The organism is Microbispora sp. H10670 (assembly GCF_014161385.1).
GTDB classification, from domain to species: domain Bacteria; phylum Actinomycetota; class Actinomycetes; order Streptosporangiales; family Streptosporangiaceae; genus Microbispora; species Microbispora triticiradicis.
In genome coordinates this window covers 1-114,145 of sequence record NZ_JABBWW010000018.1, presented here as the reverse complement: position 1 = coordinate 114,145, position 114,145 = coordinate 1, and the positions used below count along the sequence as shown (strand labels likewise).

Below are 114,145 nucleotides of genomic sequence, written 5' to 3'. Positions count from 1 at the left end.
ATCAGCAGCCGGGCGACCTTCGCGGCGCCCAGGACCGGCCGCCGCGCCGCGCGCACCACTCCGCCGCCGTCGCTGCGCAGCACGACCTCCGGATCGAGCAGCGCGAGCAGCGCGCCGATGTCGTCGCCGAGGCAGGCGCGGGCGAAGGCGTCCACCACCCGCCGGTGCGCGGAGGGGTCCACGTCGAACCGGGGAGCGCGGGACGCGACGTGCGTCCGCGCCCGGGCGGCGAGCTGCCGGCAGGCGGCCGGGCTGCGCCCGACCGCCTCGCCCACCTCGGTGAACGTCAGGCCGAACACGTCGTGCAGCACGAAGGCGGTCCGCTCGGCCGGGCTCAGCGACTCCAGCACGACGAGCATGGCCATGCTGATCGACTCGTCCAGCGTCACCCGCTCGGCCGGCCCGGGTTCACCAACCACGGGCCCACCGGCCACGGCACCGGTGAGAACAGGCTCGGGCAGCCACGGCCCCACGTACTCCTCCCGGCGGTGCCGGGCCGAGCGCAGCACGTCGAGGGCGAGCCGGGAGACGGTGACCACCAGCCACCCGACCACGTCGCCGATCTCCGCGCCGCCCTCCTCCCGGTGGCGGCGCAGCCGCAGCCAGGCGTCCTGCACGACGTCCTCGGCCTCGTCGAGGCTTCCGAGCAGCCCGTACGCGACGCCGAGCAGCCGGGGCCGCAGCGCCTCGAACCCGGCGCCCCCGCCGATCCCGCCGTCGTCATGGTCGTCCACGTGCTGAGGACGAGACAGCCCCTCCATGTGTGACATCCCCCGCCGCCCGAGGTCAGGCGGAGTCGCGTACGACCAGCGTCGTGGGGAGGATGACCGGCTCGACGCGGTCGGCGCCGTCGACCAGTTCGAGCAGCAGGCGTACGGTCTCCTCGGCCACCTGGGCGAGCGGCTGCCGGATCGTGGTCAGCGGCGGGTGCGTGGAGACGGCGATCGACGAGTCGTCGAAGCCGCCCACCGCCACGTCGTCGGGCACCCGGCGCCCCGCGGCCCGCAGGGTCGCCAGGGCCCCGGCCGCCATCAGGTCGGAGGCCACGAACACCGCGTCGAGGTCGGGCGCGCGCTCCAGCAGCCGCGCCATCGCGCTCTCGCCGCTGAGCTGAGTCCAGTCGCCGTGCTCGATGAGCCGCCTGGACGCCTTGCGGCCGAGCACGTCGGCGAAGCCCTCCAGCCGCTGGACGCCGCCGGGGGTGTCCAGCGGGCCGGTGATGGTGGCGATCCTCCTGCGCCCCTGCTCGACCAGGTAACGAGCCATCTGCCGGGCGCCCTCGCGGTCGTCCGCGGCGGCGTACGGGATCGCGTTCTCCCGCCCGACCACCGCGCCCTGCGCGACCGCCGGCACCCTGGTCTTCACCAGGGCGTCCGCCAGCGTGTCGCCGGCGTGGGTGGACACCAGGAACACCCCGTCGGCGTGGCCGCCGCGCACGTAGCGGAGCACCCGCTCGCGGTCCCCGTCGTCGCCGGCCAGCATGACGACCAGGGAGACGTCGCGCTCGGCCAGGCGTCGGATCGCGGTGCGGATCAGCACCCCGTAGTTGGGGTCCTCGAAGACCTTCTCGTGCGGTTCGGACAGCACCATGACCACCGACCCCGTCCGCTGCGTGACCAGGCTGCGGGCGTTGCGGTTGACGATGTAGCCGGTCTCGGTGATCGCCCGGCGGACGGCGGCGTGGGCGGCCGGGCTCACGTACCGGTCGTCGTTGAGCACGCGGGAGACCGTGCCGCGCGAGACGCCGGCCGCCGCGGCGACGTCGTGGATGGTCGGGCGCTTCGCCATGGTCGTATTGTCCCCCCGCCGATCAGCGCGTTCTCCCCCGCCCAGCTCAGCTTTTCACGGCTCCGCCGGACAGGTCGGTCCGCCAGTGGCGCTGCATGGTGAGGAACAGCGCGACGAGCGGAACGAGCGACAGCAGCGTCCCCGTGATGATCAGGTTGTAGAGCGAGGGCTGGTTGGCCCCGGCGGCGAGCAGGGTGTACAGGCCGACCGTCAGCGGGAACCGGTGGTCGTCGCCCAGCATGATGAACGGCAGCAGGAAGTTGTTCCAGATCGCGACGAACTGGAACAGGAAGATCGTCACCATGGCCGGGGTGAGCATCGGCAGCGCCACCCGGTGGAACAGCCGCCACTCGCCCGCGCCGTCCAGCCGGCCCGCCTCCAGCAGCGAGGCCGGGACCGCGGCCCGCGCGTAGATTCTGGCCAGATAGACGCTGTACGGGCTGAGGATCTGGGGCAGCAGCACCGACCAGTAGGTGCCGGCCAGGCCCGCCTCGGAGAACAGCAGATACTGCGGGATCGCCAGCACGACGGGCGGCACCAGGATCCCGCCGACGAGCAGGTTGAAGATCAGGCCGCGGCCGGGGAAGACGTACGTGGCGAGGGCGTACCCCGAGACGGTGGCCACCGCGGTCGCCAGGACCGCGCCGCCCCCGGCGTACAGGGCCGTGTTGAGCAGCCACAGCCAGAAGACGCCGTCGCGGTAGGCGAACAGGTCGGCCAGGTTGGACAGCAGGCCGGTGCCGGGCGCGAAGGTCGGCGTGGAGAACAGCTCGGCCTTGGACTTGGTGGCCGCGACCACCACCCAGCTCACCGGGAACAGGGTGTAGACCGCGCCCAGCACGAGCACCCCCGTGGGGACGATCCCGGCCGGCCGGCGTGCCCCGGCCCGCGTGGCGGCGGCCATCAGCCCTCCCCGAACGCGTGGTTCTTCACGATCCGCAGGAAACCGAACGACACCACGACGGAGATCCCCGCGATCACCATGGACGTCGCGGCGGCCGAGTGGAGGTCGCCGGTGACGAACGCGTCGCGGTACACCTTCATCAACGGGCTCCAGGTCGAGCTGATCGTGTTGGTCAGCGGCCGCAGCGTGGTCGGCTCGGTGAACACCTGGATGGTCGCGACCACGGAGAACACGGTGGTCAGGATGATCGCCGGGACGAGGATCGGGATCTTGATCCGCAGCGCGATCCCCAGTTCGCCCGCGCCGTCGATCCTGGCCGCCTCGTAGTACTCGCGCGGCACGGCCCGCAGGTTCGTGTACAGCACCAGCATGTTGAAGCCGGTGCCGCCCCACACCGCCACGTTGGCCATCGAGAACGTGACCACGCCGGCGCTCAGGAACGCGTGGTCGCCGAACGGGCTGAGGCCGGGCAGGTAGAGGAACCCCCACATCAGCGTGGCGGCCACCCCCGGCACGGCGTACGGCAGGTAGATGGAGATCCGGGTGAGCCGGGCCAGCCGCACGTGCGCCGCGTCGAGCATCAGCGCGAACACCAGGGCGAGCCCCAGCATCAGCGCGAGCACGAGCGCGCCGTAGCCGAGGACGCGCAGCCATCCGGCCCACAGCTCGCCGTCCCCGGCGGCCGCGGCGTAGTTGCCGAGCCCGGCGAAGACCTCCGTACGGGCGCCCCTGCCGAGGCCGAGACCGGAGACCTTCGTGCGGCGCAGGCTCAGGTAGCCGGTGTAGCCGATGGGCAGGGCCATGAACAGCGTGAACAACGCCATGGCCGGGGCGAGGAACAGGTAGGGCACGGCGCCCGCGCGACGCGTCGGGGCCCCCTTTCCCGGACGCCTCACTGGGCGAGGGTGAAGCCGGTCTTGCGCATGTCCGCGACGGTGGTGTCCTGCATCGTCCGGACGGCGGCGGTGAAGTCCGACCTGGCCGCGACGGCCTTGTCGAACGCGTCGCGGTAGGCGTTGTACGTCACGTTCACGTCAGGGCCGAAGGTGAAGCCGCGGGCGGTGGCGCCGATGGCGGCGGCCTGCTTCCAGAAGTCGGGCTGGTTGGAGAAGTAACCGGGGGCCTCGGTCATGAGCGCGGCGCCCTTCGCGGAGGCCGGGTAGACCGCGCCCTCCTCGATCAGCAGCCCGAGCGCCTGCGGGTCGGTGTTCAGCCAGGTGGCGAACGTCGCCGCCGCGGCCCTGCTGGGCGACTTGGCGGCGACGGCGGTGGAGGAGCCGCCCCAGAAGCCGCTGTGGTTCTCGCCGGCGTTCCACTGGGGGAGCGGCGCGACGGCCCACTTACCCTTGCCCTTCGGCGCGTTGCTGGACAGCACGCCCGGGCCCCACACCGCCGACGGCCAGGTGAGCAGCCTGCCGTCGTTGAGCGCCTTGTTCCACTCCGGGGTGAAGTAGGGCATGTCGTCGATGACGCCCTCCTTCACCAGTCCGCCCCAGTAGGAGGCGACCTTCCTGGTCGGCTCGTCGTCGACCGCGACCTTCCAGGCGTCGCCGTCGATCGACCACCACTGGGCGCCCGCCTGCTGGGAGAGCCCGGCGAACCAGCCTGGGTCCTTGCTGGAGAACGTGCCGAGGAAGACCTTCGGGTCCTTCCGGCGTACGACGCGGGCGGCCTCGGCGTACTCGTCCCAGGTCTTCGGCACCTCGATGCCGTACTTGCCGAACAGGTCCCGCCGGTAGTACAGCATCATCGGCCCGCTGTCCTGGGGGACCGCGTAGACGGCGTCGGTGCCGAGCGTCACCAGCCCCCAGACGCCCTCGCCGAACTCTCCCTTCGCCTGCGCGGTCTCCGCTTTGATGTCGGCCACGGCGTCGGCGGCGACGAAGGAGGGCAGCATCTGGTACTCGGCCTGGACCAGGTCGGGCGGGTTGCCCGCCCTGGCGGCGGTGAGGAACTTGGCCGCCGCGTCGTCCCCGCCCGCCTGCTTGCTCACCGTGACCTGGATGTCGGGATGAGCCTGGTTCCACACGCCGACGATCTTGTCCATGTTCGGGACCCAGGTCCAGTACGTGAGCTTGACCGGGCCGCCTGAGGCGGTGCCGCCTCCAGCGGTGGCGGAGGGCTCGCCGGAGCCGCCGGAGCAGGCCGCGCAGAGCGTGGCGACGAGGATCGCGGCCGTGGCCGGCCGGTACACGCGCATGTGTTCCTCCAGGCGGGTGGAGAATGTCTGGGAGCGTTCACAGACTGAAGAGTCGCTCCCACGCTGTCAATGGCCGTTACGCGGTTGTTAACGGTCCCCCATTATCTGGGTGAATCGCTCCGCGCCTTCTCGGAGTCGCACTTGTGGACTACTGTGCACGTTCACAGAGGAAGAACTGAGGGGGAGACGTGCCCGGTTATCCCGTCCTGCCCGAGGGCCTCGCCTACGGCGGCGACTACAACCCCGAGCAGTGGCCGGAGGAGGTGTGGCGGGAGGACGTCCGGCTGATGCGGGAGGCCGGGGTGAACCTGGTCACCGTGGGCGTCTTCAACTGGGGGCTGATCGAGCCGCGGGAGGGCGAGTTCGACTTCGCCCGGCTCGACCGGATCCTCGACCTGCTCCACTCGGCGGGGGTGTACGCCGGCCTCGCCACCCCCACCTCCTCGCCGCCCACGTGGTTCCGCCACCGTCACCCCGGCAGCCGCCTCGTCGACGAGGAGGGCCGTGTGCTCGGCGGGGGCTCCCGGCACAGCTTCTGCCCCAGCTCGCCCGACTACGCCGCCGCGTCGGAGCGGGTCGTCGCCGCCCTGGCCGCCCGATACTCCGGGCACCCCGCCGTGGCCATGTGGCACGTGCACAACGAGTACGGCTGGGCCAACGCGCACTGCTACTGCCCGGTCTCGGCCGAGGCGTTCCGCGCCTGGCTGCGGGAGAAGTACGGCGAGGTGGGCGCGCTCAACGCCGCCTGGGGCACCGTCTTCTGGGGGCTGACCTACGGATCCTTCGACGAGGTCGAGCCGCCCGTCGCCGCGCCGCCCGGCCTCCTCACCGGGCTCCGGCTCGACTTCATGCGCTTCTCGGTCGACGCCCACATCGCCTGCTTCCGCCGGGAGCGCGCGACGATCCGCCGCTTCGGCGACCTGCCGGTCACCACCAACTTCATGATCCCCAACTGCAAGCCGATGGACTACTGGCGCTGGGCGGAGGAGGTCGACGTCGTGGCCAACGACCACTACCTCGTCGCGGCGCGCGCCGACTCGCACATCGAGCTGGCCCTGGCCGCCGATCTCACCCGGTCGGTCGCCGGAGGCCGTCCCTGGATGCTCATGGAGCACTCGACCGGCGCGGTGAACTGGCAGCCGCGCAACGTCGCCAAGCGGCCGGGGGAGATGCGCCGCAACACGCTCGCCCATGTGGCGCGGGGCTCGGACTCGGCGATGTTCTTCCAGTGGCGCGCCTCCCGCCACGGCGCGGAGAAGTTCCACTCGGCGATGGTGCCGCACGCCGGTGCGGACTCGGAGGTCTGGCGTGACGTGGTCGCGCTCGGCGCGGACCTCCGCCGTCTCGGCGGGGTGCGGGGGGCGCGGGTGACGGCCGAGGTCGCGCTCGTCTGGGACTGGGAGTCCTACTGGGCCGTCGAGTTCGAGTGGCGGCCCTCGGCCGACCTGCGCTTCCGGGACCGGGTGGAGGCCTTCTACGAGGCGTTGTGGCGTGAGCACGTCACCGCCGACTTCGTCCACCCGTCGGCCGACCTGTCGCCGTACCGGCTGGTCGTCCTGCCCAGCTCCTACCTGCTCGGCGAGGGACCGGCCAAGAACCTGCACCGCTACGTGGAGGCGGGCGGTCACCTGCTGGTCTCCTGCTTCTCCGGGATCGTCGACGAGAACGACACCATCCACGCGGGGCCGTACCCGGGGGCGCTGCGCGAGGTGCTCGGCCTGACGGTCGAGGAGTTCCACCCGCTCCGCGAGCACGAGACGGTGCCGCTGCGGCGAGCACAGGAGCCGGAAGGCCAGGGCCCGGTGGGCCGGATCTGGTCCGAGCGCGTACGGCTCGCGGGGGCGCGGGCCGTGCACGAGTTCGCCGGCGGCCCCGACGCCGGGCATCCCGCCGTCACCCGGCACGACCTGGGCGGGGGAACGGCGTGGTACGTCGCCACCGCCCTCGACCCGGCGCCCGGCGACGGCGCGCACGAGGCCGACCTGCGCGGGCTGGTCGCCCGGGCTCTCGACCACGCGGGCGTGTCCCGGCCGCGCGGCGTGCCCGACACCCTGGAGGTCGTCCGGCGGGGCGACCACCTCTTCCTCGTCAACCACGCGGACGCCGAGGTGACGGTCGGCGGGGTGACCGGAACGGGCGTGCTGGACGGCGCCGCCTACTCGGGGTCGGTGACGGTGCCCGCCGGAGGCGTCGTCGTGGTCCGCACCTGACCGCGCCCGGCAGTGCTCGCCTGAAAGTGTGTGAAAGCACCTGAAATCAGCTGAAAGCTCCCTCGGTGCTGCCGGGGGCGGGGGATCCTTTCGGGGGAATCCGTCACATCCTCTCCTGACCGGAGGACACATGAGAAAGATCCTGGCGGCGCTCGTCGCCTGTGCCGCCGCGGCTCTGGCCGCCGGGCCGCCTGCGCTCGCCGCGACCCCGCTGACCATGCTCGGCGCCGACGTCTCCTCCGTACAACGCGCCCTGGACCTGGGCGCGAGGTACTACGACGCGGCCGGCAACCAGAGGGACCCGCTGGACATCCTCAAGGGCGTCGGCGTCAACTACGTCCGCCTGCGGATCTGGAACAACCCCGCCAGCGGCTACAACAACAAGGCCAAGGTGCTGCAGTACGCCAGGACGGTGAAGGCCAAGGGCCTGAAGCTGCTGATCGACTTCCACTACTCGGACACCTGGGCGGACCCGGGCAAGCAGTACAAGCCCGCCGCGTGGGCCGGCCACGGGATCGGCCAGTTGCAGAGCGACGTCTACAACTACACCTACGACGTGTGCTCCAGCCTCAAGGCGCAGGGCACGACTCCCGACAGCGTGCAGATCGGCAACGAGATCAACGTCGGCATGCTGTGGAACGACGGCAAGGTCGTCAACAACGACTTCACCAACCTGAGCCTGCTGCTCAAGGCGGGCTACAACGCGACGAAGGCGTGCAACGGCGGGACCCAGGTGATCATCCACACCGCGGACGCCGACAGCGACGCCAACGCCCGCTGGTTCTACGACGGCATCAGGGCCAAGGGCGTCGCCTGGGACATCACCGGCCTGTCGTACTACTGCATGTGGCACGGCACGCTGTCCAACCTCTCCTGGGTGATCTCGGACATGCGGTCCCGCTACGGGAAGCCGGTCGTCATCGCGGAGACGGCGTACCCGTTCACCCCCGACAACGCCGACTCCACGGGCAACTCGGTCACGTCGGGGTGTTCCGGGTACGGCCTCACCTGGCAGGGGCAGGGCGCGGAGTTCACGGCGGTGCAGAACACGGCCCGCGACGCGGGCGCCGTCGGCGTCTTCTACTGGGAGCCGACCTGGTACGCGGTGCCCGGCAACGGCTGGGACCCGGCCAACATCAACGGCAGCGGCGACGGCTGGGACAACATGGCCGTGTTCAACTGGACCGGCCACATCAACCCGAACGTCAGGTGGACCCCCTAGAGCCTGTCCGACCCCGCTGCCGGACGCGCGAGGGCGGCCACCCCGGCCGCCCTCACCCATCCGGGGACGACACGGACCTCGATGACCGGCGCGGGCCGCGCGCCTTGCGGTACACCTGTGAGGTGAGCCGGACGGGGCTGGGGGCCGTTATGGAGAGCATGAGAACTTCGCGTGTCACGCTGTTGTCGCTGGCGGTTCTTTGCGCGGCGGCCCTGACGGGCCCGGCCGAGGCGACGACGGCGCCGAGGAAGTCGCTGGTCGAACTGCGCGAGCAGGGCGGGTTCGCGGGGCTGGACGACCGCGTGCGCGTCTACACCGACGGCTGCGCCCTGCTGAGCCGCCGTACGGGGCCGGTCGTGCGCAGGTGCCTGACGGCGTCCGAGTGGCGCGGGTTGCGCGGGGCGCTGCGGAACCTGCGGCTCGGCCGGTCCGAGGCCCCGCCGCAGGGGGCCGACTTCCTCGCGTACGGCCTGACGTACCAGGGGCGCCGGGTCACCCGCTACACCCTGCCGCCGTCCTGGCGGCCGGTGGTGGACCGGCTGCAGCGGGTCCTGGCGAAGTACCAGGCGCCCCGGTAGCCGAGAAGGTCAGGGCTCGGGGACGGCCTCCCACTCGCGGCAATGGCTGAGCGCGTAGTGGTGGTAGATCATGCCGACGGCCGGCCGAGACCAGCCGGGCATGGCGTCGTCGTCCGGGGGAGAGGCCGGCTCGCCGATGTCGGCGGCGGTGACGGACTGCCCGCCGGGACCGCAGACGCAGCCGGGGCTGCCCTCGTGGTCGATCACGTCGTCCAGCGGCATCACGTGTACGAACCTGTCCATCCACATCACCTGCCCTTGACCGAGGATTGCGGACACATTACCTGAAACTGTCATATACGGGAATAACCTGCGCAAACTCCGCTACGGACGGCCCATTGATTTTTGTTGGGATGGACGGCAAACTAACTCCACAATCGCCGGATGAGCTTGATGGAGTGCCGCAATGCCGTACCGCCCCCCGTTGGTCGCGCGCGAGTTCTTCGTGGCCGATCCTCCCGAGCTACCGGTGCGTGAGCCGGGTGAGACGGGCCTGTCCGCGCTGACCGGCGCGGAGGTGGTGGCCTCCGACGGGCGGGGGGTGACGCTGAAGGGCTCCACCTCGGCGGAGGAGACGCTCGTCGTGCAGATCTCGGCCGCGGGTGAGGGGGTGATCCGGGTGCGGCTGGCGGAGGATCCCGACGCCCGCACCCGGTCCGCCCGCGCGATCGCCATGGTCACCCCCGGCGAGTACGCCGGGACCGTCGTGGAGGCGAACCACAGCCGCGTCGTCGTCGACGCCGGGTCGCTGCGCGCCGAGGTGCGGCTGAACCCGTGGAACCTGCGCTTCACCGACCGGGCCGGCCGGACGCTGGTGGAGCAGGACCCGGGCCACCCCGACATCAGCGGCCGCCTCCGCACGCTGCCCTTCGGCCGCTCCACCGTCGACGGCGCCCCCGTCGCCTATCACGACACGTTCCTCGCCCCGGCCGACGAGGCGTTCGGCGGTTTCGGCGAGTCGTTCACGCCGCTCGACAAGCGCGGCCAGCGCCCGCTCATGTGGAACTTCGACGCGTTCGGCGCCGAGTCGCAGCGCGCGTACAAGAACGTGCCCTTCTACCTGTCCAGCAGGGGATACGGCATCTGCGTCGACAGCGGCACGCCGGTCGAGTTCGACATGTGCCAGTCCACCCACAGCGCCGTGCAGATCGTCGTGCCCGACGACCTCATCGACTACTACGTGATCGCGGGACCCACCCCGGCCGAGGTGCTGGACCGGTTCGACGGGCTGACCGGCCGGCCGGAACTGCCGCCGAAGTGGGCGTTCGGCACCTGGATCTCCTCGGGCTTCTTCAGGGACAGCCAGGAGCGGGTGCTGGAGCGCGCCAGGAAGATCAGGGAGCGCGGCATCCCCTGCGACGTGCTGCACCTCGACTGCTACTGGCAGGCGGACGGGCACTGGTCCGACCTCCAGTGGGACCCTGAGACGTTCCCCGACCCGGCGGGCATGCTCGCCGCTCTCAAGGAGCAGGGCTTCAAGGTCTGCCTCTGGATGAACTCCTACATCTCGCACCTCAGCCCGGCCTTCGCCGAGGCCGCCGCGAAGGGCTACTTCCTCAGGCGGCCCGACGGCGAGACGTACGTCGCCGACACCTGGCACGGCTCCTATCCCGCCTGCGGCATCGTCGACTTCACCAACCCCGAGGCCGCGGAGTGGTTCAGAGGACTGCTGCGCGACCGGCTGCGCGAGGGCGTCGCGGCGTTCAAGACCGACTTCGCCGAGGGCGTGCCGGCCGACGCCGTGGCCTTCAACGGCATGACCGGCACCGACCTGCACAACGTCTACACGCTGCTGTTCAACGACCTCGTCGCCGAGGTGACCCGCGAGGTCAACGGGCACGGCCTGGTCTGGGCGCGCTCGTCCTACCTCGGCGGCCAGCGCCACTCGGCCCAGTGGAGCGGCGACGTCGACACGACCTACCCCGCGATGGGCAGCACGATCAGGGGCGGCCTGTCGCACGGCCTGTCCGGCGTCCCGTTCTGGAGCCACGACGCGGGCGGCTTCACCGGCACGCCCACCCCGGACCTCTACATCCGCTGGTCGCAGTTCGCCGCGCTGTCCCCGCTCGTACGGTTCCACGGCACGACCACCCGGGAGCCCTGGGAGTTCCCGCCGCACGCCGAGCAGGCCGCCATTGAGGCCCTGCGGCTGCGGTACCGGCTCATGCCGTACATCTACTCGGCGGCCGTCACCGCGGCCGAGACGGGCGCGCCGATGCTGCGCGCGCTCTGCGTCGACCACCCGGACGACCCGGTGGCCTGGCAGGCGGATCTGGAGTACCTTCTCGGCACCGACCTGCTCGTCGCCCCGATGACCTCGGCGGACGGCACCAGGAAGGTCTACCTGCCCTCGGGGGTGTGGGTGGACTACTGGACCGGCGAGAAGCTGGACGGCGGGCGCTACGTCACGGTGTCGCCGCCGCTCGACCGGATCCCCCTGTTCGGACGGCACGGTTCGCTGGTCCCGGTCACCGAGCCGGGTGACACCGTGGCCGACGACCCGCGGGTCTCCCTGCTCGTCTTCGGCCTGCCGGAGCGCGAGAGCCGTACGACGATCAGGGACCTGGACGGGGACACGAGGGTCAGGGCGGTGTGGGACGGCGACCGGCTGACCGTCACCGCCGAGGGCCCCAAGCGGATCGGCGGCGTCGAGTTCGCCGGCCCCGGCGCCCCGGTCGTCATCAACTGAAGCGATACCCCCTGGAGAACAACCATGGTCAAATTAGGCAGGAGCGCGGCGGTGGCGGCACTGGCCGCGGCCGTCCTGGCGCTCGGCGCGTGCGGCGGAAACGACGGCAAGTCCGAGGGTGGCGGCGCCGGCGGTGGCTCCGCGGAGGCCAAGACCCTCACCCTCTGGCACTACGAGACGGGCAACAGCGCCATGGGCACCGCCTGGGCCGAGGCGATGAAGGAGTTCGAGGCGAGCCACCCCGGCGTCAAGGTGAAGTTCGAGGAGAAGGGCTTCGAGCAGATCCAGAAGACCGCCGGCATGGTCCTCAACTCCGACGAGGCCCCGGACATCATGGAGTACAACAAGGGCAACGCGACGGCCGGTCTGCTGTCGAAGCAGGGCCTGCTGACCGACCTGACGGAGGAGGCGACCAAGCGCGGCTGGGACAAGCTGCTCAGCCCGTCGCTGCAGACCACCGCGAAGTACGACGAGCGGGGCATCATGGGCTCGGGCAAGTGGTTCGGCGTGCCGAACTACGGCGAGTACGTGATGGTCTACTACAACAAGGACATGTTCGATAAGGCGGGCGTGAAGGTGCCCACCACCTTCGACGAGTTCACCGCGGCGCTCGACACGTTCACGAAGAAGGGCACCACGCCGATCGCGATGGCGGGCGCGGAGTACCCCGCCCAGCAGCTGTTCTACCTGCTCGCCCTGAACAAGGCCAACCGCGCCTGGATCGACTCCTTCGAGCTCTACAAGGGCAAGGTCGACTTCCACGGCCCCGAGTTCACGTACGCCGCGCAGACCTTCTCCGACTGGGTGAAGAAGGGCTACATCGCCAAGAACTCGGCCGGCATGAAGGCCGAGGACATGGGCGTGGCGTTCATCGGCGGCAAGTTCCCGATCATGGTGTCGGGCAGCTGGTGGTTCGGCCGGATGCAGGAGGAGATCAAGGACTTCAAGTGGGGCTCCTTCCTGTGGCCGGGTCAGTTCGCCCCGGGCTCCAGCGGCAACATCTGGGTCGTGCCGGAGAAGTCCAAGAACAAGGACCTCGCCTATGACTTCATCGACATCACGATGAAGAAGGAGGTCCAGAACCTGCTGGGCAACTCCGGCGGCATCCCGGTCGCGGCCGACCCCGCCGCGATCACCGACGCCCAGAACAAGGAGCTGATCGAGAACTTCAACAAGCTCTCGACGCAGGACGGCCTGGCCTTCTACCCCGACTGGCCCGCCCCGGGCTACTACGACGTGCTCGTCTCGGGCGTGCAGGAACTGATCAACGGCGACAAGAAGCCGGAGGAGGTCCTGGACGAGATCGCCCAGCCCTACAACGACAACCTCGCCGACATCGGCAACTAGCAGGGAACCCGCCTCTCCCAGATCCCGGCGGCGGGATCACCTGACCGGTCTCCGCCGCCGGACCCACCCGAAAGGTCCGCACATGGCACCACCCGACGCGGGCGCCGCCCGCCCGCGCGGGAGGGGCGGCTACTGGCTCTACCTCCTGCCGAGCCTGGTGCTGTTCCTCGCGATCATCGTCGTGCCGTTCCTGATGAACGTCGCGACGAGTTTCACCCGCTGGTCCGGCGTCGGCACCCCCACCTGGATCGGGCTCGACAACTACACGAAGCTCTTCGCGGACGAGCGGTTCTGGGCGTCCTTCCAGCACAACGTCGCGCTGATCGTCGCGATGGCGGTGGTGCCGACGGTCGTCGGCCTGGTGCTGGCCGCCGCGTTGTTCGACTACATCGCCCGGCGGTTCGGCGCCCGTACGGCCTCGGCCCTGCGCGCGGCGTTCTACCTGCCGCAGGTGCTGCCCGTCGCGGTGGCCGGCGTGGTCTGGGGCTGGATGCTGCACCCGTCGTACGGCGCGGTGAACCAGATCTTCGGGCTGAAGGTCAACTGGCTGGGCGACCCCGACCTCGCGCTGGCCACGGTGATGGCGATCATGGTGTGGTTCCAGCTCGGGTACCCGGTCGTCATCTTCATGGCCGGGCTCCAGCGGGTGGACCCCTCGCTGTACGAGGCGGCCGAGATCGACGGCGCCTCCTGGTGGCGCAGGTTCTGGCACATCACGATCCCGCAGATCCGGCCGGAGATCTTCGTGGTCCTGCTGACCTGCACGATCGCGGCGCTCAAGGTGTTCGGCCCGATCTTCGTGCTCACCCGGGGCGGCCCGGGCTCGGCGACGATGGTGCCGTCCTACTTCTCCTACCTGAACTTCTTCCAGAAGGTGAACGTCGGATACGGCTCGGCGATCGCCACCGTGCTCGCCCTGATCATCGTCGTGGTGACCTTCCTCTTCCTGCGTGTCCAGGACCGTGACCAGGAGCGTGACTCGTGACCTCCGATCGCCAGTTCGGCCAGCCGGGGCGCTGGGCGGTCCTCGCGGCGCTGGTCCTGCTCGCGGCCGTGATGCTCGTCCCCTTCGCGATCGTCACGCTCAACGCGTTCAAGTCCCCGGCCGAGTACTCCTCCGGCGGCCCGCTCAGCCTGCCGCACGGGCTGTACCTCGACGGGATCGTCGCCTTCTGGCAGCGCGTCGACTTCGGCCTGAAGCTCTGGAACAGCCTCCTGATCAGCGGCGTCGTCGCGGTCGCCGCGGTGCTGCTGTCGGTGCTCAACGCGTACGCGCTGGGAATCGGCCGGGTCCGCGGCCGGCTGTGGCTGCTCGTGCTCTTCCTGGTCGCCAACACGCTGCCGCAGGAGGCACTCGTCTACCCGCTGTACTACCTGGCGAAGCAGGCCGGGCTGTACGACTCGAGGCTCGCGGTCATACTGATCTTCACGGTGATCCAGGGGGCGTTCGGCACCTACCTGCTCTCGTCGGTGCTCGGGCGGTTCCCCCGGGGGATCCTGGAGGCGGCCGAACTCGACGGGGCGAGCAGGTGGCGGATCCTGTGGGGCATCGTCGTGCCCATCAGCCGCCCGACCCTCATGGTGCTGCTCATCTTCTTCTTCATCTGGACGTGGAACGAGTTCTTCCTGCCCATGGTGTTCCTCATCTCCAACGACAACCAGACCGTGCCGGTCGCCCTCGGCGTCCTGCAGGGCGAGAAGATGATGGACGCCACCATGTCCAGCGCGTCCGCGCTGCTCGGCATCGTGCCGGCCGTGGCCTTCTTCCTGATCTTCCAGCGCACGCTGACCCGCGGCATCACGGTCGGCGCGATCAAGTAACACCCTTCGAGTAACGCGTCACTACCTGACCTGGAGGCGCAATGTCCCATCGCCGTTCGGCGATGCTGTCCGCGTCGGCCGCCCTGGCTCTGGCTCTGAGCCTGGGCGCCGGCCCCGTGCGGGCGGCCGGCGATTATCCGTTCCGAGACCCCTCGCTGCCGCTCGCGCAGCGAGTCGAAGACCTTCTCGGCCGGCTCACGCCGGACGAGAAGGTGTCGATGCTGCACCAGTACGCCCCGGCGATCGACCGCCTCGGCGTCGGCCTGTTCAAGAGCGGCACCGAGGCGCTGCACGGCGTGGCCTGGTCGACCGACATCGACAACAACGGGGCCGTGGTGACCGCCACGGGCACCGTCTTCCCCCAGGCGCTCGGCCTCGCCAGCACCTGGGACCCCGCCCTGATCAAGCGGGTCGGCTCGGCCGTCGGCGACGAGGCCCGCGGCTTCCACGCGCAGAACCCGCGCGTGTGGGGGCTCAACCTGTGGGCGCCCGTCGTCAACCTGCTGCGCGACCCGCGCTGGGGCCGCAACGAGGAGGGCTACTCCGAGGACCCCCTGCTCACCGGCGCCATCTCCACGGCGTACGGATCGGGCATGGAGGGCGACGACCCCGACCACCTGAAGTCGGCGCCCACGCTCAAGCACTACCTGGCGAACAACAACGAGGTCAGCCGGGACGTCACCTCGTCGGAACTGCCGCCGCGGGTCAAGCACGAGTACGACGAGGCGGCGTTCAAACCGGCCATCTCCGCGGACGCGGCGACCGGCGTGATGGCGTCCTACAACCTCGTCAACGGCCGGCCCAACACGGTCAGCCCGGACCTGAACGACGTGGTCCGCTCCTGGACCGCCCGGACCCTGTTCAACGTCTCCGACGCCTGGGCGCCGAACAACCTCGTGCAGAGCGAGAAGTACTACGCCACCCAGGCCGAGGCCGACGCCGCGCTGATCAAGGCGGGCCTGGACAGCATGACCGTCGACGACACCAACGGCGGCCCGACGGTCGCGGCGGTCAAGGAGGCGCTGTCGAAGGGGCTGCTCACCCAGGCGGACGTGGACAACGCCGTCCGGCACCAGCTCAGCATCCGGTTCCGGCTCGGGGAGTTCGACCCCGACGGCGGGCCGTACGGGAAGATCACCAAGGATGTCGTCAACAGCCCGGCGAACCAGAAGCTGAACCGCGAGACCGCGGCCAAGGCCATGGTGCTGCTGAAGAACTCCGGCGGCGCGCTGCCGCTGAAGCCCGGCAAGAAGGTCGCCGTCGTCGGCCCGCTGGCCGACGTCCTCTACACCGACTGGTACTCCGGCGCCCTGCCGTACAAGGTGACCCCGCTCGCCGGGATCAAGGAGCGCGCGAAGGCGGTGGCCTCCTCCGAGGGCGTCGACCGGATCGCCCTGAAGGACGTCGCCACCGGGAAGTACATCAGCGCGCCCGCCGCCGGGGGAGACCTGAAGGAGAGCGCCTCCACGGCCGGCGCGACCGAGCAGTTCGACGCGTTCGACTGGGGCCAGGGCGTGCTGACGCTGCGCAGCGCGGCCAACGGCAAGTACGTCAGCCGGGCCAACTGGGCGACGCTCGCCAACACCGCCGACCAGCCGTCCGGCTGGTTCGTGCAGGAGCAGTTCAAGCTGGAGCAGCAGTCCGACGGCACCTACCTGCTGAGGTACGCCGGCTACGAGACGAGCGAGAGCTGGTTCGGCCCGAACGCGTACGTCAAGGCCGAGGCCGACGGCACGCTCGGCCTGACCACCGCCGACCAGGCCACCCACTACGCCAAGGAGGTCGTCTCCCGCGGCGTGGACGACGCGGTCGCCAAGGCGAAGGCCGCCGACGTGGCGGTCGTCGTGGTCGGCAGCATGCCGTTCATCAACGGCCGCGAGGCGCACGACCGCACCGACATGAACCTCGCCGAGGGCCAGGAGGCCCTGGTCAAGGCGGTGAAGAAGGCCAACCCCAACACGGTCGTGGTGCTGCAGAACAGCTACCCGACGACGATCAACTGGGAGCAGGACAACGTCCCGGCCATCCTGTGGACCACCCACGCGGGCGCCGAGACCGGCCACGGCCTCGCCGACGTGCTGTACGGCGACGTCAACCCGGCGGGACGGCTGACGCAGACGTGGTACCGGTCGGCCGACGAGCTGCCGGGCATCCTCGACTACGACATCGTCAAGAAGGACCGCACCTACCTGTACTACCAGGGCCGGCCCCTCTACCCGTTCGGGTACGGCCTGTCGTACACGTCGTTCGCCTACCAGGGCCTCAAGGCGGTGCCGAAGGGCGACGCGTACGAGGTCTCGGTGAAGGTGACCAACACCGGCTCCCGGGCCGGCGACGAGGTCGTGCAGCTCTACACCCACCAGCACCGGTCGCGGGTGAAGCAGCCGGTCAAGCAGCTGCGCGCGTTCCAGCGGGTGTCGCTGGCGCCCGGGCAGACGAAGACGGTCACGATGACCGTGAAGAAGGCCGACCTCGCTCTGTGGGACGTCACGCGGAACAAGTGGACGGTCGAGAACGCGACCCACGACGTCCTCGTGGGATCGTCGTCGGCGGCCATCCGCCAGCGCTCGACGATCAACGTCAGGGGTGAGGACATCCCGCACCGCGACCTGTCGAAGACCACCCGGGCGATCGACTTCGACGACTACTCGGGCGTCCACCTGGTCGACGAGACCAAGGTCCGCGGTGACGCCGTCGCGGGCGCGGACGACGGCTGGATCTCGTTCAAGGACGTCCAGCTCCGCAAGCCGGCGAAGGCGACCGTGGGTGTGGCCTCCGCGACCGGCGGGAAGATCGAGGTGCGCCTCGGCTCCCCGGACGGCGCCAGAGTGGCGACGATCCCGGTCGCCGCGACCGGCGGCGTCTACCAGTGGGCCGCCGCCACCGCTCCGGTCTCCGGCGCGAACGGCGTGAAGGACGTGTACCTGGTCTTCACCGGGGACGTCCGGGTCAAGGACCTCACCCTGAGCTGAGTCTCACGCGGCAGGACCGGACCCTGAATCGAGGACGCCTCGCGGGTGAGCACCGCCCACCCGCGGGGCGTCCCGTCGTGCGGCGGCCGGCCGCCGTCATCGCTGCCGTCACCACCGCCGTCACCGCCGCCGTCACCATCGGCCGGAGCGGGACACCCACGCGTTCTGGTTGAACCAGCAGCGGCCGCCCCGCCGCCTGCAGACGTTGCCCTGGGAGTTGCCGTTGCCGTTCACGCCGATCGTGGCCTGCTGCAGGCCGTTCGCGTTCTTGAGGCTGCCGACCACCATGTAGTTTCCGTGGACTCTGCCGTTGCCCACGGTGATGCGGGATCCGTTGGCGTTGTTGTCGGGTCCCACGAAGCCTCCGCCTCCGTGTCCGCCGCGGGACATCGGCACGGACATCGGCACGGCGTACGCGGCGGACGTGAGACCTGCGAGATCGGACAGGGAGCCGATCGCGAGGCCCGCGCCGAGGACCGCCGCGACCGCGACGCACCGGCGCCGGGCCGCCCGGGTGAGCGCGTCGCGCGCAGCATGCACCTTCATCTCCGCCGGCTCCGCTCCCTCTGGTGGATGTGCGAACGTGTCGCCTCCTGCGACCGCATTCGCGACATACCCCGATACGCGGGATCGCTCCCGGTCCAGGTCGAGCCCCGACGCAGTGGATACCGTTCCTTTCCCGGCAGGGGGCGGCTTACGGGCATTCGTCCCATTCGTGCGACGCCGGTCAGGCCGGTGTCAGCACGTCCAGCGCCTTGTGGTCCTCGCCCACCCCCGGGAGGAGCACGGCGTCCCCGGAGGAGTTCCTCGTGCGCAGGGGCAGGATCTCCTGGTAGGCGGGCGACCGGTACCAGGCCCTCGCCGCGTCGAGGTCGGGGAACTCGATGACGATGAGGGTCTGCGGCCAGCTGCCCTCGAGAAGCTCGGCCTCGCCGCCGTGGATGACGAAACGGCCGCCGAACGGCTCCAGCGTGGCGTCGATGCGCCGCAGGTACTCGACGATGTCCGCGCCGACGGTGACGTCGCGGAGCTGGGCGATGGCGTAGGCGGGCATGGTTCCTCCTGTGGTCCGGCGGCGGTGCCGGGGACGCTCGTCCCCTCCTGGTCCCGAGCATGTCCCAGGCGGGTCGCGGAGGCGATGACCCGTGAGGTAACGCCCGGGCGGCGGGGTCGTCCGCGTCTCGCCCGTCGGACGGGACCCGCGATAAGGAGGGCGATCGATCACGCTTTCGCTATTCTCCCCGTTATGGCCGAATCGCTGGGGGAGCCACTGGCCTCGCGATACCACCTGCTGCGCCCGCTGGGCTCCGGCGGCATGGGCCGGGTATGGCTGGCCAGGGACCCGGTGCTGGACCGCGAGGTGGCGGTCAAGGAACTGCGCCTCCCGGACGGCCTCGGCGACCGCGAGCGGGCCGAGCTCGTCGCCAGGGTCATGCGTGAGGCCGAGGTCACCGCGCGGGTGCGGCACCCCGGGATCGTCGCGCTGCACGACGTGCTCGTCCAGGACGGCAGGCCGTGGATCGTCATGGAACTGCTCCGCGGGCGGGATCTCGCCGCGCAGGTCGCCTCGTACGGGCCGCTGCCGTACCGGCAGGTGGCCGATCTCGGCGCGCGGGTCCTGGACGCGCTGTCGGCCGCGCACGCGCAGGGTGTGCAGCACCGGGACGTCAAGCCGGGCAACGTCTTCCTGTCCGCCGACGGCCGGGTGGTCCTCACGGACTTCGGCATCGCCCGGCCCGCCGGCCAGGCGTCGATCACCGAGGCGGGGCTGCTCGTCGGCTCACCGGGGTTCATCGCGCCCGAACGGCTCGCGGGCGACCGCGGAGGCCCGGCCGCCGACCTGTGGTCGCTGGCGGCCACGCTCTACACGGCGGTCGAGGGCGTCCCGCCGCACCAGGGCACCCAGGCCGAGGTGATCGCGGCGACGCTCACCCGGGACCCCCGGCCGCCGGTGCTCGCGGGGCCGCTCGGCCCGGTGCTGACCCGGATGCTGGCGCGCGACCCCGCGCACCGCCCGGACACGGGCGCGGCGCTCGCCACGCTGCGCCGGATCGCCGACGGCGGCACGCCCGGCCCGGAGGCCGGCGCCGGCGCCCCCACCGGGCCCGTACGCCGCCGCCGGTGGTGGATCGCGGCCGTGGCCCTCGCCGTGGCGGCCGCCGCGGTGCCCCTGACGGCGTACGGGCTGCGGGACGGCGAGCCCGGCCCGCCCCCGCCGCGGGTCTCGCCGGTCTTCACCCGTGCCGTGGACCTGTGCCGGGCGCTGTCCGGCGCGCAGGTGCGCCGGTTACTGGGCGCCCCGGCGGACCCGCACCCGGAGAAGGCGGGCTGCCAGTGGGCCGTCACGGGCGCGGGCGTCGAGCTGGGCGCCGAGACCGACTCCGACACCCCGGAACCCTGGGCGCTGGACCTGGCCTCCGCGCGGACGCTCATGCAGGGACTGCGCCGCCAGTACGCCTCGGGGCCGCGCGACGGCGACCTCATCTGGTACGAGGTCGGGCTCAACCAGAAGACCCAGGTCATCGAGTCGGCCGCGCGGGACGTGCCGGGGCTGGCCGACGAGGCCTTCGCCGTCGACGTCACCACGCCGGAGGGCACGGCGAAGGCCGCCTGGGTGTACTTCCGGCTCGGCGACCTCGTGGCCGTGCTGCGGTACGCCCACCTGGACGTGACGTCCCCGGCCGGACTGCGGGACGAGGCGGTCGCGACGGCCCGGTCGGCCGCGGGCGGCCTGAGCGGGCTGGCGTAGCCGTGGAGGTGCTCGCCGGGCGGTACCGCCTCACCGAACGGCTCGGTGAGGGCGGCGGCGGCACGGTCTGGCGCGCCCACGACGAGCTGCTGCGCCGCGAGGTGGCGATCAAGCAGCTCCGCATCCCGCCGGACCTGGACGACCGGCGGCTCGCCGAGTTCCTCGGGCGGGCCGTCGACGAGGCACGTGCGGCGGGGCGGCTCAGTCACCCCTCGATCGTGACGATCCACGACGTCGTCGGGCACGCCGGCCGGCCGTGGATCGTCATGGACCTGGTGCCCGGCCGTTCTCTCGACAAGATCATTCGAGAGCACGGGCCGCTGCCCTCCGAGCGGGTCGCGGAGATCGGGCTGGCCGTGCTCGACGCGCTGGAGGCGGCCCACTCGCGGGGCGTCCTGCACCGGGACGTGAAGCCGGCCAACGTGCTGATCGGGCCGGACGGCCGGGCCCTGCTCACCGACTTCGGCATCGCCGCCCCGATGGGCGAGGGCGGCGCCTCCTGGCGCAGCTCGGCCGGGTCGCCCGCCTACATGGCGCCGGAGCGGTTCCGGGACGAGCCCGACGGGCCCGCCTCGGACCTGTGGTCCCTCGGGGCCACGCTCTACACGGCGGCCGAGGGCGAGACGCCCTTCCACCGTCCCACTGCCGCCGCGCTCGTCGCCGCCGTCCTGCTCCACGAGCCTCCGCCGATGGCGCGGGCGTCCCGGGTGCTGGCCTGGATCGTGCACGCACTGCTCGACAAGGACCCGGCACGGCGCCCGCCGCCCGAGGTCGTACGGCAGGCCCTGCGCGCCGCCGCCGCGCCGCCCGCCCCCGCCGCACGGTCCGCCCGGTCGTGGCGCCTGGCCGTCGTGGCGGCCCTGGTGATCGTGACCGGCCTGGCGGCGGGACTCGGCGCCTGGCTCCTGACGTCGGGACGGGACGAGGGCGGCGGGCGCTTCAATGCCGTCCCCGACGCCTGCCGCAGCCTCACCGACGCGCAGATCCGCGACCTCCTCGGCGCGGCGCCCCGCCCGGAGCCCGCGCGGGGCCAGGGGAGCGAGGGCGGGGGAGGCGGGCGGCAGGGCGGAGACGGCGGGGACGGCGCGAGCGGTTGCGAGTGGACCGAGCGCGTCAGCGGGCACGCGGGGACGATCACCGTCGGCTTCCGGCTCCCCGGCGACGGCGCGGGCGAGGCGGCCGCCGCCCGCGACCTCGCCTCGGAGCGCGCGGCCCGGGGCGCCGCGGCGCGCGACCGCCCGGGGATCGCCGACGAGGCGTTCGCCTGCGACACGGCCGACCCCGGAGCCGGGACCACCGGCGCCACGGTCTGGTTCCGCCTCAGCAACCTCGTCGTCGAGGTGGCCTATCGGCGCACCGGCGACCCGGCGGTCACCCAGGCCGACCGGGGCACCGCCGAGCGCGCCGCCGAACTCGTCGGCATCGGGCTCGGCTGAAGTCGCCCCATTCGACCCTCCCGTTCGCACCCCCTGTAGGAGACGAGATGACCAGCGGTGACGACAGGCCCGGCGGCCCCGGCGGGATCCCGCCCGAGGACCGGCCCTCGCGAGGCGGGCCGCCGTACCCGCCGCCCTACGGCGCCGCCCAGCCCGGCCCGCCGCAGGGTCCGCCCCCGGGCCCGCCGGGTGGTTATCCGGGTTCCCCGCAGGGTCCGCCCCCGGGCCCGCCGGGTGGTTATCCGGGTTCCCCGCAGGGTCCGCCGCCGGGCCCGCCGGGTGGTTATCCGGGTTCCCCGCAGGGTCCGCCGCCGGGCGGGCAGCCCGGCCAGCACCAGGGCCCTCCGCAGGGCCCGCCGCAGGGCCCGCCGCCGGGCGGGCAGCCCGGGCCCTATCCCGGTCCGCGGCCGGACGCCTCACCCCCAGGGCCGCCCCCGCCGCAGCAGTACCCGCCGCAGTACTCCCAGCCGTACCCCGGGCAGTACCCGCAGCAGTCCGGCCCGCCCTCGCAGCAGTACGGGCAGGCGCCGTACCAGTCCGGGCAGCAGCAGTACGGGCAGTACGGCCAGTACGGGCAGGGGTGGCAGGCGGTGACGCCGCCTCCGCCGGAGTTGTGGCAGATGCCGACGCAGCCGTCGGCCCCGCCGCGGCGGGGATGGGTGCTGCCCGTGGTGGCGGTCGGAGCCGTGCTGCTGGTGGCCGGGGGCACCTTCACGTTCATGACCGTGCGGCAGGGCTCGACCCCCTCCCGGCCGGTGGCGACCCCGGGCCGGCCGGTCGCCTCGTCCACCACGGCCCCGCCACAGGCGGCGGCCGCGGACGTGTGCGCGATGCTCGACCCCGCCGAGGCAGAGCGCCTCGTGCCACGTGCCGAGATCAACTCGTCGAGCAACGACAACCGCGGCGGCACCCTCGTCAGCTACGTCCGGTGGACCTGCGAATGGGTGAACCGGAACATCTCCTACAAGGACGTCACCCGCAGGCGCGAGATCACGGTGAACGTGTCCAAGTTCGACGCGCTCGGGACGACCACCGCCGAAGAGGCGGCGCGCGTCCAGTACAACGGGGAGCTCAGCCAGTACAAGTACGGCGCGACCCACTCCGACAAGGAGCACTACTACTCGAAGCCAAGGGAGTTCCGGGAGATAGGGAACGGAGCCGTCGCCCGCTACCAGTGGACGCGGGAGGGCAAGGAGTACTGGTACTCGTTCGGCGAGGGGGCCGGCCGCGTCGGCGACGTGTACTTCCAGGTGAAGTTCGAGGCGAGCCAGAAGAAGAAGGAGGCGGACTTCCTCTCGGCCGAGTCCACCCAGTCGATCACAGAGGAGAACGCCCTGCGCGAGGTGAAGGGACTGCTCGCCCAGGTCGCGAAGTCGGTGACCGCCTGGCGGGCGGGGCAGCCGCTGCCCTACCACGCGCGTCCCAAGCCGAGCCCCTCGCCGTCGCCCTCGCCGACCCGCATCCCCTTGCCGAAGGCCTGCGTGAACCTCAAGTCGCTGGCCGCCGGCCTGGTGCCGGCGACCGAGGGCGCGGCGGCGCGGAGCAAGGAGGGCAACTCGATCGTCACGCAGTGTCAGTGGTGGAACGACGCGCTTCCGCTCGGCGGAGGCAAGGTCCGGTGGCGCAACCTGCGCATCGCCGTGCACACCTTCTGGGACGCCGAGTCCGCCCGCTACTACCTCGTCGACGAACGCTCGAAGACCAAGTTCACGGAGAGCAGCCGGATCGGCGGCATCCGGTGGGGCAAGGTGGAGAAGCTGAGCGGCTTCGGGCAGGACGCCTTCGGCCAGGCGATCCGGCAGCGTACGGACACGGCCCAGTCCAACCGGTACGAGATCTACGCGCTCGACGGCAAGACCGTCGTGTGGGTGTTGTTCGGCGGCAGCGACCGTCCGGAGAAGACGCCGATCAACGCGGCCGGTTCCGAGCTCATGGACCCGAAGGAGGCCGCCGCCGGGGCCAAGTCGGTGGCGAAGGCCCTGCTCGACGCCCTGTGACGTGACGCCCTGGCGACGTCATGCCCAGTGGCCTGGTGACCTGGGATGGCGGTGTTCGTCCGGGATCGCGCGGGTATCTCCCCCCTCGACCGCGAGTCGACGGGGGGACGACCATGGCTACGTGTGAGGTATGCGGCAACGACTACGACATGGCCTTCGAGGTGCACACCCAGGGGGTGGTGCACGTCTTCGACAGTTTCGAGTGCGCCATCAGCCGGATGGCTCCCGTGTGCGAGCACTGCGGGTGCCGGATCGTGGGCCACGGCGCGGAGTACGACGGCCGCTGGTTCTGCTGCGCGCACTGCGCCCGGCAGGAGGGCGCGACCAGGATCGTCGACAGGGAGGTCACCGGGGCCGGCATGCGCTGACCGGTGGTCACGGTTCGAAGGCGACGAGGCGGATGACGAGGAATCCCTCGCCTTCGGGCTTGGGAGGGAGTGTCGCACCGGGCACGGCCTCGAACACCTCCGGGTGCTCGTCCCGGGTCACCACCCCGAACAGGTCGTCCGGCGAGGCGACGCCGAGCCTCAGCGCGCGCCTCGCGACGGCGTGGACACCACCGCCCGCCTCCAGTTCGGCGGCGACCGCCTCCGCCGCCGACCGGCTGGACACGCGCAGGCGCGCCACCCGCGCCCGCTCCGGAGGGGCCGACCTGGCACGGAGATAGTCTTCGATCTCCCACACGAGTAGTTCGCCGAGATAGTGCGACTTATCCCTCTTCACGATGACCAGGGTCGCCTGTCGCGTTTGCTTCTCGTTTGCACTCCGGTTGCCCCACCGGCCGCCGGCACCAATCCGGCACCGGGCCGAGACCGGGGCGGCATCGGCCCCCCCCACCGGGCCCGCGCCGGGTCGTGGCGTCGGCTCCGGCCGCACACGTGCGGCGGCACGGCCCCTGGATTCACGTGCCGCCTCACGGTAGGCTTTAGTTAGTTCCATAGCCAAACAAATAGCCAAACAATTGCGGAGGAGCGGGTGCCACCAGGGTACCGGGGAGGCGCTGGGACCGGTGGCCGGCGCCGAGCCGCGCGTCACGGAGCCGGAGTGGCCGTCCGTACCGTCCATGTCATGTCGGATTGCGCGCAATTGCGGCATGATGAGCCCAAGCGGGAACGAGGCGGGCAGTGATCACTTCGCACAACGGGCCACAGCCGGCCGACTTCACGGACGTACGGGCGACCAACCTCGCCGTCGTGCTGCGGTTCGTCCGTGAGAACGCTCCCTGCTCCCGCGCCGACATCGCCGCCTCGACGGGACTCAACAAGGCCACCGTGTCCAGCCTCGTCGCCGACCTCATCGACCGGCGCCTGCTGCGCGAGACCGGCCTGACCGAGCACCGGGTCGGCCGCCCCGCCACCATGCTCGTCCTGGACGGCTCGCCGTACGCCGCGATCGGGATCGAGATCAACGTCGACTACATCACGGCGGTCGCCGTGGACCTCAAGGGCGAGGAACTGCTCAACTGGCGGCGCTCCTTCCCCGGGGGGACCTCGGGACCGGGGCAGGCCGTCGTCGCGATGGCGGCGCTGGCCCGCCGGGTCGTCAGCCGGATGACCAAGGAGGCCCGTCAGGTGCTCGGCCTGACGGTGGCCGTCCCCGGCCTCGTGGACGTCGACGGCATCGTGCGGGTCGCCCCCAACCTGGGCTGGCGCGACGCCGACCTGGCCGGTGACCTCACAAAGGCGCTGCGCGACCCCGGCTTCCCCGTACTGGTCGACAACGACGCCAATCTCGCCGCGCTGGCCGAGCACCGGTTCGGGCCCCACCGCAACGCCGCCAACCTCGTGTACGTCACCGGCGAAATGGGCGTGGGCGCGGGCATCGTGCTGGACGGCCGCCTCCGGCGGGGCGGGCAGGGGTACAGCGGCGAGATCGGGCACCTCGAACTCGACCCCGCCGGGCCCGTCTGCCGCTGCGGCCGCCGCGGCTGCCTGGAGGCCGTCGCCGGAGTCGGCGCGATTCTCGCCCACACGGCTCCCGACGCCTCGCCGTCCGATCTCGAACTCGAGATCGACGAGGTCGTACGGCGAGCGCGGAACGACGACCGGGAGGTCCTCGCGCTGCTGGAGAACCTCGGACGCCACCTCGGCCGGGGGATGGCGGCCGTGGCCAACCTGCTCAACCCGGAGGTCGTGATCCTCGGCGGCTACTACGTGCCGCTCGCCCCCTGGCTTGTCGGGTGCGCAGAGGAGGAGATGTACGGAAGGGTGCTCGCCCCCGGCGGGGGCGGCTGCCGCCTGGAGGTCTCCACCCTCGGATACGGCGCCGCCGCGCTCGGGGCGGCCGCGCGGGTGCTGGACTCGGTCGACTCCGGCCGCCTGCCCGCCCAGCGCTGACCCGCGCGCAGCCGCCGCCCCTGCCGACGCCCCTGCCGACGCCCCTGCCCCTGCCGTCTGCTCTGCCGTCTGCCATGCCGGAGCGGCATCGGCCGGAGCGGAAGCCGCTCCGATGTCGCGGGGCGGCGAACCAAGCGGGTGTGTGAGGCGTCGAATGAGGTCACACCGAGGAATTGGAAAATGATGAACACTCGCCTGCTCTCCGCCGCCGTGCTCGCCGCCGCGCTGGTCGCTCCCGTGGCCGCCGCCGCTCCGGCCGGGGCCGCCGCCGCGCCGAAGCCCCTCGCCGGGGTCGCCGTCTACATGTCCCCGAGCGGCTCGATCAGCCGGTACGAGCCGGGCAGGGGCTTCACGAAGACGGGCACCAGGCCGCCGATCGGCCAGTTCTCCGCATCCCCCGACGGCCGGAAGGTCGCCTACATCGGCGAGGGCGGGAAGGTGCGGGTACAGATCGGCCGCACGGTGAAGACGGTGGCCAAGGGCGCCCAGTATCTGGGGCCGTGCCTCACCCCCGCCTGGTCGCCCGACTCGGCACAGGTCGCGTTCGTGACCGAGGGGCGGGGCGAGGACGGACGGGTCGTCGTCGTCAACGCGGACGGCACCCACCGCCGCACCGCCGGCAGCACGCGTGGTGTCTGTCACCTGACGTGGTCCGCCAACGGCCGCTACCTCGCCGGGTACGCCGGGACGACCGAAGGCGTCTATCGGTTCGACCTCGAAACCGGCAGATCGATCAAGGCCAGGGGTATCGGCCTCGCCAACCACGTGCAGAGCCTGTCGCCCGACGGGATGAAGGTCGTCGTGGCGCCGCTGTCGCGGAACGCGCCCGCGGGCGACGGCTCCTGGCCGGAGTACTTCTCCCCGTCGGTCGTCGACATCGTCACCGGGAAGAAGGTCCCCATCCCGGTGAAGGGCTCGCTGATCGGCGCCTTCTACCTGCGGGACGGCCGCCTGGCCGTCCGGGTCGCCGGACGCACCGCCAACACCCTGGTCGTGCTGGACGCCGGCGGCAGGCAGGTGCAGCGCCTGGCCGAGCCGGCCGCCGCCAAGCGGCAGGCGCTGCTGCAGATCGTCCGCTGACCGGCATCCCCAGGCGGCCACGGAGCGGCCGACGCGGAAACCCTCACCCGGAAAACCCTCACGCGGGGCAGGTCGGCCCGGCGGCGTCGTCCACCAGCGCGTACGCCGCGGCGAGCAGGCCGGGCGACGCGAGCGCCGCGTCGCCGAATCTAGTCGCTGAACCTAAGGGCGCTGAACAGAACGGGCGCGGACCCCGGCCGGAAGTACGGCCGGGGTCCGCGCCCGTCCCCGTGCGACCCTTCTTCCGGTGATCCGTCTCGCCGCGTACGCTCGCCGCAGGGCCCGCGTACGGGACTGAAATCGCGGTGAAACAGGCGAGACGCGGGTCTTGACCTGAGACGAGGGAAAGGGCAATCTTCCGGATAAGCCCGTATTTACACACCGGAAACGTCCGGTCGCCCTTTCGAAGCGCTTCGACAGGCGGCGCTTCCCAACCGAACAGCGGATCCTCGCGACGCCCTCGTGGGCACCTCTTTCGGCAGGTCATCGAAGCGCTTCGACGCGAAGGGGAAGTCTCCAGATGAACGAACCGGCTCAGGACCCGGCATTCAGGAACCCCGCGCTTCCTCCCGCCGACCGGGCGGCGGACCTGCTCGCCCGGCTCACGCTCGACGAGAAGATCGGTCTGCTGCACCAGTACCAGGCGCCCGTCGAGCGTCTCGGCCTGCGGCCCTTCCGCACCGGCACCGAGGCCCTGCACGGCCTGGCCTGGCACGGGCCGGCCACCGTGTTCCCCCAGGCCCTCGGGCTGGCCTGCACCTGGAACCCCGACCTGGTCCGCCAGGTGGGGGAGGCGGCGGGCGACGAGGTCATGGCCTTCCACCACAAGGACCCGCAGAGCGTGGGCCGCAACGTCTGGGCGCCGGTCGTCAACCCGCTGCGCGACCCCCGCTGGGGCCGCAACGAGGAGGGCTACTCGGAGGATCCCTGGCTCACCGGCGTGATGGGCACGGCGTACGCGCAGGGCCTGCGCGGGAGCCACGAGGTGCTCAAGACGGCGCCGACGCTGAAGCACTTCCTGGGCTACAACAACGAGACCGACCGGTGTGTCACCTCCAGCGGCCTGCCGCCCCGGGTGCTGCACGAGTACGAACTGAAGGCGTTCCGCCCCGCGCTCGAAGCGGGGGCCGCGGTGGCGGTCATGCCGTCGTACAACCTCGTCAACGGCCGCCCGGCCCACCTGTCGCCGCTTATCGGCAGCCACCTGCGGGAGTGGGCGCCCGACGACATCCTGGTGGTCAGCGACGCCTACGCGCCGGGGAACCTCACCGCGCCGCAGGGCTACCACAAGGACCTCCCCGAGGCGTACGCGCACGCGATCAGGGCCGGGCTCGACAGCTTCACCCAGGACGACGCCGACGGAGCCGCGACCCTGGCCCACATCAGGACGGCACTCGACCGCGGCCTGCTGACCGAGGCCGACCTCGACGCCGCCGTACGGCACACCCTGTCGATCCGGGTGCGGCTGGGGGAGTTCGACCCCGCCACGCCGTACGACGAGATCACCCACGAGGTGGTCAACAGCCCCGAGCACCGGCGGCTCGCGCGGGAGGCCGCCCGCCAGTCGATCACGCTGCTCAAGAACGACGGGCTGCTGCCGCTGTCGGCGCCGCGCACCGTCGCGGTCGTCGGCCCGCTGGCCGGCGCCCTGTTCGAGGACTGGTACAGCGGCACCCTGCCGTACCAGGTGACGGCGCTGACGGGGCTCACGGAGCGGTGCGAGACGGTCTACCACGAGGGCGTGGACCGGGTGGCGCTGCGCGCCGAGGGCGGTTACGTCGGAGCGTCGCCGGACCCCGACGGCGGGCCGCTGTACGTCGGGAGCGAGCGGTCCTGTTTCGACGTGTTCGACTGGGGCGGCGGCGCCTTCGCCTTCCGGGCATGCGCCAACGGACGGCACGTGCAGGCCGGCGAGGACGGCGTGCTCGTCAACGACCAGCCCGGCCCGAGCGGCTGGGAGGTGCGCCAGACGTTCCGCATCGAGGAGCGGCCGAGGGGCGTCGTGCTGCGCAACATCTCCTCCGGCCGGTACGTCACCGTGGCCGGCGGCGTCGTGCGCACGACCGACGACCCCGACGCCGCGTCCGTGCTGTCCGTCGAACTGGTCGAGAGCGGCCAGGCCCGCGCCGCGGAGGCGGCGGCCCGCGCCGACGTCGCGGTCGTCGTGCTCGGCGACCACCCCCTGGTGAACGGCCGGGAGACCGAGGACCGGACGACGCTGGCGCTGCCCGAGCGGCAGGAGGCGCTGCTGAAGGCCGTCCACGCGGCCAACCCGGCCACCGTGCTGGTGATCTCCAGCGGCTATCCGTTCGCGGTCACCTGGGCGCAGGAGTACGTGCCCGCGATCGTCTGGTCGTCGCACGGCGGTCAGGAGTACGGCCACGCGCTCGCCGACGTGCTGCTCGGCGACGAGGATCCGGGCGGCCGTCTCACCCAGACCTGGTACCGCTCGGCCGCCGAACTGCCCGACCTGCTCGACTACGACGTCATCGCCTCGGACGCCACCTACCTCTACTACCGGGGCCGGCCGTTGTACCCCTTCGGGCACGGGCTGAGCTACACCCGCTTCGCCTACTCCCGCCTGGAGCTGTCCGCGGCGGAGGCCGCCCCGGGCGACACGGTGACGGTCCGGGTGACCGTGACCAACGAGGGCGGGCGCACCGGGGAGGAGGTCGTGCAGGTCTACACCCACCAGCGGCGCTCCCGGGTGAAGCAGCCGCTGCGCCAGCTTCGCGGCTTCGTCAAGGTCCGGCTCGCGCCGGGCGAGAGCCGTACGGTCGAGGTGGAGGTGCCGGTCGCCGGCCTCGCCTTCTGGGACGTCACGCGGGGCCGGTTCGTGGTGGAGGACGCCGCGCACACGGTGCAGGTGGGCGCGTCGTCGGGGGACATCCGGCTGTGCGCGCCGTTGCGGGTGCGGGGCGAGCGGATCCCGCCGCGGGTTCTCACCGGCCGGCCACTGGACGCGGCCGGCCACGACGAGTACGACGGGGTGGTGCTGTGTGACGCGGCGCCGGACGCCGGGGACGCCGTCCGCTCCGTCTCGCCCGGGGCCTGGATCGCCTTCCGCGACTGCGACTTCGGCGGGGACCCGGGCGGGCGCCCGGTTCCCGGTGACGCGGGCCCGCGGACGTGCGCGCTCAGGGTGTCGAGCGACGAGGGCGGGGTGGTCACGCTGCGGCTCGACGACCCTCTGACCGGCGAGGTGGCCGGCGCGGTCACCGTCCCGCCCACGGCCACCAGGCACGACTTCGTCGAGGTGAACACCCCCCTGGCGGGAGCGGCCGGAGTGCGCGATCTTTATGTGGTGTACGAAAGCGAGGGGGTCACGGTGAGCACGCTGACTTTCCTCGGAGGGCTCCGCCCGTGAGGACCGTGACGATCGCCGACGTCGCCAAGCACGCGGGAGTCGCCGTCAGCACGGTCTCGTACGTGCTGAGCGGCAAGCGGGCGATCTCGGCGACGACCCGGCAGCGGGTCCTGGACAGCGTCCGGGTGCTCGGCTACCACCCCAACGCGGGCGCCCGCGCCCTGGCGAGCAAGCGCGCGAAGGTCATCGCGCTGGTGCTGCCGCTGCGGGCCGGCATGAACCTGCCGGTCCTCATGCAGTTCGCGACCTCGGTCGTCACCACGGCCCGCCAGTACGACCACGACGTGCTGCTGATGACGGCCGACGAGGGGCCGGACGGGCTGCACCGGGTGGCGGCGAGCGCGCTGGTGGACGGGCTGCTGCTGATGGACGTGGAGATCCACGACCCCCGCGTGCCGCTGCTGCGCCGGCTCGCCGAGCCGGCCGTGCTGATCGGTTTCCCGGCCGATCCGGAAGGGCTGACCTGCGTCGACCTCGACTTCGCCCGGGCCGGCGCGCTGTGCGCCGACCACCTGGCCGATCTCGGGCACCGCGAGATCGCCCTGCTCGGCGCGCCGTCCGTGGTCTACGAGCGCGGAACCGGCTTCGCCGAACGGACGATGGCCGGGTTCGCCGAGGCGGCGGCGCGGCACGGACTGAAGGCCGGGGCCTGGCCGTGCGAGGAGTCGTTCGACGAGGTACACGCCGCGGTGAAGCGGCTGCTCGACGAACGGCCGGAGCTTTCCGGGCTCGTCGTGCACAATGAGGCGGCCGCCGGCCATGTGCTGGGGGCTCTGCGGATCCTCGGCAGGCGGGTGCCCGAGGACGTCTCGGTGGTGGCGATCTGCCCGGACGACATCGCCGAGCGGGCCAGCCCCGCGCTGACCTCCGTGCTCGTTCCCGCCGAGGACGTCGGACGTCAGGCGGTCCGGCTGCTCATGGCCAAGCTGGAGGGCCAGGCCGTCCCGGAGTCGACGCTCCTCGAACCACGGTTGACGATTCGCGAAAGTTCACGATGATCACATTCCCCGACGGCTTCCTCTGGGGGGCCGCGACCGCGTCGTACCAGATCGAAGGAGCGGTCCACGCCGACGGCCGGGTCCCCTCCATCTGGGACACCTTCTCCCACACGCCCGGCATGGTCAGCGACGGCCACACCGGCGACGTGGCCTGCGACCACTACAACCGTTACCTCGAAGACGTCGAGATCATGGCCTGGCTGGGGCTCAAGGCGTACCGGTTCTCGGTGGCCTGGCCGCGCCTGGCCGACCTGGGCTTCTACGACCGGCTCGTGGACGCCCTGCTCGCCAGGGGCATCACGCCGGTGGCCACCCTCTATCACTGGGACCTGCCGCAGTCGTTGCAGGACATGGGCGGCTGGACCAACCGGGAGACCGCCTTCCGGTTCGCCGACTACGCCGCGGCCGTCCACGCGCGTCTCGGCGACCGCGTCGCCACCTGGACGACGCTCAACGAGCCCTGGGTGTCGGCCTTCGTCGGGCACGGCTCGGGGCGGCACGCGCCCGGCGTGACCGACCCGGCCGCCGCGTTCACCGCGGCCCACAACCTGATGCTCGCGCACGGCCTGGGCACCCAGGCCCTGCGGGCGGGGGGCGCCGAGTCGGTCTCGCTGACGCTGAACCTCACCCCGATCCTCGGCGACCCCGAGCCCGCCCGCCTGATCGACGGCCTGGCGAACCGGCTGTTCCTCGATCCGGTGCTGCGCGGCGAGTACCCCGCCGACGTCCTCGCTCATCTGGAACGATTCACCAAGGTGAACCTGGACGACCTGCCGACGATCGCGCAGCCGATCGACGTGCTGGGCGTCAACTACTACACCGTCAACCGGGTCGTCGCCGACGCCTCGGCGGAGGGGCACCCCGAGTATCCGGGCAGCGAGGGCATCGCCTGGGAGGACCCGCACGGGCCGGTCACCGAGATGGACTGGGAGATCAACCCGTCCGGCCTGGAAGACCTGCTCGTACGGCTGTGCCGGGAGTATCCCGGCACCCCGCTGATGATCACCGAGAACGGGGCCGCGTTCCCCGACGGGGTGTCCGACCCCGGGCGGATCACCTATCTCGACACCCATTTCCGGGCCGCGCGGTCGGCGATGGACCGAGGCGCCGACCTGCGCGGATACTTCGTGTGGTCGCTGCTGGACAACTTCGAGTGGGCCCGCGGCTACCACAAGAGGTTCGGCATCGTCCGCGTCGACTACGACACGCTGGAGCGCACCCCCCGCGACAGCGCCCGCTGGTACCGCGACGTCATCGCCCGCGGCGGCCTCGCGGACTGACGGCGCCCTCCTCCCTACGCCGCCGCCAGGGACCGGACCCGGGCGCCGGCCGCCGCGTGCGCGGCGGCGAGCGACTCGGCGGCCAGGCCGCGCAGGTCCGCCATGGCCGGCGTGGTGTCGGCGAGCGTGAGCTCGGCCGCGATCACGTGCAGATCGAGGCCGAGCACCTCGCCGAGAATCCGGCGCAGGTACGGCTCGGCGTAGTCCCAGCCCTCTCGCGGCGTGCCGGGGCGGTACCCGCCGCCCTTGCTGAGCACGAGCGTGGCGGGGCGTCCGGCGACCGGGGTCTCCGCGACGCCGACGGTGCGCCCGACGATCAGGATGTGGTCGAGCCACGCCTTGAAAGTCGACGGGACGCCGTAGTTGTACATGGGGACGGCGAACAGATAGGCATCGGCCGCCAGCAGCTCGTCCACGAGGGCGTCCTGCAGCGCGGCGGCCGCGCGCTCCTCCGCGGTGTGCTGGTCCGCCGGGCTCCATCGCGAGGTGATGGCGGAGCCGGTCAGGTGCGGCAGCGGCTCGGCGCCCAGGTCGCGGTGGCTGACCGTTCCCGTCCAGCCGTCCCGGAACGTCGCGGCGATCTCACGCGAGACCGACCCCTTGGCGCGTGCGGACGCGTCGATGTGCAGCAGATGAGACATGGCAATCGCCTTCCGTTCAGATCGTCTGTAAGCCAGACTGTCTGTACAGAAGAGCATCTGTCAAGTCGCCGGATATCATGGGAGGCGTGAGTGAACTGGCGTGTGAGCTGCCCGCGGGCCTGGAGATCGACTTCGGATGGCTGCTGGGACAGGCGCTGCATGCCCACATCACCGTGACCAAGCGCGCCGCCGAGGGGCTGCCGTCCGGGCACCGCGGCTACCAGGTGCTGTCGGCGGCGGTGCACGAGAGCGCGCGCAACCAGATCGAGATGGCCCGCCAGCTGGGGCTGGACCGGACCGTGATGGTCTACCTGGTCGACGACCTGGTGAAGGCCGGGCTCGTCGAGCGGCGTCCCGATCCGTGCGACCGGCGCAACCGCCTCATCGTGGCGACCGATCTCGGCCGTGCGCGCCTGGCGGACGTCTCCGAGGCGATGGAACGCGCCGAGGCGCACCTGCTGGCCCCGCTGGAGGAGCCGGAGCGGGAGACGCTCAGGCAGTTGCTGCGGCGCGTGGTGGCGGGGCACATCGCGCACGGCGGCGAACTGCCCAGCCTGTGCGAGGTCGCGGGGAACCTGCAGGACGCGCTAGAGCCGGAGCGCCGCGACCGGTAACCGACCGGCCGGCCCGTGCCGGCCAGGACCGTGGCCGACCGGGCCGTGCCGCGGGTCACACGGTTTCGCGCCCGGCTGACGGGTGCGGCAGCACCCGGCCGCCGAGGTGGGGGAAGACCTTCGCGACCTTGGCGGTCAGATAGTCGCCGTACGTCCCGGTGAAGGCGCGCAGGTCCAGGCCGTCCCAGCGGGGACGGCCACCCTCGCGGGCGGGCCGGGAGGGAAGCGGCGGCACCTCGCAGTCCCAGCCCGGGTCGAAGAAGAAGGGGAAGGAGAGCCTGCCCCGCCCCGTGTGGTTGCGCACCCGGTGCGGAGTGGACCGGTAGAGGCCGCCGGTCAGCCGGTCGAGCATGTCGCCGATGTTGCAGACCAGCGTCCCGGGGATCGGCGGCGCCTCGATCCAGCCGCGGGCCGTGTGCACCTGCAGGCCGGGATTGTCGTCCTGCAGCAGTAGCGTCAGCAGGCCGTAGTCGGTGTGCTCGCCGACCCCCCATTCGTCCGGCCCCCACTCGCCCCGCCCGGACTCGGCGGGCGGCGGGTAGTGGAAGATCCGGAACAGGACCGTGGGCGTCGCGGTGTAACCGGAGGCGAAGTAGTCCTCCTCCAGCCCCAGGCTCAGCGCCACGCCCCGCATGACGGCCTGTCCCACGCCGGTGAGCGCGTCGATGTACGCCCGTACGGCGGCGCGCAGTTCCGGCACCTCCTCGGGATAGAGATTGGGCCCGTGCAGCGGCCGGGGATCCTCGTGGCCGAGATCGGCGCCGAAGTAGAGGCCCTCCTTGAGATCGGGGCGGCCTGAGGTGAGTTCGCCCCCCACCGGGAAGTATCCGCGCCAGGCCCGTCCGCCCCGGTCCATCGAGATCCGCATCTTGTGCTCGGGCGGCAGCAGGAAGAAACGCGCGGCCGCCTCCCGGAGCAGCGCGATCAGGTCGTCCGGCACCCCGTGACCGCTGACGTAGAAGAAGCCGCTGTCGAGACAGGCCGCCTCGATCCGGCGCGCGACGCCGGCGCGCTCCCTGCCGCCGTCAGGCGTGGAAGGGCCGGTGAAAGGGCTCACGTCGATGACCGGCAACGGTCCCGCACTGTTCATGCCCCCAGATTCCACCATTCGGCCCGCCGCCCGGAAGGCGGCTTTACACGCTTGCCGTTCGCGTTGCGCAGGGAATGATTTGCGGCAATTAGGGGTGAATCTTCAAGTTTGTACTATTACATCCTAATTAAGGTGTTTGGCGTAGATTTCGGGATGCGGCCATGGAAGGCCGTTCCCGGAGTAGGCGATCGCGTGGGTTTTGGGGATCAGTGGTCGATCAAGAGCCGTGTCGCGCTGTTCACCGGCACGGCTGTCGCCCTGTTGTGCGTGGCGTTCTCGGTCGTGCTGGTGTGGGCGCTGCACCAGGCGGCCTCCCGGCACCTCGTCAGTGAGGTGACGGCGGCGGGTGAGCGGGCGGCCTACCAGGTGGAACGCGCGCGGGATGGAGCCGTGCTGCCGCCCGAGTCCCCGGCTTTGGAAGGGTCCGTGCAGGTGGTGGGCCCCGGGGGGGAGGTGCGTGCCGCGACGCCCGACATGCGGGGCAAGCCGCCCATGGCGCGGTTCCGCCCGGAGGCACCGCAGCTCAGGACCGTCCAGGAGGTCTGCGGGGGCGTGTTCGGCGCGGGCCGGTGCCGCGTCGTGGTCGCGCAGCGGGTCTACCACGACGGCCGGGACTGGACCGTCTACAGCGCCGCGCCGGTGCGGACCTTCGACGTCCCGCCCGGGCTGGTGGCCGGGCTGGTGGCCGGGTCCGCGCTCGTCACCGCCACGGTCGCGTACGGCGCCCGGCGCAGTGTCAGGCGGGCGCTCACGCCGGTGAAGGCCATCAGCGCGGAGCTCGACGAGATCAACACGTCCGAGCTCGGCCGGCGGGTGCCGGTCCCGGCGGGCAGGGGAGAGATCTACGACCTCGCCCAGAGCGTCAACTACACGCTCGACCGGCTGGAGGAGACCTTCGACCAGCAGCGCCGCTTCACCTCCGACGCCTCCCACGAGCTGCGCAGCCCGATCACCGCGATCCGCGCGCAGGTGGAGGACGCGCTGCTGGCCCCCGAGGAGACCGACGTACGGGAGATCGGCGAGGCCGTGCTGAGGAGCATCGACCGCCTTCAGGCGATCGCCGCCGACCTGCTGACGCTGACCCGCCTCGACGCCGGCGCGCCGTGCGAACGCGAGCCGCTGGACCTCGGCCGGCTCGTGGCCGACGAGCTGGGCCACCGCCGGGCCGTGCACACGATGGTCCCGCGGCTGCCCCCCGGGGTGACCGTCCGGGGCGACCGCATCCGGCTGGGCCGCCTGATCACCAACCTGCTCGACAACGCCGACAGGCACGCCGCGTCCTCGGTGAGCCTGGAGGTGCGGCGGGACGAGTCGCCCGACGGCGACCCCCGCTTCCTGTCCGGCACCGCGGTGCTGGAGGTGCTCGACGACGGCACGGGGATTCCCGGAGACCAGCGCGAGCGGGTCTTCCAGCGGTTCACCCGCCTGGACACCGCCCGGAGCAGGGGCGCCGGAGGGGCCGGGCTGGGCCTGCCGATCGCCCGGCAGATCGCCGAGAGCCACGGGGGCACGCTGACGATCATCGACAGCCCGCAGGGCGCCCGCTTCCTGCTGCGCCTGCCGCTGTCACGGGAGCCCTGACCCCCCTCGCGGCGACCCCTCTCAGCGGGCGGGCGGCGCCTCGGCGCGGCTCTCCGTCGTCGTGTCGTCATCGCGCCGGGTACGGCGCGGACGGGGCGCGGAGGCCCGGCGGGTCGTCGTGGAAGCCTGCCCGCCCGCGGGCGTTCCGGGGGCGTCGCCGGCGGGGTCCGTCCGGTCCTCCGGTGCGGCCGCGGAGGGAGCGGAACCGGCCGGTGTCTCCGGGGCCGACGGAGTGTCCGTACCTGTTCGCGGGCCGGTTCGAGGGCCGGGCCGTGAACCGGAGGGCCGCGCCGCCGCGTCCGGCGTGCCCGCCCCCGCGTCCTGGTCCTCCCGGGACTCGCGGGGCTGCCGGGCCTCGCCGCGTGACTCGCCGGCGTCACGGGTGCCGCGGGTCTCCCGGTCCTCGCCGGGCCACTGCGGGCGCAGTGCGGCGATCACCGCGTCGGCCTCGGCGTCGGCGGCGAACTCGCCGGCCGCCTCCGCCTCGCGGCGCTTGATGACCACCATGTGGTCCACCGAGACACGGCCGCCGCCGGTGACGGCGAGCAGCACGGACGCGGCCCCGAGCGCCACGATCAGCTCGATGGCGCCGCCCGTGAGGGGCAGGCCGGTGTCGCCGGCGGTGACCACGAACACGGCGAGGGCCTCGGCGAACAGCAGCAGCCCGACGGCCGGCACGGCGAGACCCGCGATCAGCAGCGTGCCGCCCACCAGCTCGACCAGCATGGTGACGGCCGCCCAGAGGTAGGGGACGGGCGCGTGGAGTTCGGTGAACTGCGCCTGGGTGGCGTTGAGGCCGGCTTCGAGCTTCTGCCAGCCGTTGGCGAAGAAGATCCCGCCGACGCCCATGCGGGCGGCCAGCGAGGCCAGGTCGTGCAAGGTTTTCTTCACGGCTTCTCATCCTGGGGGCTGGGGGGTGGCGGCTTGCCCGGATACTCTCCCCGGCCCGGTCGCCGTCATGCGCGGACCAGGTCAGGCGTCCGCGCGCTCGGGCGCCGGGGTCTCGGTGCCGGGTTCGCCGGCCGGGTGACGGGGGAGCAGCAGGGCCACGGCCAGCGCGGTGAGCGCGAGCAGCGCCACGCTGACGACGACGGTGCTGTGCAGGGCGGTGACGAAGGCCGCGCGGGCGGCGGCCAGGAGCGCGTCCCCGGTGACGCCGCCGGCCTTCCCGGCCACGTGCGCGGCCGCGGCCAGCGACTCCCGCGCCTGCGTCATGAGGCCGGACGGGACTCCGGGAACGGTTCCGAGGGACGGGGCGTACACGATCGTGGTGATCGTCCCGAGTACGGCGATGCCGAGGCCGGCTCCGAGCTCGTAGGCGGTCTCCTCGATAGCGGCCGCGCCGCCGGCCCGCGACTCCGGCGCCGAGGCCATGATCGTGTCCGACGCCGCGAGCAGGGCGACCTCGACGCCGAAGCCGATCCCCGCGAAACACGCGATGAGCATCACGGGGTGCTGCTCGGTCCCCCAGGTCAGCACCGGGGCGAGGGACAGCGCGGTGAGCGCGAGGCCGCCGCCGACCGTCGCGCGCAGCCCGATCCGCCCCAGCACGTGCGCGGCGGCGAGGCCCCCGGCGACGGCCGCGACCATGAGCGGCAGCATCCGCACGGCGGCCTCCAGCGGGGACAGCCCCAGCACGAGCTGCAGATACTGCGCCAGCATCAGCTCCAGGCCGACCAGTGCGAAGACGGCCAGCACCACGCAGCCGACGCCGGTCGCGAAGCCGCGCTGACCGAACAGGCCGATGTCGAGCAGGGGGAAGGCCAGCCGCCGCTGGCGCAGGACGAACCAGGCGAGCATCGCGGCGCCGGCCACGAGGACGACGAGCGCCGGTCCCCGGCCCAGCGTGTGCCCCGATCCCGCCTCCTTGAGCCCGAACGCGACCGACAGGATGCCGAGGGTCGACAGCGCGGCGCTGAGCGCGTCCCACGGGTGGTCGGCCCGCCTCGGCGAGGCGGGCAGGATCCGTACGGCGAACGGCAGGGCCACCAGCAGCAGCGGCACGTTGATGAGGAAGACCGCGCCCCACCACAGGTGCTCGACGAGCACCCCGCCGATCAGCGGCCCGACGGCCGCGCCCGCGGCGGCCACGGCGCTCCAGACGCCGAGCGCGACGGCCCGCTCCCGCCGGTCGGTGAACACCTGCCGGATGATCGACAGCGTCGCCGGCATGATCATCGCGCCGCCGACGCCGAGGAAGGCCCGCGCCACGATCAGCGCGAGCGGCGTCGCGGCGAACGCCGCCGCCAGCGAGGCAAGGCCGAACACCACGTAGCCGCCGAGCACGAACGGCCGCCTGCCGTACCGGTCGCCCAGCGTGCCGAACGTCACCAGCAGCGGCGCGACCACCAGCGAGTAGACGTCGATGATCCACAGGAGCTGGACGGACGACGGCTCCAGGGCGGCGGTGAGCGCGGGGACCGCGATGTGCAGCACGGTCGCGTCGACCGCGATCAGGAGCAGGCTGAAACACAGCAGCACGAGGACCGACCACCGGCTGACCCGGGGCTCGCGCAGGGCGCCCGCCGCGCGGACGGTGACGGACCCGACCGAAACCATGATCATAAACCGCTCAGTGCTCGCGGCCCCGCTGGAACATGCGTGGCAGCTTAAGCCATGGGAAGGGGATCTCTCAGCCCTTCCGGTGATGTCGGGAACACAGCGCCGGTTCCGTATCGTTCCAGGTGATCACAGGGACCGGCGGGTGCCTCGTCCACCGTGCCGCGCGGGGTCCACCCATTCCCTTCCCCCGTGCGGTATAACCGGGGTCGAAGCGGGGAGGCGTCGATGCGGGACTCCGACAGAGCACGGGCGGCGAGCCTCTTAAGTCGGACTGCGGCACGTGATCTGTTCGAACAGGTGCGTTTCCGCTATTTCCACCTTCCGCCGTTCGCGCGGCGCGTGCTGTTCGTGGTGCTGCTCGTCGCCGTCATGGGCGTGGCCGCCGCCCTCAACTGGTCGCTGATGCCCACCTTCATCGGCACCGTGACGGCGCTGGCCTTCGTCGCGCTGGCGCTCAGCTATCCCCGCGCCGCCGCGACCGTGCTGGTGCTCGCCGCGTGGGGCCTGCTGCTCCCGCTGTTCATGGTGGTGTACGGCGGGCAGTCGCCCGTGCCCGGCCTGCTGATGCTGCTCGGCGTGCTGGTCGCGATCTCGGCCCACCTGATCCGGTGGGTGCCGCCCTGGCTGACGACGCTCATGTCCCTGGCGGCCGCCGGGCTGGTCGCGCTGTCGCTGTCGCCGCTGTCCTCCTCCGCCGCCCTGTGGGGCGCGTACGGCGCGGCCGCCGCGGTGCTCCTCTACCGCCTGATCCTGGCCCGCAGGGTGCGCGCCGCCGCGGAACGCGAGCCGATCGGCGGAGAGGCCCACGAGAGGCAGCAGGTCAGGGCGGGCGGTCACCGGCCGGCCGCGGCCGAGACCGGCGACCCCCCGCCGATCACCGTCGAGCAGGCTCTCGCCGAACTGGAGTCCATGATCGGCCTCGAACCGGTCAAGGAGCAGGTGCGGGCCATCGCCGCGTCCATCGAGGCGGCCAGGCTGCGCAGGGAGGCGGGCTACGCGAACGAGCGGCCCATGCGCCACTTCGTGTTCGTCGGCCCGCCGGGGACGGGCAAGACCAGCGTGGCCCGCACCCTCGCCAAGATCTTCTACGCCTTCGGCCTGCTGGAGACGCCCTTCGTGGTCGAGGCGCAGCGGGCCGACCTCGTGGGGGAGTATCTCGGCGCCACCGCCATCAAGACCAACGAGCTCATCGACCGGGCGCTCGGCGGGGTCCTGTTCGTCGACGAGGCGTACGGCCTGATCAACTCGGGCGACGGCCAGCCCGACCGGTTCGGCGCGGAGGCCGTGCAGACGCTGCTCAAGCGGGCCGAGGACGACCGTGACCGGCTCATCGTCATCCTCGCCGGATACGAGCGCGAGACGAACGACTTCCTGTCGTCCAACCCCGGGCTGTCCAGCCGGTTCGCCACCCGGGTCCGCTTCCCCAGCTACGACCCCGGCGAGCTGCTGGAGATCACCGAGGCGTTGCAGGAGCGCCGGGGCGACCGGCTCGCCCCCGAGGCCCGTCCCGTGCTTCGCCGCTTCTTCGAGGACGTCCACCGCCGGGGGCTCGTCGACGACCTCGGCAACGCCCGCTTCGCCCGCAGCCTCGCCGAGGCCGCCGCGCAGGCGCGCGACGTGCGGGTGGTGAGCGCGGGCGGGGCGCCGCGCGGCGAGGACCTGGTGACGATCACGGCCGGCGACGTGACCAAGGCGTTCGACGAGATCACCGCGCGTTACCGCGGCTACCAGGCCACGCCGACGCTGGACGAGGCGCTCGCGGACCTCGACAGGATGGCCGGGCTGGAGCCGGTCAAGCGGCAGGTCCACGCGATCACGGCCCAGCTCAAGGTGGCCAGGATGCGGCAGGAGCAGGGCCTGCCGGTCCAGTCGCAGATGCGGCACTTCGTGTTCGCCGGCCCGCCCGGCACCGGCAAGACGACCGTCGCGAGGATCCTCGGCCGGATCTTCTCGGCGCTCGGCCTGCTCGCCAGGCCCGACGTCGTCGAGGCGTCCAGAGCCGACCTCGTCGGCCAGCACCTGGGCGCCACCGCGATCAAGACCAACGAGCTGGTCGACCGGGCGCTCGGCGGCGTGCTGTTCGTCGACGAGGCGTACGGCCTGGTCAACGCCGGCTATTCGGGGGGAGACGCCTTCGGGGCCGAGGCCGTGCAGACCCTGCTGAAGCGGGCCGAGGACGACCGCGACCGCGTGGTGATCATCCTGGCCGGTTACGAGCGCGAGATGGACGCCTTCCTCGCCACCAATCCCGGCCTGGCCTCTCGGTTCAACCAGCGGGTGGCGTTCCCCTCCTACTCGCCGTCCGAGCTGGCCGAGATCGCCAATCTGCAGGCCGCCGCGGCCGGCGACAGGTTCGACGCCTCCGCGGGGCGCGACCTGGCCGACGTCTTCGACTGGGTCTGCCGTGAGGGGTTGATCGACGGGCTGGGCAACGGCCGCTTCGCCCGCTCGCTGTACGAGCGCGCGGCGCTGCGGCGCGACGTGCGCCTGGCCGCCCAGGGCACGGCGAACGCCGCCGAGCTGACCACGATAACCAGCGAGGACGTCCGCAGCGCGGTGGACGAGCTGTCCTGATCCGCGAGCCGCCCTGATCCGGAGGAGAGCCGCGCCGCGGCGATGCGTGTCCCGCCGACGGCGATCGTCACTTTCTGCTACTAATCTACTTCGTAGGGTAGCCGGAGGAGCGGAGAGACACGTGAGACCACGATGGCCGGTCGCCCTGGCCCTGCTCGCGGCCGTGTGGGCCGCGAGCGCGTGTGGTGCGCAGCGGGGGCCCGGTGAACAGGACGGCGCGCTCGCCCCCTCCCCGGTCAAGGCGTACGACATCAACCCCCTGCCCCGGGACAAGGTCAAGGACGGCGGCACCCTGCGGTGGGGGCTCGTCGACTTCCCCACCCAGTGGAACCGCAACCACGTCGACGGCGACGGCAACGCGGTCGAGGCCGTGACCGACGCGCTCATGCCGCGCACGTTCCGGTCGGACGAGCGGGGACGGCCGTCCCTCGACACCGACTACGTGACCAACGCCCGGATCACCGCCACCTCGCCCCGGCAGGTCGTCACCTACTCGATCAACCCCAAGGCGCGATGGTCGGACGGCAAACCGATCACCTGGAACGACTTCGCCGCCCAGTGGAAGGCGATGAGCGGGCGCGACCACGACTACCGGGTCGACGCGGCCATCGCCTACGAGAACATCCAGAGCGTGGCCCGGGGGTCGAGCGACCGGGAGGTGGTGGTGACCCTCGCCCAGCCGTTCAACGAGTGGCAGTCGCTGTTCACGCCGCTGTACCCCAGCGTGACCAACGCGACGCCGGCCGCGTTCAACTCCGACTGGATCAACCGGATCCCGGTGACCGCCGGGCCGTTCCGGGTGGAGCGGCTCGACGCCAAGGGCAGGACGGTCACCCTCGCCCGCGACCCCGCCTGGTGGGGGAACCGGCCCAAGCTCGACCACATGGTGTTCCGGACGGTGCGGCCCGACCAGATGGTGCGCGCGTTCACCAAGGGAGACGTCGACGTGTTCGAGGTGGGCCCGTCCCCCGACGACTACGCGCGGGTCAGGGAGGCGTGGGACGCGGTGGTCCGGCAGGCCGCCGGCACGCAGTACCGCCAGTTCACCATGAACGGCGAGAGCCCCGTCCTGTCCGACGTCCGGGTGCGCCAGGCCGTCGCCGCGGCGCTCGACCGGCGCGCCCTCATGCAGGCCGACCTCAAGGGCCTCGGCTGGCCGACGGTGACCCTGGACAACCACTTCCTCATGAACAGCCAGTACGGCTACCACGCCAACGCGGCGGAGACCGGCGGCTACGACCCGGCCCTGGCCGGCCGGCTGCTCGACCAGGCGGGCTGGAAGACGTCCGGCAAGGCACGGACGAAGAACGGCAAGCCGCTCACGCTGCGCTTCGTCGTCCCCGACGGGATCCCGCCGAGCCTCGCCGAGGCCCAGGCCGCCGGGCGGATGCTGCAGCGCGTCGGCGTGCGGACCGAGGTGCGCAAGGTGCCCTTCAACGACTTCTTCGGCAAGTACCTCATCCCCGGCGACTTCGACCTCACCGCCTTCGCCTACCCGAGCACGCCCTACCCGGTGTCCGGGGCCTTCGACGTCTACGCCGACGGCGAGCGCGGCAAGGGCGACGACGTCGAGTGGTACTCCAACCTGGGGCGCAGCGGCAGCAGGCAGATCGACCAGGCCATGTACCGCGCCGGCAGCGTGCTCGACCCCGCCAAGGTGCCCGGCCTGCTCAACGACGCCGACCGGCTGGTCTGGAAGGAGGTCAACGTGCTGCCGCTCTACCAGTGCCCGCAGGGCGTGGTGGTGCGGTCCGCGCTGGCCAACATCGGAGCCGGCGGCTTCTACGACCTCAGGTACGAGGACATCGGCTACGCCTCCTGACGGGCGCCGCCGGGACGGTCCGCCGTCCCCCGGTGGTGTGCCGCCTCACGGTGGCGGGCGGCCCGCCGTACCAGCCGGAAACGCAGCAGGTCGCCCGGCCGCGCCTGGGCGACCAGCGGCACGTCGGCGGTGGCGACCACGCCGACGACGGGATAACCCCCGGTCGGCGGGTGATCCGCCAGGAACACGATCGGCTGCCCGCCCGGCGGCACCTGGACGGCGCCGAGCGGCATGCCCTCACTGGCCAGCTCACCGGACCTGGCCCGCTCCAGCGGGGCGCCGCGCAGCCGCGCCCCGACCCGGTTGCTGTCCGCCGTGACCTCGTACGCCGCCGCGCACAGGGCCGCGAGCGCCTCCGGGACGAACCAGTCGTCGCGCGGCCCCGGCAGCACCCGGACGACCGGGTGGCGGGGCAGCGGCGGCGGGGCGGCGAAGTCCGCGACGATCGCGGCGGCCACGGCCCCGGCGCCGACCGGCAGCGTCGCGCCCGCCCGCAGCGGAGGCGGCCCGATCCCCGACAGCGAGTCGGTCGAGCGGCTGCCCAGCACCCGCTCCACGCCGATCCCGTCGCGCACCGCCACGTAGGTCCGCAGGCCCCGGCGAGGCGCGCCCAACCGCAGCACGCCGCCGGGCGGCACCCACACCGGCGCGTCCGTCCCGGCCGGCCGCCCGGCCGCCTCCACCGGGCACGGCGCCCCGGTGACCGCGACCCACGTCCCGGCGGTGAAGCGCAGCGCCGCCCCGCCGAGGGTCAGCTCGATGCCCGCCGCGGTCTCCGCGTTGCCGACCAGCCGGTTCGCCAGCCGCAGGCTCGGCCGGTCGGCCGCCCCCGATCTCGGCACCCCCAGATGGGCGTAGCCGGGCCGCCCCAGGTCCTGCACGGTCGCGTACGGCCCCGGCGCCAGCACCTCGACGACGGCGGTCACCGCCCCGCCTCCGGCCGGAACCGCACCCGCGTGCCGGGCGGCAGCATCGCCGGCGGCTCGGCCGCCGCGTCCCACACCCGCACGTCCGTACGCCCGAGCAGCCGCCAGCCGCCGGGAGAGGCCGCCGGGTAGACGGCGGAGTACGACCCGGCGATCGCCACCGAGCCGGGCGGCACGCTGGTGCGGGGCACCGCCAGCCGGGGCACGTGCAGCGCCGGATCCAGGCCGATCAGGTAGGCGAAGCCGGGGGCGAACCCGAGCCAGCCCACCGTGAACTCCGAGGCGGCGTGCCTGGCGGCCACCTCCTCGGCCGGCAGGCCGCTGAGCGCCGCGACCTCCGCAAGGTCCGCCCCGTCGTAGACCACCGGGATCTCCACGAGCCGCCCCGGCCCGCCCGCGCCCGCCGGGGCGAGCGCCGTACGCAGGAGCGAGGCGAGCAGCGCCTCCAGGCGCGGCAGATCGGCGGCGGGGGCCACGACGAGCACGGTCCGCGAGCCGGGCACGACGTCCTCCACCCCCGGCGGGGGATCGGCCCGCAGCAGCGCGTCCAGCCGGTGGGCCGCCTCCAGCGAGCCGGTCTCCACCAGCAGCGCGTGCTCGCCCGCCGCCCGGATGGTCATGCGAACGGCCCCACCACGACACCCGCGTCCAGCAGGGCCCGCCGGACGGCTCTGGCGATCCGCACCGAGCCGGGCGTGTCCCCGTGCACGCAGACGGACCGGGCGCCGACCCGCACCTCGCCGCCCTCGATCGTCGTCACCACGCCCTCGACGGCCATCCGCACGGCACGGGCCGCGACCTCGTCCGGGTCGTGCAGCACCGCGCCCGGCCGCCGCCGCGGCACCAGCGTCCCCTCCGGCGTGTAGGCGCGGTCGGCGAAACACTCGGCCACCGTGGGCACGCCGTGCCGGCCGGCCATCCGCGCCAGGGCCGACCCCGGCAGCGTGAGGATCGGCAGCGCCGAGACCGCGGGGGTGAAGGCCGTGACGGCCGCCACCACGGCCTCCGCCTGCTCCTCGTCACGGCAGGCGCGGTTGTACAGGGCGCCGTGCGGCTTCACGTACGACACCCGCCCGCCCATCGACCTCGCCATCCCGTCGAGCGCGGCGAGCTGGTAGAGCACGTCGGAGCACAGCTCCTCCGGGTCCACCTCCATCTCCCGGCGGCCGAAGCCCGCCAGGTCGCGATAGGAGACCTGGGCGCCGATCGCCACGCCGCGGTCCACCGCCGCCGCGCAGGTCCGGCGGATGATCAGCGGGTCGCCCGCATGGAAGCCGCACGCCACGTTCGCGCTCGTCACCAGGTCGAGCAGGGCCAGGTCGTCGCCCAGCCGCCAGATCCCGTAGCCCTCCCCGAGATCGGCGTTCAAATCCATCACTCTGGTCATCTGGTGGTCTCCCCGTTGGCCATGTCCATCCTGCCGCAGGGGTCAGAGGGGAGGTTCGTCGGGGATGTCGGCGATGTCGTCGAGGGCGGCGGCGAGTTCGTCCGGGTGGTCGCCGATGCGCTCGGCGATCTCGATCAGGACGTGCAGCACGTCGTGCCGGTCGTGCCCGAGGTCGAGCAGGCGCTGGGCGGCCTCCCACAGCTGGGGCGGGTCGCCGACCCACAGGCGGCTCGCGATCTCCTCGTGCCAGGCCAGGTGCTCCTCCAGGTCGGCGCGGCCCAGCTCGCCGGTGTGGTCGATCTCCAGCAGGATCCGCCGGTCCGCCTCGTCCGCCGGGTTGAGCAGGTCGAGGTTGGTCGCGCCGCGCATGCCCTGGAGGAGGGGGAACGCGAAGGCCCGCCGGGCCAGCGCCGACAGGTCTCCGTCGGGCAGGAGCCGTTCCACGAGGGAGCGGTCCAGCCCGAAGGTGGCCGGGTCCCGGTAGGCCTCGGTGAACCGGCCCATGGCCTCCCAGACCGCGTCGAGCGTCGCCCGCACGCCCTGCTCCGGCAGCCCGATCCGGGGCCCCGCGAAGCGGACCCACGCCGACAGCACGTGCGGCATCGCGTCCTGCTCGGCCGGGGTGAGCAGGACCTTGCGCGGCAGCCAGTCCAGCAGGAACGTCTCGCACTTGGTGGGGCTGACCCGCGTCGGCCGGCCGAAGTCCTGGTCGCAGCCGTACTCGATGATGTGGTCGGCGCACCGCGAGGCGGCCGACGGGTCCGACAGGTTCTCCGCCGCGTCGGAGGCGAGGAACTCGGCGGCCAGCATCGCGCGGCGGTCGCGGCTGTAGGGGGCCTCGGTGTGCGCGGGGGCGGGCCGCAGGCGGCCGGGCGGCAGCGCCTTGATCCGGGCCCGCGCGAAGGCGTGGTAGGCGCTGTAGCTGTCGCTGACCAGCTTCGGTCCCTTGCGGTTGTGCGCGGCGGCCCTGGCGGCCTTCATCGCGAACTCCAGCAGCGCCCGCGCCTGCTGCGGCTCCAGCTCCTCGAACCGGAGCAGCTCGTTGCCGGACGCCTCCAGCCTGGCCTGGTCGAGCAGCTTGTCGACCTGGGAGGACACCCAGGCGTCCCGGGCCATGCCGCCCATGTTGTAGTCGACGACCACGACCAGCGCGTGCCTGTCCTCGCCGTTGTAGGCGAAGGTGCAGACCACGGTGTCCTGGTCGCCGTACACGTCCCTGGAGACGTAGCAGCCGGCCGGCTTGACCGCGCCGACGCGGTCCGCCCAGCGGGGCCGGGCGACGCCGGACTCCATCAGCGCGAGCGCCGCGCCCTCCGCCTTGGCCGCCTGCCGGGCGGTGCCGAGGTAGGCGACGGAGACGAGCAGGGACAGGGCCGCGGGGGTGCCCGCCTTGGCCGCGTAGTCGACCAGGCCCTCGCCGAGGATCTGCTCGACGTCGCCGCCGCGCAGCCGCCTGCCCCACCACGCGCCGAGCATGTCGGAGACCATGAGCTCCGCGTCGAGCGGACTGCGCACGGCCAGCAGCTCCCTGGCCGCCAGCAGCATCTCCGCGAACACGTCGTCCGGCGGCCGGGTCCCCCGGGGGTCACGTCGGCGCCGGTGACTCACGAGATCTCGCTCCGCTCGCTCACGGTCACCACCTTCTCGCATTCCCGCCGGGAAGGGCACCATGAACGCGGCCCGGTGACTTCCCCGTTATCTGCCGCTCCCGCCCCTGCCGTGCCGTACGGCCGCCGCCGGCGCGCCTTACGGCGCCTCAGCGCCGGGAAGGCGGCGCCGAGTTCACCAGTCCCAGGAGGCGCTCACGGGCCACCCTTCCGGCGATCTCCGGTGTGACCGCCACCCCCAGGTGCTCACCGCAGGCCCAGGCGTCGGCGACGCAGCGGGCGACGGTGGACAGGGGAACGGTCAGGAACTCCGCGGCGAGCCGGTTGACCACCGGTTCCACCAGCTCCCGGAGCCTCGGCTCCGGCGATGGGCCGCCATCGATTCGTGCTGCGAGTACGGGCATCGACTGCATTCCTCGCTGAATGGGGACCTGCCGCCCCCAATTCCACCTCTTTCCGCGGCTGTGTCAACCCTCCGTTCGTCATGCTCCCTGCCAGTTCGCCGCCCTGCTCGCCGTCCACCGGTGTCCAGGGGCGACGACGGCCCGCGTCCGGGCACTCGCGGCCCACCTCTCCGAGCACTACGATGGCCCGGCCGACGCCGAGAGCCTGCGACCGGTCCCCACGACCAAGCAGGAGGCGAAGCGGGCGGCCAAGAAGTAGGCCGGATCTTCCTGCGCGAGGTGCCGGTCTTTTGACAGGATGCGTTGACCGCATGGCTGGCGGGGCTTCCGTCCGCGCATGCCGATCGCCGATGATGTAGGGCAGATCGCGCTACCAAACACAGTTATGGAGATGTGCCTCGTGGGAGACGCTGGCACGCGACGGAGGTGCCGACCATGAGCGCCGAAACCTCCGTGCCCCGGCCCCGGGAGTCCGGTTTGGACATCTCAGACTCCGACCTCTTCAGAGGCCTGATGTCGGAGGCGCCCTTCGCCTTCGCGTTTTTCGACCCTTCGGGGCGGTTCGTCCGAGTCAACTCGACCTTCACCGAGTTGACCGGTCATCCTGTCGAGCTGCATCTCGACCGCCTCCCGGCCGAGCTGCTGCCGGCCGATCTGACCGCGCTGATCGAGTCGGCGCTGCGCAGGATCGCCGACGAGGGCCTGCCGGTCACCGACCAGCCGTACCCGACCAGGGCGGAGAACGGCGACGCGCGGCACTGGACCGTGTCGTTCTTCCCGCTCCGCGGTGACGACGGCGTCCTCGGGACCGCCCTGTTCGGGGTGGACCTGACCGAACGGCAGATGAACAAGGAAGTGCTGGAGCGCAGCGAGGAACGCTACCGCTCTCTCGTGGAGTCGCAGCAGCAGCTCGTCTGGATCACCTCGCCGAACGGCGGGGTGATCGAGGACGCGCCCCAGTGGCGGGCCGTCACCGGCCAGGGCCTGGAGGAGTACCTCGCGCACGGCTGGCTGGAGGCGGTGCACCCGGACGACCGCCCCGGCACCGACGAGGCGTGGCGCGAGGCGCTGCGCGGCCGGACGATGTTCGAGTGGAGCTACCGGGTGCGCACCCGGGCCAGCGGCTACCGGCACTTCGAGGTGCGGGCCGTCCCGATCATGCGGCTCGGCCGCGTGGTGGAGTGGGTCGGCGCGAACACCGACGTCACGCCGCAGCGCGAGGCCGAGGACATGCGGGGACGCCTGACCGACCAGCTCGGCGCGGCCGCCCTGCGCACGGCCCGGCTCCAGGGCGCGACGGCGCAGCTCGCCGAGGCGCTGACGGTCGAGCAGGTGGTGCAGGTGATCATCGACGTCGGGCGGACGGCGCTGGCCGCCGACCACTCGGCCGTGGCTCTGCTCGACGACAACAGGGCCACCCTGAAGGTGATCAACAGCGGTGGCACCCCCGACGCGCCGGGCGAGGACATCGACCTCGCCCACCCCAGCGTCATGACCATGGCGGTGAACAGCCGCAGGCCCGTCTTCGCCGAGTCCCTGGACAGCCTGCGCATCCAGCTGGTCGACGCCGGCGCCGACGAGACGCAGATCGCCAAGTTCCTGGAGCAGACCGAGGAGCGGGCCTGGGTGGGCCTGCCGCTGCTCGCGGCCGGTCGTGCGCTCGGCGCGCTGCGGTTCTCGTTCAACCGGTCGCAGAAGATCTCGCAGGAGGACGGCGTCTTCCTGGAGGCGCTCGCCGGTCAGTGCGCGCTCGCGGTCGAGCGGGCCACGCTGTTCGAGCGTGAGCACCGGACTGCTGAAACGTTGCAGCGGAGCCTGCTGCCCGACCGGCTGCCGGTGGTGAGCGGCCTGAAGCTGGCCCAGCGCTTCCGCTCCGGCTCCCGCCACGTGCAGGTCGGCGGCGACTGGTACGACGCGTTCGTCCTGCAGGACGGGCGGGTCGCGGCCGTCGTCGGCGACGTCATGGGCAAGGGCGTCAAGGCCGCCGCGGGAATGGGCCGGATCCGCAACGCCATGCGGGCCCTCGCCCTGACCAACCCGCCGCCCGCGGCGGTGCTCACCGGGCTGGACCGGGTCTTCGAGGCCACCGAGGAGGAAGAGCAGGTCACGACGCTGGCGTACATGGTCGTCGAGCCTGGAACCGGGGAGGGCACGCTGGCCCTGGCCGGTCACCCGCCGCCGCTGCTGGTCTCGCCGCAGGGCGTCGGCCTGCTGCACGAGACCGAGCCGGGCACGCCGCTCGGCTGGGCCACCAGCCGCAAGCAGTACCGGTTCTGCGTCCCTCCGGGGCACACGGCCGTGCTGTACTCGGACGGGCTCGTGGAGAACCGCAAGCGCGGTCTGGACGCCGGGCTCAGGGAACTCTCAAGCGTCGTGGCCGAAGCGCCGCCGGAAGTCGTGGCCAGTCCACATATGCTGCTCGATTTCCTGGTGGAGCGCATGCTGTCCGGGTATGAACAGGATGACGACGTAACGGTACTCGCGGTCCACGTCCCACCGGCCACGAAGAGTGACTGAATGAAACAGTCATAACGGTTGCTTTCGGGTATCAGTGACCTCCGTCCGTACGCAGTAGTCTCTCGGTCGGCCTAGGGTGGAGGGGCAACCGGCGGGACGCGGCCGTATCACGGACCTTGGCGTGCCACAATGGCATGTCGCGGTTCGCGCGACCACACCACCGGAAAAGAAGAAGAACCTGGGTCCATTCTCGCCATGCGTTCGTTCGAGAGGTGTTCGTGTCGCCTGCAAGTTCGACTCGCTCGAAGCCGTCGGAGCTGAACGAGCCAGTGATTCAGCAGCTCCTCGAGCGTGGGCGCTCGCAGGGTTTCCTCGAGTCCGAGGATGTCCGCAAGGCCTTCGAGGAAGCGGACATCCCGATGTCGCAAGCCGCTGGATTCCTGCGAAGCCTCAGCAAGGAGGGCGTGACCGTCGTGGTGACGGCCGCCGACTCCGCGGCTCCCAAGCGTTCTCGAGGTCAAGCCAAGCGCCGCACCACCGCGCCCGTCAAGAAGACCACCAAGTCCGCGGCGGCCAAGGAGTCGCAGCCGGAGACCGTCACCGCCGTGGTGACCGACTCCGCGCCGGCCGCCAAGCCCGTCCCCGCCAAGCCGGCGGCGAAGAAGGCCGCCCCGGCCAAGCCCGCCGCGGCGGCGGCCAAGCCCGCCCCGCCCAAGAAGGCCGCGCCCGCGGCCGCCCCGGCGGCCCCCGCCGCCGGTCCCGAGGGCAAGGCGCCCAAGGCCGATTCCAAGCCCAAGTCCGCCGACGTCGCCGAGGACGAGGAGGACATCGACCTCGAAGGTGACGTCGACATCGAGGACTTCGAGCTGGACGTCGAGGACGTCGAGATCGAGTCCGAGGCGGAGACCGAGGAGGCCGAGACCGAGACCGAGGCCGAGACCGAGGGCGAGGAGCCCAAGGCCGAGGCGCTCGTGCAGTCCGAGGACGAGGTGCTGATCCTCACCGACGACGATGACGACGCGCCCGTCGCGCAGGTCGCGGCGGCCGGCGCCACCGCCGACCCGGTGAAGGACTACCTCAAGCAGATCGGCAAGGTGCCCCTGCTCAACGCCGAGCAGGAGGTCGAGCTCGCCAAGCGGATCGAGGCCGGCCTGTTCGCGGAGGAGCAGCTCGCCCAGGAGGCCGACAACCTCCCGGTCGACGTCCGCGCCGAGCTGGAGTGGATCGCCGAGGACGGCCACCGCGCCAAGAACCACCTGCTGGAGGCCAACCTCCGACTGGTCGTGTCGCTGGCCAAGCGGTACACCGGGCGCGGCATGCTGTTCCTGGACCTGATCCAGGAGGGCAACCTGGGCCTGATCCGCGCGGTCGAGAAGTTCGACTACACCAAGGGCTACAAGTTCTCCACGTACGCCACGTGGTGGATCCGGCAGGCGATCACCAGGGCCATGGCCGACCAGGCGCGGACCATCCGCATCCCGGTCCACATGGTCGAGGTGATCAACAAGCTGGCCCGGGTCCAGCGGCAGATGCTGCAGGACCTCGGCCGCGAGCCCACGCCCGAGGAGCTGGCCCGCGAGCTCGACATGACCCCTGAGAAGGTCATCGAGGTGCAGAAGTACGGCCGCGAGCCGATCTCCCTGCACACGCCGCTGGGCGAGGAGGGCGACAGCGAGTTCGGCGACCTCATCGAGGACTCCGAGGCCATCGTCCCGGCCGACGCGGTCAGCTTCACGCTGCTGCAGGAGCAGCTGCACTCCGTTCTCGACACGCTGTCGGAGCGGGAGGCGGGCGTGGTGTCGATGCGGTTCGGCCTCACCGACGGGCAGCCGAAAACCCTCGACGAGATCGGGAAGGTCTACGGCGTGACCCGCGAGCGGATCCGCCAGATCGAGTCGAAGACGATGTCCAAGCTGCGCCACCCGTCCCGGTCCCAGGTGCTGCGCGACTACCTCGACTGAGACACGAGTCGATCGTCCTTCGGCCCCGCGGGGAAGGCCGGGGGACGATTAACTTTTCCGTAACATCGTGGTAGCACCACGGGCACGCTGTCGCTCCTAGGCTCGCGCCTCATGGGAGTGATCGAAGTGGATCGGGCGCGTGCTCGGGGGCCACGAATGATCCCGGACCGCCCGTGGGCGGACACCATCCTCGACGAGGCGGTCGAATCCGCCCGGCGGGGAGACATCGGACCGGCGATCGCCGCTCTCGCCACGAGCAGGGGCGACCCGGAGGTACGGTCACTTCGGGTGGAGGCGCTGTCACGCGCCCTCGTCGGCGCGAGCCGGTCCATCGAGGCGCCGCTCGCCTACGACCAGGGCAACCCCGACCTCTGGCTGTGGCTGGGGCGGACCCGGCTGGAGGAGGCCTGGGAACTGCGGCCCGACGTGCGGGCCAGAGCCGTGCAGGCGGACCGGCTGCACGCCTACCAGTCGGCGATGGAGGGCGCGAGACAGCCGCTGCTGGCCGCGGCGGCGCTCGCTCCCGGCGACCCGGTGCCGTGGGAGTGCCTGATGTGGCTGGCCGTCGGGCTGGACCGGCCGCGGACCGACAAGGACGCGGTCTGGCACGAGTGCTCCAGGCGGTGGCCGTCGCTCTACTCGGCGGCGGTGGCCCGCCTGATCACCCTGTCGCCGGGCTGGGGCGGCTCCGCCCAGGAGACGCTCGCCTTCGCCCGCTCGGCAGCTGCGCACGCCCCCGAGGGCAGCCCGCTCCCGGCTCTGGTACCGCTGGCCCACTTCGAGATCATCGCCGCGGGCCGGACGCCGATGTCCCGGGGAGGATGGTTCCCCTTCGAGGCGCAGCGCGAGATCGTCTCGGCCGCCGGGCACTGGTCGGAGCGGCGGCTCGGCGGCGCGCATCCCCGGTCGATCGAGGCGCACAACGCCTTCGGCGCCGCCTTCTTCCTGGCGGACCTGCGCCGCCCAGCCCGCGCGCACCTGAGCAGGACCGGCGGCCGCTTCAGCCGCCTGCCCTGGTCACATCTCGGCGACCCCGGTCAGCAGTACCGCCGGGCCTGCGCCCGGCTCAACCTCTGACTCACTCGTCCACGATCACGTCGAGGGTCCGCGGCCGGTTCCCTCCGGCGGGCGCGGCCAGCTCGACCCGGTGCCCCAGACCCGCCAGCAGGTCGGCGAGGTCGCCGGCCGTACGCGGCCGGTCCGGGGTCTCCACCAGCGAGCGGGCGACCACGCCGCGCGTGGCCTTCGCCATGTGGCTGACGACCGTCCGCTTCCCGGCCGCCTCCCTGAGCACCCGTACGGCCACGCCGCGCTCGCCGGGCTGCCAGGCGGCGGCGTACGTCGCCGACCGCATGTCCACCACCAGGCCCTTCGTCGCGACGAGCACCGCACTGATCGACGGCCGCCAGAACGCGGCCAGACCGCCCATCGGCGGCAGCCGTACGCCCATGGACAGCCGGTACGGCGGCACCCGGTCGGAGGGGCGCAGCAGGCCCCACAGGCCGGAGAAGACGACGATCCTCCGGTCGGCCCGCCGCCGCGCCTCGGGGGAGAGGGTGCCGAGACCGAGGTTGTCGTACAGCACGCCCGTGTAGAGGTCGGCGACGGGCAGCGTGCGCGCCGCGGGCAGCCCCCGGTTGCGCTCGATCTCACCGGCCTGCCCGTCCGACAGGCCCAGCACGTCGCGCGCCTCGGGCGTGTGGCAGAGCGACACGAGGGCGTCGAGGACCTTCTCGCGCGGGCCGGCGAGTTCGGGGAAGCTCAGCCGGCGGACGCGGGAGGTCCCCCGCTCGGCCTTCCCCTCCGACGGAGGCAGCAGGATGAGCACGATTCCGCAGCTTACTGCGCCCCCACCGGAGAGGTTTCCGCTCGGGGCGCTGTCTCGGACGGATGGGTTCCCTCACTCGCGCCCGGTCTCCACCGCCTTGAGCACGGCCTCCGCGATCGAGCGCGGATCCACCCCGAAATGCCTGCGGACCGCCTCGCGGGTGCCCGACAGCCCGAACCCGTCGGTGCCGAGCGAGGTCCACGGCCGGTCGATCCAGGGGCTGATCTGGTCCGGCACCGCGCGCATCCAGTCGCTGACCGCGATCACCGGCCCCGAGGTCCCGGCCAGGGCCTGCCGGATGTAGGGCACACCCGTCGTGGTCATGGCGTCGCGGCGAAGCTCGCTCCAGGAGGTCACGGACCACACGTCCACGCCCACGCCGTACTCCTCCCGGAGCAGTCGCTGTGCGTCCATCGCCCAGTGGACCGCGGTGCCGCTGGCCAGCAGGTGAGCGTCACCGCCGCCGGCGGCGTGCCGGTAGATGCCCCGGAGGATGCCCTCCTCGGATCCCTCGGGCATAGGAGGCTGGGGCTGCGGCTCGTTGTAGACGGTCAGGTAGTAGAACACGTCCTCGCCGTCGGGGCCGTACATGCGCCGGAGCCCCTCACGCACGATCGTTCCCACCTCGTACGCGAAGGCGGGATCGTAGGCCAGGCACGCGGGGTTGGCGGAGGCGAGGAGCTGCGAGTGCCCGTCGGCGTGCTGCAGGCCCTCCCCGGTCATCGTGGTCCGGCCGGCGGTCGCGCCGACGAGGAACCCGCGGCCGAGCTGGTCGGCCAGCGCCCACATCTGGTCTCCGGTGCGCTGCCAGCCGAACATCGAGTAGAAGATGTAGAAGGGGATCATGACCTCGCCGTGGGTGGCGTAGCTGGAGGCCGCGGCCGTGAACGACGCCATCGACCCGGCCTCGGTGATGCCTTCCAGCAGGATCTGCCCGTCGGCCGCCTCCTTGTACGACAGCAGCAGGTCCCGGTCGACGGACTCGTAGCGCTGGCCCAGAGGCGAATAGATCCTGGCCGTGGGGAACAGCGACTCCATGCCGAACGTCCTGGCCTCGTCCGGCACGATCGGCACCCAGCGGCGTCCCGTCTCCGGCTCCTTCATCAGGTCCTTGACGAGGCGGACGAAGGCCATCGTCGTCGCCACCGGCTGCTTCGAGCCCTTCTCCAGGGCCCGGAACGCCGTCTCGCCCGGGGCCGGCAGCGGGGCGTGGGAGACCGTGCGGCGTGGGACGGGCCCGCCCAGGTCGCGGCGCCGCTCGGCGGCGTACCTCGCCTCCGGCGAGTCCGGCCCGGGATGCAGGTACGGCGGCAGGTCGCCGTCGAGGGCCTCGTCCGGCACCGGCAGGCCGAGCCGGTCGCGCAGGGCGCGGAACTCGTCCTGGGTCAGCTTCTTCATCTGGTGGTTGGCGTTGCGCGCCTCGATCCCCGTGCCGAGGGTCCAGCCCTTCACCGTCTGCACGAGGATCACCGTGGGCGCGCCCCGGTTGTCCAGGGCCCTGCGGTAGGCCGCGTACACCTTCCGAGGCTCGTGGCCCGCCCGCGACCCGCCGACGACGCGCCGCAGGTCCTCGTCCGAGCAGGGCACGTCCAGTCCCTGGAACAGCCGCTCCCTGATGTAGGAGCCCGTCGAGGCGGCGAACGTCTGGAACTGCCCGTCCGGCACCTCGCCCAGCCGGGCCACCAGCTCGTCCGAGCCCAGCAGCCCGTCCCATTCCCGGCCCCACAGCGCCTTGACGACGTGCCAGCCCGCGCCCCTGAAGACGCTCTCCAGCTCCTGCACTATGCGCGTGTTGCCCCGCACCGGGCCGTCGAGCCGCTGGAGGTTGCAGTTGATCACGAACGTGAGGTTGTCGAGCCCTTCGCGGGCGGCCAGGGTGAGGGCGGCCGTGGACTCCGGCTCGTCCATCTCGCCGTCGCCCAGGAAGGCCCACACGTGGCTGCGTGAAGTGTCTTTGATGCCGCGGTTGTGCAGATAGCGGTTGAACCTGGCCTGGTAGATCGCGTTGAGCGGCCCGAGCCCCATGGAGACGGTGGGGAACTGCCAGAAGTCCGGCATGGACCGCGGATGCGGGTACGACGGCAGCCCGCCCTCGGGCTCGCGCCTGAACAGGTCGAGCTGGGATTCGCTCAGCCTGCCCTCCAGGAAGGCCCGGGCGTAGACGCCCGGGGAGGCGTGGCCCTGGAAGTAGACCTGGTCGTGGCCGGCGTGGAAGAAGTGGTTGAAGCCCACCTCGTACAGCCAGGCGGCCGAGGCGTAGGTCGCCAGGTGGCCGCCGAGCCCCAGGCGGCTTCCCCTGGTGATCATCGCTGCGGCGTTCCACCGGTCGTACGCGGCGATGCGTGCCTCCAGCTCCAGGTCACCCGGGTAGACGGGCTCCTCGGAGGTCGGCACGGTGTTGAGGTAGCGGGTGGTCGTGGCCAGCCGCCTCAGCAGGTAGTCGGCCCGTTCGGGACCAGCCACACGGCGCACCGCCTCAAGGGATTCGAGCCATTCGGCGGTCTCCTGGGGGTTCAGGTCTGCGTCCATGAATCCATTAAAACACCCTATGATCGATCATAGGATGTATCCCCCCGCCGCCTATCATCGGTCTCGTGGAACCCGTCGTGCGGTCGCCGCTTCGCGACCAGATCCGGCAAGCCGTGCTCGACGGCCTGATCAACGGCCGATGGAAGCCCGGTGACCGCCTCGTCGAGCGGCGCATGGCCGCCGAGCTGAGCGTCAGCCAGGCGCCGGTGCGCGAGGCGTTGCGCGAACTGGAGGCCCTCAGGCTCATCGAGTCGGCGCCCAACAAGGGCGCGCGGGTCCGCAGGCTCACCCGGAGCGATCTGCGTGAGGTGTACCAGGTGCGGGCGGGCCTGGAGGAGACCGCCGTCCGGCTGGGCACGCCCCGCGTGGAGTCGCTGCGTACGCATCTGCGCCGCCTGCACGACGCGGCGGACACCGGTTCCCTGCACGACCAGGTGCGGCATGGCGTCGCCTTCCACCGGGAGATCGTGAAAGCCTCGGGCAACGCGGTGCTGCTGTCGGTGTGGGAGTCGCTCGGCATCGAGGTGTGGACCCACCTGTCGATCCGCCTGTTCCGGATGCGCCCGCACGAGAACGCCGCCGACCACGAACCTCTCGTGGACGCGTTCGAGCGGGGCGACCCCGAGGTGGGCGTCCTGCTCCGCGAGCACGTGCTCGGCTACGCCCCGCCCGAGCCCGGGTAGGGCTTCCCGCCGGTCGTGACCTGAACGCGGGCGGCGCGGGGCACTAGGCTGCGGCGGGTGAGTCGGGATCTGGCGCAGTTCGACCTGCTGGTGGACGAGGCGTGGCCGGCGCCGGGACGGGCCGCGGAGGGAAGCTGGGTCTACCGCCACGCCGGCGGGGTGACGAAGCGGGCCAACTCGGTGCTGCCGCTGGGGGAGCGGGCGGACCTGCCGGAGGCGGTGGACCGGGCCGAGCGCTTCTACGCGGGAGCCGGCCTGCCGTGCGTGTTCTCCGTGGGCATGGGCGCGACGCCGGGACTCGACGAGGAACTCGACCGCCGGGGATACCGGCTGGTGGACCCCACCCTGGTGATGACCGGGCCGCTGTCCGCCGATACGCCGGACGAGGGCGTGGTGGAGGTGGCGGGCGCGCCGTCCGAGCGGTGGCTGCGCACCTGGTGGAGCGTGGACGGCGGGCGGCACAACGCCGCCGGGGACGTCCCGGCGCGGGTGTGGGCCGAGCGGATCGTCACGGGGGTGCCCGCCGGCTACGTCCTCCTCGGCGGCCACCCGGACGTGGACGCCGACGGGAACGAGGACAGGAACGCGGTGGGCCGGGGCGTGCCGCAGGGCCGCTGGCTGGGGATCTACTGCATGGCGGTCCAACCGCGCGCCAGGCGGTGCGGGCTGGGCAGAGCCGTGCTGCGCGCCCTCGCCGCCTGGGGACGGCGGCAAGGCGCGGACAGCGCCTACCTGGTGGTCACGGAGGCCAACGCCGCGGCCCGCGCGCTCTACGAGCGGGAGGGCTTCGGCGTGGCCGGCCGCTACCACTACCGCGTGCGGCCCTGACGGGCGCCGCGGTCAGGTCAGGTACGGCATGGAGACGGACGGGGAATCTGGGAATCTATGGTGACGGCGCACCGAGCCGACGTCGTCGTCGTGCTGCTCCGGCACGCCGTCTATGGGGGTCAGCGCTCGCCGTCAGGGGCGGTCGCGGGGGATGCGGAGAGTCGGGCCGACTCGTCCTGGATCTCAGCACCTTTGCCGCGCAGTACAGCCACGTGCTGACGCCCGTGGTGGGCGCAGAACAGCAGCTCCCCGCCCACGGGCAGGGTAGCGCGGATGTAGGCCTGAGCACCGCACCGGTCACACCGGTCCAGGGCCGTCAGCGGCTTGGCGGGGGCGAGAGCTCCAGTCACGTATCGCCTTTCGGGTCGCCCCACGGATGCGGGGTCGTTGGCGTCAGTCACTTGGGACAACATCTAACCGGATGCGGGCGTTCCCAATCATGGCGCGGCTACGCCCAGAGCAGAATGCCCCTGGAAGTGACGGGGATCACAGCCGAAGTGCCGGTCAACCCGCTGTGCCTGGCAAGCTTGTACGCGTACAAACAGAAGTGGCGTTAAGCTGCGTACGCGTGTTCGATTGATAAGTGGGAGTTGGGTGTGACTGCGGTTCGCGCGGAGACGGGGTACACCGCCCGTCATCTCTCTGTGCTCGAAGGCCTCGAGGCCGTCCGCAAGCGCCCGGGGATGTACATCGGCTCCACCGACACACGCGGCCTCATGCACTGCCTGTGGGAGATCGTGGACAACGCGGTCGACGAGGCGCTGGGCGGCTTCTGCACCCGGATCGAGGTCGAACTGCACCGCGACGGGTCGATCGAGGTGCGCGACGACGGGCGCGGCATCCCCGTCGACGTCGAGCCCAAGACCGGCCTGGCCGGAGTCGAGCTGGTCTACACCAAGCTCCACGCGGGCGGCAAGTTCGGCGGCGGCTCCTACGGCGCCTCGGGCGGCCTGCACGGCGTGGGCGCCTCGGTGGTCAACGCGCTGTCCTCGCGCCTCGACGTCGAGGTCGACCGCGACGGCCGGATCCACCAGATCAGCTTCCGGCGGGGAGTGCCCGGCCTGTTCGACGGCGACGGCCCCACGGCGAAGTTCCGCAAGAAGTCCGGCCTGCGCGACGGCGGCGCCGCCCCCCGCGCGCTCACCGGCACCCGCGTGCGCTTCTGGGCCGACCGCCAGATCTTCCTGCCCGAGGCCGAGGTCTCGCTCGACGAGATCCACGTGCGGCTGCGCCAGACGGCGTTCCTGGTGCCGGGGCTCACCCTCGTCGTCCGGGACAGCCGGGGCGAGGAGCCGGCCGAGGAGACCTTCCGCTTCGACGGCGGCATCAGCGAGTTCACCGAGTTCCTCGCCAGGGACGAGGCGGTGTGCGAGGTGATGCGGCTGCAGGGCGTGGGCCACTTCCACGAGACCGTCCCCGTGCTCGACGACCAGGGCCACATGACGTCGACGGAGGTCGAGCGGGAGCTCACGGCCGACGTCGCGATCCGCTGGGGCAAGGGCTACGACACGACCGTCCGCTCCTTCGTGAACGTGATCGCCACGCCGAAGGGCGGCACCCACGTCGCCGGGTTCGAGCGGGCGCTGGTGCGCACGGTCAACGAGCAGCTCCGGGAGACCCGGCTGCTGAAGAACGGCGACGAGCCGGTCACCAAGGAGGACATCCTCGAAGGCCTGACCGCGGTCGTCACCGTGCGGGTGCCCGAGCCGCAGTTCGAGGGCCAGACCAAGGAGGTGCTCGGCACCTCGGCGGCCAGCCGGATCGTCGCCCACGTCGTCTCCCGTGAGCTCAAGGCGCTGTTCGCCAGCCCCAAGCGGGGGCAGAAGCAGCAGCTGCGCGCGGTCCTGGAGAAGGTCGTCGCCGCCGCCAAGGCCCGCATCGCGGCCCGGGAGCACCGGGACAACCAGCGGCGCAAGTCGGCCCTGGAGAACTCGGCGCTGCCCGCCAAGCTCGTCGACTGCCGCAGTGACGACGTGGACCGCAGCGAGCTGTTCATCGTGGAGGGCGACTCCGCGCTGGGCACCGCGAAGCTGGCCCGCGACTCGGAGTTCCAGGCGCTGCTGCCGATCCGCGGCAAGATCCTCAACGTGCAGAAGGCGTCGGTCGCCGACATGCTCAAGAACGCCGAGTGCGCCGCGATCATCCAGGTGGTGGGCGCGGGCTCCGGGCGTTCGTTCGACATCGCGTCGGCCCGGTACGGCAAGATCATCCTGATGGCCGACGCGGACGTGGACGGCGCGCACATCCGGTGCCTGCTGCTGACGCTCTTCCACCGGTACATGAAGCCGATGGTCGAGGCCGGGCGGGTGTTCGCCGCGGTGCCGCCGCTGCACCGCATCGAGGTCACCAACCCGGGGCGCGGTCAGGACAAGTACGTCTACACCTACAGCGACGCGGAACTGCACAAGGTCCTGCGCGACCTGGAGCGGCGCGGCAAGCGCTGGAAGGACCCGGTGCAGCGCTACAAGGGCCTCGGCGAGATGGACGCCGACCAGCTCGCCGAGACGACGATGGACCCCCGCCACCGCGTCCTGCGCCGGGTGCGGATCGAGGACGTGGAGGAGGCCGAGCGCATCTTCAGCCTCCTCATGGGCAGCGACGTGGGCCCGCGGCGCGAGTTCATCATCGGCAGCGCCGCCGAGGTGGACCGCGACGCCATCGACGCCTGACCCGACGCCCGCCGGGGGCGCCGGGTCAGCCCCGCCCTGTCAGCAGCGCTGGGCGCTGAGGAAGTCGGCCTCCGGGAAGTAGCCCACGTTCTGGCAGAAGTAGCTCCCGGACGGGATGGTGACGGTTCCCCAGGTGCCGGTGCCCGACCCGGTGCAGCCGCTGCCGAAGATGTAGTAGCCCAGCAGGTCGGACATCAGGTACCGGGTGCCGCTCGTGCAGGTGTAGTTGGCGTCCAGGGCCGCGGCGGGCGCCGCGGTGACGCCGGTCACCAGCACGGCGGCGGCGCAGATCGTGAGCGCGCGTCTGAGCGGAGCGTTCATGGGGGGCGTCCTTTACCGGGGGAGGAGGTGCGGACCCCTGCATCCCTACCCGGCCGGCTCCGGGCCGATCTGCCACGCGGTGTCCGGAAGCGGTCACTCACCGGACGCGGCCATGACCGCCGGCGACCGTGTCAGGGCTTGACCTCGCGCAGGCGCCCGGTCTCGACCTCGTAGACGAATCCCCGCACCGAGTCCTTGTGCGGGATGAACGGGTCGGCCGTGATCCTGTTGATCGACTGGATGACGTCCGCGTCCAGGTCGGGGAACGCCTCGGCGGCCCAGTCGGGCTTGATCCCGACCTCGGCCTCGATGTCCCGCCGGAAGCCGTCGTCGGTGAAGGTCAGCATGCCGCAGTCGGTGTGGTGGATGAGGATGATCTCCCGGGTGCCGAGCAGGCGCTGGCTGATCGCCAGGCTGCGCCGCTCGTCGGCCGTCACCACGCCGCCGGCGTTGCGGATCACGTGCGCGTCGCCTTCGCTCAGCCCGAGCAGGCCGTACGGGTTGAGCCGGGCGTCCATGCAGGCGAGGACCGCCACGCCCCGGGCGGGCGGCAGCGGCAGGTGCCCCTTGTCGAACCCGGCGGCGTACCGCTCGGCGTTGGCGAGGAGTTCGTCGGTGACGCTCATCTGGGTGCCCTTCTCGATCGCTGTCGTCGTCGACCCCACCTTTGCCGATGATTCCTACCAAGTCAATAGGTAATGTTGCGGAGGGTGAGGGGCAGGTGACGGAGTGCCCGAGTTCCCGGTTGCGGGAGGTGGAACCGGTGGAGTCATTCTCGATAGGGTACTTATTGCAAGTAGTTCGCAATAGCAGGTTATTCGCAACAAGTGGAGGATCGTGATGGGCGCGTACACGCTGCCGGACATGCCGTACGACTACGGGGCGCTGGAGCCGGCGATGTCGGGCGAGATCCTGGAGTTGCACCACAGCAAGCACCACGCCGCCTACGTCAAGGGCAGCAACGACGCCCTGGACCAGCTCGCCGAGGCCCGCGACAAGGGTGACTACGCCGCACTGGTCGGGCTGGAGAAGACCCTGGCGTTCAATCTGTCCGGGCACGTGTTGCACTCGATCTTCTGGAACAACCTGTCTCCGGACGGCGGAGACCGCCCCGACGGTGAGCTGGCTGCGGCGATCGACGAGCACTTCGGCTCCTTCGACGCGTTCGCCGGACAGCTGTCCACGGCCACGAAGACGGTGCAGGGCTCCGGCTGGGGCGTGCTGGCCTGGGAGCCGCTGGGCGGGCGGCTGATCGTGGAGCAGGTCTACGATCATCACGGCAACGTCGGGCAGGGCTCCACGCCGATCCTGGTCTTCGACGCCTGGGAACACGCCTACTACCTGCAGTACCGAAACGTGCGCCCGGACTACGTCGACCGGTTGTGGAATCTCGTCGACTGGGCCGACGTCGCCGCCCGCTTCACCGCCGCGCGGGCGGCGGGCCCGGTGATTCCCGGACTGCGATGACTCCCCCGGACCCGGCCCGGCTGTTCGAGCACGGCCAGCAGGCCGCCGGCGTCATCGCGGCCAAGCACCGCGGTGACCTCGCGGGCGCCGAAGCGCTGCTGGCCGGCTTCCCCGACGACCAGGCGCGATTGCAGGGGTTCTGTCTGCTCGCCGAACTGGCCCTGTCGCTGGTGCGGGCACAGACCGGACAGAGCATGGACGACCTCGTGCAGGAGCTCACCCTGCACATGGCGGGAGCGGCCCTGCGGCCGCCGCCGGGGACCGCGGCGGCCTGACGCGCGGGTGCCGGTGCGATCCCGATCGCACCGGCACCGTCGCTCACCCCGTCGCCCATCCCGTCGGCGGACCTGATGGGTGACGACTCGGGCCGTACGGCGGAGGCGGGGGCGTCAGCCGGACTCGATCTCCAGGGTGCTGACGCGGTTGCGGGCCTCCAGCATGCCCTCCCGGTAGCGCTCGTCCCAGTCGGGATCGTCGTCGGCGATGGCGCGGACCGTCTGCCTGGTCAGTTCCACCGGGCCGTTCCTGCCGGGGGCGACCTTGCGCACCACGATCAGGGTCCAGCCGTTCTCCATGACCGTGTCGGCCTCCCAGCGGGGAGGGCCGCCCACGCTCCGCCGGGACGCCGGCCCCGACCGGCGTACGACCGCGAAGAGCAGGTAGAGGAGCACGGCGAGCACGATGAGCGTCACCGGAAGGGTCAGCAGGCGCATCGGATCACGACCCTGTCACTTGGTGGGCAGACTACTTGGTGGGCAGAGCGACGCCACCAGTATTGCCCGGCGCGTAGACCGTGATGCCCTGGGGCAGGGCCTTGAGCTTCTCGATCTCCGCGCAGGTGGGGCACTTGTTGTAGCCGTCCTGCCGGGCCTTGTTGGCGTCCGCCTCGGCGCGGGCCTGGGCGACCTTCGCCTGCGCCTCGGTGACCTTCGCGAACGCCGCCTGCGCCTGGTTCACCGCCTCCTGGACCTCCGTGGGCAGGGTCACCCGGGAGAGGTTGAAGTGGATGCCGGTGAGGTAGTCGGCGCCGAGCGTCGCCTTGAGGTCCTCGGCCAGGCTCGTGTTGACCGCGTTCTGGATCTTGGCGATGTTCGCGTTGTTGCCCTGCTGCGGTGTGCCCCCGCCCTGCTGGCTGCTGTTGTTCTGCACGAGGGCGCAGGAGGAGACGAGTTCGGCGCAGCGGAAGTTGTTGATCTGCGTGCGCAGGTCGTTGTCGATCACCGGCCGGATGATCTGGTCGAGGAACGCCGACCAGCCCTCGTCATCCTGCCAGGGGTAGTAGGTCCCGCCGTTGGTGCTGCGGAACTTCCGGGTGCCGAACTTGTCGTCGAACGACTTCAACGTCTCGTGGTCGAGGTTGAGGCCGAAGTAGAGCGTGCCCTCGATGCCCATGTTGACGCCGTCGCCGCTCGGCACGTTCACCACGTCGACGCCGGACCTCTCGCCGTGGCCCTTGTCGGAGGTGATCGTGTAGAACCGCTGCTGGGCGGGGTAGCGGTGCATCTGCGACCACCAGCCGATCCAGGTGACCCCGGAGCCGGGGTCGATGATCTGACGGACCTTGTTGTCGTCCAGCGGGCCGCCGTCGCGGACGACCGCCACCTCGCCGCCGCTGGTGCGCTCGAACCCCTGGAAGGCGCCGTACAGGGCCGGCACTCCGATCACGATGAGCGCGAGGATCAGGACGGTGGCGAGCCCGCGGTACGACCGGCGGGAGGCGCCGCCGGACGGGGCGGAGGGGGTGCGGCTGCGCATATGGGCTCCTGGGGGTGGAGTGGCGGAGAGGTCATATTCTCGTTCGTCGCCAGGAGAACGTCATAACCGCCATCCCGGGTTCCGTCCTCGCGCCGGCCGCACCCCCTCCGTGAGGCGGGATCAGATCTCGATAGGCTGCAGCCTCCCCGTGTGCACGTCGTACAGCGCGCCGCCGACGACGAGATCGGCGGGCAGGTACGGGCTGGACTTGATGCGGGTGATGTCGTGCCGCAGCGCCGCCGGCTGGTCGGGAACGGTCTGGAACTCCAGACTGCGGGTGTCGACGCCGTGCTGGTCGGCGATGAGGTTGTGGACGTCCTCGTCGGTCGACTTGGACATCCGGCAGTCGGTGTGGGGCATCACCAGGACCCGGTCCACACCGAGCAGGTAGACGGCGAGGACGAGGGTCCGCAGGACGTCGTCGGTCACCCGGGCGCCCGCGTTGCGCAGGATCTTCGCGTCGCCGGCCGTCAGGCCGAGCAGTCCGAGCGGATCGATGCGGGAGTCCATGCACGTGACGACGGCGAGGCCGCGTGCGGCCCGGCCCGTGAGGCCGGAGTGCGAGAACGTGCTCGCGTACTTCTCGTTGGCGGCCAGAAGATCATCGAAAGCACCGGTCATGTGACAGATGTTGCCCGATCCCCTTTTCGCGGTCGGCGCGGGGGTAGCAGATTCGCTCTCCATATCGGCTGGTCTTTGCTCACGACACCGGTATAAGGTTTTCACCGGTGTTGCAAGGAAGGAGAAACATCCCTCATGAGCGGTGTCGCGCGAATGCGCACGGTCGTGCTCGACTGTCCGGAGCCGAAGGCCCTGGCCGCCTTCTACGCGGAGGTGCTGGGCTGGAAGGTGGCGTACGAGGAGGGGGAGGAATGGGTCACGCTCGCCGGTGACGACCAGGTCCGCGTCGCCTTCCAGCGCGTCCCGGACTACCGGCCCCCGCGGTGGCCCGGCTCCGAGCACCCCCAGCAGTTCCACCTGGATCTGACCGTGGACGACATGGCCGAGGCGGAGAAGCGCGTGATCGCCCTCGGAGCGGTCAGGCACGAGCACCAGCCGGGCGAGGAGGAGAACTGGACGGTCTACCTCGACCCGGCCGGGCACCCGTTCTGCCTGATCCCCTCGTCGGACTGACGCCTCAGCCCGGAGTGCCGGAGGCGGCCTCCTCCCGCGGCGCACGCGTGAGGCGCCGCAGGACGAGCAGGCCGCCGACGGCCGGCAGCCAGGCCAGGACCCTGCCGGTCAGGTCGCATCCGGCGTCGCGGGCGGCGGCCACGATCACGAACAGGTACGCGCAGCCGTGCAGGGGGCCGACGAGCGAGGAGACGGGCGGCAGGTGCACGGTGGCGAGGTTGGCCAGGAGGACGGCCAGAGATCCCAGCTCGACGGCGGCGGCCGCTCGCAGGGCGGAACGAGGGCGCGACATGGTCAGACTCCCGTGGTCGAGCCGGGACGGACGATCATCAGAACCGTCACGGCCGCCCACAGCAGGTTGAAGACGCCGGTCAGCATGGCGAGCCTCGCCACCTGGCGGCCGATGCCCGCGGCCGTGGGATTCCCGGCGGTGAGCAGGGCGAGGACGGTGTCCTGACGCGGCAGGACCCACAGGGCGAGGATCGCGGCCGCCGCGCCGGTGAGCAGGATGGACGCGATCACCCACGCGTCTCGCAGCACGCCGAGGCCGCTCGCGGTGGCGAACCCGAAAACCGGGACGGCCAGGCCCGCGAGGGCGTAGACGCGGCAGACGCGGTGCAGCACGCGGAGCGCGGCCAGGCCGTCGGCCTGCCCACCCGGCACCGATGCGTCCGTCACGCGCCGCGCGGCGGCGGGGAACATGCTCGCGGCCACCGCTACCGGGCCGATCGCGAGGATCGCGGCGAGGACGTGGACGGCCAGGAAGAACGCGGTCATCGTGCCCGGCTCCCGGCGGCGGACGGCGCGGGGACGTCCAGCGGATCGAACCCGTCGGACAGCACGAACTGGGCCGGCATCGGCATCGCTCCTTGTCGTCGGCGTGCGGTCACCAACCGTAGGAGCGCGGCCGCCTCCGCCCCAGAGGCGAGAACGACAAAGACCAACGGATTCTCGCCAACTGCTGTCACCTGGTCATGAACGGCCGATCGCTGACCACGTCGCTGGCGGGAATCCGGCTATCGTGGCGAACGTGCACACCGTGGCGATCCTGGCGCTGGACCGCGTCGTGCCGTTCGACCTGGCGACCCCCATCGAGGTGTTCGGGCGCACCCGTCTGCCGGACGGCCGGCGCCCCTACCGCGTGCGGGTGTGCGGGCCCGCCCGGGAAGTGGAGACAGAGGCGTTCGCCCTGCGCGTGCCGTACGGGCTGGACGCGCTGGCCGGGGCCGACACCGTGATCGTCCCCGGCTGCTCGGAGCGGGCCGGTCCGCCCCCGCCCGAGGCGCTGGACGCGCTGCGCGACGCGGCCGCGCGCGGCACCCGCCTCGCCTCGATCTGCGTGGGCGCGTTCACGCTCGCGGCGGCCGGGCTGCTGGACGGCCTGCGGGCGACCACCCACTGGGCCGCGGCGCCCGAACTCGCCCGGCGGTTCCCCCTGGTGGACGTGCGGCCGGACGTCCTGTACGTCGACAACGGGCAGGTGCTCACCTCCGCCGGCGCGGCGGCTGGACTCGACCTGTGCCTGCACATGATCCGGCGCGACCACGGGTCGGCCGTCGCGGCCGACGCCGCCCGCCTGTCGGTGATGCCGCTGGAGCGGGAGGGCGGTCAGGCCCAGTTCATCGTCCACGAGTATCCGCCGGTGCCCGGTGGTTCGCTGCTGGAGCCCGTGCTGGCGTGGATCGAGGACAACCTCGGCCGCGACCTCACCCTCCGGGAGATGGCGGTCCGCGGCGGGATGAGCGAGCGGACGTTCAGCAGACGCTTCCGGCAGCAGACCGGCACCACCCCGCTGCAGTGGCTGCTGCGGGCCCGGGTCCGGCGGGCGCAGTACCTGCTGGAGAACAGCGGCCACAGCATCGAGCGCATCGCCGCGCAGGCCGGGTTCGGGTCGCCCACCGCGTTCCGGGAGCGGTTCAAGCGGGTCGTGGGAACCACGCCGCAGGCGTACCGCTCCGCCTTCCACGGCGGCTCCGCCGTCACCTGAACGGCGGAGGCCCCGGCGGCTCTTCGCCGCCCGCATCCGTGGAGCCGGCGCTGCGCCGGCTGTGTCCGTGGCGCCGGCGCTTCGCCGGCTCGTGTTCACGCGAGCGGCTCTTCGCCGCCCGTGCCTATGCGAGCGGCTCTTCGCCTCCGGTGTCACCGGTCGTGGCCATACCGCCGTCGGTGGCGGCCTCCTCGCCGTCGCCGTCCGCGCCGAGCGCGCCGCCGATGGCCGCGATGGCGTGCACGAGCCGTACGCCCGAGCCGTCGCGGCGGCCGAGTTCGTCCGGCAGCGGCACCGGCTTGCCGGTCGAGGAAACCGCCTTGACCGGCATGGGACCGGCGTACGCGAGCAGCAGCACGTCCTCGCCCTTGAGGAAGCGCTGGGCGCGGACCCCGCCGGTCGCCCGGCCCTTCGGGGGGAAGTCGGCGTAGTCGGAGACCTTGCCCGCGCCCATCTGGGTGCCGGGCAGGGCGGTGGAGGAGCCGGCGATCGTCACGACGCGGGCCTCCAGGGCGGGATCGACGGCGCCGAAGAAGACCACCCGGGCGTCGCCCTCCAGGCGCACACCGGCCATACCGCCGGCCGGACGCCCCTGGGGCCGTACGACGGAGGCGGGGAAGCGCAGCAGCTGCGCGTCCGAGGTGATGAAGACCAGGTCGTGATCGGCCGAGGTGAGCTCCACCGCGCCCACCACCACGTCGCCGTCCCGCAGCCCGATGACCTCGAACTCGTCGCGGTTGACCGGGTATTCGGGCACCACCCGCTTGACCACGCCCTGGCTGGTGCCGAGCGCGAGGCCCGGCCCGTCGGGGTCGAGCGAGCCGAGCCCGACGACCTTCTCGTCCGGTTCCAGGGAGACGTACTCCGACACCGGATGGCCCCCGGCCAGGGACGGCGGGTTCGCCGAAGGCGGCAGGGCGGGCAGGTCGAGCACCGAGACACGGATGACGCGGCCCTTGGAGGTGACCACGCCCACCTCGCCGCGCACGGTCGAGCGAACCACCGACACCAGCACGTCGTGCGCCGCCCGCTCGCCCTCGCCGGAGATCGGCGACGCGTCGGTCGTACGGGCGAGCAGGCCGGTGGACGACAGCATGACCAGGCAGGGGTCGTCGGGCACCTCCAGCGGCACGACGGCGGCCCTGGCGGCGTCCGACGACTCCAGCAGGACGGTGCGGCGCGGCGTGCCGTACGTCTTGGCGACCTCGGCCAGCTCGGCCGACACCACCCGGCGCAGCCGCTCCTCCGAGCCGAGGATCTCGTTCAGCTCGGCGATGTCGGCCTGGAGCTGCTCCTTCTCCCGGTCCAGCTCCAGCTTGTCGTAGCGGGTGAGGCGGCGCAGCGGGGTGTCGAGGATGTAGTTGGCCTGGATCTCGCTCAGCGCGAAGGTCGCCATGAGCCCGGCGCGGGCCTGCGCGGAGTCGTCCGACCCGCGGATCACCTGGATGACCTGGTCGATGTTGAGCAGCGCGACGATGAGGCCGTCGACCAGGTGGAGCCGCTCCTCGCGCCTGCGCAGCCGGTACGCCGAGCGCCTGCGCACCACGTCGAGCCGGTGGTCCACGTAGACCGAGAGCAGCTCGCGCAGGCCCAGTGTGCGCGGCTGTCCGTCGACCAGCGCGACGTTGTTGATGCCGAAGGTCTCCTCCATCGGCGTGAGCCGGTAGAGCTCCTCCAGCACGGCCTCGGGATTGAAGCCGTTCTTGACCTCGATGACCAGGCGCAGGCCCTTGTGCCGGTCGGTCAGGTCCTTGAGGTCGGAGATGCCGGTGAGCCTCTTGGAGGTCACCAGCTCCTTGATCTTCGTCACCACCCGCTCGGGGCCGACGTTGAACGGCAGTTCGGTGACGACGATGCCCTTGCGCCTCGGGGTGACCTGCTCGACCGCGGCCTTCGCCCGCATCTTGAACGTGCCGCGCCCGGTCTCGTACGCGTCCCTGACGCCGTTCAGGCCGATGATCATGCCGCCGGTCGGCAGGTCGGGGCCGGGCACGAAGCGCATGAGCTCGTCGAGCGTCGCGGCCGGCTTCCTGATGAGATGCCGGGCCGCCGCGACGACCTCCCCGAGGTTGTGCGGGGCCATGTTGGTGGCCATGCCGACCGCGATGCCGGAGGCGCCGTTCACGAGCAGGTTGGGGAACGCCGACGGCACGACCGAGGGCTCGGTCTCCTGCCCGTCGTAGTTGGGCTTGAAGTCGACCGTCTCCTCGTCGATCGACTGCACCATCAGCATCGCCGCCGGGGCGAGCCGCGCCTCCGTGTACCGCATCGCCGCGGGGGCGTCGTCGGGGGAGCCGAAGTTGCCGTGCCCGTCCACCAGGCCCAGCCGCATCGAGAACGGCTGTGCCAGCCGTACGAGCGCGTCGTAGATGGCGCCGTCGCCGTGCGGGTGGAGCTTGCCCATCACCTCGCCCACGACCCGGGAGGACTTGACGTGCCCGCGGTCGGGGCGCAGGCCCATCTCGCTCATCGAGTAGAGGATGCGCCGCTGGACGGGCTTGAGTCCGTCGCGCGCGTCGGGCAGCGCACGCTGGTAGATCACCGAGTAGGCGTACTCAAGGAAGCTCGTCCGCATCTCGGCGGAGACGTCGATGTCGACGATCCGCTCCTCGAAGTCCTCGTCCGGCGGAGGTGTCGTCGTGCGTCGGGCCATGTGGATTCCTGCGTGTCGAGGAGCCGGGCCCCGGCCGTCGGGACCGGGGAGGGGCGAATGTCGGTCGTGAACATCGAACATTCTGCCGAGAGTTCGCCCTGTTCGCGACTCACCACCCTACTGCCGGGCCCGTGCCCTCCGTTCCGGCTTCGCCGGTGAGCCCGCGCCCGCGGCCGCCGTAGCGTGCCGGTTTCCCTGATCACGGCGGTGAGAAGGGCGCCCGCGGGATCGGGGACTCGGTGTCGGAGAGGCGGTGCCGGGAACGCGGAATCAGGTGCGGGGGCCGGCGCCGGGCCAGGGGCCGGGCGTCTCGCCCTCGTCCTCGTCGCCCGGCTCGTTCAGCTTCTCGTCGTAGACGCGGAAGCCCCGGGCCCGGTAGTTGGCCAGCGCCGCCGGGCCGTCCAGCGAGCAGGTGTGCAGCCAGACCCGCCGCGTGGGCTCCAGGCCGGGCCACCGGCTCGCGATGTCCCAGGCGCGCGCCGCCGCCTCGCCGAGCAGCCATCCGCCGAGCCCCTGCCCCATCGCGTACGGCAGCAGCCCGAAGCTGGCGATCTCGACGGCGCCGTCCCGCGCGACGAGTTCGGCGTATCCGGCGGGCGTGCCGCGCGTCCAGGCCACCCAGTTCTCGACTCCCGGCCGGTCGAGCCAGTCCTTCCACTGCTTCCAGGTCCACGGCAGCCGGTTGGTCCACTGCCAGTCGCCGCCGACCGCCGTGTAGAGGAACCGGCCGAACTCGGGGCTGGGCACCTCCGCCCGGACGATCTCGGCGGGGAGCGCGGGAGTCCGGCCGGGGCGCAGGTCGGAGGGGCTGGTCTGTTCGAGATACCAGGTGGTCACGTCCATAACGGACTCATCCAACCACGTCCGGCCACGCGGGCTTCCCCGATCCGCGTTTCACGGTCTGGGAGACGATCCGCTTCGCGGACGTGGTCGCGACAGAGATGACGGCGGTGGGGACGCACACCGGGCCCTACCCGGTCGCCGGCGGTGACCTCCTCGCCCCGACCGGCCGGGGCATCAACGTACGCGTCTCCTGGTTCTGGCATCTGAAGGACGGCCGCATCCTGAGCCGGCGCTTCTACTACGACCAGCTCCAGATCTACTCGCAGCTCGGCCTGCTGCTGCCCTGTCCTTCGGAGACGACGACGCGGGAAGCGGCGCGTCAAGAGACCGCGGCCAGGGACACGACCTCTGGTTCCCCGCCCCGCCTCCCGCCGTCCCGGCGGAAACGGTCGGCGGGACCTGATACGAATGACCGGGTGAGCGAGGAAGAGGAGTCCCTGCGGGAAGAGGCCGAGGCCCGGCTGCGGGCGCTCGCCGGCGAGCACGCGCGGCTGCGCGACGACCAGTGGGCCGCCATCAAGGCCCTGGTCATGGACCGCAGGCGCGCGCTGGTCGTGCAACGCACCGGCTGGGGCAAGTCGGCCGTCTACTTCATCGCCACCGCGCTGCTGCGCGAGCTGGGCGAGGGTCCCACGGTCATCGTCTCCCCGCTGCTCGCGCTGATGCGCAACCAGATCGCCGCCGCGGAGCGGGCCGGCATCCACGCGGAGACGATCAACTCGGCCAACCCCGAGGACTGGGAGAAGGTCTACGGCCAGGTCGCCGAAGGCATGGTCGACGTGCTGCTGGTCAGCCCCGAGAGGCTGAACAACCCCGACTTCCGCGACCAGGTGCTGCCCGAGCTGGCCGCGAGCGCCGGGCTCCTGGTGATCGACGAGGCCCACTGCATCTCCGACTGGGGGCACGACTTCCGGCCCGACTACCGCAGGCTCCGCACCCTGCTGGCCGAGCTGCCGCCGGGCATCCCCGTGCTCGCCACGACCGCCACCGCGAACGCCCGGGTCACCCGCGACGTCGCCGAGCAGCTCGCCGTCACCCAGGAGTGGGACGAGCTGCCCGGTGGCGAGGTGTTCGTCCTGCGCGGCCCGCTGGAGCGCGAGAGCCTCCACCTGAGCGTCGTACGGCTGGGCGGGGCAGGCCAGCGGCTCGCCTGGCTGGCCAGGACCCTCCACGAGCTGCCGGGCTCCGGCATCGTCTACACGCTGACCGTCGCAGCGGCCCAGGAGATCGCCGCGTACCTGCGCGAGCAGGGCCACCCGGTCACCGCGTACACCGGGCAGACCGAGGCGGCGGACCGGCTGGCGGCCGAGGCCGACCTGCTCGGCAACCGGGTCAAGGCCCTGGTGGCGACCTCGGCGCTGGGGATGGGCTTCGACAAGCCCGATCTCGGCTTCGTCGTCCACGTGGGCGCTCCGGCCTCGCCCGTGGCGTACTACCAGCAGGTGGGCCGTGCCGGTCGCGGCGTCGAGCGGGCCGAGGTCATCCTGCTGCCCGGCCCGGAGGACAGGGAGATCTGGGCCTACTTCGCCTCGCTTGCCTTCCCCCCGGAGGGGGTGGTCAAGGCGACGCTGGAGGCGCTGTCGCAGGACGGCGTGCTGTCCACCCCCGCCCTGGAGACGAGGGTGGACCTCAGCCGGAGCCGGCTGGAGATGATGCTCAAGGTGCTCGACGTCGACGGGGCCGTCCGCCGGGTCAAGGGCGGCTGGGAGGCCACCGGCGAGCCGTGGAGCTACGACACCGAGCGCTACGCCAGGGTGGCCGCCGAACGCCGGGCCGAGCAGGAGGCGATGCTCGGCTACATCACGACCACCGAGTGCCGGGAGCGGTACCTGCGCCGCCATCTCGACGACGAGACGGCGGCGCCGTGCGGCCGGTGTGACAACTGCACCGGCGCCCACCGGTCCGCCGAGGTGCCGGAGGAGGCCGTGCACGCCGCCCGGCAGCGGCTGGCCCGGCCCGGTGTGGAGATCGAGCCGCGCCGCCAGTGGCCCACCGGCCTGCCCGATCTGAAGGGGCGGATCAAGCCGGAGTTGTGCGCGGAGCCGGGCCGCGCGCTCGGCCGCCTCACCGACATCGGCTGGGGCACCCGGCTGCGGGAACTGTTCTCCGCGGGCGACGGGCCGGTCCCCGACGACGTGTTCGCCGCGGTCGTCGAGGTGCTGAAGTCGTGGGAGTGGGCGCGGCGCCCGGTCGGCGTGGTCGCGGTGCCCTCGGGTTCGCGGCCGGTGCTGGTCGGGACGCTCGCCGAACGACTGGCCCAGGTGGGCCGCCTGGAGCACCTCGGCACGCTCGGCTACCGCGACGGATCACCGGCGGCCAGGCACAACAGCGCCCAGCGGGTGGCGGCCATCCGGGGGACGCTCGCGATGCCGCGTGAGCTCGCCGCGCGGATCGCCGCCCTGGACGGACCGGTGCTGGTGGTGGACGACCGCGTCGACACGGGCTGGACGATGGCGCTCGCCGCCGCCCAGATCCGCCACGCGGGAGCCCCCGCCGTGCTTCCCCTCGCCCTCGCCGTCACGAACTAGTTCCGGGACGGCCGGCGTCGGCCGGGGCGCGTCCAGGGGCAGCACAGGGCGAACCCGCGGCAAGCGCGTGGGCAGGCACGTGGGTAGGCACAGGGCGCGCGGGATGGCGCCGGCCCGTTCGGGCTAGAGGCGGGGGCGAGCGCCGAGGTTGGAGATGCACCGGGCCGCGAGGGCGTTGCCCGCGGCCAGGGCCTCCGCGGGCGGCTTGCCGTCCAGCCAGACCGGCAGGAAACCGGCGGCGAACGCGTCCCCGGCGCCGGTTCCGTCCACGACCCGGTCGACGACCTCGGCCGGCGCCCTGACCGGCTCGGGGCGGCTGTTGGAGTACCAGAGCGAGCCCTCGGCGTTGATCTTGATCACGACCTGGGGGAACCAGGCGGTCAGCACCTTCGCCGCCGAGGCGGGGTCGTCCCTGCCGGTGAGCACCTTGGCCTGGTCGGCGTTGGCGAACAGCAGCTTCGCGCCGTCGGTCCATTCCAGGAACGGCTCGGCGCCGGTGCGCTCCAGCGGGGCGGAGGAGGCGCAGTCGATCGAGATCGACATGCCCGCCCGGCGGGCCATGTCGAGAGCGGCGAGGCCGGCGTCGCGCGATCCCTCGTTGATCAGCGTGTAACCGGACACGTGCAGGTGGCCGCCGGCGGAGAAGAGGTCGCGCGGCAGGTCCTCGGGAGACAGCGCGGCGTTGGCACCGGGGTCGGAGAGCATGGTCCGCTCGCCCTTGTGCGTGACGAGGACGACGCAGGTGCCGGTCGGCCGTTCGGGATCCATGACGAGGCGGGCGTCCACGCCGTACCCCATGAGCTCCATGTCCCGGTTGCGGCCGGTGATGTCGGCGCCGCGGCGGCCGATGAAGGCCACCTCGGAGCCCTCCACGGCCAGCCAGGAGGCGATGTTGGCGCCGGATCCGCCGCCGTGCATGGTCACGACGGCCGGGGTGTCGCTCGCCCTCGCGAGAGGGAACTTCGCGCGCGCGACCGCGTCCGTCATGAGATCGCCCACCACGACGACCCGCGTCATGCTGTCACCACCTTGCCAACTGGCTAATGGAGGCGAGCCAGGCCCAAGGAGGGGCGGCGTCCGCTCCGTGCTGTAGAGGCTGACGCCCAGAAACCTAACAGCTTCCAGGGGCGCCGTGGGTGGAGAGCGGACAGACGGGAACAGTCGATGCACAAGCGTTGTCCAACTCGTCCCTCCTCGGTTCGTAGATCCCTTATAAGCGCTCTCGCGAGACTATCTCCATAAGTAAGTAGAAATCCCCCAATTACCACCAAGCCGGGCACGGATAATCTCGGTTGCGTGCACCCTCAGTACCCCGCCCACTGGGAGGCGGACGTCGTGCTGTCCGACGGCGGCACCGCCCATGTCCGCCCGATCAGGCCGGACGACGCCGGCATGCTGCGCTCCTTCTACTCACGCCTGTCCGCGGAGTCCATCTACTTCCGGTACTTCGGCCCGCGCCCCCGGCTGACCGACAAGGACGTCGCGTTCTTCACGAATGTCGACTACGACAACCGGGTCGCCCTGATTGCCACGATCGGCACGGAGATGGTGGCGGTCGTGCGCTACGACCGCGTGGAGCCGCGCGACCACGCCGAGGTGGCCTTCCTGGTGGAGGACGCCCACCAGGGCAGGGGAGTGGCCTCGGTGCTGATGGAGCACTTGAGGGCAGCCGCCCGCGAGCGCGGGATCAAGACGTTCATCGCCGACGTGCTGCCCGGCAACCACCGGATGATGGGCCTGTTCCGCCAGGCGGGATACACGGCGCAGAGCCAGTTCGAGGACGGCGTCGTACGGATGACGCTCGACCTGTCGAGCACCGAGACGGCCCTGGAGGTGCGGCTCGCCCGCGAGCACCGCGCCGAGGCCCGCTCGATCGCCCGCCTGCTCACGCCGGAGTCGGTCGCGGTGATCGGCGCGAGCCGCGAACCCGGCGGCATCGGCCAGGCGGTGCTGCGCAACCTGCTCGCCGCCGACTTCACCGGGCCCGTCTACCCCGTCCACCGGCAGGTGCGGGCCGTGGCCGGCGTACCGGCGCACCGCAGCGTGTCGGCGATCGACGGCGAGGTGGACCTCGCCGTGCTGGCGGTGCCCGCCGAGGGCGTGCTCGAACTGGTCGAGGAGTGCGCGCGGAAGGGCGTGAAGGGGCTGGTCGTCGTCTCCTCCGGGTTCGGCGAGACCGGCCCGGAGGGCCTGGCCCGCCAGGAGGAGCTCGTCCGCATCGCCCGCGCGTACGGCATGCGGGTGGTGGGGCCCAACTGCCTGGGCATCGCCAACACCGACCCCGCCGTACGGCTCAACGCGACGCTCGCGGCGACCCTGCCGGGCCGGGGGAGGGTCGGCTTCTTCAGCCAGTCGGGCGCGCTCGGCACCGCGCTGCTGCAGCGGGTGGCGCAGCGCGGCATGGGCATCTCGACGTTCGTCTCGGCCGGCAACCGGGCCGACGTGTCCGGCAACGACCTCCTGCAGTACTGGGAGGAGGACCCGGCGACCGACGTGATCCTCCTCTACCTGGAGTCCATCGGGAACCCGCGCAAGTTCACCCGGCTGGCCCGGCGGATCTCCCGGTCCAAGCCGATCGTGGTGGTCAGGTCGCGCGGGGTGCCGGGAGGCCACGCCGCGCCGGTGCTCGCCATGCCCGACACCGCGCTGAGCTCGCTGTTCGCGCAGGCCGGGGTCATCCGGGTGGACGACCTCGTCCAGCTCTTCGACGTCGCCCAGCTGCTGGCGCACCAGCCGCTGCCCGCCGGGCCGCGGGTGGGCGTCGTCGGCAACTCCGACGCGCTCACGCTGCTGGCCGAGGAGGCGTGCGCGGGCGCGGGCCTGGAGCCCCGCCCGCCGGTGAACCTCGGCGCCCGGGCCGGCGCCGCGGAGTTCGCCGAGGCGCTGAGGAGCGTGCTGCCCGAGGTGGACGCCGCCGTCGCGATCTACATGCCGCCGATCCCGGGCGACTGCCGGGAGGTCGCCGGAGCGCTGCTCGACGCCGCCCGGGAGTCCGGCAAACCGGTGCTCGCCACCTTCCAGGGCCGGTTGGGCATGCCGGACGAGCTGCGCGTTCCGGGCGCTCCCGGCGGCGAGTCCCCCGGGCGGGGGTCGATCCCGTCGTACCAGGCCCCGGAGGAGGCGGTCCGCGCGCTGGCGCACGTGGTGCGGTACGCCCGCTGGCGCCGGGAGCCTCTGGGCCTGGTGCCGCAGGTGGACGGGATCGACCCGGCCGCGGCGCGGCGGATCGTCGCCGCCGCGCTCGCCGGGGACGGCACCGGGGACACGGCCGTAGACGCCGCCGTAGACGCCGCCGTGGACTGGGCCGGGGACGGCGGGGCCGAGCGGGAGATCGACGCGACCGCGCTGCTGGCCTGTTACGGCGTCGAGGTGTGGCCGGCGCACGTCGCGGCCGACGCGGAGGAGGCCGTCGCCCTCGCCGAGCGCGTCGGCCCGCCCGTGGTGGTCAGGTCGGCCGACCCGGAGCACGTCCGCCGCGCGGGCACGGTCCGCGTCGGCCTCACCGACGCCGCCGGGGTCCGGCAGGCGTACGCCGGTCTGGCCGCGCTGCTCGGGCCCGGCACACCGCTCGCGGTGCAGCGCATGGCGCCGCAGCCCTCGGTGCCGACAGTCGTCGGGGTGACGCAGGACCGGTACTTCGGGGCGGTCGTCACGTTCGGCCTCGGCGAGGTCACCGCCCGGCTGCTCGGCGACCAGGCGCACCGCCTCGCCCCCCTCTCCGCCGAGGACGCGGCGGCGCTGGTGCGGTCGGTGCGCGCCGCGCCGCTGCTGTTCGGCGAGTACGGCTACCAGCCGGTGGCGGTGGAGGCGCTGGAGGATCTGCTGGTGCGGGTGGGGCTGCTGGCCGACGCGCTGCCGGAGGTCGTGCGGATGGACCTCGACCCGGTTCTGGCGGGCGCGAACGGCACGGTGGTGCTGGGCGCCCGCGCCGTCCTGCGGCCCGTCACCACGCTGCGCCCCGACGCCGGCCCCCGCCGCCTGCGGTGACCCGCGGGCGCTCAGGGGTACGGCGGGCCGCCGACGTGCGCGCCGGGCGCTCCCCCACGCGGCGGGTACCGGGGACGCGGGGCCCGGAGAGCGCTCGGCGCGGCGCGGGCGGAAAACCCGTCCCGCCGGGGTGTGAAACAGGTGTCCCTTACAGGGCAGGATGGACCCATGAGGGAAACCCGAGTCTCCGCCGCGGGCTTGCGCGAGGCCATAGATCGCAGCGGCTACTACCCGGATCTGGTGGCCGACGCCGTCGACTCCGCACTCGGCAGCGAGCAGGTGACGGCGTACGTCGTGCATCACGAGGCGACGTTCGACCCGGCGATGGAGGTGCGCAGGCACGTCACGGTGCTGGTCCTGTCGCCCACCCGGCTGCTGGTCTGCCACACCGACGAGCACCCGCCCGCCGAGGGCATGCCCGCCTCGCACGCCTCCACCACCACGGAGGCGGTGCGGCTCAGCCGCATCCAGTCGGTCGCCGTGACCAGAGTCGTGCCAGACCCCGCGTCGTACGCGCCGGGCACCTCCCCCACGGAGGTCACGCTGACGATCGGATGGGGGGCGATCTCCCACGTCGACCTCGAACCGGCGACCTGCGGTGACGAGAACTGCGAGGCCGACCACGGCTACACCGGCGCGATCACCGCCGACGACCTGTCGCTGCGGGTCAGCGAGGCCGCCGACGGGCCGGAGGCCGTCACCCATGTGCTGGCCTTCGCCAAGGCGCTGTCCGAGGCCACCGTCTGAGGCCACCGTTTGGAGAGCACCGACTGAGGAGCGTCCCGTCAGGGAGGCGGCGGGCGTTCCCTGACACCGTCCCCTCTTCGTCCCGCCGGGAGGCAACGTGATCGACCCCCAGCTCCCATCGGCGTCTCGCGGGACGCCCGCGGCGGCGTCCGGCGGGGCGTCCCCGGCGGCGTCCGCGTCTCCCACATCTCCCGCGTCTCCGGCCGCCCCTGCCGCTCCCGAGGCCCTCGGGGCGGCGGCCGGGGGGCCGCCGGCCGTGCCGTACGTGCCCGCGTACGGCACGGCCTCGCTCGCCGACCTGCCGGGGTCGATGCTCGCCTCCCTCGGCCTGTCCGCGGACAACACGCTGGCGCTGGAGCCGGCCGCGCGGGTGTGCCTGTTCCTCGTGGACGGGCTCGGGGCCGAGATGCTGGCCGCCCACCCCGGCACTGCGCCGTTCCTCTCGGCCCACCTGCGCGGCACGCTCACGGCGGGCTTCCCGTCCTCCACCCCGACGAGCCTGGCCACGCTCGGCACCGGCGCGCCCCCCGGGGAGCACGGCATGGTGGGGGTCCAGATGGCGGTGCCGGGGGAGGGCAGGCTGTTCAACTGCCTGCGCTGGACCGCGCCCGGCCTGCCCGTCGACCCCGACGTCTGGCAGCCCGCCGAGACGGTCTACCAGCGCATGGCCGCGGCGGGGGTGGAGCCCGTCTACGTCGCGCCCGCCTCCTTCGACGGCACCGGGCTCACCCGCGCCGTCTACCGGGGCATGCGTCACCGGGCGGCGGAGACCGCCGACGAGCGCGTGGACGCGGTGCGGCACGCGCTGCGGGAGACGTCCTACGTCACCGTGTACTACGGCGACGTCGACCGGGCGGGCCACTTCGGCGGCTGGGGCAGCGGCGCGTGGCTCGAACAGCTCGCCGTCGTCGACCGCATGGCCGAGCGCATCGCGGAGTCCCTGCCGCCGGGCGCCGTCCTGTACGTCACGGCCGACCACGGCATGATCAACGCTACTGACAAGGTCGACGTGGACCACCGCCCCGACCTGCGGGAAGGCGTGCTCATGCTCGGCGGCGAGGCCCGTGCCCGCCACGTCTACACGAGGCCGGGCGCGGCGGAAGGGGTCCTGGAGACCTGGCGCGAGGCGCTGCGCGGGCGGGCCTGGGTGGTGACCCGCGAGGAGGCCGCCGACACCGGCTGGTTCGGCCGCCGCGTCCGCCGCGAGTGGCTCGGCCGCATCGGCGACGTGCTGGCCGTGCCGTACGGCGAGTGCGTGATCGTGGCGTCGGCCGCCGAGCCGGTGGAGTCGTCCCTGACCGGCTACCACGGATCACTGACCCCGGCCGAGCAGAACGTCCCGCTCCTGGAGATCCGCCGCTGACCGGTCACCGATCGGTGAACCGCGCCGGGGGTCAGCGGGTCGTCGTGAGGGGGAGGCCGGCCAGCAGGCGGTCACGCAGGGCGTCGCCGCGGACGCCGATCTCGGGGAGGTCGCCGGGGCCGGGGACGCCGGTGACCAGCAGTTCGGGCACGAGGAGGCGGCTCAGCGGGGCCTCGGGCGCCGGGTCGGCCAGACCGCCGATGGGGGCGGTGGAAAGGTCGAGGTAGGCGGGGGCGAGGGTCCTGCCGTGGAGGGTGCCGGCGACGAGGTCGGGGCAGAACTCGTTCCAGAAGATCGAGACGGTGGCGCGCAGGTCCCCGTGGATCACCACCAGCTTCTCGGTCATGTCGCCGACGAAGGTCTCGGCCGTCACGTGGCCGTGCACGACCAGCTTCGCGTCACCGGCCAGGTAGACGTTCCTCGCCCGCAGGTTCCCGAGGACGATCAGCGCGGCGGCCCCGTCGTCCACATCGGTGATGTTCCCGTCGACGACCAGGTCGCCGTCCACGACGTACCCGGTGGCCGCTTCGGGCGTGTGCTCCCGCCACGGCGTCCGCTCGTGCTCGTCGAGAGGGAGTTCGCCGGTCACCGCGGCGGGCCCCGGCACCAGGATGTACTCCTCCTCGTACAGGTTCTCGTACGTTCCCTCCGGCAGCCCGCGCCGCTCGAACAGGTCCACCGCGTCGCCCCAGGCGAGGTAACTCGATCGCATTCGCGCGACCATAGCAGTGACCGGCGCCCGGCCCGGCCGGGCGGCGGCGACGGCTTGGCACAATGGCTGTGGCACCGTACCGGCCAGGAGGGGTCTCATGAGCGAGCGAGTCGGGGAGCATCGTGATGGGAAGCAGCGTGATGGGGAGCACAGCCCGCTGATCACTCCCGAGGAACTCGCCGCGCTCGCCGGCGTCACGATCCTCGACGTCCGCTGGCGGCTCGGCGGGCCGCCCGGCATCGAGTCGTACCGCGAGGGCCACGTGCCCGGCGCGGTCTTCTGCGACCTGAACGCCGATCTCGCCGCCCCGCCCGGCCCGGCCGGGCGGCATCCGCTGCCCGCGCCGGAGGACTTCGGCGCCGCCATGCGCCGCCTCGGGGTTTCTGGCGCGCGCCCGGTGGTCGTGTACGACGACGCCGACTCGACGTCGGCCGCCCGGGCGTGGTGGACCCTGCGGTACTTCGGCCACGGCGACGTCCGCGTGCTGGACGGCGGCCTGCGGGCCTGGACCCGGGCCGGGCTCCCGGTGTCCAAGGAGGAGGGGCCGGTGCCGCCGGGAGACTTCGCCGCCCGGCCCGGCGGCATGCCGGTGCTCGACGCCGGGCAGGCGGCCGCGCTCGCCGCCGACGGCGTGCTGCTGGACGCGCGGGCGGCCGAGCGGTACCGGGGAGAGGTGGAGCCCGTCGACCCGGTCGCCGGTCACATCCCCGGCGCGGTCAGCGCCCCCACCTCCGAGAACGTCGAGCCCGGCGGGCGCTTCCACAGCGGGTCGTTCCTCCGGGAGCGGTTCAACACGCTGGGGGCCGTCGAGGGCGTGCCCGTCGGGGCGTACTGCGGGTCGGGGGTGACGGCCGCGCACGAGGTGCTGGCACTGGAGATCGCCGGGCTGCCCGCCGCCCTGTACGCCGGCTCGTGGTCCAACTGGGTGGCCGATCCCGGCAGGCCCGTCGCGACCGGCTGACCTCATCCCGGTGCGAGGCGGCCGTCACCGAAGCAGACGAAGCCCGGCACGGCCGACTTCGCGGACGCCGCGGCCAGCGCCTCGGCGGGGGAGCGGCCCTCGGCCAGCAGCCGGTGGAAGAGCGTCATGACCGCCGGGGCCTCGTCGTCGCGGACCGGCACGACGCCCGCGACCACGCACGCCGCGCCCCGATCGAGGAAGGTCCCGGCGAGTCCCAGGGCCGCGCCGTCCACCGGCGCGTGCGCCATCCCCGCGTCGCAGGCCGACAGGACGACGAGCCGGGGCATCCGGCGCGCGGTCAGCAGGTCGTACGCCATGAGCGGTCCGTCGTCCAGCGTGATGTGCGACAGCATTGGCCCGCGCGGGCTGAAGAGCCCGTGGGCGGCGACATGGAGCACGTCGGCCCGCTCCAGCGCGCGCAGCACCTCGGCCCTGGTGGCGCCGACCCGTCGCGCCCGTGGGTGCGCGGCGACGACCATCGCGGCCTCGGCGGCGGCGTGGTCGAGCCCCGGGCCCGCCACCGACAGCACCAGCGGATCGCCGCCGGGCGGACCGGGAGCCGGGGTGAACCATCGGGCGGCGTCCGCCGCGACCGACACCGGCCGTCCACGCAACGAGGGGAGCATCGGCCAGGGCAGCGTGCCCAGCGCCCCGGTGGGCACGATCGTCACCGGCCCGGCCGCCCCCCATCCCGGAGAGCTGCGTCCCGGAGAGCTGCGTCCCGGAGAGCCGGGGGAGGCGAGCGTGCCGGGACCGCTCAGGAGCCGCCGGTCGAGGGCGGACAGTTCGAGGGCCACCGCCTCGTCGTCGGCGCCCGCCGGGTGACCGGCGTCGCGCAGGACGCGGCGGCGCAGGCCGTACCGGACGCGCGTGGTCGCCTCCACCGCGGCCTGATATGACCCCAGGGCGCGCAGCGCGCACCCGCCGGCGTCGGCGGTGACGGCGAACAACTCGTCGCCACGCCGCACCAGCTCCACGAGCAGCCCGGCCCCCGCGCGTCCCGGCGGCGGGAACGGCGGCGGCGCGCCGCGCACGACCGCCCGCCACCGCTCGGACCACTCAAGGACGGACCAGGCGTCGCCCGTCCGGCGGGCCCGGTCGATGGCGATCCGCAGGCCGAACGCGGCGAGGTCCTCGGCGGGCCGTGCGGCGTGAGCCCGCAGCTCCGCGTCCCGCATCGGCGCGCGGACATCCTCCGCGGCCGCACCACCCGCCGGCCGGCCGGTCCCTGCCTGCGGAGCCGCGTCGCCGCCGCCCCCGGCGTCCGCGCCGCTCCCGGGACGGGCGGCTTCGATGCCGCGGGCGGCGGCGGCCAGGGCCCGGGCGAGGTCCCCGTCCAGGTGGTGCCCCAGGGCCACGGCGTGCCATCGGACGAGCGGACGGGTCGCGGTGGCGGCGGTGATCCGCAACTGCTCGCGGGCGCGGCCGAGCGCGCCCAGCCGCACGGCCGAGGCGGCGGCGGTGAGACGCAGCGCCGAGGACGCCGCATGCCACCCGCACGCCGCCAGCTCGTCGGCGCAGGACACCAGCTCGGCGATCAGGCCGTCGCCGGGTGCCTCCTTGGAGCCGGGGGCTTCCTGGGTGCCGGGTGTTTCCTCGGCGCTAGGCGTTTCCTCGGCACCGGGTGTCTCCCGCGCGCTGGGTGTCTCTCGGGTGCCGGGCGCTCGCGGAGCGCCGGGAGCCGAGCCGCCCGCCGGAGGGGTGAGCCCGTCCTGTGGCCGGCCGGTCGTTTCCGCCAGGCGGGCCCGCAGGACGACCTCCGTGGCCAGGGGCAGCCAGGCGGTTCTGCCCTGCGCGGCGAGCTCCGCGTGCGCCGTGCGCGCGGTCGCGCCGGCGAGCCGGGCGTCCCCGGAGAGGAGGGCGGTCTGGGCGAGCAGCAGCCGCGCTCCGGGGATCGCCGCGTGCGCTTGGGCGGCCACCAGTTCGGGCACGGCCTGTTCGAGCAGCGTGCGCGCCTCGCCGGGCAGCCGGGCGGCCACCAGCGCCTCGGCGAAGTCCGTCCGCATCGCGGCGAGCCGCTCGGGGAAGCCGAACAACGTCTCCTCCGCCGCGCGGTACCGCGTGAAGGCGGCGGCGATGTCGCCCCGGCGGGCCGCCACGAACGGCAGGTTGCCCTCCGCCAGCATCACGAGATGGTCGAGGCCCGCGCGCCGGGCGATCCGGGCGCATCGGGCCAGGTCGGCCTCGGCCGTGCCGTACCGCTCCAGATAGACGTGGGCGAGGCCACGGTTCAGCAGCGCGCCCGCCTGGAAGAACGGATCTTCGTCCAGCCGGCTGATCGCCCGGTCGCAGTGCCGTGCGGCCTCCGCGTGCCGCCCGAGCAGCATCAGGGCGACCGACCGCTGCACGTCCAGCCTGGCCAGGTCGGTTCCCGTGAGATCCCGCTCGGCGAGACCGGCCAGGCGCAGCCCGCCTTCGGGATCGCCGAGCTGGGCCCGGACCGTGACGAGCGACATCCGCGCCTGCGCCACCCGCCGCGGATGCCCCCGCGCCGCGCCGGCCGCCTCCCGCAGCCGCTCCTCGGCCAGCTCCAGGTCGCCCAGTTCGCGGGCCGCCAGCGCCGACGCGCGCAGCGCCACCGAGGCCGCCTCGCCGTGCGGCCCGGCCGGCTCGGCCCGCGGGGTCAGCTCCAGTACGGCCCTCGCCTCCGACAGGGCCAGCCGGGGATCGGTGCCCGAGAGCCGTACGGCCGCCTCGGCCCGGCCGACCAGCCGGTCCTGGTCCTGCTTCTGGGAGGGGCTCGTGCGGGGGCACGGTTCCGCGGGTTCCGGCCGGTGGGCGTGCTGCCGTGACATCACGGGCGTACGCGGAGCCAGCGGGTGAAGACGGGTGCCTGGCCGGGTCGGTGGCAGACCACGCTGACCCATCCGGGCGGCAGGCCGGTGACCGCGAAGTGGCCCGTCTCGGAGAGGATGCGGACCTTGCCGACCTGCGGGGTGCGCACCTCGATCCTGGCGTCCGGCCCGGGGGCGGGGGACACCTGCCCGGCCACCTCCATCCGCCCGCCCGAGATGGTCGTCTCCAGGTCGATGACCAGGCCCGCCGCGCTGAACCTGCGGACGTGCGTCCCGTCCCGGCCGTCCGCGGTGACCGGCCGCCACGACGCGTCGCCCGCCCCGGCCGCGCCCGGCTCACCGGCAGCGGCATCCGTGCCGGACGAGATGCCGGGCACGGTGCCGGGGGCGGAGCCAGGTGTGGTGCCGGGCGTGGTGCCGGACGCGGTGCCGGGTGCCGTGCCGGGCGTGGTGCCGGGCGTGGTGCCGGACGCCGGGGAGGAGCGCGCTCCGCCCGGCGCGGTCAGGTCCACCGGCCCGGCGGGCACCCCTCCGGGCACGCGCAGGCGGAAGACCGCCCGGGCCGCGGCCGAGACCCCCTCGGGCACGGGGTCGGCGCCCGCGCCCATCCGCAGGGCCGCGAGCAGGTACTCCTCCCTCATCGGCGCTCCTCGTGTCTCGTCGTTCCGCTTCCATGTGGCCGCCCCGCGGGGCGGGCCCGGTTCCCGCTCAATCCGGTTCCTCCATCAGCGCGCGCAGGCGGGACATGCACCGGGCCCTGGTGGGCCCGATGCTGCCGACCGGCAGGTCGAGCCGGACCGCTATCTGGGCGTACCTCGCCTCCGGATGCAGCACGTAGAGGCGGATGAGCGAGCGGCAGGGCTCCCCGAGCAGGTCGAGCCTCCGCCACGCCTGCCTGCCCAGGTCGGCGTCGACCACGGCCGCCGTCGGGTCGGGCTGCGCCGGGTCCGGCACGTCCAGGTCGGAGACCACCTCACCACGGGCCCTGCGGCTGAGCCTGGCGGCCTCGTGCCGGGTGGTGGTGACGAGCCAGGCGCCGACCCTGGCGGGGTCGCGGATGGCGCCCGCGTTCTCCACGAGCCGGAGCCAGGCGCACTGCACCGCGTCGGCGGCGTCGGCGGCGCTGAGCCCGAACGCCCGCGCGACCGCCCACATCCTGCCGTCGAACCGGGCGACCAGGTCCTCCCAGCCGGCCTGGTCGATGGTGGTGAACGAGTCGTCCGTCTGCATGAAGTCACTCTTCGCGCTCGGGGGAATGCGAATGGTGACAGGAACCCTATCGATCCCCGGTCGTCACGACCACCCCGAGATCCCCGGTCCGCCGGCCGTCCCGCAGCAGGCGTCGTACGGCCTGATCGGGCGGAACCTCCCGGCACAGGCGGGCGACCATGCCGGAGACCACCGCGGCGGCGAAGGACGTGCCGCTCCAGGAGGCGTAGCCATGGAAGTCGCGGTGCTCCAGGAAGCTGCTGACGAGCCCGACGCCGGGCGCCCACACGTCCACCCAGGGCCCGTACGCCGAGAAGGGCGCGCGGGCGTCCCCGTCGAGCGCGCCGACCGCGAGGACGCCCGGCAGGGCGGCGGGCCAGAAGGGGCGTGCGGAGGCCGTGTTGCCGGCGCAGGCCACGACGGCGGGGAAGGCGGCGAGCGCCTCGGCCAGCCCCAGCGGCGGACCGTCGTCGAAGGTGTGCCCTCCGAAGGAGAGGTTGAGCACGTCGGCCGGCCCGCCGCGCAGCAGGGAGAGGGCGCCGAGCAGCGCCGCCTCGTCGCCGATGCCGTCGCTGTCGAGGAGGCGTAGGGCGCGCAGGCGCGCGCCCGGAGCCTGCAGCAGGATGAGCCCGGCCACGAACGTGCCGTGCCCGGCCTGCCGGTCGAGCACGCCGTCGCCGTCGGCGTCGGGCGTCTCGGCGATGTCGTCGCGGTACCACCGCGCCAGCCAGGGATGCGGGGCGAGGCCGGTGTCGAGCACCGCGACGGTGACCTCGCAGGGCTCTCCCGGCTCGTACGGCGGTGGCGGCGCGGGGGAGGGCGGCCCGCCGGGCCCGCCGAAGAACAACGGCTGGCCCGACAGGACGTGGTTGGGGGAGGCGGCGTGCCCGCGGTCGCGAAGGGTGGCCGTCAGGTCGACCACGTCCGCGCCCGGCGCGAGCCGTACGCGGTGGACGCGGCCCGCCTCGGAGATCGGCCCGGGGAGCGGTTCGGCGGCGAGCGCCCACCGGGCCACGGCGGCGGGGGCGGAGGTGAGCAGTTCGCCGGGGCGGATGAGGGCCGGACGCCCGGGGACGGGCTCGATGAGCCGGGTGGGCATGGGCGGAGCCTTTCCACGACCTAGCCTGGTTGATCGCGGAAGGTGTCATGCCCAATGCAAAGAGTTGCCAAGCACCATTCGGTATGACCCCCCTCTGGTGCCAGGCTGCGACGGACGGTAGTCTCTCCTACAGTCATCCAACCGTGATCATCTCAAACCGTGAGGCCGTTGGGGAAGGCGCACCTCATGCGAATTGGGAGGTCCGGTGGCTGCTGCTCGTGGCGTCCTGTACGTCCACTCGGCTCAGCCTGCGCTGTGCCCGCATATCGAGTGGGCCGTCGCAGGCGTTCTTGGCGTGCCCGTCGACCTGACGTGGACCGCCCAGCCCGCCGCGCCCGGGACCCTGCGGGCCCAGGCGGAGTGGGAGGGCCGTCCCGGCACCGCCGCGGCGATCACGTCATCGCTCATGGGCTGGCAGCGCATCCGCTTCGAGATCACCGAAGACGCCTCGCCGGGCGTCGACGGCTCCCGGCACGCCTACACGCCGACGCTGGGGGCCTTCACGGCCGTCGTCGGCGCGAACGGCGACATCCTGGTCCCCGAGGACCGGCTACGCAACGTCATGCTGATGGCGGCGCAGGGCCGGGTGGTCCTGGAGGACGAGCTCGACCGCCTGCTCGGCAAGCAGTGGGACGAGGAGCTCGAGTCGTTCCGCTACGCGGGTGAGGGAGCCCCGGTCCGCTGGCTGCACGCCGCCGTCTGACCCTTCCTTCCGCCCGGCGTCACGCCGGTGCCGCGTCGATGCCACGTCGATGCCATGGTCGGCCCGGGCGGCCGGACACCGCCCGCCCCGCGGAGCGGCCCTGCTCACGACCGGATCACCCGGTGGCCGGGGCCGCGTCACGTGGCGACTCGCTCATGGGATCGGCGGCCGGGCACGGAGACGCGGAAGCGCCGGACCCCGTGACCGGGGGCCGGCGCTTCCGGGAAGCGATCAGAGCGGGATGTTGCCGTGCGCGCCGCGGGCCGGGGTGGCCTGGGCGAGCACCCGGGCGATCGCGCCGCGGGTCTTGGCCGGCTCGATGACCTCGTCGACCACGCCGAGGTCGATGGCGCGCTGAAGGCCGCCCGCGGCCTTCTCGTGCTCCTCGGCCAGCCGGGCCTCCAGCGCGGCCCGCTCCTCCTCCGGCACGGCGGCGATCTCGCGCCGCTTGATGATCCGCACCGCCGCGACCGCGCCCATGACCGCGACCTCCATGGTCGGCCAGGCGAACACGCGGGTCGCGCCGAGCGAGCGGGAGTTCATAGCGATGTACGCCCCGCCGTACGCCTTGCGGGTGATCAGCGTGACGCGGGGCACGGACGCCTCGGCGAAGGCGTGCAGCAGCTTCGCGCCGCGCCGGACGACGCCGTCGTGCTCCTGGCCGACGCCGGGGAGGTAGCCCGGCACGTCCACCAGCACGACCAGAGGCACCCCGAAGGCATCACACATCCGGACGAACCGGGCGGCCTTCTCCGCCGAAGCGGAGTCGAGGCAGCCGCCGAGCCGCATGGGGTTGTTGGCGATGACGCCGACGGTGCGGCCGCCGAGGCGGCCCAGGGTGGTCACGATGTTCGGCGCCCACTTGGGCTGAAGCTCCACGCCGGGGTCGTCGAGCAGGCCCTTGACCAGGGGATGCACGTCGTACGCGCGGCGGGGGTTCTCGGGGAGCACGTCGCCGAGGTCGACCTCGTCCACCTCGCGCATCCGGCCCTGGTGGCCGAGGAGACCGGCGAGCTGGCGGGCCTTCAGCAGGGCCTCGGGCTCGTCCTTCGTCACGACGTGGACGACGCCGCTGCGCTTGCTGTGCGGCTCCGGGCCGCCCAGGGCGGCCATGTCGATCTGCTCGCCGGTGACGCTGCGCACGACGTCGGGGCCGGTGACGAAGATGCGGCCGCTGTCGGCCAGGATCACGATGTCGGTCAGGGCCGGGCCGTACGCGGCGCCGCCGGCCGCGGGGCCGACGACGACGGAGATCTGGGGGACGACTCCGGAGGCCTTGGTCATGGCGGCGAACACCCGGCCCACAGCGTGCAGCGACTCCACGCCCTCGGCGAGGCGGGCGCCGCCGCAGTGCCAGACGCCGATGACCGGCACCCGCTCGCGGACGGCCACGTCGTAGGCGTGGACGATGTGCTCGCAGCCCTCCGCGCCCATCGCGCCGCCCTGGATGCGGGCGTCGCTGCAGAACGCGACGACCGGTACGCCGTCCACGCGGCCGGTCACGGCCAGCACGCCGCTCCTGTCCTCGGGAGTGATCGGCCGCATCGAGCCCTCGTCCAGCAGGTGCCCGAGTCGCACCAGGGGGTCGCGAGAGTCGACGGCCGCCGCTTCGGCGGTCTCGGCCGCTGTCCCCCTGCCGGCCGCCGTCCCGCTGTCGAGCACAGTCATTCGAGACTCCCTTGTCAAACGGTCGTGAAGGCCACGGCGACGTTGTGTCCGCCGAACCCGAAGGAGTTGTTCACGGCCGCGATCTGCCCCCCGGGCAGGTCGCGCGGCTTGTCGCACACGATCTCGACGTCGACGCCGTCGTCCAGGTCCTCCAGGTTGATCGTGGGGGGGACGACCCGCTCGGCCAGCGTCTTGATCGTGAACACCGACTCGATGCCGCCGGCGCCGCCGAGCAGGTGCCCGGTCATCGACTTGGTCGAGGTGACGAGGACGTGCGAGCCGAACGACTTCTCGACCGCCTGGGCCTCGATCACGTCGCCCGCTGGGGTGGAGGTGGCGTGGGCGTTGACGTGCAGGATGTCGCGTCCGGTCAGCCCCGCGTCGGTCATGGCCTGGGTCATCGCCATGACGACCCCCCGGCCCTCGGGCTCCGGCTGGGTGATGTGGTGGGAGTCGGCGGACATGCCGAGGCCCGCCACCTCGGCGTAGATCCGGGCGCCGCGGGCCACCGCGTGCTCGTACGACTCCAGCACGATCAGGCCCGCGCCCTCGCCGAGGACGAAGCCGTCACGGCCGCGGTCCCAGGGGCGGGAGGCCCGCTCGGGCTCGTCGTTCCGGGTCGACATGGCCCGGGCCGCCGCGAAGGCCGCCACGTTCAGCGGGTGGATCGCCGCCTCCGTGCCGCCCGCCATGACGACGTCCGCCCGGCCGGCGCGGATCATCTCCAGCGCGTACCCGATGGCCTCGGCGCCGGAGGCGCAGGCGGAGACGGTGGCGTGCACGCCGGCCCTGGCGCCCAGTTCGAGGCCCACCCAGGCCGCCGGGCCGTTGGGCATCAGCATGGGCACGGTGAACGGCGACAGCCGCTGCCAGCCCCGCTCCTTGAAGGTGTCGTAGGCCGACAGCGTCGTGCCGATGCCGCCGATGCCGCTGGAGACGCAGACCCCGAGCCGCTCGGCGGGAACCTCGGGGGCGCCCGCGTCCTGCCATGCCTGGCGGGCGGCGATCAGCGCGAACTGCTCGCTGCGGTCGAGCCTGCGGGCCTCCGGCCGCGGCAGGACCTCGGCCGGATCGACGGCCGCCACGCCGGCGAACTTCACCGGCACGGAGTCGACCCAGTCCTCGGTGAGCGGGCGGATGCCCGACCGCCCCTCGAGGAGCGCCGACCAGGTCGATGCGACGTCTCCACCGAGGGGCGTCGTCGCGCCGAGCCCGGTGACCACGACACGTACCCGGTCCTTACTCACTTCGTCTGCACTCCTCTTGCTTTTCGGGGCGTGAAGGGACCAGACGTGCCCGGCCGCTCCCGGTGCGGGAGCGGGGCACGTCCGGCGGTTCAGCTCTGGATGAAGTTGATGACGTCCTTGACGGTCTTCAGGTGCTTGAGCTGGTCGTCGGGGATCTCGACGCCGAACTCGTCCTGGGCCGCGACGGCGATCTCGACCATGGAGAGCGAGTCGATGTCGAGGTCGTCCACGAAGCTCTTCTCCGGCGTGACCTCCGCGGCCGGGATGCCGGTGATCTCGTTCACGATCTTGCCGAGGCCCGCGAGGATCTCCTGCTCGGTCAGTGCCATGTCGCGACTTCTCCTTGTTGTGTTTTCCTGGTTCGTCTGGGTCGCCCCAGATCCGTACGGCGGGCCGTACGGGGGTCTCTCAAGGGATCTCGATCACCTGAGAGGCGTAGGTGAGGCCGGCGCCGAAGCCCAGCAGCAGGGCCAGCCCGCCCGACGCGACCTCGCCGCGCTCGATCATGCGGGAGAGCGCGAGCGGGATGGACGCGGCCGAGGTGTTGCCGGCGAGCACGATGTCCTTGGCGACGACGGCCTTGTCGGCGCCGATCTTACGGGCGATGGCCTCGACGATCCGCAGGTTCGCCTGGTGGGGGACGAAGGCGGCCAGGTCGGCGGGGTCCACACCGGCACGTTCGCAGGCGAGCCTGGCCACCGGGTGAAGGCTGGTCGTGGCCCAGCGGAACACCGCCTGGCCCTCCTGGTGGAGGAAGGAGCTCCGGTCCTTGATCATGATCGCGTCGGCCTTGTCGCCGGCGCTGCCCCAGGCCACCGGGCCGATGCCCGGCCGGTCGGAGGGGCCCACGACGGCGGCGCCCGCGCCGTCCGCGAAGATCACGGCGGTCGACCGGTCGTCGCCGTCGACCCACTGGCTGAGCTTCTCGCTGCCCACCACCAGCACGTTGGTCGCCGAGCCCGTCCGCACGGCGTCCGACGCGGCGGCCAGGGCGTAGCAGAACCCGGCGCAGGCGGCGTTCAGGTCGTAGGCGCCGGGAGCGGTGATGCCCAGCCGGTGGGCGACGCGTCCGGCGGTGTTGGGGATGGGCGCCTCGGGCGTGCAGGTCGCCACGATCACCAGGTCGATGTCGTCGCTCGACAGGCCGCTGGCGGCCAGCGCCTTGCCGCCCGCCTGGACCGCGAGGTCGATCTCCGACTCCTCCGGCCCGGCGATGCGGCGTTCCCTGATCCCGACGCGGCTCTGGATCCACTCGTCGCTGGTGTCGATCCGCGCGGCGAGGTCGTCGTTGGTGACGACCCGCGCGGGCTGGTATCCGCCGAACGCGAGGATCCGCGCGGCGGGTGCGCCCTGGCCGAGCCTCATCCGAGCACCTCCTTGGCCGTGTCGAGGTCGGCGGGGGTCTTGAGCGCGACCGTCCTGACGCCGGGCATGGCGCGCTTGGCCAGGCCCGTCAGCGTGCCGCCGGGCAGCAGTTCGATCATGGTGGTGACCCCCCGCTCGGCCATCGTCGCCATGCAGGCGTCCCACCGGACCGGGTTGGCGACCTGGGTCACCAGCCGCCGCAGGAACTCGCCCCCGGCGTCGACCGCCGCGCCGTCCGCGTTGGACAGCAGCGTGATCGACGGCTCGGCGGGGGTGACGGTCGCGGCCTCGGCGCGCAGGTGGTCCACGGCGGGGGCCATGTGGACGGTGTGGAAGGCTCCGGCGACCGCCAGGGAGCGCACCCGCGCCCTGGCCGGCGGGTCGGCCGCGAACGCCTCCAGGCGCTCCAGCGTGCCGCCCGCGACGATCTGGCCCGCGCCGTTGATGTTCGCGGGGGTGAGGCCGTGCCTGTCGAGCGCGGCCAGGACCTCGTCCTCGGCCCCGCCGAGCACCGCGCTCATGCCGGTCGCGGTGACGGAGGCGGCCTTGGCCATCGCCAGCCCGCGCTCCCGCACCAGGGAGAGGGCCTGCTCGGCGGTCAGCACCCCGGCGATCACGGCGGCGGCGAACTCGCCCACGCTGTGCCCGGCGACCAGGTCCGGCCGTACGCCCAGCGTCTCGAAGGACGCCAGGGCCGCCGCCACCAGCAGGGGCTGGGCGACCGCGGTGTCGCGGATCTCGTCGGCCCCGGCGGTCGTCCCGTACGACGCGAGATCGAGGCCCACGATGTCGGACCACGCGGAGATCCGGTCCCGGAACGCGGGGATCTCAAGCCACGGACTGAGGAATCCTGGGGTTTGGGCGCCTTGGCCCGGAGCGACGATGACGAGCACGTACTCAACCCTGCCCTGTAGAGGTTCACCACACTGATGGAGATCCGAACGAACTTTGTGGAGGTCGCGTTGTGGGGTACCTACAGTTTCGGTGTCGAGAAGATTAAGACACGCGGCTCAGGTTACGGACAGGCGACCGAGTATGAGACCAACTTGGAGGGTGAATGCGGACCTGCCCTCCGTCGGCTGGTATCCGGTCAGCTCCGTGATCTTCCGTAGACGGTACCGCACCGTGTTGGGATGGACGAACAGCAGGCGCGCGGTCGCCTCCAGCGAGGTGCCCTGCTCCAGGTAGGTCGCGAGGGTGTCGAGCAGCGGGGTCCCGGCCAGCGGCTTGTAGACGTTCTCCACGAGCTGGGCGCGGGCGTCCTCGTCGCCGTCCAGGGCGCGCTCGGCCAGCAGGTCCTCGGCCAGCACGGGCCGGGGCGCGTCGGGCCAGCCGGCCGCGGCGCGCAGTCCGGCGATGGCGGCGCGGGCCGACCGGGCCGCCGCGTGCAGGTCGGGCACCTCAGGCCCGATCACGACCGGCCCGGCCCCGAAGCGCGACACGACGCCGCGCGCCGCGTCCTTGACGCCGTCCGCCCCGCCCACGATCACGATGAGCCGGTCGCCCTGCACGCCGGCCAGCAGTTCGTGGCCGATGCGGCGGCCCTTGTCGCGCAGCCCGTCGATGACGCTCTGCGGGTCCTCGTCCGGGGCGAACCCCGCGAAGACGACGACCGGAGCGGAGGTCCAGCCGAGCGCGGCGGCCCACGAGTGCAGGCCGTCGTCGACCTGGCCGCGCACCAGCGCGTCCACGATCAGCGCCTCCAGCCGCGCGTCCCACGAGCCGCGCGCCTCCGCCTCCCTGGCGTACACCTGGGCGGCGGCGAAGGCGACGTCGCGCGTGTAGCGCAGCATCGCGTGCCGCAGCAGCTCCGCGCCGCCGGGCGCGGCCAGCTCCTCCACCTGCGCCTCGACGACCTCGACGACGATGCGGACGAGGTCGACCGTCTGCTGGAGCGAGACGCTGCGCTTCAGCTCGCGCGGCGCGGTGCCGAAGAACTCGATGCTCGGCGTCGGCCTGCCCTCGCCCGCGTGGCCGAACCACTCCACGAACGCCGCGATGCCGGCCTGCGCCACCAGCCCGACCCACGACCTGTCCTCCGCCGACAGCGCCCGGTACCAGGCGAGCCGCTCCTCCATCCGGGCCATCGCGGCGGTCCCCAGGCTGCCCATGGCGCGGTCGAGCCGCCGCGCCGTGTCCTCCCGGATCCTGTCGCTCATCGGCACCTCGTCCCCGGCCCCCCGGGTGACTCCGTCGCTCTGCCCGTCCGTACGCACCTGTCCGCCGTTTCGCGCGCCCCGTTCGCTCACGTCCCCTAGCGTGCCAGGTCGCCGCGCGGAACGCGCTCCCGGTCCCGTACGGCGCGTTGCCGCGGCCGCCGGGGACCTCAGATGACGGCGACCGCCGTGATGAGGCCGATGAAGAAGTGCGTCACCCCGAGGAGCACGGCGGCGGGCCGCAACGCGTCGTCGCGGACCAGCTCACGCACCGAGATCCCCGCGACCTTGTCGAAGGCGACCATGCCGAGCGTCTGCACGGCGATGCCGACGAGCCCGAACACGAGCGTCGCGAGCAGGCCCTCGCGCAGTTCGCCGCCGGACGACCAGATGGACGCCGCCACGATGAGCGCCACGCCGGCCACGCTGGAGGTGGCGAGCACGGTCGCGTTGGGGTTGCGGTCGGTGCGGATCACCGTGCTGAGCCTGCCGGGGATCGCCAGGTCCACGACGTAGAACCCGGCGACGAGCAGCAGCACGCCCAGGACGGCGTACGAGACGATCGCCAGGGCGCCGTGGCCGAGCACGCCGGCGAGCGAGGTGGTGGTGGTGTTCACGGGGGGCCTTCGCTTTCAGCCGTGGATGCGGTGGGGGACGAAAGAGGACGTGTCGTCGGTGACGAGGCCGGAGGTCTCCCGGATGCCGAGCCCGGCCGCCTCGTCGTCGATCACCCAGGCTCCGAGCACCGGACGCCAGCCGTCGAAGACCGGCAGCGGCCGGAACTCCTGGTAGACGAAGCCCTCGGCGCCGTAGTCGCCGTGGGTCTCCAGCTCGACGCCGGGCGCGGAGATGCGCATGGAGGCGCCTTCGCGGCCGAGCAGCGGCTTTCGCGCGTAGCCCGGCCCGGAGGCCAGCTCACGGGGCCCGTCGAGATAGGCGGGCAGCAGGTTGGGGTGGCCGGGGTACAGCTCCCAGAGGATCGCCAGCAGGGCCTTGTTGGACAGCAGCATCTTCCACAGCGGCTCGATCCAGGTCATGGAGACCTGCTGCGCCAGGGCCTGCGGGGCGAACGGTTCGGCGACGAGCCACTCCCAGGGATACAGCTTGCACAGTGTGCGGATGACCCGGTGCTCCATGTCGACGAACCGGTGGTTGAGCGCGTCCCAGCCGACGTCCTCCATCGCGACCGCGGCGGTGGTCAGGCCGGCCTGCTCCGCGGTCTCCTGGAGATAGCCGACGGTCATCGCCTCCTCGCCCGTCTCGTCGGCGCTGGTCCACCCGAAGTGGACCGGGCCGGTCTGGAGCGTGAGGGACTTCCAGCGGTCCACGAGGCGCTCGTGGACCGAGTTCCACTGGTCGTCGCCGGGATGGACGTCCTTCAGCCAGAACCACTGCACCACGGAGGTCTCGACCAGGCTCGTCGGGGTGTCGGCGTTGTACTCCAGCAGCTTGGCCGGGCCGGTGCCGTCATAGCAGAGGTCGAAGCGGCCGAACAGGTGCGGGTCGCGCCGCCGCCACGACTCGGCGACGGCCGTACGGCAGTGCGGGGGGATGCCGAGGTCGGCGTACCGGTCGTGGGTCACGACGTGGTCGGCCGCGGCCAGGCACATCCGGTGCAGCTCCTCGACCTGGTCCTCCAGGCGGAGCACCTCGTCCAGCGTGAAGACGTAGTGGACGCCTTCGTCCCAGTAGGGCCTGCTGAGGCCCTCGGGATGGGCGGACCGGTGGAACGCCAGGCCCTGCGACTCGATGATCGCCGCCCAGTCCTCCCTGGGCGCCGAGGTCCGCCTGCGCACCCCTCAGCCACCGCCGCCGCTGTGGAACCCGAACCCGCCCCGCTGGACCACCCGTCCCGTACGGCTGGTGATCTTCGCGTCGGCGGGCCGCACCGTCGTGCCGTTGTGGACCCGGGCGCCCGTGCGGCTGCCGCCGTAGTACCAGCGGTACGCGCCGTGCGAGCCGCCGTAGTGCCGATGGTCGTCGTCGCAGTAGTCGTCGTCGACGACCATGTAGGAGCCGTCCGGGTTGCGCGTCGAGGTGTCGACGCAGTCCGCCCCGACCTCCTCGTAGTCGTCCTGGGCCGCGCAGAAGCCGACGAGCAGCACCGACAGCACGCCCAGCGTGCCGAGCTTGACCGCCGTGGACGACTTGCCGCCGCCCTCGGGCGGCGGCGGAGGCTTGCGCCCCGCCTGGCGTGCCTGCCACTGCGCGCCCATCGCCAGGGGATGCGGCGGCGGCAGGGAACCGCCGGGGGGTGGTGTTCCGCGTGGGGGGCTGTCCCGGGGCTCTGGCAATCCGGCTCCTGCTGTCGAGATCGGCACACACTATCGTCTCGTTGGACGAACGGGACAGTCTGGTCCGAGGTTCCGGATCGGGGCACGCGCCGCCGGGTAGCGTGCCCGGTGTGGACCCAGTCGAGGCGCTCAAGCGCATCGCCTTCCTGCTGGAGCGGGCCGGCGAGCCGACCTACCGCGTGCGCGCCTTCCGCGGCGCCGCCGCCGCGATCGAGGACCTGCCCCGGGAGGAGCTGGTGCGGCTCGCGCGCACCGGCGGCCTCACGGACCTGAAGGGCGTCGGCAAGGTCACGTCCCTCGCCGTCGCCGAGGCGCTGGACGGCGCCGTGCCGACGTACCTGCGGCGGCTGGAGGACACCGCCGGCACCGACCTGGACGAGGCCGCGCGGGCCCTGCGGTCGGCGCTGCGCGGCGACCTCCACAGCCACTCGGACTGGTCCGACGGAGGATCGCCCATCGAGGAGATGGCCGCCGCCGCCCGGGAGCTCGGCCACGAGTACCTGGCGCTGACCGACCACTCGCCCCGGCTGACGGTGGCGCACGGGCTGTCCGCCGACCGGCTCAGACGGCAGCTCGACGTGGTCGCCGAACTCAACGAGCGGTACGCGGGGGACGGCGGCCCGCCGTTCCGCGTCCTCACCGGCATCGAGGTGGACGTCAACACCGACGGCTCGCTCGACCAGGAGCCCGAGCTGCTCGGACGGCTCGACGTCGTGGTGGCCGGCGTCCACTCGCTGCTGCGGATGGACGCCGGGGCCATGACGCGGCGGATGGTCACGGCGGTGGCCGACCCGAATGTGGACGTCCTCGGGCACTGCACGGGCAGGGTGGTGAAGGGCCGCGGACGGCCCGAGTCGAGCTTCGACGCCGAGATCGTCTTCGAGGCGTGCCGGAGGTTCGGGGTGGCCGTGGAGATCAACTCGCGGCCCGACCGGCTCGACCCGCCCAAGCGCCTGCTGCGCCTCGCGTACGAGATCGGCTGCGACTTCGCGATCGACTCCGACGCGCACGCCCCGGGCCAGCTCGACTGGCAGCGGTTCGGCTGCGAGCGGGCGGCCCTGTGCGGCATCCCGGCGGAACGCATCCGCAACACCCGGCCGTGGGGCACTTGGGGTGATAGGGCTGTGGCCTCTGGGTGAGGGCTGTTGTACCGGTCTGTCCGGACTGATCGACGTAGCGTCGAATCATGAAACGCCGCGACGCGCTGGTGAAGGAGCTGGAGGCCGGCGGCTGCCTGCCGGCCCGCGAACTCGCCACGCGCCTCGGGGTCAGTAAGAGCACGGTCGTGCGCGACGTGGCCAGACTCCGGGAGGCCGGCGTCCCCATCCGGCTCGACCAGGGCGGGTACGCGCTCGCGGGGCCGGACACGGTGAAACGGGCGATCGACCGGGCGCTGCGCGGGCGGCACGTGCTGCGCCTGGAGTACGCCGACGGCAAGGGCGTGCCGACCGTCAGGGACGTCGAGCCCAGCGTCTGTCTCGGCGGCAGGGGCGGGCACTGGTATCTGGTGGCCTGGTGCCGGCTGCGTGAGGACGTGCGGGTCTTCCGGCTCGACCGCATCTCCTGGGCGGAGGTCGCCGAGGAGCGCTTCCCCGAGCCGGGCCGCGACCTCCTGGCCGAACTCGCCGAAGCCGCCGGCGGGTGACCGGGGCACCGGCCGGGACCTGATCGTCAGGGCGGGGAGCAGGCCCGATGCGGTTCGAAGCAGAGCCGGGGACGGCCGGAGTCGAACGGGTCAGCGAGAAATGTCGGTGGGGTGGCCTACCTTCGGGGGCGTGAACCGTACCGACCGGCTCTACGCGATCGTCGAGGACCTGCGGGCGATCTCCCCGCGCTGCCGGTCCGCGCGTGAGCTCGCCCAGCGTTTCGAGGTGAGCTCGCGGACCATCGAGCGGGACATCTCCGCGCTGCAGCAGGCCGGTGTGCCCATCTACGCCGAGGTCGGGCGCAGGGGAGGATACGCGCTGGACAGGAGCATGTCCCTGCCCCCGCTCAACTTCACCCCCGCCGAGGCCGTCGCGGTGGCGATCGCCCTCAGCCGCACCGAACAGCAGCCCTTCGCCGACGAGGCGCGCAGCGCGCTGCGCAAGCTCGTCGCCGCCATGCCCGGTCCGGAGGGGGAGCGCGCCCGTCAGCTGGCGGCCCGCGTCCAGATCCTGACCGACGAGAAGCCGGAGTCGCGGTACACCGGGTCCATCGGGCGGGTCATCGAAGCGGCCCTGCTCAAGGGCCTCGTCCTGCGCATCCGGTACGCCGACGCCCAGGGCGTGCTCACCACCAGGGACGTCGAGCCCGGAGCGTTCGTCGGCGGGCGGAGCGGGTGGTGGTATCTGGTGGCGTGGTGCCGCCTGCGCGACGCCGTCCGCGTCTTCCGGCTCGACCGGATCGCGGACGCCGCCCTCACCGAGGAGCCGGTGCCCGGACGGCCTCTGGAGGCCTTCGACGCCGACATACCGCACATGATCGCGCGAACTCCGGCACTGGACTGAGAGAATTCGAAAAAATGTTCGTGGGGAAGCGGAAACACCGACAGGGGGGTGTCGCGAGGCGCTGGGAGTCTCTACTCATGCGAGCGGCGCACCGGTCCCGGCCCGATCCGGCCCGATCCGGCCCCATCCGATCCGATCCGGTCCGTCCGCCCGCATCGCTCGACCCGCCGCCCGGCGTGCCCGCATGGAAACACGTGTGATCGCACGGAAGCACGTGTGACCGCTCGGAAGCACGTGCGCAGCAGCACCGGGAGGCGGCGCTGAGCGGCTCGACAGCACTCCACAGGACTTCGCAGGACTTCACAGGAAGAGAACGGACGATGACGACTCCCGCCGAGCCCGCAGTCAACACGGTCGCCTGGTTCGAGATCGCGAGCGACGACCCCGAGGGCGTCCAGCGGTTCTACGGCGACCTGTTCGGCTGGCGCTTCCGGACCGACGAGAACTCCGCCGCGATGGGCATGGACTACCGGCTCATCAGCTACGCGGGTGACGACGAGGTGCGGGGCGGGGTGTTCGCCACCCGTGGCGACATCCCCGGCCACGCCGTCTTCACCGTGCTGGTGCGGGACGTCGTGGAGACCTGCCGGCAGGTGGAGGCCCTCGGCGGAAAGGTGCTCAGCGAGGTCGTGGGCAACGACGGCGGACCCGACTTCGCCTACCTCCACGACACGTCGGGCAACCTCTTCGGCGTCTTCGCCCCCGCCGCCTCCTGACCACCCTCATGCCCACGCTCCCGGAGACGGGCGGCTCGGCGCCCGTGCGTTGCCGCGGGATTCGCACCTCCCGGCAGGCGATGCCTGGCCGGTGGCCGACAGTGGCGGGTGAGTGAGTGCCGAATCAGTGAGCTTCGCGACGGCCGGTGAGACCGGCCGGAGCGTACCGAGGCCGTCCGGACGCCCGCCGGGACTTCGTCCCGTGCTTCCCCTGCGGCGCCTTTCCCCCCCGGGTCCTTCCCCTCCGGGCCGTCAAGGGCGCACGGACGGCCCTTCCCCGCCCCGGCCGCGCCTTCCGGGCGGGCCGGGCGGGCTCGCCGGCCGTCCGCACGGGGTGCCCGTGCGGACGGCCGTCGGAGGCTTCACCTCGCGCGCCCGGCGGAGCTGAGGGCGTGGGGAAGACGCCCTCCTGCCCGGCGCGTCACGCGTCCGGCTGACGGTGCTGCAACTGGCGGCGCAGCTCGGCGATCTCCCGCTCCAGGTCGGCGACCTGGGGAGCGTCGCCGCCCGCGGGGGCCTGCGCCGGGCCGGCCTGAGACGGCTGCGGGCGGGCCGGCTGCTGCGCGTACGGCGAGGGAGCGGGGCGCACGTACTGCGTCGCGCCGTCGGGCCGCCGGGGCTCCGCACCCTCGCCCGGCCGCTGGGGGTCGTACCCGCCGGGACGCGGGGGCTCGTAGCCGCCGCCGGGGCGCTGGGCGTCGCCGCCGGCCGGCGGCAGGCTCTGCGGCTGCCAGCCCTGGGGCAGCACCTGGCCGTTCACCGGCTGCTGTCCGTAGCCGCCGCCCACCTGCGCCGGGTAGGAGGCGCCGTTCGGGCCGGGGAAGGGGCCCCCGCCGTACGAGGGCGTGGGCGCCTGGCCCTGCGGGGAGGCGGACGCCTTCCCGCGCCTGCGCAGCACGAGCAGCAGCAGGAGGCCGCCGCCGACCACGACCAGGGCGCCGGCGCCGATCGCGAGCCACACCCACATCGGCTGTGGGGTCTCGTCCTTGCCCGACGAGATCGCCTGCTGGGAGTCGGTGATGTACTTCGCGACGTACGGGTGCGATGGGAACAACGCCTGGACCTCGCGGAACTTCGGCAGCGCGTCCTTGTAGTGCCGCAGGAAGAAGTCGTCGAGCGCCTCGTTGTACTTCGTCGTGGTCATCGACGCGGAGGGCCTGATGTTCTTCTCGTTGAGCTTCTCCTTGATGACCGAGACCGGGAGCACGAAGCTCTCGTTCTCCGACGCCTCGCCGTTCTCGCTGACGGTTCCGGCGATCAGCATGCCGACGACCTTGCCCGCACGGCTGAAGACCGGGCCGCCGGAGTTGCCGTGGTAGGAGGGCGCCTGCGTCTGGATGTACGGCACGCCCTCCTGCGTGGTGCGCTTGGCGTTGTACGGCCCCTCGGTCAGCGCGGGGTCGAGCTTCGACTCGACGCTGAACCACGGGGTGTTGGTCACCAGGCCGGGGAAGCCGCTGATGTAGAGCGTGTTGCCGGTCTGCACGTCCGCGTCGTCGCCGAGCGGGACCGTCGGCAGGTTCTGCTGGCCGTTGACCTTGAGCAGGGCGAAGTCCTTGCCCGGGTAGCTCTCGCCCACCGACACCAGCTCGGCCGGGACCTCCTTGGCCGTCTTGTCGACGCCGCCGCCGGGGAGGCTCTGCAGCACCGACAGGCTCTTCTGCAGGCCGCGGATCTGCAGGTGGTTGGTGTTGAAGGTGACGTAGACCTGCTGGGCGAGCTCGAGAAGCTCCTTGTCGGCCTCGATGCCCTGCAGGCCGTTGATGATCTCCTTGGCGTCCTGCTTGTTGAACTTCTGCAGCGCCTGCTGGGCGAAGGTCTGCGTCAGCTCGTCGTCGCTCATCTCGACGCAGTGCGCGCCGGTGACCATGTAGCCGTCGGGGGTCACCCACCAGCCGGTGCACATGCCGCCGACCTGCGCCTTGGCGGTGCGCTCCGGCGTGACGGGCTGGAGGTACCGGTCGACGTCGGCCGCCATGCGCTGGAACAGGAACTTGGCGATGCTGCGTTCGTCGGACGGGATCTTGCCGGAGATCACCGCCTGGGTGGCCTCGTCGACCAGCTGCTGGAACGGTCCCTGCTTGACCTGGCTGGTCGGGACGACGACCTCGCCCGAGTAGGTGAGGCTGGTGAGCTGGACGGCCGGGTGCGTGCGCGCGGCCAGTTTGGTGCCCACGGGCACCTCGTCTGCGGTGTCCGCCGAAGCGGGAGCGGCGGTGACGACCACGGCGACGGCCGCCAGCGCGGCCATCCCTCCGGTCAGTCTGCCGAGATATTTTCTGAACGTTCCATCCACGGCAGCAATCGTGGAGGTTTGGTCTTGTTTCTTGCTTGGAGGTGGCTTGGGACTGCTTGGAACCCCTCCCGGAAGCCAACCGCAAGCCTGCCACACAGCGGCCGGTCGTCGTGCACGCGCCGGTGACACGCCGACGGCCCCCGCCGGGGGCGGAGGCCGTCGATCGTCGTTGTCGCGTCAGCCGTCGCGTCAGACGCCCATGGACTGGGTGTCGTTGGTCTCCGGCGTCTGCTGGGCCGTCACCTCGGTCACCCCGTTCTTGAGGTGATACCGGGCGATGGCCTCCTGCAGCGTCTCGGCCTTCACCTCGCCCCGCCGGGCGAGCTGGGTCAGCACCGCCAGCGTGATCGAGGCCGCGTCCACGTGGAAGTGGCGGCGCAGCGCCGAACGCGTGTCGGACAGGCCGAACCCGTCGGTCCCGAGCGAGGACCAGTCGCCGGGCACCCACTGGGAGATCTGGTCGGGGACGGCGCGCATGTAGTCGCTGACCCCAACGAACGGCCCCGGCACGCCGGACAGCTTGGTGGTGACGTACGGCACCCGCTGCTCGGCGTCGGGGTTGAGCAGGTTGTGCTCCTCGACGGCGAGGGCGTCCCTGCGCAGCTCGCTCCAGGAGGTGGCCGACCAGATGGCGGCCGACACCCCCCAGTCCTCCGCCAGCATCCGCTGGGCCTCCAGCGCCCACGGGGCGGCGACGCCGGACACGAGGATGTTCGCCTTCGGCCCCTCGCCGGCGGCGGGAGCGAAGAGGTACAGGCCCTTGAGGATGCCCTCGACGTCGACGTTCTCCGGCTCGGCCGGCTGCGGGTAGGGCTCGTTGTAGACGGTCAGGTAGTAGAAGACGTCCTCGGGCCGCTCCCCGTACATCCTCCGCAGGCCGTCCTTGACGATGTGCGCGATCTCGAACGCCCACGCCGGGTCGTACGACACGGCGGCGGGGTTCGTCGAGGCGATCAGCGGGGTGTGGCCGTCCTCGTGCTGCAGGCCCTCGCCGTTCAGCGTGGTGCGGCCGGCCGTGGCGCCGAGCAGGAAGCCCCGGCCCATCTGGTCGCCGAGCTGCCACATCTGGTCGGCGGTCCGCTGGAACCCGAACATCGAGTAGAAGATGTAGACCGGGATCATGTGCTCGCCGTGCGTGGCGTAGGAGCTGCCGGCCGCGATGACCGAGCCCATCGAGCCGGCCTCGCTGATCCCCTCGTGCAGGATCTGGCCCTCGGTCGACTCCTTGTACGACAGCAGCAGCTCGCGGTCGACCGCCTCGTACGTCTGCCCGTGCGGCGAGTAGATCTTGGCGGTCGGGAACATCGCGTCCACGCCGAAGGTGCGGGCCTCGTCCGGGATGACCGGCACGAACCGCGCGCCGATCTCCTTGTCGCGGATGAGGTCCTTGAGCAGGCGGACGAACGCCATCGTGGTGGCGACGTTCTGCTTGCCCGAGCCCTTGCGCAGGCCCGCGTACACCGGGTCGCCGGGGAGCTTGAGCGGCTTGGCGCGGACCACCCGCTTGGGCAGGTAGCCGCCGAGCGCCGCCCGGCGCTCCTTCATGTACGCGATCTCCTCGTTGTTCTCCCCGGGGTGGAAGTACGGCGGGATGTCGGCGTCGAGGTCCTTGTCGGGGATGGGCAGGTAGAGCCGGTCGCGGAACTCCTTGAGCTCGGCCTTGCTCATCTTCTTCATCTGGTGCGTCGCGTTGCGCGCCTCGAAGTCCTTGCCGAGCGTCCAGCCCTTGATCGTCTGGGCCAGGATGACGGTCGGCTGGCCGACGTGCTCACGGGCCGCCTTGAACGCGGCGTACACCTTGCGGTAGTCGTGCCCGCCGCGCGACAGCTTGCGGATGTCGTCGTCCGACATGTGCTCGACCATCTTGCGCAGGCGCGGGTCGCCGCCGAAGAAGTTGTCGCGGATGTAGCCGCCCGACTCGACCGAGTAGGTCTGGAACTGGCCGTCGGGGGTGGTGTTCATCTGGTTGACCAGCACGCCGTCGACGTCGGCCGCCAGCAGCGGGTCCCAGTCGCGGCCCCAGACGACCTTGATGACGTTCCAGCCGGCACCGCGGAAGTACGACTCCAGCTCCTGGATGATCTTGCCGTTGCCGCGTACCGGGCCGTCGAGCCGCTGCAGGTTGCAGTTGATGACGAAGGTGAGGTTGTCGAGCTCCTCACGGGCGGCCACGCCGATCGCGCCGAGCGACTCGGGCTCGTCCATCTCGCCGTCGCCGAGGAAGCACCAGACGTGGCTGCGGCTGGTGTCCTTGATCTTGCGGCTGAGCAGGTAGCGGTTGAACCGCGCCTGGTAGATCGCGCCGATCGGGCCGAGGCCCATCGAGACCGTGGGGAACTCCCAGAAGTCCGGCATGAGCCGGGGGTGCGGGTAGGAGGGCAGGCCCTTGATCCCGTGCGACAGCTCCTGGCGGAACGCGTCGAGCTGGGCCGCGTCGAGGCGGCCCTCCAGGAACGCGCGGGCGTAGATGCCCGGGGCCGCGTGGCCCTGGATGAAGATCTGGTCGCCCGACTCCCCGTGGTCCTTGCCGCGGAAGAAGTGGTTGAAGCCCACCTCGTACAGGGACGCGGCGGAGGCGTAGGTGGCGATGTGGCCGCCGACGTTGGTCCGCGCGTTCGCCCGGGTCACCATGACCGCCGCGTTCCAGCGGATGTAGGCCCGGATGCGGCGCTCGACGTACTCGTCTCCCGGGAACCAGGGCTCGCGCTCGGGGGGAATGGTGTTGATGTAGTCCGTGCTGCGCAGGCCGGGTACGCCGACCTGGTGTTCCCGGGCGCGCTCGAGCAGCCGGAGCATCAGGTAGCGGGCGCGGGTGCGGCCCTCGGTCTTGATGACGTTGTCGAGCGATTCGAGCCATTCGTTGGTCTCGCTCGGATCGACATCAGGCAACTGGCTGGGTAGGCCGTCACTGATGATCGAAAAACGCTGGCGTCCGGAAGCCACTGGGTCTCGCCTTCCGAGAATGGACTTGGTCTCGTCGGATCTGTTACGTCGGTGTTGCCTGCAGCGATGCGCTCAGCGCTTGGTCGCGGCGTTGCGGTCGTCTTCCATCCTGTCTCGTCCCACCGGAAAGCGCATCTCTACTTCCCGGTAACCGAGTCGTCCCCGCTGGCAGCGGGTGCGGCTTGGCCTAGACCACCGATGGTAGGACGATTTTCGCAGACTGCACATTCCTTGTTGCCCCGGGGTTTCCCCCTGAGCGTACGGGCGGCGTTCCCCCTGGTCACCCCAGGCGCCGTCCGCTGCCCCCTACCCCCTCCCGCGCCGCTTCACCCGGGCCGGCCGGTACGGGCCCGGCGAGGGGTGGATGGGCACCGTCCCAGGCGTTCGCCCCGGTCATGGGGAAGGCCCAGGCCGGTCTGTGGGTTTACGTAACGTTTTGGTATGAGTTGTCCCACTCTCTGTGGAGGGCAGGGTTTCTCCCCTTTCCAGGCGGCGATAGCCGTACCAGGCTCTGGAGAGAGGGAGGAGCGAGATGCAGGCAGCGGTAGGGGACCGGCTCGTGGTGCACAGCGCCGTCGTCGGCGAGCACGAGAAGCACGGCGAGATCATCGAGGTCCGCGGTCCCGAGGGCGGCCCGCCGTTCCTGGTGCGGTTCGAGGACGGGCACGAGGCGCTCGTCTTCCCCGGGCCGGACGCCGTCGTCGTCGCAGCTCAGCGTGGATCGTAATATCACGGTGTGAAATCGACGGTGATCGAGGTGCGGACGGGCGCGCGGGAGCGCGTACACGACATCACACAGGAGTGCGCCGGCTTCGTCCGCGACTGCGGGGGAGACGGGCTGCTGCACGTCTTCGTCCCGCACGCGACCGCGGGCGTGGCGCTGCTGGAGCTCGGCTCCGGCAGCGACGAGGATCTGCTGGCCGCGCTCGGCGACCTGCTCCCAGCGGACGACCGGTGGCGGCATGCCCACGGCTCCCGGGGGCATGGAAGGTCGCATGTCTTGCCCGCACTCATTCCGCCGTACGCCACGGTTCCCGTCCTGGGGGGCCGTCTCGCGCTGGGGACCTGGCAGTCGATCGCGCTGGTCGACCTCAACGTCGACAACCCCGACAGGCGGGTCCGTTTGTCGTTTTTGACCGATTAAGAGATAACGGTGCGGGTCACCCGTCGTGGCGACCGTTGACGACGACCGGTCGCAGCGTGTGGACTGTGCCGAAGCATGGCTCTCAATGAGCCGCGACAACCGCAGACATGGGCGGGGTCACCCCAAGCAGGAGGGATGAACGTGAGCGCGACCGCGGGTCAGGCGCAAGGCGAGCGCGGCCTGGCCGAAAGACTCGGCCTCAAAGCCGGTCAGGTGGTGCAGGAGGTCGGCTGGGACGAGGACTGCGACGAGGCGCTGCGCCAGTCCATCGAGGACCTGACCGGCAACGAGCTGGTGGACGAGGACTACGAGGACGTCGTCGACGTCGTGCTGCTGTGGTGGCGCGACGGGGACGGAGACCTCTTCGACGCCCTGAGCGACGCGATGACGGCTCTCGCCGACGGCGGCCAGATCTGGCTGCTCACCCCGAAGGCGGGGCGCGACGGCCACGTGGAGCCCAGCGACATCGGTGAGGACGCGGCGACCGCCGGGCTTTCCCAGACGAGCAGCGTGAGCGCCGCGAGGGACTGGTCGGGCACGAGGCTCGTCGCCCCGAAGGCCCGCCGCTGAGCGTCGCCCTGCCGTACGGTTCGGGGATGCCGTACGGCAGGCTGATGGGCGGACACCTGGGAGGGACTGCTCATGACGGTTGAGGTCGGGCAGCGGGCTCCGGACTTCGCGCTGAAGGACCAGCACGGCGTCCCCGTACGGCTCTCCGACCTGCGGGGCAGGCGAGTGGTGCTCGTCTTCTACCCCCTGTCGTTCAGCCCCGTCTGCCACGGCGAGCTCGCGGCGATCCGCGACGGATTCGCCGGCTCCCTGCCCGCGGACGTCCAGGTGCTGGCGGTCTCGGTCGACTCGATGTTCAGCCAGCGCGCCTGGGCCGACCAGGAAAATTTCACGTTTCCTCTGTTGTCGGATTTCTGGCCCCATGGTGAGGTCGCACGGGCGTACGGTGTCCTCGATGAGGACAGGGGGCTCGCCCTCAGGGGCACGTTCGTCATCGACGCCGAGGGCGTCGTGCGCTGGAAGGTCGTCAACCCGATCGGCTCCGCACGCGACCTCGACGAGTATCGCAAGGCGCTCGCGGCAGTCTGATCGTTTCATCGCCTGACTCCGGGCATTGACATATACGGTTCCGTCCCCCCAACTCGCCCCATTGGAGGCCACGATGCCCTGCTACAGGTGCGGGGCCCGGCAGATCGACCCCGTCCGCGGCGCCAGCCCCTGGAAGCGCGCCGTACGCCGCGAGGCGCAGGTCCTCGTCTGCCCGGACTGCCAGCGTGTGCACGACCTCGACCTCGACACGTGCGCCTCGTGCGGCTCGATCGCGTTGATCTGCCGCCTGGGAGAGATCGAGTGCCGCTCCTGCGGAGAGATACGGCTCGCCCGCGCGGGTGAGCCCCTCGTCGCCGCCGGCTCCTCCGGCCCGCCGGGAGCCACCGGGTCTCCGGGCCCGTCCGGCCTGGCGGCGGAGGTGGAGGCCGCGCTCAGCCGCGTGCTCGGGCGCCCGTGACGCATCCGCCCGTGACGTACGTGGTCGCGCTCGACGTGGGCGGCACCTCGATGAAGGGCGGGCTCGTCACCCGGACCGGCGAGGTCACCGTTCTCGCCGGTCGTCCCACGGGCCGGGAGAACGGCCCGGAGGCGGTGGTCGAGGCGGTGCGCGCCTACGTCGGCGAGATCGCCGGACTCGGGCGGTCGCGGTACGCGGGTCCTCCCGCCGGGGTCGGTCTCGCCGTCCCCGGCATCGTCACCTCCGCCACCGCGGTCTACTCGGCCAACATCGGCTGGCGGGACGTGCCGGCCGAGGCGTTCGCGCCCTCCGGCGTACCCGTGCGGCTCGGCCACGACGTCCGTACGGGAGGGCTGGCCGAGAGCGTGTTCGGCGCGGGGCGCGGCGTCGCCGACTTCCTGTTCCTGCCCATCGGCACCGGCATCGCCGGAGCGGTGGTGCTGCGCGGCGAGCCGTACGGCGGGGCGCGCGGCTGGGGCGGCGAGATCGGGCACGCGCCCGTCTGGCCCGCGGGGGAGAAGTGCGCCTGCGGGCAGATCGGCTGCCTGGAGACCTACGCCTCCGCCTCGGCCCTGGCCCGCCGCTTCACGGCCCGTTCCGGCCGTACGGCGACCGCCAAGGAGGTGGTGGAACTCGCGGTCGCGGGGGACGCGGCGGCCGCCGAGGTGTTCGGCGAGGCGATCGAGGCCTTGGCCATCGCCCTCGCGTCGTACGTGCTGCTGCTCGATCCCGCGTTGATCGTCCTCGGCGGCGGCCTCTCGGAGGCCGGCGCGGCGCTGCTCGACCCGCTGCGGGAACGGCTGGCGGGACGACTGACCTTCCAGGAGCCTCCGCCCCTGCGTCCGGCCGCCCTCGGCACCCGGGCGGGCATGCTCGGCGCGGCCCTGCTTGGCTGGCAGGCGGCGGGGAAGCACGACGTGGGCGCGGACTGGCCTATCGATGTGCTCAGAGGCGGGTCCGTGTCGTAAGGTGTAGACCGGTCCGGGCGGTTAGCTCAGCGGTAGAGCACTCGCCTTACAAGCGAGGGGTCACTGGTTCGAACCCAGTACCGCCCACCTGGTGAAACGGCGTTTTGCCGATCTTGTTTTCGCGGACCGAGTGACTATCTGAGTGACTATGCCTCGAAGAGGCTGTCCATCTTCTCCGCGCCCTGCATGAGGACCGGGCGGATCTGCTTGCGGTAGACGGTCTCGGTGACCACGGTGTTCCGGTGGCCGACGAGGCGGGAGATGTCCTCGATCGGGACGCCGGAGTCCGACAGCAGCGAGACGAAGCTGTGCCGCATCTCGCGCGGCGACCAGTCCTTGCCGGTGAGGTTGGCGTTGTCGAGGATCTTCCGGAAGTCACGTCGCACGTTGTGCGCGGTGAGTGCCGTCCCGTTCTTGGTGCAGAAGACGAGATCGGACTCAGTGGAGGCCTGCTTGTCGGCCAGGGCGTGAAGGGCGTCGACGCACAGACGGGGCAGCTTGAGCGATCGACGGGATTTGACGGTCTTGGTGTCGCCCTTCTGCCGCACCGAGCGCCAGACGTGGATTGCGAACTCCTCGTGCTCCCAGCCGGCCTCGACGACGGGGTGCCACGCCTGTCGTTCCTCGTCGTACGCGACGACGTGCGACCAGGTGAGCGCGCGAAGCTCCTCAGTCCGTGCGCCGATCAGCAGCGAGAGCACGATGTACGCCCGCATGCGCGGCGTGGCTTTGGCCGTCTCATCGAGGATGGCCTGAGCCTGTGCCAGCGTGAGCGCCTTGGAGGGACGACCGGCACGCCCTTCCGGGATCTCGCAGAGGTCGACGACGTTCCGTTTCACCTTGTCGCGGCGCATCGCGCTCTTGACCGCGCGGTTCAGGACGCCGTGGATCAGCTTGAGCGAGCGCGTGCTGAGCTCTCCTTTCTTGCTGGCCAGCCAGGAGTCCACGTCCTCCACGGACAGGTCACGCAGCTTGCGCGCGCCGAGCGCCGGGAGGACGTGGGTCTCCGCGAACGTGGTGTACATCCGAACCGTGCTGGGGGACCGGCCGCCCAGGCCGTGAGCAAGCCAGTAGGTCACGGCGTCGCTCACGGTGTAGTTGGTCGGGGCGATGGCCAGGCCGTCCTCGTGGTCGCGGATTATCTCTTTGAGCTTGGCCTTGGCTTCGGTCTTGGTCTTGCCGCTGGCCTTCTTCACGATGCGTTTCCCCGCAGGGGAGTAGCCCAGGGTCACCGAGGCGATCCAGCGTTGCCGCTGTTCGTCCCAGTGCAGGCCGCCGTCTCCTTTGCTGCGTCGGGCGGTCATGATGCCTTCCTTGCCTCCTTCTCCAGTAGCCGGATGTAGTCGTCGATGGCCGAGGCCGGGATGAGCCGGGTACGGCCCTGGCGGACGGAGCGGAGTCGCCCCGAGCGGATGAGTTCGTAGACGACGCTGCGACTGAGGCTGAGCAGGCGCATCGCGTCGGGGATGCGGTAGAGCCGCCGATCGGCGGATGGGGGTGGGGTCATCCGCCCTCGCGCTCTGCCCTAATGGCGCGGGCGGTCTGGACGCGCTGGCGGATGTGCTCGGCCATGATCGCCTCACCGGGCGTGTGGCCGATCCCGGCCAGGCGCCAGTGGCCGAGGACGAGCGTGGTCGCGTCGCCGAAGGCGGGCAGCCCGTGGCGTTCGCGTGCTTCGGCGGCCCGGTGTTGGGCGCGAGCGCCGCGCAGGTCGCCGAGCTTGAGGGAGTAGGCACGGCTCTTGCTGGAGAAGTGGCCCCGGAAGCCGAGCATGTGCGCCCATGGCCGCAGGCGCAGCGCGGCGAACTCCGGGCGTCCGCCGAGGTCCCAGCAGGTGCGGATCATGCGCCGGGCGTGATCGGTGACCGGCAGTGCGTCCAGGTGGAGCCCGGGTTTGAGTCCGGTTCCGTGGCAGCGCCCGCAGGTGGCGATCAAGGTGAGTCGTCCGCGACCGCCGCAGGCCGGGCACGACACGCGATGATCGACGGTGCCGGAGGCTTCCGCACCCTTGGTGGCGTACTTGGCGATGTAGCCGGCCACCGCCCGTTCGCTGACTCCTTCCGCTTTCTCGTCAAGGAGGATGGGCCGGATGTCGAGCTGGTCGCCCCAGGTCAGCTCCCACTGTCCGAGGTCGCTCTTGGGTGAGGAGAGGCGGACGCGGGCGACCGCTGGCGGGACCGCCCGCACAAGTAGGTCGTGATCGGCCCATGGAGGAGGGGGTTCCTGGGCTCCTGCCGGGCCGTCGAGGCGGATGACTGAGTGGAAGTGGACGAGGCCGCGCCGCTGATACTCGGCGACCTTGGCGAAGGAGATGCGTACCTCCTTGCCGAAGGCGCGGCGGCTCATTCCCATCAGTGCGGCCAGTTCTTGGCGCACGGCCAGAGTGAAGCGGTGCCACAGCGCGCCCGCGTGTGCCTGCCAGAGAACGGCCCCGATGTAGTCGTAGCAGTCCGGGCATATGGGTTGTCCGAGCCGGTCATCTCGTGGTTCGTGCCGGGCATGGCAGCCGACCGGCCGCCCGTGCTCGCACACCTTGTCACGCTTCCGGGGACGGCAGGCACGCCCGTCCCGGTGGGAGTGGACCGGGCCGAAGGACGGAGCGGTCAGCGTGACGAAGGCCCGCGGATGGGAGCTGACCGTCTCCGGGACGCCCTTACCACCCGACAGGCCAGCGCGGATCAGGTGGAAGGTGTCGGCCCGGTAGACCTCCGAGCAGGCCGGGCACACCGAGGCGCGCCGGTTGCCGCAGGCGATGAGCAGGCGACCGCCCGGCTCGTCGGCTGTGGTGTAGCTGTGCAGGACCTCGCCGGTGCCCGCGTCCACGATGGCCGACTCGCCGGCCAGGTGGATCGGATGGGCACAGCCGCCCGTCGCGGCCACCATCGAGCGCCACCGGTCATAGCCAGGTGCGTTGATGACCCGAACGAGGTCGGTCATCCAATCGTGTTCGTCGTTCGCGCTCATGATCGATACCTCCCTCCCGCCGTAGGACTACTTGTAGTACATGTTGACGTGCGTTGCTGGTGCTCGTCAACCTGTAGTACAAGTTGTGCTGAGACAAGTGGGAGGGGATCGTATGGAGACCGAGGAGAAGGACCCGCGCTGGCGCGTCATCGCCACCGACCTACGCGCCGCCATCCTCGATGGCCGTTATCCGCCTGGCGGTGCGCTGCCAAGCGAGCCCGAGCTGGTCAGGAAGTACGAGGTCTCCCGCCCCACGGTCCGCAAGGCCATCGACACTCTCGTCTCCGAGGGCCTGGCCTACGTCATGCGCGGACGAGGCTCGTTCGTGCGTCCCATGCCCGAGCGGCGCGGCATCATCATCACGGACCGGAACCGGCCGGACCTGGCCGCGCCCGGCAACCATCCCGACGTGCAGGAGTTCGGCTGGGACCTGGCCATGAAGGACGTCGAGCCCGAGGCCCCGCTGTTCACCGACGAGAAGATCAACGCGAACCGAGACATCGCCATCATGCTCGGCGTCCGGCCCGGACATCCGGTGATCCATCGCCGCAGCATGTGGCACCGAGGCCACACTGCTCGCATCCACGGCGCGTCTGCGCGGCTGGAAATTAACTCCTACACCAACGCCGACATGCTCCCGGAGTGGGACGACCCGAAGCACTACCACCAGTTCCGCAAGCGTCCCGGCTTCTTCTACCAGTCGCTCATCCATGAGCATGGCCCGGTCAGGTGGATGACCCTGACGACGGCCCGCATCGCGTACGAGGACGAGCGCGCGTTGCTGGGGCTGGACTACGCCGAGGCTCTGCTGATCATCCGACGCACGATGGCCCATGCCAATGGCCGCCCCATTGAGGTCACCGAGGTCAAGGCCCCTGCCAACCGCTACGAGATCGGCTATCACACGGAGCTTGCCGACGACCCCGATGCCGACCTCACTCCGCAGGAGCTCAGCGACAACGGCATCGACCTCGTGATTTAGAACCTGCCTTCTGGATGGCTCAAAGTTTCTTTACTGGTTCAAGGGCGGCCCGCTCCGCGGCCCGCCGGGCACGCCGGCCGGTCTGCGTGCCCGGCTGCGGCTCTCCGGCCGGTCCAGGCACGCACCGCCCGCGCGCTCCAGAGAACCAGCGGGATTCGCCACTCAAGACCGTGACGATCACCCACTTCGGTACTCTCCCCACATGGTCGGGGTGATCGGCTGCCGCGGCCCTCCTTCGTCGGGCCTTGCCACCGGGCACCTTGGCAAGTCACGTATGTCAGTGCTGATGAACCGAGTTATCGCTCCGCCGCAGTGGGACGCCAGTATTCCTGGGAAGCAGTCCTACGGTTGGATAAGCCTCAAGACTCCGCTGGCAGAGACGATGTTGCAGTGATGATTTGTTCCGCCATGAAGCGCATCAACGACACCTCTGGCAGCAACTCTTTATCATGAGTAAAGGGAATAAACCTCCCTTTCGACCCATCCTTACTATGAACTAGAGCGTTCCTAGTCTTATAGACCCTCTTGCTGAGGGCGGCAAAAATATCCGACTCGTTTGGTTGCGTGAGCAGGACCCTCTCTCCGCCACAGAACCTGACCGGCTCAGTGGCGTAGTAATCCAGTAGACTGGAATCAAAACTGCGGATGTCAGAGACAAGATCTGCAACATTGACGTATTTCGCCAGAGTAAGCCTGAGGGCGACTTGCTCGTTTATTACCGTACTTTCATCCCTTAATTGAACAGCTCTGCTCACTTTGCGAACTAAATCCTGTATATCTCTCTTGCGACGATATGAGAAGGATGGCGCGGTTATGGCCGCCTGTATCTGCTCAACCAGGTCGTCGCTGTAGACATTCTCAAACCAATGTTCCGCAACATGGTAGTAGGATAAATAAGCGAGCATTGGGCTTTCCGCGGATACTCCGAGTTGGTAATGATAGACCAAATCGGGAACGTAGTGGCGCCTTGGCGCGTCCAAGTCATTCGGCCTAGACCGGCGGGTCCCAGAGATCCTTAGCGGACGGATTAGCTCGTCAATGCTACGCTGCGGCATCAGCGAAACGTCTAGATTGTACGCCAAATGGAAAAAGAAAGCATTGGCATAGTTGGCCCATTCGCTTTTCTTGCGTGGAGTGTTGGATTCAATCCGAAGAGTGCGCTCACGTAGTGAAACTCTCATTAAATCAAAAGCCGTTACGGAACCCTCTTCTCTCGCGATCCTATCCCGAGCGATCGAAGATATATGGGTGCGTAGGGGCTTGCCACCACTAGCCTCAATTAGCTTTAACGCAAGGTACACGCTATAAGCGTCACTGGGGCGACCTAGAGTGTACTCTAATCCGGAATGCTCGTCATCGATGACGATGCCGTTTCTGAGAGGGAGAAGGACAGGCCTACGTTCGTCCTGGATTAATACTTCGTATGACGCTTTAGTGAAGACCCCGGATCCATCTATCTCTTCGTACGAGCTGATTTGCGCCGACAGGGAGTTCAGGGTTGTTTCATCAATGGGTTCAAGTTCGATTCCGGGAAAATCAAAAATTCGCACACCGTCGCTATTGGCGTGCGAACCACATCGCAGAACGTATTCGATAGCTACTACTACATCATCGGAAGAGATCTGCAAGTTCTACCCCAATCCGCGAACCTAGATGCCGTATACACCCTCGGGCTGTTTCCCGTAAGCGCAGCCCTAAATCTGTACAAGAATATATCGTGACGCGGTACGAAGTGTTACATCCACGCCTACTCGCCTCAACCTCCGTGCCGCAGGTTCGAATCCTGCCGCGAGGTGCTCTGTGATGTCGCAAGACATCGGAAACCCTCGAACCTACGGGTTCGGGGGTTTCTTTGTGTACTGGGGTTGGTACTGATCTTTAATTCGTGATGTCGACTCCTGTCGTTATCGCCAGGCCGGTCGGTGGGAGGCAGCCGTCGATGAGGTGGGGCCTGTACTGGATCTTCTTCAGGGCGCGCTTGATGACCCGGACGAGC

General features: G+C 71.9%; 99 protein-coding genes and 1 tRNA gene (1 of these 100 cut by a window edge). 49 read left to right on the top strand and 51 right to left on the bottom strand.

Translation table 11 applies throughout. The features are described 5' to 3' along the window. The 5 genes in view from sigJ to HHX33_RS23705 are tightly spaced (at most 52 nt apart) and all read right to left on the bottom strand, a layout consistent with a single transcriptional unit that may run on beyond the window. Positions 1 to 734, bottom strand: partial view of an RNA polymerase sigma factor SigJ gene (gene sigJ / locus HHX33_RS23725; RefSeq protein WP_310741495.1) — the 5' portion only. The gene continues 205 nt to the left of window position 1, outside the view; 734 of the gene's 939 nt are visible here — the first part of the coding sequence; the start codon lies at positions 732 to 734; its stop codon lies beyond the left edge, outside the window. A 52-nt stretch (positions 735 to 786) separates the two neighbouring features. Further along, positions 787 to 1,788 (bottom strand): LacI family DNA-binding transcriptional regulator, encoded by a 1,002-nt coding sequence (locus HHX33_RS23720; protein ID WP_182876555.1) that lies wholly within the window; start codon positions 1,786 to 1,788, stop codon positions 787 to 789. Between the two features lie 46 nt (positions 1,789 to 1,834). Further along, on the bottom strand, positions 1,835 to 2,692 hold the full coding sequence (locus HHX33_RS23715) for a carbohydrate ABC transporter permease (protein ID WP_182876554.1): 858 nt from the start codon (positions 2,690 to 2,692) through the stop codon (positions 1,835 to 1,837). Beyond that, entirely contained in the window at positions 2,692 to 3,588 is an 897-nt protein-coding gene (locus HHX33_RS23710) for a sugar ABC transporter permease (RefSeq protein WP_310741494.1), read from the bottom strand. Before HHX33_RS23710 ends, HHX33_RS23715 begins: the two co-directional genes overlap by 1 nt. Continuing rightward, positions 3,585 to 4,892, bottom strand: coding sequence for an ABC transporter substrate-binding protein (locus HHX33_RS23705; protein WP_182876553.1), 1,308 nt, complete (start codon positions 4,890 to 4,892; stop codon positions 3,585 to 3,587). Before HHX33_RS23705 ends, HHX33_RS23710 begins: the two co-directional genes overlap by 4 nt. 188 nt (positions 4,893 to 5,080) lie before the next feature. Between HHX33_RS23705 and HHX33_RS23700 the strand changes: the two genes are divergently transcribed. The 3 genes from HHX33_RS23700 (at position 5,081) to HHX33_RS23690 (ending at position 8,902) form a co-directional block, all read left to right on the top strand. Then, positions 5,081 to 7,102, top strand: coding sequence for a beta-galactosidase (locus tag HHX33_RS23700; protein WP_310741493.1), 2,022 nt, complete (start codon positions 5,081 to 5,083; stop codon positions 7,100 to 7,102). Positions 7,103 to 7,232: 130 nt separating this feature from the next. Beyond that, positions 7,233 to 8,324, top strand: a complete 1,092-nt coding sequence (locus tag HHX33_RS23695; RefSeq protein ID WP_182876552.1) for a glycoside hydrolase family 53 protein — start codon at positions 7,233 to 7,235, stop codon at positions 8,322 to 8,324. A gap of 158 nt (positions 8,325 to 8,482) precedes the next feature. Then, positions 8,483 to 8,902 carry a hypothetical protein gene (locus HHX33_RS23690; RefSeq protein ID WP_182876551.1) on the top strand — a complete coding sequence of 140 codons (420 nt, stop codon included), beginning with the start codon at positions 8,483 to 8,485 and terminating at the stop codon, positions 8,900 to 8,902. Between the two features lie 9 nt (positions 8,903 to 8,911). Here the strand turns inward: HHX33_RS23690 and HHX33_RS23685 are convergent, their stop codons facing one another. Then, a complete protein-coding gene (locus tag HHX33_RS23685) occupies positions 8,912 to 9,145 on the bottom strand; it encodes a hypothetical protein (RefSeq protein ID WP_182876550.1) in 234 nt (77 codons plus the stop codon). A gap of 163 nt (positions 9,146 to 9,308) precedes the next feature. On the opposite strand from HHX33_RS23685, the gene HHX33_RS23680 reads away from it, so the two are divergent. The 5 genes from HHX33_RS23680 to HHX33_RS23660 all read left to right on the top strand — a co-directional run bounded on the left by HHX33_RS23680 (position 9,309) and on the right by HHX33_RS23660 (position 17,731). Then, complete coding sequence (locus HHX33_RS23680; protein WP_182876549.1) at positions 9,309 to 11,591, top strand: TIM-barrel domain-containing protein; 2,283 nt, start codon at positions 9,309 to 9,311, stop codon at positions 11,589 to 11,591. Between the two features lie 51 nt (positions 11,592 to 11,642). Then, positions 11,643 to 12,938: an ABC transporter substrate-binding protein gene (locus HHX33_RS23675; RefSeq protein ID WP_310741492.1), complete on the top strand. Its 1,296-nt coding sequence runs from the start codon at positions 11,643 to 11,645 to the stop codon at positions 12,936 to 12,938. 82 nt (positions 12,939 to 13,020) lie between these two features. Next, entirely contained in the window at positions 13,021 to 13,923 is a 903-nt protein-coding gene (locus HHX33_RS23670; RefSeq protein ID WP_138462585.1) for a carbohydrate ABC transporter permease, read from the top strand. Continuing rightward, positions 13,920 to 14,759 carry a carbohydrate ABC transporter permease gene (locus tag HHX33_RS23665; protein WP_244302313.1) on the top strand — a complete coding sequence of 280 codons (840 nt, stop codon included), beginning with the start codon at positions 13,920 to 13,922 and terminating at the stop codon, positions 14,757 to 14,759. Before HHX33_RS23670 ends, HHX33_RS23665 begins: the two co-directional genes overlap by 4 nt. 41 nt (positions 14,760 to 14,800) lie before the next feature. After that, entirely contained in the window at positions 14,801 to 17,731 is a 2,931-nt protein-coding gene (locus HHX33_RS23660; protein ID WP_182876547.1) for a glycoside hydrolase family 3 protein, read from the top strand. A gap of 132 nt (positions 17,732 to 17,863) precedes the next feature. Here HHX33_RS23660 and HHX33_RS23655 read toward each other — a convergent pair whose 3' ends face one another. After that, the gene (locus tag HHX33_RS23655) at positions 17,864 to 18,277 is read right to left on the bottom strand and encodes a hypothetical protein (RefSeq protein ID WP_182876546.1); all 414 of its coding nucleotides are present in this window, start codon (positions 18,275 to 18,277) and stop codon (positions 17,864 to 17,866) included. A 181-nt stretch (positions 18,278 to 18,458) separates the two neighbouring features. After that, positions 18,459 to 18,785 carry a DUF1330 domain-containing protein gene (locus HHX33_RS23650; RefSeq protein ID WP_182876545.1) on the bottom strand — a complete coding sequence of 109 codons (327 nt, stop codon included), beginning with the start codon at positions 18,783 to 18,785 and terminating at the stop codon, positions 18,459 to 18,461. 192 nt (positions 18,786 to 18,977) lie between these two features. Here HHX33_RS23650 and HHX33_RS23645 point away from each other — a divergent pair, with 192 nt between their 5' ends. From HHX33_RS23645 to HHX33_RS23630, 4 genes are all read left to right on the top strand, one after another. Beyond that, positions 18,978 to 20,480: a serine/threonine-protein kinase gene (locus HHX33_RS23645; protein ID WP_182876544.1), complete on the top strand. Its 1,503-nt coding sequence runs from the start codon at positions 18,978 to 18,980 to the stop codon at positions 20,478 to 20,480. A 2-nt stretch (positions 20,481 to 20,482) separates the two neighbouring features. Further along, positions 20,483 to 21,916, top strand: coding sequence for a serine/threonine-protein kinase (locus tag HHX33_RS23640; RefSeq protein ID WP_182876543.1), 1,434 nt, complete (start codon positions 20,483 to 20,485; stop codon positions 21,914 to 21,916). Positions 21,917 to 21,963: 47 nt separating this feature from the next. Next, on the top strand, positions 21,964 to 23,913 hold the full coding sequence (locus HHX33_RS37350) for a hypothetical protein (RefSeq protein ID WP_182876542.1): 1,950 nt from the start codon (positions 21,964 to 21,966) through the stop codon (positions 23,911 to 23,913). A 113-nt stretch (positions 23,914 to 24,026) separates the two neighbouring features. Continuing rightward, positions 24,027 to 24,281: a hypothetical protein gene (locus HHX33_RS23630; protein WP_117408758.1), complete on the top strand. Its 255-nt coding sequence runs from the start codon at positions 24,027 to 24,029 to the stop codon at positions 24,279 to 24,281. Positions 24,282 to 24,288: 7 nt separating this feature from the next. Here the strand turns inward: HHX33_RS23630 and HHX33_RS23625 are convergent, their stop codons facing one another. After that, positions 24,289 to 24,636 (bottom strand): hypothetical protein, encoded by a 348-nt coding sequence (locus HHX33_RS23625; RefSeq protein WP_133306092.1) that lies wholly within the window; start codon positions 24,634 to 24,636, stop codon positions 24,289 to 24,291. Between the two features lie 401 nt (positions 24,637 to 25,037). Here HHX33_RS23625 and HHX33_RS23620 point away from each other — a divergent pair, with 401 nt between their 5' ends. From HHX33_RS23620 to HHX33_RS23600, 5 genes are all read left to right on the top strand, one after another. Continuing rightward, positions 25,038 to 26,249, top strand: a complete 1,212-nt coding sequence (locus HHX33_RS23620) for an ROK family transcriptional regulator (protein ID WP_117408756.1) — start codon at positions 25,038 to 25,040, stop codon at positions 26,247 to 26,249. Between the two features lie 180 nt (positions 26,250 to 26,429). Then, positions 26,430 to 27,329 (top strand): hypothetical protein, encoded by a 900-nt coding sequence (locus tag HHX33_RS23615; RefSeq protein WP_182876541.1) that lies wholly within the window; start codon positions 26,430 to 26,432, stop codon positions 27,327 to 27,329. A gap of 520 nt (positions 27,330 to 27,849) precedes the next feature. Next, positions 27,850 to 30,696: a glycoside hydrolase family 3 protein gene (locus tag HHX33_RS23610; protein ID WP_182876540.1), complete on the top strand. Its 2,847-nt coding sequence runs from the start codon at positions 27,850 to 27,852 to the stop codon at positions 30,694 to 30,696. After that, positions 30,693 to 31,694: a LacI family DNA-binding transcriptional regulator gene (locus HHX33_RS23605; RefSeq protein ID WP_117410064.1), complete on the top strand. Its 1,002-nt coding sequence runs from the start codon at positions 30,693 to 30,695 to the stop codon at positions 31,692 to 31,694. The genes HHX33_RS23610 and HHX33_RS23605 overlap by 4 nt, the downstream gene beginning before the upstream one ends. Then, a complete protein-coding gene (locus tag HHX33_RS23600) occupies positions 31,691 to 32,974 on the top strand; it encodes a GH1 family beta-glucosidase (RefSeq protein ID WP_182876539.1) in 1,284 nt (427 codons plus the stop codon). The genes HHX33_RS23605 and HHX33_RS23600 overlap by 4 nt, the downstream gene beginning before the upstream one ends. 14 nt (positions 32,975 to 32,988) lie before the next feature. On the opposite strand, the gene HHX33_RS23595 is transcribed toward HHX33_RS23600, so the two are convergent. Further along, the gene (locus HHX33_RS23595; RefSeq protein WP_182876538.1) at positions 32,989 to 33,615 is read right to left on the bottom strand and encodes an FMN-dependent NADH-azoreductase; all 627 of its coding nucleotides are present in this window, start codon (positions 33,613 to 33,615) and stop codon (positions 32,989 to 32,991) included. Positions 33,616 to 33,701: 86 nt separating this feature from the next. Here HHX33_RS23595 and HHX33_RS23590 point away from each other — a divergent pair, with 86 nt between their 5' ends. Next, the gene (locus tag HHX33_RS23590; RefSeq protein WP_310741491.1) at positions 33,702 to 34,229 is read left to right on the top strand and encodes a MarR family winged helix-turn-helix transcriptional regulator; all 528 of its coding nucleotides are present in this window, start codon (positions 33,702 to 33,704) and stop codon (positions 34,227 to 34,229) included. A 55-nt stretch (positions 34,230 to 34,284) separates the two neighbouring features. Here the strand turns inward: HHX33_RS23590 and HHX33_RS23585 are convergent, their stop codons facing one another. Next, the gene (locus HHX33_RS23585; RefSeq protein WP_220502131.1) at positions 34,285 to 35,319 is read right to left on the bottom strand and encodes an isopenicillin N synthase family dioxygenase; all 1,035 of its coding nucleotides are present in this window, start codon (positions 35,317 to 35,319) and stop codon (positions 34,285 to 34,287) included. A 153-nt stretch (positions 35,320 to 35,472) separates the two neighbouring features. Between HHX33_RS23585 and HHX33_RS23580 the strand changes: the two genes are divergently transcribed. After that, positions 35,473 to 36,900 carry a sensor histidine kinase gene (locus tag HHX33_RS23580; RefSeq protein WP_396785530.1) on the top strand — a complete coding sequence of 476 codons (1,428 nt, stop codon included), beginning with the start codon at positions 35,473 to 35,475 and terminating at the stop codon, positions 36,898 to 36,900. A 21-nt stretch (positions 36,901 to 36,921) separates the two neighbouring features. Here the strand turns inward: HHX33_RS23580 and HHX33_RS23575 are convergent, their stop codons facing one another. Together HHX33_RS23575 and HHX33_RS23570 are read right to left on the bottom strand one after the other, a co-directional pair. Then, complete coding sequence (locus HHX33_RS23575; protein ID WP_182876534.1) at positions 36,922 to 37,791, bottom strand: DoxX family protein; 870 nt, start codon at positions 37,789 to 37,791, stop codon at positions 36,922 to 36,924. An 81-nt stretch (positions 37,792 to 37,872) separates the two neighbouring features. Beyond that, the gene (locus HHX33_RS23570; protein WP_220499647.1) at positions 37,873 to 39,465 is read right to left on the bottom strand and encodes an MFS transporter; all 1,593 of its coding nucleotides are present in this window, start codon (positions 39,463 to 39,465) and stop codon (positions 37,873 to 37,875) included. Between the two features lie 222 nt (positions 39,466 to 39,687). On the opposite strand from HHX33_RS23570, the gene HHX33_RS23565 reads away from it, so the two are divergent. Continuing rightward, positions 39,688 to 42,036, top strand: a complete 2,349-nt coding sequence (locus tag HHX33_RS23565; protein ID WP_182876533.1) for an AAA family ATPase — start codon at positions 39,688 to 39,690, stop codon at positions 42,034 to 42,036. 121 nt (positions 42,037 to 42,157) lie between these two features. After that, positions 42,158 to 43,858, top strand: a complete 1,701-nt coding sequence (locus tag HHX33_RS23560; protein WP_182876532.1) for an ABC transporter family substrate-binding protein — start codon at positions 42,158 to 42,160, stop codon at positions 43,856 to 43,858. Here HHX33_RS23560 and HHX33_RS23555 read toward each other — a convergent pair. The 5 genes from HHX33_RS23555 to HHX33_RS23535 form a co-directional block, all read right to left on the bottom strand. After that, positions 43,846 to 44,784 carry a biotin-dependent carboxyltransferase family protein gene (locus HHX33_RS23555; protein WP_182876531.1) on the bottom strand — a complete coding sequence of 313 codons (939 nt, stop codon included), beginning with the start codon at positions 44,782 to 44,784 and terminating at the stop codon, positions 43,846 to 43,848. The genes HHX33_RS23560 and HHX33_RS23555 overlap by 13 nt on opposite strands. After that, positions 44,781 to 45,404 (bottom strand): 5-oxoprolinase subunit B family protein, encoded by a 624-nt coding sequence (locus HHX33_RS23550; RefSeq protein WP_117410075.1) that lies wholly within the window; start codon positions 45,402 to 45,404, stop codon positions 44,781 to 44,783. The genes HHX33_RS23555 and HHX33_RS23550 overlap by 4 nt, the downstream gene beginning before the upstream one ends. After that, on the bottom strand, positions 45,401 to 46,171 hold the full coding sequence (locus HHX33_RS23545) for a LamB/YcsF family protein (protein WP_220502130.1): 771 nt from the start codon (positions 46,169 to 46,171) through the stop codon (positions 45,401 to 45,403). The genes HHX33_RS23550 and HHX33_RS23545 overlap by 4 nt, the downstream gene beginning before the upstream one ends. Positions 46,172 to 46,213: 42 nt before the next feature. Further along, positions 46,214 to 47,716 carry a hypothetical protein gene (locus tag HHX33_RS23540; RefSeq protein ID WP_182876599.1) on the bottom strand — a complete coding sequence of 501 codons (1,503 nt, stop codon included), beginning with the start codon at positions 47,714 to 47,716 and terminating at the stop codon, positions 46,214 to 46,216. A gap of 211 nt (positions 47,717 to 47,927) precedes the next feature. Then, positions 47,928 to 48,182, bottom strand: coding sequence for a hypothetical protein (locus HHX33_RS23535; RefSeq protein ID WP_182876530.1), 255 nt, complete (start codon positions 48,180 to 48,182; stop codon positions 47,928 to 47,930). Positions 48,183 to 48,617: 435 nt separating this feature from the next. On the opposite strand from HHX33_RS23535, the gene HHX33_RS23530 reads away from it, so the two are divergent. From HHX33_RS23530 to HHX33_RS23520, 3 genes are all read left to right on the top strand, one after another. Next, positions 48,618 to 50,699, top strand: a complete 2,082-nt coding sequence (locus HHX33_RS23530; protein ID WP_117410077.1) for a SpoIIE family protein phosphatase — start codon at positions 48,618 to 48,620, stop codon at positions 50,697 to 50,699. 218 nt (positions 50,700 to 50,917) lie between these two features. Then, entirely contained in the window at positions 50,918 to 52,600 is a 1,683-nt protein-coding gene (locus tag HHX33_RS23525; RefSeq protein WP_310741490.1) for an RNA polymerase sigma factor, read from the top strand. Between the two features lie 156 nt (positions 52,601 to 52,756). Then, on the top strand, positions 52,757 to 53,677 hold the full coding sequence (locus HHX33_RS23520) for a hypothetical protein (RefSeq protein ID WP_244302312.1): 921 nt from the start codon (positions 52,757 to 52,759) through the stop codon (positions 53,675 to 53,677). Between the two features lies 1 nt (position 53,678). Here the strand turns inward: HHX33_RS23520 and HHX33_RS23515 are convergent, their stop codons facing one another. Together HHX33_RS23515 and aceE (HHX33_RS23510) are read right to left on the bottom strand one after the other, a co-directional pair. Further along, entirely contained in the window at positions 53,679 to 54,428 is a 750-nt protein-coding gene (locus HHX33_RS23515; protein WP_182876528.1) for a YaaA family protein, read from the bottom strand. Between the two features lie 72 nt (positions 54,429 to 54,500). Beyond that, positions 54,501 to 56,957 (bottom strand): pyruvate dehydrogenase (acetyl-transferring), homodimeric type, encoded by a 2,457-nt coding sequence (gene aceE / locus HHX33_RS23510; protein WP_182876527.1) that lies wholly within the window; start codon positions 56,955 to 56,957, stop codon positions 54,501 to 54,503. A gap of 65 nt (positions 56,958 to 57,022) precedes the next feature. Here aceE (HHX33_RS23510) and HHX33_RS23505 point away from each other — a divergent pair, with 65 nt between their 5' ends. Together HHX33_RS23505 and HHX33_RS23500 are read left to right on the top strand one after the other, a co-directional pair. After that, the gene (locus HHX33_RS23505) at positions 57,023 to 57,640 is read left to right on the top strand and encodes a GntR family transcriptional regulator (RefSeq protein WP_310741489.1); all 618 of its coding nucleotides are present in this window, start codon (positions 57,023 to 57,025) and stop codon (positions 57,638 to 57,640) included. 57 nt (positions 57,641 to 57,697) lie between these two features. Beyond that, positions 57,698 to 58,468: a GNAT family N-acetyltransferase gene (locus HHX33_RS23500; RefSeq protein ID WP_182876526.1), complete on the top strand. Its 771-nt coding sequence runs from the start codon at positions 57,698 to 57,700 to the stop codon at positions 58,466 to 58,468. 119 nt (positions 58,469 to 58,587) lie between these two features. Here the strand turns inward: HHX33_RS23500 and HHX33_RS23495 are convergent, their stop codons facing one another. Beyond that, entirely contained in the window at positions 58,588 to 58,818 is a 231-nt protein-coding gene (locus HHX33_RS23495) for a hypothetical protein (RefSeq protein WP_117410085.1), read from the bottom strand. A gap of 246 nt (positions 58,819 to 59,064) precedes the next feature. On the opposite strand from HHX33_RS23495, the gene HHX33_RS23490 reads away from it, so the two are divergent. Continuing rightward, complete coding sequence (locus tag HHX33_RS23490) at positions 59,065 to 61,137, top strand: DNA gyrase/topoisomerase IV subunit B (protein WP_182876525.1); 2,073 nt, start codon at positions 59,065 to 59,067, stop codon at positions 61,135 to 61,137. A gap of 39 nt (positions 61,138 to 61,176) precedes the next feature. Here the strand turns inward: HHX33_RS23490 and HHX33_RS23485 are convergent, their stop codons facing one another. Continuing rightward, positions 61,177 to 61,458 (bottom strand): hypothetical protein, encoded by a 282-nt coding sequence (locus HHX33_RS23485; RefSeq protein ID WP_182876524.1) that lies wholly within the window; start codon positions 61,456 to 61,458, stop codon positions 61,177 to 61,179. Between the two features lie 131 nt (positions 61,459 to 61,589). Then, a complete protein-coding gene (locus HHX33_RS23480; protein ID WP_310741488.1) occupies positions 61,590 to 62,123 on the bottom strand; it encodes a carbonic anhydrase in 534 nt (177 codons plus the stop codon). 175 nt (positions 62,124 to 62,298) lie between these two features. On the opposite strand from HHX33_RS23480, the gene HHX33_RS23475 reads away from it, so the two are divergent. Both HHX33_RS23475 and HHX33_RS23470 read left to right on the top strand, forming a co-directional pair. Then, positions 62,299 to 62,925 carry a superoxide dismutase gene (locus HHX33_RS23475; protein ID WP_182876523.1) on the top strand — a complete coding sequence of 209 codons (627 nt, stop codon included), beginning with the start codon at positions 62,299 to 62,301 and terminating at the stop codon, positions 62,923 to 62,925. Then, positions 62,922 to 63,200, top strand: coding sequence for a superoxide dismutase (locus tag HHX33_RS23470; RefSeq protein ID WP_182876522.1), 279 nt, complete (start codon positions 62,922 to 62,924; stop codon positions 63,198 to 63,200). The genes HHX33_RS23475 and HHX33_RS23470 overlap by 4 nt, the downstream gene beginning before the upstream one ends. A gap of 114 nt (positions 63,201 to 63,314) precedes the next feature. On the opposite strand, the gene HHX33_RS23465 is transcribed toward HHX33_RS23470, so the two are convergent. The 3 genes from HHX33_RS23465 to HHX33_RS23455 all read right to left on the bottom strand — a co-directional run bounded on the left by HHX33_RS23465 (position 63,315) and on the right by HHX33_RS23455 (position 65,301). Continuing rightward, complete coding sequence (locus tag HHX33_RS23465; protein WP_117410089.1) at positions 63,315 to 63,638, bottom strand: hypothetical protein; 324 nt, start codon at positions 63,636 to 63,638, stop codon at positions 63,315 to 63,317. Positions 63,639 to 63,669: 31 nt separating this feature from the next. Then, entirely contained in the window at positions 63,670 to 64,680 is a 1,011-nt protein-coding gene (locus tag HHX33_RS23460) for an SPFH domain-containing protein (RefSeq protein WP_182876521.1), read from the bottom strand. 120 nt (positions 64,681 to 64,800) lie between these two features. After that, positions 64,801 to 65,301 (bottom strand): beta-class carbonic anhydrase, encoded by a 501-nt coding sequence (locus HHX33_RS23455; RefSeq protein WP_182876520.1) that lies wholly within the window; start codon positions 65,299 to 65,301, stop codon positions 64,801 to 64,803. Positions 65,302 to 65,436: 135 nt separating this feature from the next. Between HHX33_RS23455 and HHX33_RS23450 the strand changes: the two genes are divergently transcribed. Continuing rightward, the gene (locus tag HHX33_RS23450) at positions 65,437 to 65,814 is read left to right on the top strand and encodes a VOC family protein (RefSeq protein WP_182876519.1); all 378 of its coding nucleotides are present in this window, start codon (positions 65,437 to 65,439) and stop codon (positions 65,812 to 65,814) included. Between the two features lie 4 nt (positions 65,815 to 65,818). Here HHX33_RS23450 and HHX33_RS23445 read toward each other — a convergent pair whose 3' ends face one another. Next, positions 65,819 to 66,106: a DUF3817 domain-containing protein gene (locus HHX33_RS23445; RefSeq protein WP_182876518.1), complete on the bottom strand. Its 288-nt coding sequence runs from the start codon at positions 66,104 to 66,106 to the stop codon at positions 65,819 to 65,821. Positions 66,107 to 66,108: 2 nt separating this feature from the next. Next, on the bottom strand, positions 66,109 to 66,591 hold the full coding sequence (locus tag HHX33_RS23440; protein ID WP_182876517.1) for a hypothetical protein: 483 nt from the start codon (positions 66,589 to 66,591) through the stop codon (positions 66,109 to 66,111). Positions 66,592 to 66,844: 253 nt separating this feature from the next. Here HHX33_RS23440 and HHX33_RS23435 point away from each other — a divergent pair, with 253 nt between their 5' ends. Continuing rightward, on the top strand, positions 66,845 to 67,801 hold the full coding sequence (locus HHX33_RS23435) for a GlxA family transcriptional regulator (RefSeq protein WP_310741486.1): 957 nt from the start codon (positions 66,845 to 66,847) through the stop codon (positions 67,799 to 67,801). 124 nt (positions 67,802 to 67,925) lie between these two features. Here HHX33_RS23435 and HHX33_RS23430 read toward each other — a convergent pair whose 3' ends face one another. Both HHX33_RS23430 and HHX33_RS23425 read right to left on the bottom strand, forming a co-directional pair. After that, positions 67,926 to 70,454 carry a DNA gyrase/topoisomerase IV subunit A gene (locus tag HHX33_RS23430; protein ID WP_182876515.1) on the bottom strand — a complete coding sequence of 843 codons (2,529 nt, stop codon included), beginning with the start codon at positions 70,452 to 70,454 and terminating at the stop codon, positions 67,926 to 67,928. Positions 70,455 to 70,724: 270 nt separating this feature from the next. Further along, entirely contained in the window at positions 70,725 to 71,297 is a 573-nt protein-coding gene (locus HHX33_RS23425; protein ID WP_182876514.1) for a GNAT family N-acetyltransferase, read from the bottom strand. A gap of 83 nt (positions 71,298 to 71,380) precedes the next feature. Here HHX33_RS23425 and HHX33_RS23415 point away from each other — a divergent pair, with 83 nt between their 5' ends. Beyond that, on the top strand, positions 71,381 to 73,825 hold the full coding sequence (locus tag HHX33_RS23415) for a DEAD/DEAH box helicase (protein ID WP_396785515.1): 2,445 nt from the start codon (positions 71,381 to 71,383) through the stop codon (positions 73,823 to 73,825). A 123-nt stretch (positions 73,826 to 73,948) separates the two neighbouring features. Here HHX33_RS23415 and HHX33_RS23410 read toward each other — a convergent pair whose 3' ends face one another. Beyond that, entirely contained in the window at positions 73,949 to 74,842 is an 894-nt protein-coding gene (locus HHX33_RS23410; RefSeq protein WP_117410100.1) for a carbohydrate kinase family protein, read from the bottom strand. Positions 74,843 to 75,121: 279 nt separating this feature from the next. On the opposite strand from HHX33_RS23410, the gene HHX33_RS23405 reads away from it, so the two are divergent. The 3 genes from HHX33_RS23405 to HHX33_RS23395 all read left to right on the top strand — a co-directional run bounded on the left by HHX33_RS23405 (position 75,122) and on the right by HHX33_RS23395 (position 79,922). After that, complete coding sequence (locus HHX33_RS23405) at positions 75,122 to 77,812, top strand: bifunctional GNAT family N-acetyltransferase/acetate--CoA ligase family protein (RefSeq protein ID WP_182876513.1); 2,691 nt, start codon at positions 75,122 to 75,124, stop codon at positions 77,810 to 77,812. 168 nt (positions 77,813 to 77,980) lie between these two features. Further along, complete coding sequence (locus HHX33_RS23400; protein WP_117410227.1) at positions 77,981 to 78,559, top strand: DUF5998 family protein; 579 nt, start codon at positions 77,981 to 77,983, stop codon at positions 78,557 to 78,559. A gap of 97 nt (positions 78,560 to 78,656) precedes the next feature. Then, positions 78,657 to 79,922 carry an alkaline phosphatase family protein gene (locus HHX33_RS23395; RefSeq protein WP_310741485.1) on the top strand — a complete coding sequence of 422 codons (1,266 nt, stop codon included), beginning with the start codon at positions 78,657 to 78,659 and terminating at the stop codon, positions 79,920 to 79,922. A 31-nt stretch (positions 79,923 to 79,953) separates the two neighbouring features. Here HHX33_RS23395 and HHX33_RS23390 read toward each other — a convergent pair whose 3' ends face one another. Beyond that, a complete protein-coding gene (locus HHX33_RS23390) occupies positions 79,954 to 80,634 on the bottom strand; it encodes a polymer-forming cytoskeletal protein (RefSeq protein ID WP_182876512.1) in 681 nt (226 codons plus the stop codon). A gap of 97 nt (positions 80,635 to 80,731) precedes the next feature. Between HHX33_RS23390 and HHX33_RS23385 the strand changes: the two genes are divergently transcribed. Next, entirely contained in the window at positions 80,732 to 81,595 is an 864-nt protein-coding gene (locus HHX33_RS23385; protein WP_182876511.1) for a sulfurtransferase, read from the top strand. Positions 81,596 to 81,597: 2 nt separating this feature from the next. On the opposite strand, the gene HHX33_RS23380 is transcribed toward HHX33_RS23385, so the two are convergent. The 4 genes from HHX33_RS23380 to HHX33_RS23365 form a co-directional block, all read right to left on the bottom strand. After that, positions 81,598 to 84,390 carry a CHAT domain-containing protein gene (locus HHX33_RS23380; RefSeq protein WP_182876510.1) on the bottom strand — a complete coding sequence of 931 codons (2,793 nt, stop codon included), beginning with the start codon at positions 84,388 to 84,390 and terminating at the stop codon, positions 81,598 to 81,600. Continuing rightward, complete coding sequence (locus tag HHX33_RS23375) at positions 84,390 to 85,031, bottom strand: hypothetical protein (protein WP_182876509.1); 642 nt, start codon at positions 85,029 to 85,031, stop codon at positions 84,390 to 84,392. Before HHX33_RS23375 ends, HHX33_RS23380 begins: the two co-directional genes overlap by 1 nt. 67 nt (positions 85,032 to 85,098) lie before the next feature. Beyond that, on the bottom strand, positions 85,099 to 85,620 hold the full coding sequence (locus tag HHX33_RS23370; protein ID WP_182876508.1) for an RNA polymerase sigma factor: 522 nt from the start codon (positions 85,618 to 85,620) through the stop codon (positions 85,099 to 85,101). 46 nt (positions 85,621 to 85,666) lie between these two features. Further along, positions 85,667 to 86,698, bottom strand: a complete 1,032-nt coding sequence (locus HHX33_RS23365; protein WP_182876507.1) for a S8 family peptidase — start codon at positions 86,696 to 86,698, stop codon at positions 85,667 to 85,669. A 205-nt stretch (positions 86,699 to 86,903) separates the two neighbouring features. Here HHX33_RS23365 and HHX33_RS23360 point away from each other — a divergent pair, with 205 nt between their 5' ends. After that, the gene (locus HHX33_RS23360; RefSeq protein ID WP_036404524.1) at positions 86,904 to 87,401 is read left to right on the top strand and encodes a DUF3145 domain-containing protein; all 498 of its coding nucleotides are present in this window, start codon (positions 86,904 to 86,906) and stop codon (positions 87,399 to 87,401) included. A gap of 231 nt (positions 87,402 to 87,632) precedes the next feature. Here HHX33_RS23360 and HHX33_RS23355 read toward each other — a convergent pair whose 3' ends face one another. The 9 genes from HHX33_RS23355 to HHX33_RS23315 form a co-directional block, all read right to left on the bottom strand. Further along, positions 87,633 to 89,069, bottom strand: a complete 1,437-nt coding sequence (locus tag HHX33_RS23355; protein ID WP_182876506.1) for an acyl-CoA carboxylase subunit beta — start codon at positions 89,067 to 89,069, stop codon at positions 87,633 to 87,635. Positions 89,070 to 89,083: 14 nt separating this feature from the next. Next, on the bottom strand, positions 89,084 to 90,316 hold the full coding sequence (gene fabF / locus HHX33_RS23350) for a beta-ketoacyl-ACP synthase II (protein WP_182876505.1): 1,233 nt from the start codon (positions 90,314 to 90,316) through the stop codon (positions 89,084 to 89,086). A gap of 89 nt (positions 90,317 to 90,405) precedes the next feature. Next, on the bottom strand, positions 90,406 to 90,645 hold the full coding sequence (locus tag HHX33_RS23345) for an acyl carrier protein (RefSeq protein WP_117410425.1): 240 nt from the start codon (positions 90,643 to 90,645) through the stop codon (positions 90,406 to 90,408). A gap of 79 nt (positions 90,646 to 90,724) precedes the next feature. Further along, positions 90,725 to 91,681, bottom strand: a complete 957-nt coding sequence (locus HHX33_RS23340; RefSeq protein WP_182876504.1) for a beta-ketoacyl-ACP synthase III — start codon at positions 91,679 to 91,681, stop codon at positions 90,725 to 90,727. Beyond that, on the bottom strand, positions 91,678 to 92,574 hold the full coding sequence (locus HHX33_RS23335) for an ACP S-malonyltransferase (protein ID WP_182876503.1): 897 nt from the start codon (positions 92,572 to 92,574) through the stop codon (positions 91,678 to 91,680). The genes HHX33_RS23340 and HHX33_RS23335 overlap by 4 nt, the downstream gene beginning before the upstream one ends. Before the next feature lie 117 nt (positions 92,575 to 92,691). Next, positions 92,692 to 93,840, bottom strand: coding sequence for a PucR family transcriptional regulator (locus HHX33_RS23330; protein ID WP_117410432.1), 1,149 nt, complete (start codon positions 93,838 to 93,840; stop codon positions 92,692 to 92,694). 167 nt (positions 93,841 to 94,007) lie between these two features. After that, entirely contained in the window at positions 94,008 to 94,454 is a 447-nt protein-coding gene (locus tag HHX33_RS23325; RefSeq protein WP_182876502.1) for a DUF350 domain-containing protein, read from the bottom strand. Between the two features lie 15 nt (positions 94,455 to 94,469). Next, a complete protein-coding gene (locus tag HHX33_RS23320) occupies positions 94,470 to 95,633 on the bottom strand; it encodes a glutathionylspermidine synthase family protein (protein WP_182876501.1) in 1,164 nt (387 codons plus the stop codon). A gap of 3 nt (positions 95,634 to 95,636) precedes the next feature. After that, a complete protein-coding gene (locus HHX33_RS23315; RefSeq protein WP_259402803.1) occupies positions 95,637 to 96,131 on the bottom strand; it encodes a hypothetical protein in 495 nt (164 codons plus the stop codon). Positions 96,132 to 96,241: 110 nt separating this feature from the next. On the opposite strand from HHX33_RS23315, the gene HHX33_RS23310 reads away from it, so the two are divergent. The 4 genes from HHX33_RS23310 to HHX33_RS23295 all read left to right on the top strand — a co-directional run bounded on the left by HHX33_RS23310 (position 96,242) and on the right by HHX33_RS23295 (position 99,336). Beyond that, positions 96,242 to 97,270 carry a PHP domain-containing protein gene (locus tag HHX33_RS23310; RefSeq protein ID WP_310741484.1) on the top strand — a complete coding sequence of 343 codons (1,029 nt, stop codon included), beginning with the start codon at positions 96,242 to 96,244 and terminating at the stop codon, positions 97,268 to 97,270. A gap of 47 nt (positions 97,271 to 97,317) precedes the next feature. Continuing rightward, positions 97,318 to 97,776 (top strand): helix-turn-helix transcriptional regulator, encoded by a 459-nt coding sequence (locus HHX33_RS23305; protein ID WP_182876500.1) that lies wholly within the window; start codon positions 97,318 to 97,320, stop codon positions 97,774 to 97,776. 130 nt (positions 97,777 to 97,906) lie between these two features. Continuing rightward, on the top strand, positions 97,907 to 98,620 hold the full coding sequence (locus tag HHX33_RS23300) for a helix-turn-helix transcriptional regulator (protein ID WP_182876499.1): 714 nt from the start codon (positions 97,907 to 97,909) through the stop codon (positions 98,618 to 98,620). Between the two features lie 320 nt (positions 98,621 to 98,940). Beyond that, a complete protein-coding gene (locus HHX33_RS23295) occupies positions 98,941 to 99,336 on the top strand; it encodes a VOC family protein (RefSeq protein WP_182876498.1) in 396 nt (131 codons plus the stop codon). Between the two features lie 421 nt (positions 99,337 to 99,757). Here the strand turns inward: HHX33_RS23295 and HHX33_RS23290 are convergent, their stop codons facing one another. Both HHX33_RS23290 and aceE (HHX33_RS23285) read right to left on the bottom strand, forming a co-directional pair. After that, complete coding sequence (locus tag HHX33_RS23290; protein WP_182876497.1) at positions 99,758 to 101,587, bottom strand: S1 family peptidase; 1,830 nt, start codon at positions 101,585 to 101,587, stop codon at positions 99,758 to 99,760. 234 nt (positions 101,588 to 101,821) lie between these two features. Beyond that, positions 101,822 to 104,575 (bottom strand): pyruvate dehydrogenase (acetyl-transferring), homodimeric type, encoded by a 2,754-nt coding sequence (gene aceE / locus HHX33_RS23285; RefSeq protein WP_182876496.1) that lies wholly within the window; start codon positions 104,573 to 104,575, stop codon positions 101,822 to 101,824. Between the two features lie 532 nt (positions 104,576 to 105,107). Here aceE (HHX33_RS23285) and HHX33_RS23280 point away from each other — a divergent pair. The 7 genes from HHX33_RS23280 (at position 105,108) to HHX33_RS23250 (ending at position 108,290) form a co-directional block, all read left to right on the top strand. Further along, the gene (locus tag HHX33_RS23280) at positions 105,108 to 105,302 is read left to right on the top strand and encodes a DUF1918 domain-containing protein (RefSeq protein WP_111701638.1); all 195 of its coding nucleotides are present in this window, start codon (positions 105,108 to 105,110) and stop codon (positions 105,300 to 105,302) included. A 9-nt stretch (positions 105,303 to 105,311) separates the two neighbouring features. Then, on the top strand, positions 105,312 to 105,719 hold the full coding sequence (locus HHX33_RS23275) for a secondary thiamine-phosphate synthase enzyme YjbQ (RefSeq protein WP_182876495.1): 408 nt from the start codon (positions 105,312 to 105,314) through the stop codon (positions 105,717 to 105,719). Positions 105,720 to 105,860: 141 nt separating this feature from the next. Further along, a complete protein-coding gene (locus tag HHX33_RS23270) occupies positions 105,861 to 106,289 on the top strand; it encodes a DUF3052 domain-containing protein (RefSeq protein WP_182876494.1) in 429 nt (142 codons plus the stop codon). Positions 106,290 to 106,361: 72 nt separating this feature from the next. Then, positions 106,362 to 106,817, top strand: a complete 456-nt coding sequence (locus HHX33_RS23265; protein ID WP_182876493.1) for a peroxiredoxin — start codon at positions 106,362 to 106,364, stop codon at positions 106,815 to 106,817. Between the two features lie 73 nt (positions 106,818 to 106,890). Next, positions 106,891 to 107,235: a hypothetical protein gene (locus tag HHX33_RS23260; RefSeq protein ID WP_182876492.1), complete on the top strand. Its 345-nt coding sequence runs from the start codon at positions 106,891 to 106,893 to the stop codon at positions 107,233 to 107,235. 11 nt (positions 107,236 to 107,246) lie between these two features. Beyond that, positions 107,247 to 108,203, top strand: a complete 957-nt coding sequence (locus HHX33_RS23255) for an ROK family protein (protein ID WP_182876491.1) — start codon at positions 107,247 to 107,249, stop codon at positions 108,201 to 108,203. 15 nt (positions 108,204 to 108,218) lie between these two features. Further along, positions 108,219 to 108,290: transfer RNA gene (locus HHX33_RS23250), tRNA-Val, on the top strand. Positions 108,291 to 108,349: 59 nt separating this feature from the next. Here HHX33_RS23250 and HHX33_RS23245 read toward each other — a convergent pair. The 3 genes from HHX33_RS23245 to HHX33_RS23235 are packed head-to-tail and all read right to left on the bottom strand — an operon-like array spanning position 108,350 to position 111,140. Then, a complete protein-coding gene (locus HHX33_RS23245) occupies positions 108,350 to 109,507 on the bottom strand; it encodes a tyrosine-type recombinase/integrase (RefSeq protein ID WP_182876490.1) in 1,158 nt (385 codons plus the stop codon). Further along, a complete protein-coding gene (locus HHX33_RS23240) occupies positions 109,504 to 109,710 on the bottom strand; it encodes a helix-turn-helix domain-containing protein (RefSeq protein WP_182876489.1) in 207 nt (68 codons plus the stop codon). The genes HHX33_RS23245 and HHX33_RS23240 overlap by 4 nt, the downstream gene beginning before the upstream one ends. Beyond that, on the bottom strand, positions 109,707 to 111,140 hold the full coding sequence (locus tag HHX33_RS23235) for a replication initiator (RefSeq protein ID WP_259402801.1): 1,434 nt from the start codon (positions 111,138 to 111,140) through the stop codon (positions 109,707 to 109,709). The genes HHX33_RS23240 and HHX33_RS23235 overlap by 4 nt, the downstream gene beginning before the upstream one ends. A 139-nt stretch (positions 111,141 to 111,279) precedes the next feature. On the opposite strand from HHX33_RS23235, the gene HHX33_RS23230 reads away from it, so the two are divergent. Beyond that, a complete protein-coding gene (locus HHX33_RS23230) occupies positions 111,280 to 112,149 on the top strand; it encodes a GntR family transcriptional regulator (protein WP_182876487.1) in 870 nt (289 codons plus the stop codon). Positions 112,150 to 112,508: 359 nt separating this feature from the next. On the opposite strand, the gene HHX33_RS23225 is transcribed toward HHX33_RS23230, so the two are convergent. Further along, a complete protein-coding gene (locus tag HHX33_RS23225; RefSeq protein ID WP_182876486.1) occupies positions 112,509 to 113,777 on the bottom strand; it encodes a hypothetical protein in 1,269 nt (422 codons plus the stop codon). Positions 113,778 to 114,145: the final 368 nt, after the last annotated feature.

Coding starts and splice junctions, on each gene's coding strand:
- HHX33_RS23390 (WP_182876512.1), bottom strand. CDS start 80,634: ATGCGATCGAGTTACCTCGCCTGGGGCGACGCGGTGGACCTGTTCGAG.
- HHX33_RS23380 (WP_182876510.1), bottom strand. CDS start 84,390: ATGTCACGGCAGCACGCCCACCGGCCGGAACCCGCGGAACCGTGCCCC.
- HHX33_RS23585 (WP_220502131.1), bottom strand. CDS start 35,319: ATGAACAGTGCGGGACCGTTGCCGGTCATCGACGTGAGCCCTTTCACC.
- HHX33_RS23690 (WP_182876551.1), top strand. CDS start 8,483: ATGAGAACTTCGCGTGTCACGCTGTTGTCGCTGGCGGTTCTTTGCGCG.
- HHX33_RS23445 (WP_182876518.1), bottom strand. CDS start 66,106: ATGTCGCGCCCTCGTTCCGCCCTGCGAGCGGCCGCCGCCGTCGAGCTG.
- HHX33_RS23535 (WP_182876530.1), bottom strand. CDS start 48,182: ATGCCCGTACTCGCAGCACGAATCGATGGCGGCCCATCGCCGGAGCCG.
- HHX33_RS23470 (WP_182876522.1), top strand. CDS start 62,922: ATGACTCCCCCGGACCCGGCCCGGCTGTTCGAGCACGGCCAGCAGGCC.
- HHX33_RS23485 (WP_182876524.1), bottom strand. CDS start 61,458: ATGAACGCTCCGCTCAGACGCGCGCTCACGATCTGCGCCGCCGCCGTG.
- HHX33_RS23615 (WP_182876541.1), top strand. CDS start 26,430: ATGATGAACACTCGCCTGCTCTCCGCCGCCGTGCTCGCCGCCGCGCTG.
- HHX33_RS23245 (WP_182876490.1), bottom strand. CDS start 109,507: ATGACCGCCCGACGCAGCAAAGGAGACGGCGGCCTGCACTGGGACGAA.
- HHX33_RS23580 (WP_396785530.1), top strand. CDS start 35,473: ATGCGGCCATGGAAGGCCGTTCCCGGAGTAGGCGATCGCGTGGGTTTT.
- HHX33_RS23375 (WP_182876509.1), bottom strand. CDS start 85,031: ATGAGGGAGGAGTACCTGCTCGCGGCCCTGCGGATGGGCGCGGGCGCC.
- HHX33_RS37350 (WP_182876542.1), top strand. CDS start 21,964: ATGACCAGCGGTGACGACAGGCCCGGCGGCCCCGGCGGGATCCCGCCC.
- HHX33_RS23355 (WP_182876506.1), bottom strand. CDS start 89,069: ATGACTGTGCTCGACAGCGGGACGGCGGCCGGCAGGGGGACAGCGGCC.
- HHX33_RS23305 (WP_182876500.1), top strand. CDS start 97,318: ATGAAACGCCGCGACGCGCTGGTGAAGGAGCTGGAGGCCGGCGGCTGC.
- HHX33_RS23680 (WP_182876549.1), top strand. CDS start 9,309: ATGCCGTACCGCCCCCCGTTGGTCGCGCGCGAGTTCTTCGTGGCCGAT.
- HHX33_RS23530 (WP_117410077.1), top strand. CDS start 48,618: ATGAGCGCCGAAACCTCCGTGCCCCGGCCCCGGGAGTCCGGTTTGGAC.
- HHX33_RS23600 (WP_182876539.1), top strand. CDS start 31,691: ATGATCACATTCCCCGACGGCTTCCTCTGGGGGGCCGCGACCGCGTCG.
- HHX33_RS23340 (WP_182876504.1), bottom strand. CDS start 91,681: ATGAGGCTCGGCCAGGGCGCACCCGCCGCGCGGATCCTCGCGTTCGGC.
- HHX33_RS23705 (WP_182876553.1), bottom strand. CDS start 4,892: ATGCGCGTGTACCGGCCGGCCACGGCCGCGATCCTCGTCGCCACGCTC.
- HHX33_RS23720 (WP_182876555.1), bottom strand. CDS start 1,788: ATGGCGAAGCGCCCGACCATCCACGACGTCGCCGCGGCGGCCGGCGTC.
- HHX33_RS23460 (WP_182876521.1), bottom strand. CDS start 64,680: ATGCGCAGCCGCACCCCCTCCGCCCCGTCCGGCGGCGCCTCCCGCCGG.
- HHX33_RS23410 (WP_117410100.1), bottom strand. CDS start 74,842: ATGACGCGGGTCGTCGTGGTGGGCGATCTCATGACGGACGCGGTCGCG.
- HHX33_RS23290 (WP_182876497.1), bottom strand. CDS start 101,587: ATGGCCGCGCTGGCGGCCGTCGCCGTGGTCGTCACCGCCGCTCCCGCT.
- HHX33_RS23595 (WP_182876538.1), bottom strand. CDS start 33,615: ATGTCTCATCTGCTGCACATCGACGCGTCCGCACGCGCCAAGGGGTCG.
- HHX33_RS23280 (WP_111701638.1), top strand. CDS start 105,108: ATGCAGGCAGCGGTAGGGGACCGGCTCGTGGTGCACAGCGCCGTCGTC.
- HHX33_RS23685 (WP_182876550.1), bottom strand. CDS start 9,145: ATGGACAGGTTCGTACACGTGATGCCGCTGGACGACGTGATCGACCAC.
- HHX33_RS23630 (WP_117408758.1), top strand. CDS start 24,027: ATGGCTACGTGTGAGGTATGCGGCAACGACTACGACATGGCCTTCGAG.
- HHX33_RS23330 (WP_117410432.1), bottom strand. CDS start 93,840: ATGAGCGACAGGATCCGGGAGGACACGGCGCGGCGGCTCGACCGCGCC.
- HHX33_RS23660 (WP_182876547.1), top strand. CDS start 14,801: ATGTCCCATCGCCGTTCGGCGATGCTGTCCGCGTCGGCCGCCCTGGCT.
- HHX33_RS23370 (WP_182876508.1), bottom strand. CDS start 85,620: ATGCAGACGGACGACTCGTTCACCACCATCGACCAGGCCGGCTGGGAG.
- HHX33_RS23385 (WP_182876511.1), top strand. CDS start 80,732: ATGAGCGAGCGAGTCGGGGAGCATCGTGATGGGAAGCAGCGTGATGGG.
- aceE (WP_182876527.1), bottom strand. CDS start 56,957: ATGGACGCAGACCTGAACCCCCAGGAGACCGCCGAATGGCTCGAATCC.
- HHX33_RS23450 (WP_182876519.1), top strand. CDS start 65,437: ATGAGCGGTGTCGCGCGAATGCGCACGGTCGTGCTCGACTGTCCGGAG.
- HHX33_RS23455 (WP_182876520.1), bottom strand. CDS start 65,301: ATGACCGGTGCTTTCGATGATCTTCTGGCCGCCAACGAGAAGTACGCG.
- HHX33_RS23670 (WP_138462585.1), top strand. CDS start 13,021: ATGGCACCACCCGACGCGGGCGCCGCCCGCCCGCGCGGGAGGGGCGGC.
- HHX33_RS23260 (WP_182876492.1), top strand. CDS start 106,891: ATGCCCTGCTACAGGTGCGGGGCCCGGCAGATCGACCCCGTCCGCGGC.
- HHX33_RS23235 (WP_259402801.1), bottom strand. CDS start 111,140: ATGACCGACCTCGTTCGGGTCATCAACGCACCTGGCTATGACCGGTGG.
- HHX33_RS23440 (WP_182876517.1), bottom strand. CDS start 66,591: ATGACCGCGTTCTTCCTGGCCGTCCACGTCCTCGCCGCGATCCTCGCG.
- HHX33_RS23265 (WP_182876493.1), top strand. CDS start 106,362: ATGACGGTTGAGGTCGGGCAGCGGGCTCCGGACTTCGCGCTGAAGGAC.
- HHX33_RS23365 (WP_182876507.1), bottom strand. CDS start 86,698: ATGCCCACCCGGCTCATCGAGCCCGTCCCCGGGCGTCCGGCCCTCATC.
- HHX33_RS23430 (WP_182876515.1), bottom strand. CDS start 70,454: ATGGCCCGACGCACGACGACACCTCCGCCGGACGAGGACTTCGAGGAG.
- HHX33_RS23610 (WP_182876540.1), top strand. CDS start 27,850: ATGAACGAACCGGCTCAGGACCCGGCATTCAGGAACCCCGCGCTTCCT.
- HHX33_RS23520 (WP_244302312.1), top strand. CDS start 52,757: ATGATCCCGGACCGCCCGTGGGCGGACACCATCCTCGACGAGGCGGTC.
- HHX33_RS23655 (WP_182876546.1), bottom strand. CDS start 18,277: ATGAAGGTGCATGCTGCGCGCGACGCGCTCACCCGGGCGGCCCGGCGC.
- HHX33_RS23400 (WP_117410227.1), top strand. CDS start 77,981: ATGAGGGAAACCCGAGTCTCCGCCGCGGGCTTGCGCGAGGCCATAGAT.
- HHX33_RS23475 (WP_182876523.1), top strand. CDS start 62,299: ATGGGCGCGTACACGCTGCCGGACATGCCGTACGACTACGGGGCGCTG.
- HHX33_RS23465 (WP_117410089.1), bottom strand. CDS start 63,638: ATGCGCCTGCTGACCCTTCCGGTGACGCTCATCGTGCTCGCCGTGCTC.
- HHX33_RS23695 (WP_182876552.1), top strand. CDS start 7,233: ATGAGAAAGATCCTGGCGGCGCTCGTCGCCTGTGCCGCCGCGGCTCTG.
- HHX33_RS23540 (WP_182876599.1), bottom strand. CDS start 47,716: ATGCTGCTGGCGGCCAGGGAGCTGCTGGCCGTGCGCAGTCCGCTCGAC.
- HHX33_RS23650 (WP_182876545.1), bottom strand. CDS start 18,785: ATGCCCGCCTACGCCATCGCCCAGCTCCGCGACGTCACCGTCGGCGCG.
- HHX33_RS23550 (WP_117410075.1), bottom strand. CDS start 45,404: ATGACCATCCGGGCGGCGGGCGAGCACGCGCTGCTGGTGGAGACCGGC.
- HHX33_RS23345 (WP_117410425.1), bottom strand. CDS start 90,645: ATGGCACTGACCGAGCAGGAGATCCTCGCGGGCCTCGGCAAGATCGTG.
- HHX33_RS23545 (WP_220502130.1), bottom strand. CDS start 46,171: ATGACCAGAGTGATGGATTTGAACGCCGATCTCGGGGAGGGCTACGGG.
- HHX33_RS23715 (WP_182876554.1), bottom strand. CDS start 2,692: ATGGCCGCCGCCACGCGGGCCGGGGCACGCCGGCCGGCCGGGATCGTC.
- HHX33_RS23645 (WP_182876544.1), top strand. CDS start 18,978: ATGGCCGAATCGCTGGGGGAGCCACTGGCCTCGCGATACCACCTGCTG.
- HHX33_RS23295 (WP_182876498.1), top strand. CDS start 98,941: ATGACGACTCCCGCCGAGCCCGCAGTCAACACGGTCGCCTGGTTCGAG.
- HHX33_RS23565 (WP_182876533.1), top strand. CDS start 39,688: ATGCGGGACTCCGACAGAGCACGGGCGGCGAGCCTCTTAAGTCGGACT.
- HHX33_RS23570 (WP_220499647.1), bottom strand. CDS start 39,465: ATGATCATGGTTTCGGTCGGGTCCGTCACCGTCCGCGCGGCGGGCGCC.
- HHX33_RS23425 (WP_182876514.1), bottom strand. CDS start 71,297: ATGGACGTGACCACCTGGTATCTCGAACAGACCAGCCCCTCCGACCTG.
- HHX33_RS23240 (WP_182876489.1), bottom strand. CDS start 109,710: ATGACCCCACCCCCATCCGCCGATCGGCGGCTCTACCGCATCCCCGAC.
- HHX33_RS23230 (WP_182876487.1), top strand. CDS start 111,280: ATGGAGACCGAGGAGAAGGACCCGCGCTGGCGCGTCATCGCCACCGAC.